Source organism: Streptomyces sp. NPDC020917, from assembly GCF_044333795.1.
Lineage (GTDB): Bacteria > Actinomycetota > Actinomycetes > Streptomycetales > Streptomycetaceae > Actinacidiphila.
In genome coordinates this window covers 548,058-660,315 of record NZ_JBIRRR010000002.1, presented here as the reverse complement: position 1 = coordinate 660,315, position 112,258 = coordinate 548,058, and the positions used below count along the sequence as shown (strand labels likewise).

General features: G+C 72.6%; 101 protein-coding genes, 8 tRNA genes, 1 other RNA gene, 3 pseudogenes and 2 riboswitches (2 of these 115 only partly in view). Of the genes and pseudogenes, 44 read left to right on the top strand and 69 right to left on the bottom strand.

The genetic code is table 11. The annotated features are described in order from the left end of the window. A protein-coding gene (gene tdh, locus ACH4TG_RS07055) for an L-threonine 3-dehydrogenase (protein WP_398241109.1) crosses the window boundary here: on the bottom strand, positions 1-143 show its start. The gene continues 886 nt to the left of window position 1, outside the view; only the first 143 of its 1,029 coding nucleotides appear in the window; it begins with the start codon at positions 141-143; its stop codon lies beyond the left edge, outside the window. 829 nt (positions 144-972) lie between these two features. On the opposite strand from tdh, the gene ACH4TG_RS07050 reads away from it, so the two are divergent. Further along, positions 973-2,718: a TIGR03767 family metallophosphoesterase gene (locus ACH4TG_RS07050; RefSeq protein ID WP_398241108.1), complete on the top strand. Its 1,746-nt coding sequence runs from the start codon at positions 973-975 to the stop codon at positions 2,716-2,718. A gap of 137 nt (positions 2,719-2,855) precedes the next feature. Continuing rightward, positions 2,856-3,299: a nitroreductase family deazaflavin-dependent oxidoreductase gene (locus ACH4TG_RS07045; protein WP_398241107.1), complete on the top strand. Its 444-nt coding sequence runs from the start codon at positions 2,856-2,858 to the stop codon at positions 3,297-3,299. Positions 3,300-3,572: 273 nt separating this feature from the next. Here ACH4TG_RS07045 and ACH4TG_RS07040 read toward each other — a convergent pair whose 3' ends face one another. Next, entirely contained in the window at positions 3,573-4,112 is a 540-nt protein-coding gene (locus ACH4TG_RS07040; RefSeq protein WP_398241106.1) for a hypothetical protein, read from the bottom strand. A gap of 241 nt (positions 4,113-4,353) precedes the next feature. Between ACH4TG_RS07040 and ACH4TG_RS07035 the strand changes: the two genes are divergently transcribed. Beyond that, a tRNA-Asp gene (locus ACH4TG_RS07035) sits at positions 4,354-4,428 on the top strand. Positions 4,429-4,432: 4 nt separating this feature from the next. Further along, positions 4,433-4,506, top strand: a tRNA-Phe gene (locus ACH4TG_RS07030). An 82-nt stretch (positions 4,507-4,588) separates the two neighbouring features. Here the strand turns inward: ACH4TG_RS07030 and ACH4TG_RS07025 are convergent. Beyond that, positions 4,589-5,602 carry an ABC transporter permease gene (locus ACH4TG_RS07025; protein ID WP_398241105.1) on the bottom strand — a complete coding sequence of 338 codons (1,014 nt, stop codon included), beginning with the start codon at positions 5,600-5,602 and terminating at the stop codon, positions 4,589-4,591. Positions 5,603-5,728: 126 nt separating this feature from the next. Between ACH4TG_RS07025 and hrpA the strand changes: the two genes are divergently transcribed. Both hrpA and ACH4TG_RS07015 read left to right on the top strand, forming a co-directional pair. Next, entirely contained in the window at positions 5,729-9,709 is a 3,981-nt protein-coding gene (gene hrpA / locus ACH4TG_RS07020; protein WP_398241104.1) for an ATP-dependent RNA helicase HrpA, read from the top strand. A gap of 119 nt (positions 9,710-9,828) precedes the next feature. After that, positions 9,829-9,903 (top strand) — tRNA-Asp (locus tag ACH4TG_RS07015). 536 nt (positions 9,904-10,439) lie between these two features. Here the strand turns inward: ACH4TG_RS07015 and bldC are convergent. Beyond that, positions 10,440-10,646: a developmental transcriptional regulator BldC gene (gene bldC, locus ACH4TG_RS07010; protein ID WP_003949541.1), complete on the bottom strand. Its 207-nt coding sequence runs from the start codon at positions 10,644-10,646 to the stop codon at positions 10,440-10,442. A gap of 522 nt (positions 10,647-11,168) precedes the next feature. Beyond that, entirely contained in the window at positions 11,169-12,014 is an 846-nt protein-coding gene (locus tag ACH4TG_RS07005) for a hypothetical protein (protein ID WP_398241103.1), read from the bottom strand. A gap of 266 nt (positions 12,015-12,280) precedes the next feature. Here ACH4TG_RS07005 and ACH4TG_RS07000 point away from each other — a divergent pair, with 266 nt between their 5' ends. Both ACH4TG_RS07000 and ACH4TG_RS06995 read left to right on the top strand, forming a co-directional pair. Then, a complete protein-coding gene (locus ACH4TG_RS07000; protein ID WP_398241102.1) occupies positions 12,281-13,420 on the top strand; it encodes a Leu/Phe/Val dehydrogenase in 1,140 nt (379 codons plus the stop codon). 412 nt (positions 13,421-13,832) lie between these two features. Continuing rightward, on the top strand, positions 13,833-14,093 hold the full coding sequence (locus tag ACH4TG_RS06995; RefSeq protein ID WP_398241101.1) for a DUF3073 domain-containing protein: 261 nt from the start codon (positions 13,833-13,835) through the stop codon (positions 14,091-14,093). Positions 14,094-14,198: 105 nt separating this feature from the next. Here ACH4TG_RS06995 and purM read toward each other — a convergent pair whose 3' ends face one another. From purM to ACH4TG_RS06945, 10 genes are all read right to left on the bottom strand, one after another. Continuing rightward, positions 14,199-15,266, bottom strand: coding sequence for a phosphoribosylformylglycinamidine cyclo-ligase (gene purM / locus ACH4TG_RS06990; RefSeq protein WP_398241100.1), 1,068 nt, complete (start codon positions 15,264-15,266; stop codon positions 14,199-14,201). A gap of 90 nt (positions 15,267-15,356) precedes the next feature. After that, complete coding sequence (purF, locus tag ACH4TG_RS06985; protein ID WP_398241099.1) at positions 15,357-16,874, bottom strand: amidophosphoribosyltransferase; 1,518 nt, start codon at positions 16,872-16,874, stop codon at positions 15,357-15,359. A 251-nt stretch (positions 16,875-17,125) separates the two neighbouring features. Continuing rightward, positions 17,126-17,941: a sterol carrier family protein gene (locus ACH4TG_RS06980; protein ID WP_398241098.1), complete on the bottom strand. Its 816-nt coding sequence runs from the start codon at positions 17,939-17,941 to the stop codon at positions 17,126-17,128. A 32-nt stretch (positions 17,942-17,973) separates the two neighbouring features. Then, positions 17,974-18,714, bottom strand: a complete 741-nt coding sequence (locus ACH4TG_RS06975; protein WP_398241097.1) for a hypothetical protein — start codon at positions 18,712-18,714, stop codon at positions 17,974-17,976. A 34-nt stretch (positions 18,715-18,748) separates the two neighbouring features. Then, on the bottom strand, positions 18,749-19,117 hold the full coding sequence (locus ACH4TG_RS06970; protein ID WP_398241096.1) for a hypothetical protein: 369 nt from the start codon (positions 19,115-19,117) through the stop codon (positions 18,749-18,751). Positions 19,118-19,122: 5 nt separating this feature from the next. Continuing rightward, on the bottom strand, positions 19,123-20,952 hold the full coding sequence (locus ACH4TG_RS06965) for a WXG100 family type VII secretion target (RefSeq protein WP_398241095.1): 1,830 nt from the start codon (positions 20,950-20,952) through the stop codon (positions 19,123-19,125). 2 nt (positions 20,953-20,954) lie between these two features. Then, entirely contained in the window at positions 20,955-21,623 is a 669-nt protein-coding gene (locus ACH4TG_RS06960) for a hypothetical protein (protein WP_398241094.1), read from the bottom strand. Further along, positions 21,620-21,913: a DUF6507 family protein gene (locus tag ACH4TG_RS06955; RefSeq protein ID WP_398241093.1), complete on the bottom strand. Its 294-nt coding sequence runs from the start codon at positions 21,911-21,913 to the stop codon at positions 21,620-21,622. The genes ACH4TG_RS06960 and ACH4TG_RS06955 overlap by 4 nt, the downstream gene beginning before the upstream one ends. Before the next feature lie 181 nt (positions 21,914-22,094). Next, positions 22,095-22,298 (bottom strand): DUF4177 domain-containing protein, encoded by a 204-nt coding sequence (locus ACH4TG_RS06950; RefSeq protein WP_398241092.1) that lies wholly within the window; start codon positions 22,296-22,298, stop codon positions 22,095-22,097. A gap of 205 nt (positions 22,299-22,503) precedes the next feature. Next, complete coding sequence (locus ACH4TG_RS06945; protein ID WP_398241091.1) at positions 22,504-22,959, bottom strand: PGPGW domain-containing protein; 456 nt, start codon at positions 22,957-22,959, stop codon at positions 22,504-22,506. A 346-nt stretch (positions 22,960-23,305) separates the two neighbouring features. Here ACH4TG_RS06945 and ACH4TG_RS06940 point away from each other — a divergent pair, with 346 nt between their 5' ends. Then, positions 23,306-23,674 (top strand): DUF899 family protein, encoded by a 369-nt coding sequence (locus ACH4TG_RS06940; protein WP_398241090.1) that lies wholly within the window; start codon positions 23,306-23,308, stop codon positions 23,672-23,674. 108 nt (positions 23,675-23,782) lie between these two features. On the opposite strand, the gene purL is transcribed toward ACH4TG_RS06940, so the two are convergent. Genes purL through purS form a run of 3 tightly spaced genes read right to left on the bottom strand, consistent with a single transcriptional unit; the run spans position 23,783 to position 26,975 of the window. Beyond that, positions 23,783-26,032: a phosphoribosylformylglycinamidine synthase subunit PurL gene (gene purL / locus ACH4TG_RS06935; protein WP_398241089.1), complete on the bottom strand. Its 2,250-nt coding sequence runs from the start codon at positions 26,030-26,032 to the stop codon at positions 23,783-23,785. Continuing rightward, positions 26,029-26,733 carry a phosphoribosylformylglycinamidine synthase subunit PurQ gene (gene purQ / locus ACH4TG_RS06930; RefSeq protein ID WP_398241088.1) on the bottom strand — a complete coding sequence of 235 codons (705 nt, stop codon included), beginning with the start codon at positions 26,731-26,733 and terminating at the stop codon, positions 26,029-26,031. The genes purL and purQ overlap by 4 nt, the downstream gene beginning before the upstream one ends. Then, positions 26,730-26,975: a phosphoribosylformylglycinamidine synthase subunit PurS gene (purS, locus tag ACH4TG_RS06925; protein ID WP_069463024.1), complete on the bottom strand. Its 246-nt coding sequence runs from the start codon at positions 26,973-26,975 to the stop codon at positions 26,730-26,732. Before purS ends, purQ begins: the two co-directional genes overlap by 4 nt. A 423-nt stretch (positions 26,976-27,398) precedes the next feature. Between purS and ACH4TG_RS06920 the strand changes: the two genes are divergently transcribed. The 4 genes from ACH4TG_RS06920 (at position 27,399) to ACH4TG_RS06905 (ending at position 28,253) form a co-directional block, all read left to right on the top strand. Next, entirely contained in the window at positions 27,399-27,716 is a 318-nt protein-coding gene (locus ACH4TG_RS06920) for an Lsr2 family protein (protein ID WP_398241087.1), read from the top strand. 165 nt (positions 27,717-27,881) lie between these two features. Beyond that, positions 27,882-27,953 (top strand) — tRNA-Gly (locus tag ACH4TG_RS06915). 30 nt (positions 27,954-27,983) lie between these two features. Further along, a tRNA-Gly gene (locus ACH4TG_RS06910) sits at positions 27,984-28,059 on the top strand. A 118-nt stretch (positions 28,060-28,177) separates the two neighbouring features. Then, positions 28,178-28,253 (top strand) — tRNA-Gly (locus ACH4TG_RS06905). 68 nt (positions 28,254-28,321) lie between these two features. Here the strand turns inward: ACH4TG_RS06905 and ACH4TG_RS06900 are convergent. The 4 genes from ACH4TG_RS06900 to purD form a co-directional block, all read right to left on the bottom strand. After that, positions 28,322-29,224: a phosphoribosylaminoimidazolesuccinocarboxamide synthase gene (locus ACH4TG_RS06900; protein ID WP_398241086.1), complete on the bottom strand. Its 903-nt coding sequence runs from the start codon at positions 29,222-29,224 to the stop codon at positions 28,322-28,324. A 74-nt stretch (positions 29,225-29,298) separates the two neighbouring features. Next, the gene (locus ACH4TG_RS06895) at positions 29,299-30,786 is read right to left on the bottom strand and encodes a N,N-dimethylformamidase beta subunit family domain-containing protein (protein WP_398241085.1); all 1,488 of its coding nucleotides are present in this window, start codon (positions 30,784-30,786) and stop codon (positions 29,299-29,301) included. Between the two features lie 236 nt (positions 30,787-31,022). Further along, positions 31,023-32,603, bottom strand: coding sequence for a hypothetical protein (locus ACH4TG_RS06890; protein WP_398241084.1), 1,581 nt, complete (start codon positions 32,601-32,603; stop codon positions 31,023-31,025). Between the two features lie 1,085 nt (positions 32,604-33,688). After that, positions 33,689-34,972 (bottom strand): phosphoribosylamine--glycine ligase, encoded by a 1,284-nt coding sequence (gene purD / locus ACH4TG_RS06885; protein ID WP_398241083.1) that lies wholly within the window; start codon positions 34,970-34,972, stop codon positions 33,689-33,691. A 213-nt stretch (positions 34,973-35,185) separates the two neighbouring features. Between purD and ACH4TG_RS06880 the strand changes: the two genes are divergently transcribed. Continuing rightward, positions 35,186-35,929: an SLATT domain-containing protein gene (locus ACH4TG_RS06880; RefSeq protein WP_398241082.1), complete on the top strand. Its 744-nt coding sequence runs from the start codon at positions 35,186-35,188 to the stop codon at positions 35,927-35,929. 52 nt (positions 35,930-35,981) lie between these two features. Here ACH4TG_RS06880 and ACH4TG_RS06875 read toward each other — a convergent pair whose 3' ends face one another. After that, the gene (locus ACH4TG_RS06875) at positions 35,982-36,758 is read right to left on the bottom strand and encodes a helix-turn-helix domain-containing protein (protein ID WP_398241081.1); all 777 of its coding nucleotides are present in this window, start codon (positions 36,756-36,758) and stop codon (positions 35,982-35,984) included. Positions 36,759-36,981: 223 nt separating this feature from the next. Here ACH4TG_RS06875 and ACH4TG_RS06870 point away from each other — a divergent pair, with 223 nt between their 5' ends. Further along, positions 36,982-37,650 (top strand): DUF4097 family beta strand repeat-containing protein, encoded by a 669-nt coding sequence (locus ACH4TG_RS06870; protein ID WP_398241080.1) that lies wholly within the window; start codon positions 36,982-36,984, stop codon positions 37,648-37,650. An 87-nt stretch (positions 37,651-37,737) separates the two neighbouring features. Here ACH4TG_RS06870 and ACH4TG_RS06865 read toward each other — a convergent pair whose 3' ends face one another. The 3 genes from ACH4TG_RS06865 to ACH4TG_RS06855 form a co-directional block, all read right to left on the bottom strand. Next, positions 37,738-38,391, bottom strand: a complete 654-nt coding sequence (locus tag ACH4TG_RS06865) for a hypothetical protein (RefSeq protein ID WP_398241079.1) — start codon at positions 38,389-38,391, stop codon at positions 37,738-37,740. Positions 38,392-38,463: 72 nt separating this feature from the next. Further along, positions 38,464-39,150 (bottom strand): GntR family transcriptional regulator, encoded by a 687-nt coding sequence (locus tag ACH4TG_RS06860; RefSeq protein WP_398241078.1) that lies wholly within the window; start codon positions 39,148-39,150, stop codon positions 38,464-38,466. Positions 39,151-39,377: 227 nt separating this feature from the next. Continuing rightward, the gene (locus ACH4TG_RS06855) at positions 39,378-40,784 is read right to left on the bottom strand and encodes an aspartate aminotransferase family protein (RefSeq protein WP_398241077.1); all 1,407 of its coding nucleotides are present in this window, start codon (positions 40,782-40,784) and stop codon (positions 39,378-39,380) included. A 277-nt stretch (positions 40,785-41,061) separates the two neighbouring features. On the opposite strand from ACH4TG_RS06855, the gene ACH4TG_RS06850 reads away from it, so the two are divergent. Beyond that, a complete protein-coding gene (locus ACH4TG_RS06850; RefSeq protein WP_398241076.1) occupies positions 41,062-42,762 on the top strand; it encodes a serine/threonine-protein kinase in 1,701 nt (566 codons plus the stop codon). Between the two features lie 85 nt (positions 42,763-42,847). Here the strand turns inward: ACH4TG_RS06850 and ACH4TG_RS06845 are convergent, their stop codons facing one another. Then, complete coding sequence (locus ACH4TG_RS06845) at positions 42,848-44,131, bottom strand: adenylosuccinate synthase (RefSeq protein WP_398241075.1); 1,284 nt, start codon at positions 44,129-44,131, stop codon at positions 42,848-42,850. A 134-nt stretch (positions 44,132-44,265) separates the two neighbouring features. On the opposite strand from ACH4TG_RS06845, the gene ACH4TG_RS06840 reads away from it, so the two are divergent. Beyond that, positions 44,266-45,093: a diacylglycerol kinase gene (locus tag ACH4TG_RS06840; RefSeq protein WP_398241074.1), complete on the top strand. Its 828-nt coding sequence runs from the start codon at positions 44,266-44,268 to the stop codon at positions 45,091-45,093. A 34-nt stretch (positions 45,094-45,127) separates the two neighbouring features. Here ACH4TG_RS06840 and ACH4TG_RS06835 read toward each other — a convergent pair whose 3' ends face one another. Continuing rightward, on the bottom strand, positions 45,128-45,604 hold the full coding sequence (locus ACH4TG_RS06835) for a GbsR/MarR family transcriptional regulator (protein ID WP_398241073.1): 477 nt from the start codon (positions 45,602-45,604) through the stop codon (positions 45,128-45,130). Positions 45,605-45,697: 93 nt separating this feature from the next. On the opposite strand from ACH4TG_RS06835, the gene ACH4TG_RS06830 reads away from it, so the two are divergent. Together ACH4TG_RS06830 and ACH4TG_RS06825 are read left to right on the top strand one after the other, a co-directional pair. Further along, positions 45,698-46,684 carry an ATP-binding cassette domain-containing protein gene (locus ACH4TG_RS06830; RefSeq protein ID WP_398241072.1) on the top strand — a complete coding sequence of 329 codons (987 nt, stop codon included), beginning with the start codon at positions 45,698-45,700 and terminating at the stop codon, positions 46,682-46,684. Continuing rightward, complete coding sequence (locus ACH4TG_RS06825) at positions 46,681-48,315, top strand: ABC transporter permease (protein ID WP_398241071.1); 1,635 nt, start codon at positions 46,681-46,683, stop codon at positions 48,313-48,315. The genes ACH4TG_RS06830 and ACH4TG_RS06825 overlap by 4 nt, the downstream gene beginning before the upstream one ends. A 63-nt stretch (positions 48,316-48,378) precedes the next feature. Here the strand turns inward: ACH4TG_RS06825 and ACH4TG_RS06820 are convergent, their stop codons facing one another. The 5 genes from ACH4TG_RS06820 to ACH4TG_RS06800 all read right to left on the bottom strand — a co-directional run bounded on the left by ACH4TG_RS06820 (position 48,379) and on the right by ACH4TG_RS06800 (position 52,360). Further along, positions 48,379-49,662 carry a cytochrome P450 gene (locus ACH4TG_RS06820; RefSeq protein WP_398241070.1) on the bottom strand — a complete coding sequence of 428 codons (1,284 nt, stop codon included), beginning with the start codon at positions 49,660-49,662 and terminating at the stop codon, positions 48,379-48,381. Next, complete coding sequence (locus ACH4TG_RS06815) at positions 49,659-50,546, bottom strand: MBL fold metallo-hydrolase (RefSeq protein WP_398241203.1); 888 nt, start codon at positions 50,544-50,546, stop codon at positions 49,659-49,661. The genes ACH4TG_RS06820 and ACH4TG_RS06815 overlap by 4 nt, the downstream gene beginning before the upstream one ends. A 5-nt stretch (positions 50,547-50,551) precedes the next feature. Then, positions 50,552-51,502, bottom strand: coding sequence for an NUDIX hydrolase (locus tag ACH4TG_RS06810; protein ID WP_398241069.1), 951 nt, complete (start codon positions 51,500-51,502; stop codon positions 50,552-50,554). A gap of 229 nt (positions 51,503-51,731) precedes the next feature. Further along, positions 51,732-52,199 carry a RidA family protein gene (locus ACH4TG_RS06805; protein ID WP_398241068.1) on the bottom strand — a complete coding sequence of 156 codons (468 nt, stop codon included), beginning with the start codon at positions 52,197-52,199 and terminating at the stop codon, positions 51,732-51,734. After that, on the bottom strand, positions 52,196-52,360 hold the full coding sequence (locus ACH4TG_RS06800; RefSeq protein WP_356387187.1) for a DUF4177 domain-containing protein: 165 nt from the start codon (positions 52,358-52,360) through the stop codon (positions 52,196-52,198). The genes ACH4TG_RS06805 and ACH4TG_RS06800 overlap by 4 nt, the downstream gene beginning before the upstream one ends. Before the next feature lie 112 nt (positions 52,361-52,472). Between ACH4TG_RS06800 and ACH4TG_RS06795 the strand changes: the two genes are divergently transcribed. Next, the gene (locus tag ACH4TG_RS06795) at positions 52,473-53,597 is read left to right on the top strand and encodes an ArsA-related P-loop ATPase (protein ID WP_398241067.1); all 1,125 of its coding nucleotides are present in this window, start codon (positions 52,473-52,475) and stop codon (positions 53,595-53,597) included. A 3-nt stretch (positions 53,598-53,600) separates the two neighbouring features. Then, a complete protein-coding gene (locus ACH4TG_RS06790) occupies positions 53,601-54,950 on the top strand; it encodes an ArsA family ATPase (RefSeq protein ID WP_398241066.1) in 1,350 nt (449 codons plus the stop codon). Here ACH4TG_RS06790 and ACH4TG_RS06785 read toward each other — a convergent pair. Continuing rightward, positions 54,932-55,264, bottom strand: a complete 333-nt coding sequence (locus tag ACH4TG_RS06785; protein WP_398241065.1) for a WhiB family transcriptional regulator — start codon at positions 55,262-55,264, stop codon at positions 54,932-54,934. The genes ACH4TG_RS06790 and ACH4TG_RS06785 overlap by 19 nt on opposite strands. Positions 55,265-55,651: 387 nt before the next feature. Between ACH4TG_RS06785 and ACH4TG_RS06780 the strand changes: the two genes are divergently transcribed. Then, a complete protein-coding gene (locus tag ACH4TG_RS06780) occupies positions 55,652-57,955 on the top strand; it encodes a transglycosylase domain-containing protein (RefSeq protein ID WP_398241064.1) in 2,304 nt (767 codons plus the stop codon). A gap of 226 nt (positions 57,956-58,181) precedes the next feature. Here ACH4TG_RS06780 and ACH4TG_RS06775 read toward each other — a convergent pair whose 3' ends face one another. After that, positions 58,182-58,640 (bottom strand): GatB/YqeY domain-containing protein, encoded by a 459-nt coding sequence (locus tag ACH4TG_RS06775; RefSeq protein ID WP_398241063.1) that lies wholly within the window; start codon positions 58,638-58,640, stop codon positions 58,182-58,184. A gap of 67 nt (positions 58,641-58,707) precedes the next feature. On the opposite strand from ACH4TG_RS06775, the gene ACH4TG_RS06770 reads away from it, so the two are divergent. Then, on the top strand, positions 58,708-59,631 hold the full coding sequence (locus ACH4TG_RS06770; protein WP_398241062.1) for a metallophosphoesterase: 924 nt from the start codon (positions 58,708-58,710) through the stop codon (positions 59,629-59,631). A gap of 307 nt (positions 59,632-59,938) precedes the next feature. Continuing rightward, positions 59,939-60,012, top strand: a tRNA-Pro gene (locus ACH4TG_RS06765). 270 nt (positions 60,013-60,282) lie between these two features. On the opposite strand, the pseudogene ACH4TG_RS06760 reads toward ACH4TG_RS06765, so the two are convergent. Continuing rightward, positions 60,283-60,498: pseudogene (locus ACH4TG_RS06760) on the bottom strand (tyrosine-type recombinase/integrase); the annotation flags it as partial. 195 nt (positions 60,499-60,693) lie between these two features. On the opposite strand from ACH4TG_RS06760, the pseudogene ACH4TG_RS06755 reads away from it, so the two are divergent. Together ACH4TG_RS06755 and ACH4TG_RS06750 are read left to right on the top strand one after the other, a co-directional pair. Continuing rightward, a pseudogene (locus ACH4TG_RS06755) lies at positions 60,694-60,906 on the top strand (hypothetical protein); the annotation flags it as partial. Positions 60,907-61,087: 181 nt separating this feature from the next. After that, entirely contained in the window at positions 61,088-61,756 is a 669-nt protein-coding gene (locus ACH4TG_RS06750) for a hypothetical protein (protein WP_398241061.1), read from the top strand. A 792-nt stretch (positions 61,757-62,548) separates the two neighbouring features. On the opposite strand, the gene ACH4TG_RS06745 is transcribed toward ACH4TG_RS06750, so the two are convergent. The 6 genes from ACH4TG_RS06745 to ACH4TG_RS06720 all read right to left on the bottom strand — a co-directional run bounded on the left by ACH4TG_RS06745 (position 62,549) and on the right by ACH4TG_RS06720 (position 72,487). Beyond that, positions 62,549-63,169 (bottom strand): XF1762 family protein, encoded by a 621-nt coding sequence (locus ACH4TG_RS06745; protein ID WP_398241060.1) that lies wholly within the window; start codon positions 63,167-63,169, stop codon positions 62,549-62,551. A gap of 12 nt (positions 63,170-63,181) precedes the next feature. Then, on the bottom strand, positions 63,182-63,805 hold the full coding sequence (locus ACH4TG_RS06740) for a hypothetical protein (RefSeq protein ID WP_398241059.1): 624 nt from the start codon (positions 63,803-63,805) through the stop codon (positions 63,182-63,184). 441 nt (positions 63,806-64,246) lie between these two features. Then, the gene (locus tag ACH4TG_RS06735) at positions 64,247-65,500 is read right to left on the bottom strand and encodes a TIGR02679 family protein (protein ID WP_398241058.1); all 1,254 of its coding nucleotides are present in this window, start codon (positions 65,498-65,500) and stop codon (positions 64,247-64,249) included. Then, positions 65,497-69,657, bottom strand: a complete 4,161-nt coding sequence (locus ACH4TG_RS06730) for a TIGR02680 family protein (RefSeq protein WP_398241057.1) — start codon at positions 69,655-69,657, stop codon at positions 65,497-65,499. The genes ACH4TG_RS06735 and ACH4TG_RS06730 overlap by 4 nt, the downstream gene beginning before the upstream one ends. Further along, positions 69,654-70,961: a TIGR02678 family protein gene (locus ACH4TG_RS06725; RefSeq protein WP_398241056.1), complete on the bottom strand. Its 1,308-nt coding sequence runs from the start codon at positions 70,959-70,961 to the stop codon at positions 69,654-69,656. The genes ACH4TG_RS06730 and ACH4TG_RS06725 overlap by 4 nt, the downstream gene beginning before the upstream one ends. Beyond that, a complete protein-coding gene (locus tag ACH4TG_RS06720; RefSeq protein WP_398241202.1) occupies positions 70,958-72,487 on the bottom strand; it encodes a TIGR02677 family protein in 1,530 nt (509 codons plus the stop codon). Before ACH4TG_RS06720 ends, ACH4TG_RS06725 begins: the two co-directional genes overlap by 4 nt. Positions 72,488-72,725: 238 nt before the next feature. Here ACH4TG_RS06720 and ACH4TG_RS06715 point away from each other — a divergent pair, with 238 nt between their 5' ends. The 8 genes from ACH4TG_RS06715 (at position 72,726) to ACH4TG_RS06680 (ending at position 78,320) form a co-directional block, all read left to right on the top strand. Continuing rightward, a complete protein-coding gene (locus tag ACH4TG_RS06715) occupies positions 72,726-73,013 on the top strand; it encodes a hypothetical protein (protein WP_398241055.1) in 288 nt (95 codons plus the stop codon). After that, a complete protein-coding gene (locus ACH4TG_RS06710; RefSeq protein WP_398241054.1) occupies positions 73,010-73,408 on the top strand; it encodes a PIN domain-containing protein in 399 nt (132 codons plus the stop codon). Before ACH4TG_RS06715 ends, ACH4TG_RS06710 begins: the two co-directional genes overlap by 4 nt. Before the next feature lie 354 nt (positions 73,409-73,762). Next, positions 73,763-73,845, top strand: a riboswitch (Fluoride riboswitch). A 156-nt stretch (positions 73,846-74,001) separates the two neighbouring features. Beyond that, positions 74,002-74,205, top strand: coding sequence for a DUF2180 family protein (locus tag ACH4TG_RS06705; protein ID WP_398241053.1), 204 nt, complete (start codon positions 74,002-74,004; stop codon positions 74,203-74,205). A gap of 123 nt (positions 74,206-74,328) precedes the next feature. Beyond that, the gene (locus ACH4TG_RS06700) at positions 74,329-75,228 is read left to right on the top strand and encodes a hypothetical protein (RefSeq protein ID WP_398241052.1); all 900 of its coding nucleotides are present in this window, start codon (positions 74,329-74,331) and stop codon (positions 75,226-75,228) included. A gap of 253 nt (positions 75,229-75,481) precedes the next feature. After that, positions 75,482-75,664: a hypothetical protein gene (locus tag ACH4TG_RS06695; protein WP_398241051.1), complete on the top strand. Its 183-nt coding sequence runs from the start codon at positions 75,482-75,484 to the stop codon at positions 75,662-75,664. 358 nt (positions 75,665-76,022) lie between these two features. Further along, a complete protein-coding gene (locus ACH4TG_RS06690) occupies positions 76,023-76,658 on the top strand; it encodes a hypothetical protein (RefSeq protein ID WP_398241050.1) in 636 nt (211 codons plus the stop codon). A 45-nt stretch (positions 76,659-76,703) separates the two neighbouring features. Continuing rightward, positions 76,704-76,907, top strand: coding sequence for a hypothetical protein (locus ACH4TG_RS06685; RefSeq protein ID WP_398241049.1), 204 nt, complete (start codon positions 76,704-76,706; stop codon positions 76,905-76,907). Between the two features lie 270 nt (positions 76,908-77,177). Next, positions 77,178-78,320, top strand: coding sequence for a hypothetical protein (locus ACH4TG_RS06680; protein WP_398241048.1), 1,143 nt, complete (start codon positions 77,178-77,180; stop codon positions 78,318-78,320). A 51-nt stretch (positions 78,321-78,371) separates the two neighbouring features. On the opposite strand, the gene ACH4TG_RS06675 is transcribed toward ACH4TG_RS06680, so the two are convergent. Continuing rightward, positions 78,372-78,893, bottom strand: a complete 522-nt coding sequence (locus ACH4TG_RS06675) for a hypothetical protein (protein ID WP_398241047.1) — start codon at positions 78,891-78,893, stop codon at positions 78,372-78,374. Between the two features lie 76 nt (positions 78,894-78,969). On the opposite strand from ACH4TG_RS06675, the gene ACH4TG_RS06670 reads away from it, so the two are divergent. Next, the gene (locus ACH4TG_RS06670; protein WP_398241046.1) at positions 78,970-80,154 is read left to right on the top strand and encodes a serine hydrolase domain-containing protein; all 1,185 of its coding nucleotides are present in this window, start codon (positions 78,970-78,972) and stop codon (positions 80,152-80,154) included. 966 nt (positions 80,155-81,120) lie between these two features. Here ACH4TG_RS06670 and ACH4TG_RS06665 read toward each other — a convergent pair. Then, a complete protein-coding gene (locus ACH4TG_RS06665) occupies positions 81,121-84,582 on the bottom strand; it encodes a hypothetical protein (protein ID WP_398241045.1) in 3,462 nt (1,153 codons plus the stop codon). Between the two features lie 164 nt (positions 84,583-84,746). Beyond that, a riboswitch (cobalamin riboswitch) is annotated at positions 84,747-84,906 on the top strand. Between the two features lie 35 nt (positions 84,907-84,941). Here ACH4TG_RS06665 and ACH4TG_RS06660 point away from each other — a divergent pair. From ACH4TG_RS06660 to ACH4TG_RS06650, 3 genes are read left to right on the top strand one after another with little or no spacing between them, the layout of a single operon-like run. Continuing rightward, positions 84,942-85,181 (top strand): CbtB-domain containing protein, encoded by a 240-nt coding sequence (locus ACH4TG_RS06660; protein ID WP_398241044.1) that lies wholly within the window; start codon positions 84,942-84,944, stop codon positions 85,179-85,181. Positions 85,182-85,205: 24 nt separating this feature from the next. Next, the gene (locus ACH4TG_RS06655) at positions 85,206-86,087 is read left to right on the top strand and encodes a CbtA family protein (protein ID WP_398241043.1); all 882 of its coding nucleotides are present in this window, start codon (positions 85,206-85,208) and stop codon (positions 86,085-86,087) included. Beyond that, the gene (locus ACH4TG_RS06650) at positions 86,084-86,959 is read left to right on the top strand and encodes a hypothetical protein (protein WP_398241042.1); all 876 of its coding nucleotides are present in this window, start codon (positions 86,084-86,086) and stop codon (positions 86,957-86,959) included. Before ACH4TG_RS06655 ends, ACH4TG_RS06650 begins: the two co-directional genes overlap by 4 nt. A 68-nt stretch (positions 86,960-87,027) precedes the next feature. On the opposite strand, the gene ACH4TG_RS06645 is transcribed toward ACH4TG_RS06650, so the two are convergent. The 7 genes from ACH4TG_RS06645 to ACH4TG_RS06615 all read right to left on the bottom strand — a co-directional run bounded on the left by ACH4TG_RS06645 (position 87,028) and on the right by ACH4TG_RS06615 (position 93,467). Beyond that, entirely contained in the window at positions 87,028-88,197 is a 1,170-nt protein-coding gene (locus ACH4TG_RS06645) for a damage-control phosphatase ARMT1 family protein (RefSeq protein ID WP_398241041.1), read from the bottom strand. Positions 88,198-88,360: 163 nt separating this feature from the next. Then, positions 88,361-89,014 carry a DUF4232 domain-containing protein gene (locus tag ACH4TG_RS06640; RefSeq protein ID WP_398241040.1) on the bottom strand — a complete coding sequence of 218 codons (654 nt, stop codon included), beginning with the start codon at positions 89,012-89,014 and terminating at the stop codon, positions 88,361-88,363. Positions 89,015-89,248: 234 nt separating this feature from the next. Beyond that, complete coding sequence (locus ACH4TG_RS06635; protein WP_398241039.1) at positions 89,249-90,610, bottom strand: MFS transporter; 1,362 nt, start codon at positions 90,608-90,610, stop codon at positions 89,249-89,251. Between the two features lies 1 nt (position 90,611). Further along, on the bottom strand, positions 90,612-91,190 hold the full coding sequence (locus ACH4TG_RS06630) for a helix-turn-helix domain-containing protein (RefSeq protein ID WP_398241038.1): 579 nt from the start codon (positions 91,188-91,190) through the stop codon (positions 90,612-90,614). A 175-nt stretch (positions 91,191-91,365) separates the two neighbouring features. Then, positions 91,366-91,728 (bottom strand): DUF952 domain-containing protein, encoded by a 363-nt coding sequence (locus tag ACH4TG_RS06625; RefSeq protein WP_398241037.1) that lies wholly within the window; start codon positions 91,726-91,728, stop codon positions 91,366-91,368. Positions 91,729-91,887: 159 nt separating this feature from the next. Beyond that, positions 91,888-92,520, bottom strand: coding sequence for a GNAT family N-acetyltransferase (locus ACH4TG_RS06620; RefSeq protein ID WP_398241036.1), 633 nt, complete (start codon positions 92,518-92,520; stop codon positions 91,888-91,890). A 53-nt stretch (positions 92,521-92,573) separates the two neighbouring features. Beyond that, positions 92,574-93,467: an NAD(P)-dependent oxidoreductase gene (locus tag ACH4TG_RS06615; RefSeq protein ID WP_398241201.1), complete on the bottom strand. Its 894-nt coding sequence runs from the start codon at positions 93,465-93,467 to the stop codon at positions 92,574-92,576. A 220-nt stretch (positions 93,468-93,687) separates the two neighbouring features. Here ACH4TG_RS06615 and ACH4TG_RS06610 point away from each other — a divergent pair, with 220 nt between their 5' ends. From ACH4TG_RS06610 to ACH4TG_RS06595, 4 genes are all read left to right on the top strand, one after another. Next, positions 93,688-94,200 carry a GNAT family N-acetyltransferase gene (locus ACH4TG_RS06610; protein WP_398241035.1) on the top strand — a complete coding sequence of 171 codons (513 nt, stop codon included), beginning with the start codon at positions 93,688-93,690 and terminating at the stop codon, positions 94,198-94,200. A gap of 272 nt (positions 94,201-94,472) precedes the next feature. Next, complete coding sequence (locus tag ACH4TG_RS06605; RefSeq protein WP_398241200.1) at positions 94,473-95,036, top strand: TetR/AcrR family transcriptional regulator; 564 nt, start codon at positions 94,473-94,475, stop codon at positions 95,034-95,036. A 218-nt stretch (positions 95,037-95,254) separates the two neighbouring features. Then, the gene (locus ACH4TG_RS06600; RefSeq protein ID WP_398241199.1) at positions 95,255-95,713 is read left to right on the top strand and encodes a universal stress protein; all 459 of its coding nucleotides are present in this window, start codon (positions 95,255-95,257) and stop codon (positions 95,711-95,713) included. A gap of 224 nt (positions 95,714-95,937) precedes the next feature. Continuing rightward, positions 95,938-97,779: a prolyl oligopeptidase family serine peptidase gene (locus ACH4TG_RS06595; RefSeq protein WP_398241034.1), complete on the top strand. Its 1,842-nt coding sequence runs from the start codon at positions 95,938-95,940 to the stop codon at positions 97,777-97,779. Positions 97,780-97,918: 139 nt separating this feature from the next. Here the strand turns inward: ACH4TG_RS06595 and ACH4TG_RS06590 are convergent, their stop codons facing one another. The 9 genes from ACH4TG_RS06590 to ffs all read right to left on the bottom strand — a co-directional run bounded on the left by ACH4TG_RS06590 (position 97,919) and on the right by ffs (position 107,031). Next, complete coding sequence (locus ACH4TG_RS06590; protein WP_398241033.1) at positions 97,919-98,758, bottom strand: SURF1 family protein; 840 nt, start codon at positions 98,756-98,758, stop codon at positions 97,919-97,921. Between the two features lie 100 nt (positions 98,759-98,858). Continuing rightward, a complete protein-coding gene (locus ACH4TG_RS06585; RefSeq protein ID WP_398241032.1) occupies positions 98,859-99,980 on the bottom strand; it encodes a hypothetical protein in 1,122 nt (373 codons plus the stop codon). Then, positions 99,977-100,693, bottom strand: coding sequence for a SigE family RNA polymerase sigma factor (locus tag ACH4TG_RS06580; protein WP_398241031.1), 717 nt, complete (start codon positions 100,691-100,693; stop codon positions 99,977-99,979). The genes ACH4TG_RS06585 and ACH4TG_RS06580 overlap by 4 nt, the downstream gene beginning before the upstream one ends. A gap of 278 nt (positions 100,694-100,971) precedes the next feature. After that, a complete protein-coding gene (locus ACH4TG_RS06575; RefSeq protein WP_398241030.1) occupies positions 100,972-102,246 on the bottom strand; it encodes an aspartate kinase in 1,275 nt (424 codons plus the stop codon). Between the two features lie 185 nt (positions 102,247-102,431). After that, positions 102,432-103,181 carry a DUF5063 domain-containing protein gene (locus ACH4TG_RS06570; RefSeq protein ID WP_398241029.1) on the bottom strand — a complete coding sequence of 250 codons (750 nt, stop codon included), beginning with the start codon at positions 103,179-103,181 and terminating at the stop codon, positions 102,432-102,434. After that, positions 103,174-103,773 carry a recombination mediator RecR gene (gene recR, locus ACH4TG_RS06565; protein ID WP_398241028.1) on the bottom strand — a complete coding sequence of 200 codons (600 nt, stop codon included), beginning with the start codon at positions 103,771-103,773 and terminating at the stop codon, positions 103,174-103,176. Before recR ends, ACH4TG_RS06570 begins: the two co-directional genes overlap by 8 nt. Positions 103,774-103,804: 31 nt before the next feature. Then, positions 103,805-104,137 (bottom strand): YbaB/EbfC family nucleoid-associated protein, encoded by a 333-nt coding sequence (locus ACH4TG_RS06560; protein WP_398241027.1) that lies wholly within the window; start codon positions 104,135-104,137, stop codon positions 103,805-103,807. A gap of 195 nt (positions 104,138-104,332) precedes the next feature. Then, a complete protein-coding gene (locus ACH4TG_RS06555) occupies positions 104,333-106,756 on the bottom strand; it encodes a DNA polymerase III subunit gamma and tau (protein WP_398241026.1) in 2,424 nt (807 codons plus the stop codon). 178 nt (positions 106,757-106,934) lie between these two features. Next, positions 106,935-107,031: signal recognition particle sRNA small type (gene ffs / locus ACH4TG_RS06550), an RNA gene on the bottom strand. Positions 107,032-107,104: 73 nt separating this feature from the next. Here ffs and ACH4TG_RS06545 point away from each other — a divergent pair. Continuing rightward, positions 107,105-107,192, top strand: a tRNA-Ser gene (locus tag ACH4TG_RS06545). An 80-nt stretch (positions 107,193-107,272) separates the two neighbouring features. Here ACH4TG_RS06545 and ACH4TG_RS06540 read toward each other — a convergent pair. The 6 genes and pseudogenes from ACH4TG_RS06540 to ACH4TG_RS06515 all read right to left on the bottom strand — a co-directional run bounded on the left by ACH4TG_RS06540 (position 107,273) and on the right by ACH4TG_RS06515 (position 110,911). Beyond that, positions 107,273-108,515: pseudogene (locus tag ACH4TG_RS06540) on the bottom strand (tyrosine-type recombinase/integrase). Beyond that, complete coding sequence (locus ACH4TG_RS06535; protein ID WP_398241025.1) at positions 108,512-108,760, bottom strand: excisionase family DNA-binding protein; 249 nt, start codon at positions 108,758-108,760, stop codon at positions 108,512-108,514. Before ACH4TG_RS06535 ends, ACH4TG_RS06540 begins: the two are co-directional and overlap by 4 nt. Next, on the bottom strand, positions 108,753-110,063 hold the full coding sequence (locus ACH4TG_RS06530) for a replication initiator (protein ID WP_398241198.1): 1,311 nt from the start codon (positions 110,061-110,063) through the stop codon (positions 108,753-108,755). The genes ACH4TG_RS06535 and ACH4TG_RS06530 overlap by 8 nt, the downstream gene beginning before the upstream one ends. Before the next feature lie 118 nt (positions 110,064-110,181). Then, on the bottom strand, positions 110,182-110,343 hold the full coding sequence (locus ACH4TG_RS06525; protein WP_398241024.1) for a hypothetical protein: 162 nt from the start codon (positions 110,341-110,343) through the stop codon (positions 110,182-110,184). A 165-nt stretch (positions 110,344-110,508) separates the two neighbouring features. Next, positions 110,509-110,703, bottom strand: a complete 195-nt coding sequence (locus ACH4TG_RS06520; protein ID WP_398241023.1) for a hypothetical protein — start codon at positions 110,701-110,703, stop codon at positions 110,509-110,511. A gap of 16 nt (positions 110,704-110,719) precedes the next feature. After that, positions 110,720-110,911, bottom strand: a complete 192-nt coding sequence (locus ACH4TG_RS06515; RefSeq protein ID WP_398241022.1) for a mobile element transfer protein — start codon at positions 110,909-110,911, stop codon at positions 110,720-110,722. Between the two features lie 115 nt (positions 110,912-111,026). Between ACH4TG_RS06515 and ACH4TG_RS06510 the strand changes: the two genes are divergently transcribed. Then, positions 111,027-111,227 carry a hypothetical protein gene (locus ACH4TG_RS06510; RefSeq protein ID WP_398241021.1) on the top strand — a complete coding sequence of 67 codons (201 nt, stop codon included), beginning with the start codon at positions 111,027-111,029 and terminating at the stop codon, positions 111,225-111,227. Between the two features lie 11 nt (positions 111,228-111,238). On the opposite strand, the gene ACH4TG_RS06505 is transcribed toward ACH4TG_RS06510, so the two are convergent. The 3 genes from ACH4TG_RS06505 to ACH4TG_RS06495 all read right to left on the bottom strand — a co-directional run. Continuing rightward, positions 111,239-111,832: a DUF2637 domain-containing protein gene (locus ACH4TG_RS06505; RefSeq protein ID WP_398241020.1), complete on the bottom strand. Its 594-nt coding sequence runs from the start codon at positions 111,830-111,832 to the stop codon at positions 111,239-111,241. A 28-nt stretch (positions 111,833-111,860) separates the two neighbouring features. Continuing rightward, complete coding sequence (locus tag ACH4TG_RS06500) at positions 111,861-112,070, bottom strand: hypothetical protein (RefSeq protein ID WP_398241019.1); 210 nt, start codon at positions 112,068-112,070, stop codon at positions 111,861-111,863. A gap of 67 nt (positions 112,071-112,137) precedes the next feature. Beyond that, positions 112,138-112,258 carry the end of an FtsK/SpoIIIE domain-containing protein gene (locus ACH4TG_RS06495; protein WP_398241018.1) on the bottom strand. 1,256 nt of this gene lie beyond the right edge of the window, so 121 of the gene's 1,377 nt are visible here — the last part of the coding sequence; its start codon lies off the right edge, out of view; its stop codon occupies positions 112,138-112,140.

Here is a 112,258-nt window from a genome sequence, read left to right as displayed (position 1 = left end):
TCCCAGGCACTGATGTGCAGGTCGGTGCCGCAGATACCGGTCCTGAGGACCTTGATCAGCACGTCTGCCGGGCCGATCTCCGGCTCGGGCACGTCCATGAGCCGCAGACCGGGCTCCGCCTTCTCCTTGACCAGCGCTTTCACCGACGAGTCTCCTGACGAGAGGGGCGTGCCCGGGGCGGTACGGGGGGATATGAGCCGGGCGGCACCACCCTGCCTCGGGTCCGGGATCCCGTCCATCGATGATTTCTTAAACCGGGCATTAGGGTGGCTTCACGCCGGGCCCGGGCGGGGCCGGCCGGGGCCGGGCAGTGGCGCAGGTCACGCGGCCGCGGGGGTCACACCGGTCACCGAGGCGGCGGCACGGCAGCCGGGGTCACAGCGCGGACCCGGACGTCACTCCGGCGGTCGCGGTCCTGCGGGTGGTCGGGACGGTCCGGGCGGTCGGGGCGGTCCGGGCGGTCGGGGCGGTCGGGGCGGCTTCGACCGGGCGGGTGCCCTCCTCGGCGTGGCGGGCGGGGCGGCGCTGGGCACGCCCGCCGCCAGGTCGGTGAACGCCGCGGCCGGATCGCCGGCGAGCCCCGCCGGCTTGAGCGTCCCGTCGGCACGCCGGTCGAGCCCCTTCTCCCGGGGCGGGTTGACGGCCAGGGCCAGGGCCAGCGCCTCCAGGACCGACTCGGGGATGTCGCCGCCCGCCCGCCCGCAGTCCGCGGACGAACCGCTCGAACTCCGCGGCCTGTTCGGGCAGCCGCAGGAAGCCGGTCTGCCCGCTCGCGTCCGAGGCGTCGTCGCCGAGGTGTGAGTCCCGCCCCGCGGGCGGTATTTCGGTGGCAGGGCGCCGCGGTTTCATGGCGTGTTCACGCCGTATCCAAGGAGGCGCGGGACCCTGGCGGGTGCCCGTTACCGGCTGGTAATACAGCGGGTAACGCTCGTTCACGCCACAGGACGCCCTCACCCCACAGGAGACCCTGGCATGCGCTCACCCAGCCGACGCCGCTTCCTCACCGGCGCCTCCGCCACCGCCGCGGCCGCCGCGATGTCGCTGCTCGACAGCAGGTACGCCTCCGCCGCCTCGCGGGACCGCGCGCTGGCCGCGACGGCCGCGCGTGCCGTGCGGGTCGAGGGCACCACGCTGGAGCAGGTCGCCGCCGCGACCGGCACCGGCGGCTACCGCCGGCTGGCGGCAGGACCCGGGTGGCCGGTGGTGGTGCGCACCGAACTGGCGGCGGCCGGCGCGGCACGCGACACGGCGCGCACCGGCCTGGCGTCCTTCGTGCAGTTCACCGACCTGCACCTGGCCGACACCGAGTCGCCGGTGCGGTTCGAGTACCTCGCCCAGTACATCGACTCCGCGCACCGGCCGCAGGAGGCGCTCACCGTGCGCGGCGCCTCCTCGCTCGTGGAGCGCGTCAACTCCCTTCCCGGCGGCCCCTACACGGGCCTTCCGTTCTCCCTGGTGATGGCGACCGGCGACAACACCGACAACCACGAGCAGGTCGAACTCGACTGGTACCTCTCGGTGATGAGCGGCGGCCGGATCACCCCGAACACCGGTGACGCCGCGCGCTACGAGGGCGTGCAGAACTCCGGCTCCGCGGCGTACTGGAACCCCGAGTCCTCCTTCCAGGACACCTACAAGAAGGCCGGGTTCCCGCAGGTGCCCGGGTTCCTCGCGGCGGCCGGCTCCGCGTTCACCGCGCCGGGCCTGCGCACCCCCTGGTACACCACGGTCGGCAACCACGACGACTCCATCGAGGGCACGCTGCCCGACCTCGGGCTGCTGGGCTCCCTCTACACCGGCAGCAGCAAGATCGAGGGCGTGGACGACGCGACCGCCGCCAAGCTCGCCGACGCGATCCAGCACAACCCGGCAGCCGCGGTGACGCTGCTCGGGCAGTTGCTGGCGGGCGGCGCGCCGATCCGGCACGTCACCTCGGACGAGCGGCGGGCGCCGTTCACGCCCAAGCAGTTCGCGCAGGCGCACCTGGACCCGGCGCACACCGGGCCGGGCCCGTTCGGCCACGGCTTCACCTCGGCCATGGCCTCCAGCGGCAAGCTGTACTACACGTTCAAGATCTCCGACGGCGTGCTCGGGATCAGCCTGGACACCACCAACCGGGCTGGCTGGGCTGACGGTTCGATCGGCACCGCGCAGCTCAAGTGGCTGGAGTCGGTGCTGCAGTCGTACAGCACCCACTGGTACGACACCGACGGCAACGTCGTCCGGCGCGGCTCCCAGGACCAGTTGATCGTGCTGTTCAGCCACCACACCAGCACGACGATGGGCAACACGCTGCCCGACCCGTACAACCTGTTCGAGGGCCGGCACACCGGAGGCGAGCTGGTCACGCTGCTGCAGCGCTACCCCAACGTCGTCGCCTGGGTGAACGGCCACACCCACGCCAACCAGATCAGCGCGCACGGCCACGCCGTCCCCGAGCGGGCCTTCTGGGAGGTCAACACCGCCTCGCACGTGGACTTCCCGCAGCACGCGCGGCTCCTGGAGATCGCCGACAACGGCGACGGCACCCTCTCCCTCTTCACCACCCTCGTCGAGTCCGCCGCCCCCTACGCCACCGACTTCGCCAACACCTCCGACGCCGGACTGGCCGCCCTCTACCGCGAGTTGTCCTTCAACGACCTCTACGCCACCCCCGCGGCGAAGCTCGGCGCCGCCCCCGACCACAACACCGAACTCCTGCTGCCCAAGCCCTTCTGACTCCCCGCCCGCGGACCCGCCCCGACCTCAACCGGGTCCGGGCGGGTCCCCGCGGGCCGGGGAAGGCTTAGCCTGGGCGGAGGAGAAGGGGGGCGCCGGTGCTCGCGGTCGTACGGCGATTCTGCGAAGTGCGGTGGGTGACGCGCGTCGCGCCCAAGGTGGTGCCGCGGGTCGACCTACTGGCGCACCGGCTGACCGGCGGCCGGGTGGTGCCGACCCGGCTGTTCATGCGGACCGTCGTGGTGACCTCCACCGGTCACCGCTCCGGCCTGCCCCGCAGCAACCCGCTGGTCGCGCACCGCGACGCGGACGGCTCGTTCCTCGTCGTCGCCTCCAACTTCGGCCAGCGGCACGACCCCGCCTGGGTCGCCAACCTCACCGCGCACCCCGAGGCCACCGTCGTCTGGCGCGCCCGCACCATCCCCGTCCGCGCCCGCCGCCTCACCCCCGAGGAGAAGGCCGCCGCCCGCCCCGACATCCTGCGCGTCCTCCCCATGTACGACACCTACGCCCACCGCGCCGCCCGCGACCTCCCCGTCTTCCGCCTCACCCCAGTCCCCGCACCACCCGCACAGGGCTGAACCCCCGCCCACCAAGAGGTTGCCGGCCGGGATCAGGGTGCTGGCCCTGGGAGCGTTCCGGTCGTCGTCGTACTCGGTCCTGCCGATGCGTCTCCTCCTGTTCCGGCGTCCGGGGTCGAGCGCCGGCCCGCACGGCGTCGAAGCGGCGAGCGCTGCCGCCGAACGCAGCCGCCGAACCACCCACCTGACGTGGCCACTTGGGGTGAGCGAACCGGGCCGGCACCGGCCCGCGGCGGCGAGCCGCGGTCCATGCGGGCGCCACCGCGCCGCCGGTCAGGAAGGGGACACCTGAAGGCGGGCCGCGTGGGGGGTGGCGGAAAGGACGTGGACGGTGAGGTCGTTGAGGGTGAGGTGGCTGCCGGGGCTGCCGCTGGACTGGAGATGGGTGCCGCCGGTGTCCGCGGCGATGCCCACGCCGTTCGCGCCGACCGACGTCACCCGGAAGGACGAGAAGCCGAAGCGGTGCGGGTCCACGGCGACGGTGACGGGATGCGTCACGGTGATCGTGCACGAGCCGTCGTAGCAGGACGCCGCACTGTCACCCGCCGGCCGCCTCGCGGCCGTCGTGGTGCGCACCGGACTCGGGGGCGCGCTCGGCGTCGCGCGCACCGTCGGAGACGCGCTCGGGGACGCCGCGGCGGTGCTCCCACCCGGGGTGGCGTGTCCCGTCTTCACGGACGCGGCGGGGTTCGGCGGGCCCGGGTGAGGCGTGCCGGACGTGCGGTCGGCGGACGGCGTGCACCCGGTGAGGAAGGCGGCGGCGGCCAGTCCGGCCACCGCGAGGACCCAGCGGGACCGGCAGGGTTTCGTCATGGGGAGACTCCGGTTTCAGGAGGCGGACCTGCTGCTGCCCCCTGTCTAGCGGCACCGCCCACGGAGGCGTCCCGAAACGGCCTCCGGGCCCCCCTGACGGCGGACAGGCGGACCTTCCAGGTCTGATACGCTGAGCCCGCGACGTCGATCCGCCCGATGTGATCATCCGGTCACTCCGCGGCAGTGAATATCGGTACGGAGCACGCGAGACGGTGTGTAAGAATTGTCTCGCACAAAGCAAGGTCCTGTGGAGCAGTTTGGAGTGCTCGCCACCCTGTCAAGGTGGAGGCCGCGGGTTCAAATCCCGTCAGGACCGCTGCGGCTGGGTAGCTCAGTTGGTACGAGCGACCGCCTGAAAAGCGGTAGGTCGCCGGTTCGACCCCGGCCCCAGCCACCGCACGACGAAGGGTCCGTCCCCCAGGGGACGGGCCCTTCGTCGTTGCCCCGTCGACGTGGCCGCGCCGGCGTCCCGCCCCTCACCGCCCTCCCGGGTGCCGGTGCCGCCACCCCCAGAACACCGCCGTCGACACCGCCGCCCACGCCGCCAGCACCAGGAACGGGAACGCGTGCTGGCTGCCGCCGAAGTAGACCGCGGTGTGCTGCGCGTTCACCGACGCCCCCGGCGGCAGCCAGCGGCCGATGAACCCGAGCAGCGACGGCAGCAGCGGCCAGGACACCGCACCGCCCGACGACGGATTGCCGAGCAGCACCATCAGCCCCCAGGTCGGCAGCATCGCCCACCGGCCGACCAGGGTGTTGAACATCGTGAAGACCATGCCGGAGGTGAACATGGTGAACACCAGGATCGCCCAGGACTCCGCGAACGGCAGGCGCAGCGCCCCCAGTCCCCAGTCCACGACCGCGGCGATCGCGAACCCGCCGAGCATGGCGTAGGCGAGGATGAACGCGATCCGCTCCGGCGGGTTCAGCGCCCGGGCGTGCACGCTGAGCTGGATGGCGCCGACGAAGCCGAGGATCACCGCGGCCAGCGAGATGTAGAAGATCGCCAGACCACGCGGATCGCCCTTCTGCAGCGGCTTGATGTCCTGGACGGTGATGGGCACGCCGATCGACGCCCCCACCTTCGGCGCGGTCTCGGCCAGCAGCTGGGCGACGCTCGCGCCCGACGCGGAGGAGACGTACAGCCGCGGGTTCGGGGCGGGGCCCGGTTCCTGGAGGATCGCGAAGACCTGCTGCGCCTCGACGGCGTCCGCCGCGGACGCGTAGTCGGGATAGGAGTGCAGGACCAGCGACGCACCCAGCGCCTGCTCCATCCCCGCGACGAACCGCGCCCGCTGGAACTGGGACATCGGCACCCCGGTGACCGCGGTCGGGATGTGCCGCGGGGTGGGGTTGGCCATGGCGTACGTGTAGGACCCGGCGAACAGGCCGGCCGCCGCGGCGATCAGCAGCACCAGCACGCACGCCGGGAGGAACGGGGACCTCCGGAACGCCGTCCAGAAGCCGGGAGCGGCGTCCGCACTGTCCATGCGGCCCACGCTAGGCGGCACAGAACCGGCATTCCCGGTGAAATGACCCACCCGGGCCACAGCGGGCCGAGCCCGGGTGAAATGCGTTCGCCGGGCCTCGGCACCGGATGCGATGCTGGAGGGCGTATGTCTACCCAACCCTCCACCGCCGAGCTGGCCGCTCGGCTGCCCGCGCTCATGCTGCGCGACGAGCAGCGCCTGGGCCGCCGGCTCGACGGCGCCCGCAAGATCCGCAAGCCGGAGGCGCGGGCCGCCGTCATCGCCGAGATCGGCACCGAGATCGACCGCGCCGAGCAGCGGATAGCCGCGCGGGCCGCCGCCGTGCCCGCGATCAGCTATCCCGAGGCGCTGCCGGTCAGCCAGAAGAAGGACGACATCCTGGCCGCGGTCCGCGACCACCAGGTGGTGATCGTCGCGGGCGAGACGGGGTCGGGCAAGACCACCCAGATCCCGAAGATCTGCCTGGAGCTGGGCCGCGGGCTGCGCGGCCGGATCGGCCACACCCAGCCCCGCCGGATCGCCGCCCGCACGGTCGCCGAGCGGGTCGCCGAGGAGCTGCGGACGCCGCTGGGCGAAGCGGTCGGCTGGAAGGTCCGGTTCACCGACCAGGTGGGCGACTCCACGCTCGTGAAGCTGATGACCGACGGCATCCTGCTGGCGGAGATCCAGACCGACCGCGAGCTGCGCGCCTACGACACGCTGATCATCGACGAGGCGCACGAGCGCAGCCTCAACATCGACTTCCTCCTCGGCTACCTGGCGCAGCTGCTGCCGCGGCGCCCCGACCTGAAGGTCGTCATCACCTCGGCGACCATCGACCCCGAGCGCTTCTCCCGGCACTTCGGCAACGCGCCGATCGTCGAGGTCAGCGGCCGTACGTACCCGGTGGAGGTGCGGTACCGGCCGCTGCTGGAGGAGGACTCCGAGGACAGCGACCGCGACCAGGTCACCGCGATCTGCGACGCGGTGGACGAACTGCAGGCCGAGGGGCCCGGCGACGTCCTGGTCTTCCTGTCCGGGGAGCGGGAGATCCGCGACACCGCGGACGCCCTGAACAAGCGGAACCTCCGTTTCACCGAGGTGCTGCCGCTGTACGCGCGGCTGTCCTCGGCGGAGCAGCACCGGGTCTTCCAGCGGCCGGGCGGCAACGCGACCCGCCGCATCGTGCTGGCCACCAACGTCGCCGAGACGTCGCTGACCGTGCCCGGCATCAAGTACGTCGTCGATCCGGGCACCGCCCGCATCTCGCGCTACAGCCACCGCACGAAGGTGCAGCGGCTGCCGATCGAGCGGATCAGCCAGGCCAGCGCCAACCAGCGCAAGGGCCGCTGCGGGCGCACCTCGGACGGCATCTGCATCCGGCTGTACGACGAGGACGACTTCCTGTCCCGCCCGGAGTTCACCGACCCCGAGATCCTGCGCACGAACCTGGCGTCGGTCATCCTGCAGATGACCGCGGCCGGCCTGGGCGACATCGCCAGGTTCCCGTTCATCGACCCGCCGGACAGCCGCAACATCAAGGACGGCATCCAGCTCCTGGAGGAGCTGGGCGCGCTCGACGCCGCGCAGAAGGACCCGCGCCGGCGGCTGACGGACACCGGACGCAAGCTCTCCCAGCTGCCGGTCGACCCGCGGCTGGCCCGGATGGTGCTGGAGGCCGACCGCAACGACTGCGTGCGCGAGGTGATGGTGATCGCCGCCGCGCTGTCCATCCAGGACCCGCGCGAGCGCCCCTCGGACAAGCAGCAGCAGGCCGACCAGCAGCACGCCAGGTTCCGCGACGAGACCAGCGACTTCCTGGCGTTCCTGAACCTGTGGGAGTACGTCCGCGAGCAGCAGAAGGCGCTGTCGTCGTCGGCGTTCCGCCGGATGTGCCGCGCGGAGTTCCTCAACTACCTGCGGATCCGCGAGTGGCAGGACATCTACAGCCAGTTGCGCACCGTGGCCCGCCAACTGGGCTTCGACACCTCGGAGTCCGCGCACGGCGACGCCGTCGACCCGCAGCGCGTCCATGTCTCGCTGCTGGCCGGCCTGCTGTCGCACGTGGGCCTGAAGGACGCCGCGGGCGAGGGCGGCAAGGGCGCCAAGAACGAGTATCTGGGCGCGCGCAGCGCGAAGTTCGCGGTGTTCCCCGGCTCGGCGCTGTTCAAGAAGCCGCCGCGCTGGATCATGTCGGCGGAGCTGGTGGAGACCTCCCGGCTGTGGGCGCGGGTCAACGCCAGGATCGAGCCCGAGTGGGTCGAGCCGCTCGCCGCGCACCTGGTCAAACGCACCTACAGCGAGCCGCACTGGGAGAAGGACCAGGCCGCGGTCATGGCGTACGAGAAGGTGACGCTGTACGGCGTCCCGCTGGTCGCCCAGCGCAAGGTGAACTACGGGCGGATCGACCCCGAGGTCTCGCGCGAACTGTTCATCCGCAACGCCTTGGTGGAGGGCGACTGGCGGACCCACCACCGGTTCTTCCACGACAACCGCAAGCTGCTGGGCGAGGTCGAGGAGCTGGAGCACCGGGCCCGCCGCCGCGACATCCTCGTCGACGACGAGACGCTCTACGACTTCTACGACGCGCGGCTGCCCGAACACGTGGTGTCCGGCGCCCACTTCGACTCGTGGTGGAAGCACAAGCACCGCGAGGAACCCGAGTTGCTCGACTTCGAGCACTCCATGCTGATCAACGAGAACGCGGAGGCGGTCACCAAGGCCGACTACCCGGACTCCTGGCGGCAGGGGGCGCTGAAGTTCCGGGTGACCTACCAGTTCGAGCCGGGTGCGGACGCGGACGGCGTCACCGTGCACATCCCGCTGCAGGTCCTCAACCAGGTCACCGCCGACGGCTTCGACTGGCAGATCCCCGGCCTGCGCGAGGACGTCGTCACCGAGCTGATCCGCTCGCTGCCCAAGCCGATCCGCCGCCACTACGTGCCCGCCCCCAACTACGCGAAGGCGTTCCTGGAGCGGGCCGTGGCCGGGCCCGATGCGCTGCCGGCCGTGCTCGCCCGGGAGCTCCAGCGCAGGGTGGGCGTCCCGGTGACCGCGGAGGACTTCGACCTGGCGAAGGTGCCCGACCACCTGAAGATCACCTTCCGGGTGGTCGACGAGCGGCGCCGCAAGATCGCCGAGGACAAGGACCTGGACGCGCTGAAGCTGCGGCTGAAGCCGAAGACGCGCGAGGCGATCACCAAGGCCTTCGAGAAGGCCGCCGACCCCGCCCTGGGGTCCGTGGAGCAGCGCACCGGCCTGAAGGACTGGACGGTCGGCGCGCTGCCGCGCACCTTCCAGACGCGGCGTGCGGGCCAGCCGGTCAAGGCGTATCCGGCGCTGGTGGACGAGGGTGCCTCGGTGGCGGTGCGGCTGTTCGACACGGAGGCCGAGCAGGCCGCCGCGATGTGGCGCGGCACCCGCCGGCTGATCCTGCTGAACGTCCCGGTGAACCCGGCGAAGTTCGCCGCGGACACCCTGTCGAACCAGCAGAAGCTCGCCCTGTCCCGGAACCCGCACGGCAGCGTCCAGGCCCTCTTCGAGGACTGCGCGACCGCCGCGGCGGACCGGCTGATCGCCGACCACGGCGGCCCGGCGTGGGACGAGGAGTCGTACCGCAAGCTGTTCGACGCGGTGCGTGCCGACCTCGTCGAGCTGACCTCCCGCAGCGTGCAGCGCGTCCAGCAGGTGCTGGCCGCCTGGCAGTCCTGCGAGCGGCGGCTGAAGGACACCACGAGCCTGGCGCTGGTCGCCAACCTCCAGGACGTCAAGGAGCAGCTGGCGGCCCTGGTGCACCCCGGTTTCGTCACCGAGACGGGCCTGAAGCGGCTGCCGGACCTGATGCGCTACCTGGTGGCCGTCGACCGCCGTCTGCAGCAGATGCCGACGGGGGTGCAACGGGACGCAACCCGGATGGAGAAGGTCAGGGAGATCCAGACCGAGTACGCCGAACTGCTGGCCGCCCAGCCGAAGGGGCGTCCGGTGCCGGGCGCGATCCGCGACATCCGCTGGATGATCGAGGAGCTGCGGGTCAGCTACTTCGCGCACGCCCTGGGCACGGCCTTCCCCGTCTCCGACAAGCGGATCTTCAAGGCGCTGGACGAGGGTTGGGCGGTCACCCGCACCTGACGCGGACGGGGTTTCGGGCCGCTCCCGCTGCCCGGTGACTCAGTTCGACCGCACCCCCTGACCTGCTGTACAGTCTGTCTCGCAGCCGCGGGCAACACGCCGGGGCGGCCGCGACACCAGGTCCTGTGGAGCAGTTTGGAGTGCTCGCCACCCTGTCAAGGTGGAGGCCGCGGGTTCAAATCCCGTCAGGACCGCACGAGTTTTCTCAGAGGGCCCGGATCCGTCAAGGATCCGGGCCCTCTTGCGTGTGCCGCCCCGCGGGTTGTGCCGCCGGTCACGCCAACTCCCCCTGCGTGTGCCACGCGTCACGGGCCGGGCCTCTTCCGCGCCGTCAAACCCCATGATCCGTACGGGCGTTCATTACCTCACTCCGAGCAAGATCCACAAGTGTCTCCCGTGTGACGGGAGTCACGTCAAGTCGTTTGAAAAGTCGGGAACCTGACCCCTTCGGCAGGGCCCTCGATAGAATATGTGCAATGGCACCCCATCTCGCAGGAGCCCCCAAGACCCCACAGACCCCCTCGGTTCCCACCGGCCGGCACCCCGGAACACCCCCTGAGGGCACGAAAAAGGACCGCATCGGACCCGGCGGAGTCCGATGCGGTCCTGGTGGAACCAGGTACATCCGTGATGCTGTCGTGCTCCCCGGCAGCGCTCCCGTTGGGGGCGGAAGGCCGCGAGGTCGGGCGACGTATGGGGTGGGGGCCCCGTTAGCCGCCCAAATGGGCTGTCAGGCCTCGCTGCGCTGCTGCGGAATGCCCGCGAGCAACGCACGGACCTCCGCCTCGCGGTAACGGCGGTGCCCGCCGAGCGTCCGAATGGACGTCAGCTTGCCGGCCTTGGCCCAGCGCGTGACCGTCTTGGGGTCGACGCGGAACATGGTCGCGACCTCGGCAGGGGTAAGCAACGGCTCGGCATCAGGGGTGCGAGCGGTCATGAGCGGCCTCCTCGAGAGAACCGAACCAACGCGGTTCTTTCCTCTAAATTCTGCACCTTGACCCACGTTGCCCGATATGGGCGACGCGGGCCGAGTCGGTAATAGGACGAACGGCTTGTCCTCGGCACTACAACTACACCATCCGTCCAGCCGCGTCGGCCAAACCGATGGATTTGCCCTCTCAGGTGTTGAACCTCGACGGAAGCCGATGGACCATGCCATAGCGGACAGTCACACCAACGTGACGATCAGTCACAGCACAACCACCTGCAACATCCCCACCTTCGAAACGAGCCCGAGGCGGACCCGATGTCCCATTTTGGCATGACAGATGGTGATGCAGGCAAGAGTCCGGTTACGTGCTCTGCGTCACGCTTGGGCCAATACCGCCATCTCTGACGACGGATGGCAAGCGGAGAGGCCCAAGAGACACGAGGAGACAACACAGCACACACAAGTCCTTCACAGACGCACCTGTCCGGACATGTGAGCCCCGCCACCCGGAGTCGCGGCGGTGGTCCGTCAGTTGGAGAACTGAAGCTCCCGCACCGCCCGCCACCGGTCGGTCAGCCGCTCGTAGGCGACGCCGGCCGCCGTCGAGTCGCCCTCGCGCAGGGCCGCCAGACCCTCCGCGACGTCGGCCGCAGAGCGGTCCTCGGCCAGCCGGTCCGGTCCGAGGGCGTGCACCAGCCCGCCGTAGTCGAGTTCGACCAGTGAACGCGGATGGAACTCTTCCAGCCAACGGCCGACATCGATCAGCCCGTCGATCAACGGGCTCTCCTCCAGGGCGTCCTTGAGCACCCGCAGGGTCCGCGCCACCCGCCGCCGCGCCTGCACCATCGGCGTGCGGTAGCGCAGCAGCGGCTCCTTCGACTCCCCGGCGCCCGCCGGCTCGTACTCCCGCTCGTCGTCGCCGACCAGGGCGAACCAGCGCATCGGGACGTGCCAGATCGCGGTGCGGATCCACGGCCGGGCGTCGGGGTTCCGATCCCGCCACGCCTCGTGGTCGGCCGCCGCCTGGCGGCGCACCACCGGCGGCAGCATCGCGTCGAGCACCGGCTCGGGCACCAGGTCGCCGGCGTGCTCCAGGGCCAGCCAGCCGCGCAGCCGGGTCCGCCAGGGGCAGATGTGCGTCACCCCGCCGACCACGGCCACGAAGGCGTCCCGGCTCTCGTGCACCGGGACGGCGATCGGCGGCACCGGCACCAGGTCGGCCAGGGACTGCCGCAGCTCGTCCTGTGCGGTGCGCACAGTGCCCGCCGCGGCGTAGCGGTACCAGTGGGTCCGTTCGGGCTCGGGAAAGGCCGCCAGGGGCTCGTACACGCGCAGGTATGCCGCGTACGGGACCACAACCGGTGAACCGCCCACACCCGCTCCCTCGCCGCCCGCAGAGCCGACCGGCCGGCCCTCGGTGCGGCCGGCACCTCGATCGTCCCACGCGGCCCGTCGCCCCGGAGGTGATCCCGGCCACTGCGCCCGTGCGCCCCCGCCGTGGCCTGATACGCCCTCTTGCCCGGCCGGATCGATGCCCGTGCCGGGCTCCGGAGGGCCTACGCTGAGCCCATCAAGCCTCCCGCCACCCGTACGGGGGGCGTGAGCCCCATGACCCACCACGCACTGGGATCGACTGGACTATGGGAGTCACCACCGTGACTGACGTACGACAGACCTCACCCTCGAACGAAGGCGTCCTCGCCAAGCTGTTCCGATCGGAGCAGGGCGGGCACGAGCAGGTCGTCCTCTGCCAGGACCGCGCTTCCGGCCTGAAGGCCGTGATCGCCCTCCACTCGACCGCCCTGGGCCCTGCCCTCGGCGGCACCCGCTTCTTCCCCTACGCCTCCGACGAGGAGGCCGTGGAGGACGCGCTCAACCTCGCCCGCGGCATGTCGTACAAGAACGCGCTCGCCGGGCTCGACCTCGGCGGCGGCAAGGCGGTGATCATCGGCGACCCGGACACCCTGAAGTCCGAGGAGCTGCTGCTCGCCTACGGCCGCTGCGTCGCCTCGCTCGGCGGTCGCTACGTCACCGCCTGCGACGTCGGCACCTACGTGGCCGACATGGACGTCATCGCCCGGGAGAACCGCTGGACCACCGGCCGCTCCCCGGAGAACGGCGGCGCAGGCGACTCCTCCGTGCTCACCGCCTTCGGCGTGTTCCAGGGCATGCGGGCCGCCGCGAAGTCCCAGTGGGGCGACGCGACGCTCAAGGGCCGCAGGGTCGGCGTGGCCGGCGTCGGCAAGGTGGGCCACCACCTCGTCGAGCACCTGCTGGACGACGGCGCCGAGGTCGTGATCACCGATGTACGCGCCGAGGCCGTCGACCGGATCACCTCCCGTCACCCGCAGGTCACCGCGGTCAGTGACGCTGAGGTCCTGGTCCGCACCCCGCTCGACGTGTACGCCCCCTGCGCGCTCGGCCACGCGCTGGACGACGCGACGGTGGGCGCGCTGACCGCCACCGTCGTGTGCGGCGCGGCCAACAACCAGCTCGCCCACCCGGGCGTGGAGAAGGATCTCGCCGACCGCGGCATCCTCTACGCCCCGGACTACGTGGTGAACGCCGGCGGCGTGATCCAGGTCGCCGACGAGCTGCACGGCTTCGACTTCGAGCGCGCCAAGGCCAAGGCCACCCGGATCTACGACACGACGCTGGCCATCTTCGCCCGCGCCAAGGCCGACGGCGTGCCGCCGGCCGTCGCCGCCGACCGGCTCGCCGAGCAGCGGATGGCCGAGCGGACTCCCGCCGCGGAGTGGCTGCGCCCCACCGGGGAGTGACCGCGGGCCCAGGGCCGAGGTCGTCCCGACCCGGTACTTTTCGCCGGTCGAGGTCTGGACCACTGACGCGGATCGGTGATCGTCCGGTGACGCTGGGCGGCATCGTGTGACTGCGGTTGCCGCGGGGTCGTGAGAGGCGTTTCGACGCCCTCGCGGCCCCGCGGCGTGACCGAGAGCACGGACCGATAGCAAGTTCGCGCTAGAAGAAGGTAAAATCGGTCCTGACCAGGAAGGACAGGGCCGCCAATGGCCCCTGTTCCGACGCGCGTCGTGCGGGCGACGTACCGTGCGGCGTCGGAAGCAGGTACCGTTGAGGCCCTACGGACCGGTCTCTCCCCGGGAGACCGCTCCGATTCATGAACGCGTGTCAAGACTCGGGGCCGTCGAGCCCCGCCGTTGAGGGGGTCGAGCCATGGGGCGCGGCCGGGCCAAGGCCAAGCAGACGAAGGTCGCCCGCCAGCTGAAGTACAACAGCGGCGGCACGGATCTCTCACGTCTGGCCGAAGAGCTGGGCGCATCGTCGACGAGGCCGGTTAACGCCGAGCCGGTCGAGGACGATGACGACGAGATCGAAGACGACCCGTACGCTCAGTACGCGGATCTGTACAACGACGACGAGGACGACGAGGACGAGGACGAGTCCCAGTCCTCCTCGCAACGCCGTCGCGCTTGACGCTGCTCGCACGCTGACCCGGTCCGGACCGCCCGGACCGGGTTTCGTCGTCGCGTCGGCGCCGGGTCGCCCCGGGCCTGCCGGTCCGCGGACCCCGGTCGACGGTCACCGCGCGTAGTCGCCCACCAGTTCCACGGCGGCTGCGCCGCTTTCGCGTGCCGTGATCTCGCCGGCCACCCAGGCCCCGGCGCCGCGGTCGGCGAGCACCGTCAGCGCGACCTCGACGGACTCCTGCGGCACCACGGCGATCATGCCGACGCCCATGTTCAGCGTCCGCTCCAGCTCCAGGCGCTCCACCCCGCCCAGCTCGCCGACCGTGGTGAACACCGGGCCCGGCGTCCACGTCGAGCGGTCCACGGTGGCGTGCAGGCCCTCGGGGACGACCCGGGCCAGGTTGGCGGCCAGGCCGCCGCCGGTGATGTGCGAGAAGGCGTGCACCTCGGTGGTGCGGGCCAGTGCCAGGCAGTCCAGCGAGTAGATCCGGGTCGGTTCCAGCAGCTCCTCGCCGAGGGTCCGGCCGAACTCCGGCACCTGCCGGTCCAGCTCCCAGCCGGCCCGGTCGAAGACGACGTGGCGGACCAGGCTGTACCCGTTGGAGTGAAGCCCGGACGACTCGATGGCGATCACCGCGTCACCCGTCCGGATACGATCCGCGCCGAGCAGCCCGTCCGCCTCGACCACGCCCGTGCCGGCGCCCGCGACGTCGAACTCGTCCGCGCCGAGCAGGCCCGGGTGCTCCGCGGTCTCGCCGCCGACGAGAGCGCAGCCGGCCAGCACGCAGCCCTCGGCGATGCCCTTGACGATCGCGGCGACCCGCTCGGGGTGGACCTTGCCGACGCAGATGTAGTCGGTCATGAACAGCGGCTCGGCGCCGCACACCACCAGGTCGTCCACGACCATGCCGACCAGGTCGTGGCCGATGGTGTCGTAGACGCCCATCCGGCGGGCGATGTCGACCTTGGTCCCGACGCCGTCGGTCGCCGAGGCGAGCAGCGGGCGCTCGTAGCGCTTGAGGGCGGAGGCGTCGAAGAGCCCGGCGAAGCCGCCGATGCCGCCGACCACCTCGGGGCGGGTGGCCTTGCGCACCCACTCCTTCATCAGCGTGACGGCGCGGTCGCCCGCCTCGATGTCGACGCCGGCGGCGGCGTAGCTGGCACCGGTTGTCTCAGACATGGCTGGCACTTTCGTGTCGGGTTGCTGCGGGGGCTGGGGGGTGCGGCCTGCGGGCGCCGGGCGGGTGCACGGGAGCGGTACGGCGGCGGGTCACGGCCTGCGCAGGGCGTCGGCGGCGTCGGCGCCACCGGCCAGCTCGACCTCCAGCAGCTGCTTGCCCAGCAGCTCGGGGTCGGGCAGGTCCATCGGGTACTCGCCGTCGAAGCAGGCACGGCACAGGTTGGGCTTGGCGATGGTGGTCGCCTCGACCATGGCGTCGATGGAGATGTACGCGAGCGAGTCGGCGCCCAGCGAGGTGCCGATCTCCTCCACGCTCATCCCGTTGGCGATCAGCTCGGCGCGGGTGGCGAAGTCGATGCCGAAGAAGCACGGCCACTTCACCGGCGGCGAGGAGATCCGCACGTGGACCTCGGCGGCGCCCGCCTCGCGCAGCATCCGCACCAGCGCCCGCTGGGTGTTGCCGCGGACGATCGAGTCGTCCACGACCACCAGGCGCTTGCCCCGGATGACTTCCTTGAGCGGGTTGAGCTTGAGCCGGATGCCGAGCTGGCGGATGGTCTGCGAGGGCTGGATGAAGGTCCGGCCGACGTAGGAGTTCTTCACCAGGCCGGAGCCGTAGGGGATGCCGCTGGCCTCGGCGTAGCCGACGGCGGCCGGGGTGCCGGACTCCGGCGTCGGTATCACCAGGTCGGCCTCGACCGGCGCCTCCTTGGCGAGCCGGCGGCCCATCTCGACCCGCGACAGGTAGACGTTGCGGCCGGCGATGTCGGTGTCCGGGCGGGCCAGGTACACGTACTCGAAGACGCAGCCCTTGGGCCGGGCCTCGGCGAAGCGGGAGGTGCGCAGCCCGTTCTCGTCGATGGCGATCAGCTCGCCGGGCTCGATCTCGCGCACGAAGCTCGCGCCGCAGATGTCCAGTGCCGCGCTCTCCGAGGCGACCACCCAGCCGCGCTCCAGCCGGCCCAGCACCAGCGGGCGGATGCCCTGCGGGTCGCGGGCCGCGTAGAGCGTGTGCTCGTCCATGTAGACCAGGCTGAACGCGCCCTTGACCTTCGGCAGCACGCGCGCGGCGGCGTCCTCGACGGACAGCGGGGTGCCGTCGTCGTCGGTCTGCCCGGCCAGCAGCGCGGTGATCAGGTCGGTGTCGTTGGTCGCGGCGACCTTGGTGGCCCGGCCCGGGCCCTGCGGCAGCGCGGCGACCAGTTCGGCCAGCTCGGCGGTGTTGACGAGGTTGCCGTTGTGGCCGAGCGCGATCGAGCCGTGCGCGGTGGCACGGAAGGTCGGCTGGGCGTTCTCCCACACGGACGCGCCGGTGGTCGAGTAGCGGGCGTGACCGACGGCGATGTGGCCGGTCAGGGAACCGAGTGAGGTCTCGTCGAAGACCTGGGACACCAGTCCCATGTCCTTGAAGACCAGGATCTGGGAGCCGTTGCTCACTGCGATGCCCGCGGACTCCTGTCCGCGGTGCTGCAGGGCGTACAGCCCGAAATAGGTGAGTTTGGCGACCTCTTCACCGGGAGCCCAGACACCGAAAACGCCGCAGGCGTCCTGGGGGCCCTTCTCACCGGGGAGCAGGTCGTGGCTGAGTCGTCCGTCACCACGAGGCACGATGACGAGTCTAGGGCAGGATTGCCCATCGTCCGAACGAGGGATCCTCGGATGACCTGGGTCTATGCGCGTAGTGCCTTGTGGCGCAACGGATGTGACGTTGGTCGGGGCGGGGCCGGGAGGCCGGCCGCAGCACCGGATCGCCGATCATGGCCCCCGTTTCGGCAGCCGGCCCGCGGTGGCGCGGGAACCCTGCGTAATCGACGACCACGCGCTCGACGGGGCAGGCGCGGCTCGCGCCCCCGCGCTCCTCAGCCCATGACCGGCAGGTGCGGGCCGAGGTCGGCCCGCTCGCCGCTGGCCGCGACCCGGGCCGCGTCCAGCGCCTCGTCCCAGGAGAGGCGCCCGGTGGCCAGCCGGATCCACGTCAGCGGATCCGTCTCGACGACGTTCGGCGGGGTGCCGCGGGTGTGCCGCGGGCCCTCCACGCACTGCACGGCCGCGTACGGCGGGATGCGGACCTCGACGGAGTTGCCCGGGGCGGCGGCGGCCAGCGCGTCGGCGAGCACCCGCACGACGGCGGCGACGGCCTGCCGGTCCAGCTCGACCTCGACGCCGGTGGCGCGGGTCAGGTCGTCGCTGTGGACGACCAGCTCCACCAGGCGCGTCACCGTGAAGTCCAGGGCGCGCATCGCGGTGAAGACGTGCGGCACGACCAGGTCGGCGCGCAGCGCGTCCTGCTCCTGCAGGGCGAGCAGTGCGGCCTCCGCGGCCAGCGCCGCCGCCGGGTCGGCGGTGGCCGCCGCGCTCTCCTTGGTGTCGGCGTCCAGCAGGTCCGCGATGCCGGCGGTGGAGCGGGCCCAGGTGTCCAGCCCGGTGACGGCCGTCCCCGGCGGCAGCGGTTCCTGCGCGAGCAGCTCGCGCACCGACGTGACCTGGCGCACGATGTGCACGACGAGCGTCCGCACGTCCCAGCCGGGCAGCCCGCTGTCGGCCGCCCACTGCTCGGGCGTCAACTCCCTTACCGCCGTGAGGACATGCTCCACCTGCGCGGTGAGCGCCCGCCAGGTGCGGTCGGGATCGTACGTACGGGCGCGGCGCGCGGCGGAACGGCGGGGGGTCGGCATGGCCCGAGCGTAACCGCCGCCCGCGCGCCGGATCAGCGCGTCAGCTCAGAGCGGACGTACACCGGCGGCACGTCCTCCAGCACCATGGCGTGGAACGGCTCGGGGACGTCGCCGAGGGCGACGACCTGCATCGGATCGGCCAGTTCGATCTGCGCGGCCGCGTCGATGAAGGCGTTGGCGGCGTCGGTGTCGGCGCCCGCCACGGCCGGGTCGTTCTCGTAGACGACCAGCAGCTTCTCCCGCGCGTCCGCCACCTGGTAGCGGGTCAGGTAGACCCGCAGCACGCCGGGCGCGGCGGTGATCCGCGGCAGCACGGCCTTCATCAGCGCGCGGTGCGGCACCCCGTGCTTCTTGATCCGGATCGGCGCGCCCGCCGGGAACGGCACGCTCGCGGCGATCACGGCCTCCCGTTCGTACGGCATCACCATCAGCGGGGAGGCGGCCCGCGGCCCGATCAGCAGCCCGCACTCCGGGTGGAGCCGCCGCAGCAGGTCCGGCACGCCGATCTGGAACAGCCGGTAGCCGTCCGGAAGGTCGCTCCGGATCTCCTCCGGATCGGTGTACGCCACCGCGCACACCGTGTCCCCCACGTCCGTGTACATCAGCTCCGGCCCCCGGTCGGTGGCCTTGACCCCGATCAGCACCGTGCTGTCCGCGATCCGGAAGACCAGCGGGTTGAGCGCCAGCTCCAGCGCCTCCACCGAGTCCGGGGGCAGCTCGTCCCCCTCCCCGTTCCCGCCGTTCCCGCTGTGCTCCCCGTGCTCCCCGTTCACAGCTCCACCTGCCCTTCCTTGCGCGCGTCCTCGTTCATGCGGTCCCCAAGGGGATGGCGGTGTCGGCGTCCGGCCAGCCGGGCGGGATCGGGGCGCTGATGCCGACGAAGTTGAGGCGGTCCCCCAAGGACATCGACGGTTTCTGACCGCCCGGGCGGCTGCCGGTCACGCCCAGGGTGAACGACGGCGGGAAGGTGAAGTGCGCGCGCAGCTCGTCGACATGGAAGGGGCGGGCCAGCGTCAGGCCCCAGTAGCCGAAGTGCGGGTCCGTGATGTGCCAGTCCTCGGCGACCTCGTTGCCCCACCGGATCTCGGCCTCGACCAGCGGGTCCAGGTGGGCGTGGGGGTTGCCGGGCGTGCCGGACCGGGCGATCCGGACCGGGTGCGCGGGTGGCGGGGTCACGGCGCTCACCTGCTCGGCGCTGTGACGTTCGCGCCGGTCACGCCGGTGCGGGTGAGGCCGGTGACGATGGTGACGCCGCCCTTGGCCGTGGCCGCCGTCGCGTTGTTGGTGAGGATGTGCGAGCCGGGCGCGAGGTCGAAGTTACTCAGCGGGATGCGGCCGCCCCCGCTCAGGTCGACGAAGCCACCGGAGACGGGCAGCGTGTGCCCGGCGGCGTCCACCACCGTGACGGCACCGCTGGAGAGATGAGCGTCCAGACCCGGGATGAAGTGCTGCGGGAGACCGCCACCGCCGAACTGCGGATTGGCCACCGCCCGCGACGACGCCGCCGGGATGTCGCTGTTGACGTGCAGGTTCACGGCTTCCACGCGGTAGTTGTGCTCGATGAACGCGTTGAGATCGGAGGGCCCGACCTGCACTCCCCGGCTGATCTCCGCCGAATCGCCGCCGAGCGAGGCGACCGTGCCGTCGGGCATCACGAAGCCCGTGAGCTTGGGGTGGAGGGCTTCCAGATCGGTCCCGGCCGGCAGCGTGGTGTCGTGCCACAGGTCGATGCCCGGGTATCCGCCGGAACCCTGCCACGCCCGCGCGGCCTGCGACGGCAGGAGATCGGCCGCCTGACGGCCGCCGCGCCACCCCTGCGACATCTCGGAGAAGCCGTTCCGCAGCGAGCCGAAGAACCCGGCGCCGTCTCCGAACCCGGCGCCGAAACCCGTGAGACCGCCTATCGCCCCGTACCGGAGCTCGGTTGCCATCGAGGTGAGCTTGCCCCACGCGGTGAACGGCAGGGCCCGCATCAGGCCGGGCAGGGCGGCGCGGCCCTCCCACAGGGCCTTGGCCGCCGTGCCCATGCCTTTGATCGCGCCCCATCCCGCACCAAGGATGTGGACACCGGCACCGATCAGGCCGCCCTCCTGGAAGGCGGTGCGCAGCTCGGCCAGAGTGGTCAGGCCCTTGGTCATCGGGATGCAGCTCAGGGCCGCGAGGGCCACATCCCACAGCGACGCCTGTCCTTGCGTGTACTTGTAGATCGTGTCCGCGAGGACGAGCAGGGCGGCGGCGAACACGATCCAGGCGATCGGGCCGCCGATGATCAGCGCAATGATGCCGCCGACCGCGACGACGATCTTGGCCACGGTGATCAGCCCGTGCCACACCTTCGCCGCGATGTCGCCGAGCTTGTGCCAGAACGAGTCCGGCGGGATGCCCGCGTTCGCCGCGTCGTGCAGCTTCCTGCTCGCCGTGTCCGCCGCGCCGTCACGCAGCGCCGCGGCCTGCCCGGCCAGCTTCTTCGCCGCCTCCAACTGCGCCTGCGGGCCGCTGAGCTGGGAGGTGAGCGAGTCGACCTGGGCCTGCGCGGCCGTGTGCTTGCGGGCCTGCTCCTTGACCTGCTGCGGATCCGGCGGTTCCGGTGGCGTGCCGGGCTTGTTCAGCGAGTCCAGGGTGCCGGTGGCGGTGGCCAGTTGGCCGTGCAGCGACTGCACCTTGTCGTAGACGTCGCGGGCCTGGGAGAGCGCGCGGTCGGCCTGGTCCTGCGCGTGGGAGAGGTCGGTGGCGTAGCCGTCGAGGGCGTCGGCGGCCATGTGGTGCGAGGTCGCCACCTTGTCGAGCTGGCCGGGGAACTTCCCGATCGCGTCCTTGAAGACGTCGCCGGCGGCGCCGATCCAGGTCATGGTGGCCTGGTCGCCCGCCAGGCCGCGCACGTTGGAGGCCGCGCCCTCGGCGTTGTCGGCGATCGTGCGGGTCCTGCGGGCGAGCTCGCGGACGCGCTGGACGTCGCCCGGCGTCGGGTCCGCGGGGAGGTCGAGGACGTGCCAGTCGGTGGGTCGGCCCATCGTCAGAGGCCCTTCACGAGGTCGGCGGCCGGGAAGAGGCGGAACGTGCCGGTGATCGCGTCGAAGACGTCCAGCAGCGCGGGCGCCAGCTCCACCGCGGGGCTGCTGCACGACACGACGGCGACCCGGTTGACGTCCGGCACGGGCACGTACGTCTGCATGGTGACCACCCGCACCGCGCGGGCCGGCCCGCCGGCGCCCTGGTCGGGATCCTCGACGTCCTCGACGCCGTAGGTGCGGGCGGCCGCGCCGGCGTGCGGCAGATCGACGGCGGCGACCTCGGTCCACGGGTCGTCGTCCCGCCGGGCGGGCCTGCTGCGGAAGGTGGAGAGCAGCGGCGAGACCCGGTCGTCCGCGTCGCTGCTGGCGTCGGCGGGGCCGGGCAGGAAGGAGACGGTGACGCAGGCCGGGAGCAGTCCGTCGGCGACCGGCTCGGCCATCACCGCGCAGTAGACGGCGCCGGCGTCCCAGGCCGAGGCGGCCTGCTTGCGGATGATCCGCACGATGTCGGCCCGGCGTTCCCGCAGTTCGGGCAGGTCGGTGATGCGACGGTTGACCAGGTCGGCGGCGGACGCGGCGCGCGTCGCGGGCCGGACGTCCACCTCGAACCAACTGCCCGGTACCGACAGGGCGTAGCCGTAGCCCGAGTCGAGCCGCGGCCCCTCGGTCACCGGTCGGCCTTCTGCGTCAGCTGCTTGGCCAGGTCCTCGTCGACCTTGGTGTACGCCTTGATCGCCTCGGTGACCATGGACGACAGGCTGCCCGCGGTGTGCTCGACGTGGCCGCGGCCGTCGCGCCAGTGGCTCTCGAAGTGGTGCATGGCGTCCCGGACGGAGCCGTGCCCGTAGTCGGAGTCGTACGCGTCGATGGCGGAGTGGCTCTCCTCCAGCCCCTTCTTCACCGTGTCCAGCTGTCCGCTGAACGTCTCCAGCGCGGTGAGGTCGTACCCCAGATCGGGCATCGCCGCTCCTGTCCCTCGTGCCCCCGTGCGCAGGCGCCACAGCTTGCCACAGGGATCCACGCAACCGAAGGCCCCGCGGTTCCCGGCCCCCTCGCAGCCGGACGCCCGCGCCCGGACCGACCCGCTCGTGCGGCCGGGAGCCGGGCGCGGGCGTCCGGTGACGGGCGCGAGGCGGTGCGCCTCAGCCCTGGCGGGGGCGCTCGAAGGTGAGGAGGAGGCCCTCGACGGCGCCGGGACCTATGCGGCCCTTCACGTCGGCGGCCGTGATGGACTTCAGCGCCCAGCCGTCCTCCGCGTGCTTGTTGAGCGTCTTCTCCAACTTGTCGCTGTCCAGGGCGTCGCCGATGAGCGACTCGCGGAAGGTGACGACCTTGTACTCGAACATGCCCGGTCCTTCGCTGTTGTTCCGTTCATACGGTCATACAGGTGTGGCGGGGACAGCCAACCACGAACGGGGCGCGGGCAGTCGAAGGCGCGGGCGGCTCGGGGCCGCAGGGGCCCGGGGCGTGCGGGCTCGGGGCTTCCGGGTCGTCGAGGGAAGCCGTCGTCGGGGGGATCGGTCGCCGCGGGGAACCGGTCGCCGAGGGGTGTCAGTCGCCGCGCCGCATGGCCCGCACGCGGCGATGGCTCCAGGCGAGCAGGCCGAGCAGGACCACGCCGGACAGGATGAGGCTGGACCCCGTGCTCCAGCCGGAGAACGGCAGGTCCGGCGCCAGGCGGGCGCCCCACACCACGCCCGCGGCGATCAGCGCGAGCCCGGCCAGGACGGAGCCGGCGATCCGCCAGGGCGAGGCGACACTCGCCTCCATCCCCTGCATCGCCTGCACCCTGACCGGCTCCTCGAAGCGGGACACCGCGGGCACCGCCCGCCCGAGGATGACCAGCCCGGCCAGCACCAGCAGCAGGCCGGGCCCGGGCAGCACGAGCAGGGCCGCGCCCACCAGCAGCACCACGGTGCCGATGGTGCCCAGCACCACCCGCTTGACCGGGTGGAGCGGCGGCCGCCCCTCCCGCCGGCCCTCGTCCGCCCGCCGTGCTGCGTTCATCCGCCCACCGTAACCGGATGGCCCCGCCCGCCGTCGTGACCGCGCCGCCGCTCTCACCGGCCGCGATGCACGACCGCGGCACCCGCCGGCCCGCCGGGCCCGAAGGCGGCGGCCACGTCCGGGCCGCCGCCGGAGCGGTACGTTCCGTGGCGCGTGGCCTTCCCCTCGGAACTCGTCCGGGAGTACGGCCTCGAGGTCGCTCGCGCGCACGCCCGCCTGATGGCGCACGTGCGCCGGCAGGGCAGGCCGCGCGGGGCGCACGATGTGATCGTCGCTGCGACGGCGGCGGCAACGGCACGTGCGGTCGTCAGGCTCGACCGTCAGGCGGCGTTCGCCGAACTTCCCGGTGTTCCTCCGTGCCCGACGAGTCCGCGAACGGCTGCTGGCCGGGCGCCACTTCGGCATGAAGGCGTGCTACCTGCGCGACGGGGACCGCGTCTTCGAGACGTACTGGACGACCGGCCGCGGGGTCGAGGCCATGGCACCCTCCTACGGCATCCTCGACATGACCGTCTTCGGACGGCAGGAGACCTGGGAGGACTCCCCGGCGGGCTGGCCGCAGCCGTACGGGACCCGCGGCGAGCAGTTCCGTGAGGGCGGCCGGCCGACCGCGCAGTGGGCCCGGGTCGCCGCCGGCCACGACGACGACCTGCGGGGCGGCCACCCCGGTGCGGGCGCCCCCGGCACCGGGGACTCCACGGACTGCTGCCACTGAGCCCGCGCCGGACTTCGCGACGGGACCCGAGGAGGAGGCCCGACCGCACGAGGCGCCCCGGCCGCAAAGCGGATCCGGGGCGCCTCGGGTGCGCGGAAGAACGGCCGGCTAGCCGAGCAGCGCGGGAATCGCCGTCTCGTGGGCCTCGCGCAGCTCCGCCAGCGGCAGGCTGAACTCGCCCTGGACGTCGATGTCCTGGCCGTCGATCACGCCGATGCGGGTGGCCGGCAGGCCGCGCGCGCCGCACATGTCGGTGAAGCGCATCTCCTCCGACCGCGGCACGGCCACGATGGCCCGGCCCGCGGACTCGGAGAACAGGAACGTGAACGCGTCCAGGCCGTCCGGGACGACCAGCCGCGCGCCGTGGCCGCCGCGCAGGCACGACTCGGTGACCGCCTGGATCAGGCCGCCGTCCGACAGGTCGTGCGCCGCGTCGACCATGCCGTCGCGGGACGCGGAGATCAGGATCTCGCCCAGCAGCCGCTCCCGGTCCAGGTCCACCGCCGGCGGCCGCCCGCCGAGGTGGTCGTGGACGACCTGCGACCAGGCCGAGCCGCCGAACTCCTCGCGGGTGTCCCCGAGCAGGTAGACCAGGTGGCCCTCGTCCTTGAACGCGATCGGCGTGCGCCGCGTCACGTCGTCGATGACGCCCAGCACCGCGACCACCGGGGTGGGGTGGATCGCCACGTCGCCGGTCTGGTTGTACAGCGAGACGTTGCCGCCGGTGACCGGGGTGCCCAGCGCCAGGCAGCCGTCGGCCAGGCCGCGGGTGGCCTCCGCGAACTGCCACATCACCGCCGGGTCCTCGGGGGAGCCGAAGTTGAGGCAGTCGGAGATCGCCAGCGGCTTCGCGCCGGCCGCGGCGACGTTGCGGTACGCCTCGGCCAGGGCGAGCTGCGCGCCCGCGTACGGGTCGAGCTTGGCGTACCGGCCGTTGCCGTCGGTGGCGACCGCGACGCCGAGGTTGGTCTCCTCGTCGATCCGGATCACGCCGGAGTCCTCGGGCTGCGCCAGCACCGTGTTGCCCTGCACGAACCGGTCGTACTGGTCGGTGATCCACGCCTTGGACGCCTGGTTGGGCGAGCCCACCAGCGCCAGCACCTGCGCGCGCAGCTCCTCCGCAGTCGCCGGCCGCGGCAGCGCGTTGGCGTCGTCCGCCTGCAGCGCGTCCTGCCACTCGGGGCGGGCGTAGGGGCGCTGGTACGTCGGGCCCTCGTGGGCGACCGACCGCGGCGGAACGTCGACGATCTGCTCGCCGTGCCAGAAGATCTCCAGCCGCGTGCCCTCGGTGACCTCACCGATGACGGTCGCGATGACGTCCCACTTCTCGCAGATCTCCAGGAAGCGGTCGACCTTGCCGGGCTCGACGATCGCGCACATCCGCTCCTGCGACTCGCTCATGAGGATCTCCTCGGGCGAGAGCGTCGCGTCGCGCAGCGGGACGGTGTCCAGCTCGACCCGCATACCGCCGGAACCGGCGCTGGCCAGCTCCGAGGTGGCGCAGGACAGGCCCGCGCCGCCGAGGTCCTGGATGCCCGCGACCAGCTCCTCGCGGAAGATCTCCAGGGTGCACTCGATGAGCAGCTTCTCCTGGAACGGGTCGCCGACCTGGACCGCGGGCCGCTTGGCCGGGCCGGTGGACTCGAAGGTCTCCGAGGCCAGCACGGACACGCCGCCGATGCCGTCGCCGCCGGTCCGCGCGCCGTACAGGATCACCTTGTTGCCGGCGCCGGACGCCTTGGCCAGGTGGATGTCCTCGTGCTTCATCACGCCGACGCACAGTGCGTTGACCAGCGGGTTGCCCTGGTAGCAGGGGTCGAAGACGACCTCGCCGCCGATGTTGGGCAGGCCCAGGCAGTTGCCGTAGCCGCCGATGCCCGCGACGACGCCGGGCAGCACCCGCTTGGTGTCGGGGTGGTCGGCCGCACCGAACCGCAGCGGGTCCATCACCGCGACCGGCCGGGCGCCCATCGCCAGGATGTCGCGGACGATGCCGCCGACGCCGGTGGCCGCGCCCTGGTAGGGCTCGATGTACGACGGGTGGTTGTGCGACTCCACCTTGAAGGTGACGGCGTAGCCCTGGCCGACGTCGACCACGCCGGCGTTCTCGCCGATGCCGACGAGCAGCGCGTCGGTCTGCGGGGCCTTCTCGCCGAACTGCTTCAGGTGCACCTTGCTCGACTTGTACGAGCAGTGCTCCGACCACATCACGGAGTACATCGCCAGCTCGGCGCCGGTCGGGCGCCGACCGAGGATCTCCCGGATGCGGGCGTACTCGTCCTCCTTGAGGCCGAGTTCCTTCCACGGCTGCGCCGCCTCGGGCGTCTGCTCGGCCTGCTTGACGGTATCGAGGGTCATGCGGAGACCAACTTCTTGAGTACCGAGGTGAAGAAGCCGAGCCCGTCCGTGCGGCCGGTGCCGACCAGCGGCTCCACGGCGTGCTCGGGGTGCGGCATCAGGCCCACGACGTTGCCCGCCGCGTTGGTGATGCCGGCGATGTCGCGCAGCGACCCGTTGGGGTTGCCGTAGCCGTCGGCCTCCGGGCCGCCGGTGGCGTAGCGGAAGGCGACGCGGCCCTCGGCCTCCAGCTCGTCCAGGGTGTGCTCGTCGGCGGTGTAGCGGCCGTCGATGTTCTTCAGCGGGATGGAGATCTCCTGGCCCGCCGCGTAGTCGGAGGTCCAGGCCGTCGTGCTGGTCTCGACCCGCAGCCGCTGGTCGCGGCAGACGAAGTGCAGCGCGGTGTTGCGCAGCATCGCGCCGGGCAGCAGGTGCGCCTCGCACAGGACCTGGAAACCGTTGCAGATGCCGAGGACCGGCATTCCGGCCCGCGCCTGCTCGATGATCGTTTCCATGACGGGCGAGAAACGCGAGATCGCGCCGGCCCGCAGATAGTCGCCGTAACTGAAGCCGCCCGGCAGAACCACCGCGTCGACCTGCTTGAGGTCCTTGTCGCGGTGCCACAGCGCCACCGCCTCGGCACCCGCCACCCGCACCGCGCGCTGCGTGTCGCGGTCGTCGAGTGTTCCCGGGAATGTGACGACGCCAATGCGTGCAGTCACGACTCCACCTTTACATTGAAGTCCTCGATCACGGTGTTGGCGAGAAACGTTTCCGCCATCTCCCGAATGCGGGCGAGGGCGGCGTCGTCGACCGGTCCCTCGACCTCCAGTTCAAAGCGCTTTCCCTGACGGACGTCGGAGATCCCGTCGAAGCCCAGACGCGGCAGTGCGCGCTGGACCGCCTGGCCCTGGGGGTCGAGGATCTCCGGCTTGAGCATGACGTCGACTACGACGCGTGCCACTGGCACTCCCGGTGGTGTGGTGCGTGAGGTTCTCTCAGCGTACCCGGTGGGAAAATCTACGCGCGTTGATATAGCAGTGCGTCACAGCCCCCGATCGGAGGGTCCGGATCACGTTTATGTATCGGCTGACGAAATGCCTGGGGAAACGTCGGCGGAAAACATAGGGTCCCCGTGCGAAGAGACGGTCACCCGATGCTTGCCGCGGGCCTTCTGCGGGAATTAACAGGAACGTCGGGTATCACCGTCGCAGCTTTTCGTGACACCACCTGTGACACATGTGACATCAGCACAAAAGAAAACGTGTCGACAGCCCCGGCCGGCCGGGGACGACCGCGCGGCCCTCCCACCGCGGCAGCCCGCCGCCCCCCTCCGCTCACCGCCGGCGCCCTCGTGAGCCGATGGCCTGAGAAAGGACCGATCCATATGGCGCAACGCGTACTGGTCACCCTCGCCGATGACCTGGACGGCGGCGAAGCCGCGGAAACCATCGCTTTCGGCGTCGACGGGCAGTGGTACGAGATCGACCTCTCGGCCAAGAACGCGGACAAACTGCGCACCGATCTGGCGCCTTACGTGGAGGCCGGCCGCCGCCGCACCCTTTCCGGCCGCGCTTACAAGCGCACCCCCATCGCCCCGACGCCCGCCACCGTGCGCGCCTGGGCCCAGTCCAACGGCTTCGAGGTACCGGCTCGCGGCCGGATTCCCAAGAAGGTCTACGAGGCCTTCAACAAAGCGAGCTGACGCGCGAGTTGGCCGGCCGGTCGATCACCGGGCGATGGGCGGCGGGGTGCGTGCGGCGTACGCCACCCGGCCGCCCCGGCCGATTGGACAGCCACCCCCACCCGTCCGCTAGTGTGGTGCTCACGCCGAAGGGCAGGGCCGAAAGGCCAGGTCAGCGGAGTACATGCGGGTGTAGCTCAGTAGTAGAGCGCCCCCCTTCCAGGGGGGAGGCGCAGTGTGCAATTCCTGTCGCCCGCTCTGGTCACTGGTATAGTGACTGCAGCACGTGCGGACGTGGCTCAGTTGGTAGAGCATCACCTTGCCAAGGTGAGGGTCGCGAGTTCGAATCTCGTCGTCCGCTCCACACAGGCGAAGGCCCCGGTCAACGACCGGGGCCTTCGTCATGTCCGCGCCCTGGTGCGGGCCGCCGGAAAGCTGTTTCGGCATCCTCCGGAGCATCGGGTACAGTGGCTGCACCACCTGCGGACGTGGCTCAGTTGGTAGAGCATCACCTTGCCAAGGTGAGGGTCGCGAGTTCGAATCTCGTCGTCCGCTCCACACAGGCAAAGGCCCCGGTCAACGACCGGGGCCTTCGTCATGTCCGCGCCCTGACGCGGGCGGCCCGCCTACTGCCAGGCGCTCCCGGTCAGCTGCTCGTACGCCTCCACGTAGCGCGCGCGGGCCCGCTCGACGACCTCGGCCGGCAGCGGGGGCGGCGGCTGCTCGCTGTGGCGGTCCCAGCCGGACGCCTCGGACGTCAGCCAGTTGCGGATGATCTGCTTGTCGAACGACGGCTGGGCGTGGCCCGGCTCCCACGCGTCGGCCGGCCAGAACCGCGACGAGTCCGGCGTCAGCACCTCGTCGGCGATCACCAGGGTGCCGCTGTCGTCGTAGCCGAACTCGAACTTGGTGTCGGCCAGGATGATCCCGCGGTCCCGGGCCACGTCACGGCCGCGGGAGTAGACGGCCAGGGTGGTCTGCCGCAGCTGCGCGGCGGTCTCGGCGCCGACCTGCCGGGCCACCTCCTCGTACGACACGTTCTCGTCGTGCTCGCCGACCGCGGCCTTGGTGGCCGGGGTGAAGATCGGCGCGGGCAGCTCGGAGCCGTCCACCAGGCCCTCGGGCAGGGCGAGCCCGCACACGGTGCGGTGCGCGTCGTACTCCAGCAGGCCCGAGCCGGTCAGGTAGCCGCGGGCCACGCACTCCACCGGCACCATCGACAGCGGGCGGCACACCATGGTGCGGCCCTCCCAGTCGGCCGGCGCGCCCTCGGGCACGTCGGTGGAGATCACGTGGTGCGGGACGAGGTCGGCGAGCTGGTCGAACCACCACAGGGACAGCTGGGTCAGGATCCGGCCCTTGTCGGGGATCTCGGTCGGCAGCACCCAGTCGAAGGCCGAGGTGCGGTCGCTGGCGACCATCACCAGCTCACCGGCCTCGTTCCGGTACAGCTCGCGCACCTTCCCGGTGTGCAGGTGGACGAGACCCGGCACCTGGACGGGCTCGGGCTTGTCGACGAATCCGGACATGGGTGTCCTCCCCACTCGGTGGCTCGGTACCCGATTCTCGCGCACGTCGGAACGGGTGGCGCGCACGGGAGGGGTCAGACGTGCTTGCAGATGCGGTCGAGGAGGTTGGCGGTGGCCCGCTGGATCCGCGCGTCGACATGGCCGGGGCGGTCCAGCGCCGGGGACCAGGCGAAAGTGCCGGACGCGAAGACGTACGCGCCGCTCGGCGCCCGGTACAGCGACGTCTCCTGGTGGGCGCGGCGGCCGTCCGCCCCCTCGTACGGGGAGTGCGCGAGCAGGATCCGCTCGGTGCACTCCGGCAGCGGCACCCGCGGGAAGTAGTGGTCGGCCTCGCCCGCGACCAGGCCGGGGATCTCGTCGCCCTCGCCCGCGCCGGTCGCCTCCCACAGCCAGTGGTCCGCGTTGCGGACCACCAGCGGGGACGGTTGCGGAACCCTTCCTGCATACTGCACGCCCAGCAGAAGCTGTTCGGGGCTGCCCTGGTCGCGCCACAGCGCGGTGCGCCCGGGGGAGGCGCCACGGCGCTTGCGGCACGACAGCAGGCGGTCCCGGTCGCCGGCCGGCGACGGTGCGAGGTCCACCTGCCAGTACATGGTGTTGGCGGACAGGAACACCAGCGAGGTGCCGCGCTCGCGCGCCGCCTCCGCGGCCCGGCGCATCGGCGGCGACCAGTACTCGTCGTGCCCGGGGAAGACCAGGCCGCGGTACCGGCTCGGGTCGACGCGGCCCGCGTGCAGGTCGCGTGCGTCGGCGTAGGCCAGGTCGTACCCGTAGCGCTCGGCGAACCGCACGAAGTCGTAGGCGTGGCCGATGTGCAGGGGCAGGCCGGCGCCGGCGTACGGGCGGTCGAAGGACACGGTGGTGGCCGCCTCCTCCTCGCCCAGCAGCCGGCCCTCGCCGTCCCACGCGTGGTAGAGGCTGGCGCCGGTGCGGCCGTCCTCCGGGTAGAGGTTGTACGCCTGCCAGGTGATGTCGGGCAGCAGCAGGAGCAGGTCGGCTCGCGCCTGCAAGTCCCGGACGGTGAAAGGGACATGGCTGCGGTAGCCGTCCACGGTGGTGAGCACCGCCACATACGCGCCGGGCCGCCAGTCCGGCGGGACCTGGAGCCGCCACGACTGCCACCAGTGGTGGCAGGAAACGGTCCGTCCCGCGGCCAGCGGCGCGGGCTGGGCGATCCCGGACAGCCGGGGGCTCGCGGACACCTGGGCGGCGCCGTCACCGCCGTAGTGGCCGATCCGGTAGACGTCGACCGTGAACTCCTGGGGCGGGTCGACGGTGATCCGGAAGTCGATCGCCCCGCCCGGCGCGACCGCCCCCTCGGCGGCGAAACCCTTGATCTGCCGGCGCACGTCGTCCGCGGTCCGCGGACCCGGAAGGTGCGGCCTGCTCGGTGACTTGCCGCTGCTCACGGCCAGGTCGACGTACCACGGGACGACCTGGCCGTCGTCGTCCAGGTACTGCGGCGCACCGCGCAGCCAGGGCAGCGGGCCCTGTCCGAACGGGTCCGACACCCCGTGCGCGAGCGCACCCGACTCCCACCGCCGAATCTGCCCCACCGCCATCGCACCCCTCCCTCCCCACTCCGCATCGCCTCCCTGAGAGCCACGGAGCAAGGATGCGGCCTGCCCCCTCAGCACATCACACAAAGCTGTGCGATGGTCACGGTTCGTGGCGTTTCCCGGGGCTAATTTGCCTACGCAGTGCGTGGTTTCGGCCAGGGGCGCGAGAGGGCGACCGCCGTTCGCGCGCGCGTACGACCTCTGCGGGCCGAGGCCGCCGTGAACGGGCTGCCGGAGTGTCAGCCGAGGCGGAGCGCGGCCTCGACGGGGACGCCGGTCGTGGCGAGCCACTCGCGCAGCGGTGCAGGATCGCCGTGCTCGATCACGCGCAGCACCGGGCCGGCCAGGTCGGTGCGGCGGGTGCCGGAGATCAGCAGGGCGGGCCCGTCGAGCCAGTCCAGCCCGGGGCGGGCGCCCGCGGAGTCCAGGGCCGCGCAGCACACCACCGCGCCGAGATGGTCGGCGAGCAGCTCGCGGCCGGTGCGCGGAGGCACCAACTCGCCCATCGGACCGGGTGCTGCCGCACTCCCCCGGCTGCCGACGGCCGCGTCGAGACGGGCGGCCAGCTCCTCCGTCGAGCCGGACGTGAGCCGGCCCAGCACTCCCGCCAGCGTCACCTGCCCGGCGCTCTCCCCGACCAGCACGCCCCTGCCGCGTCCGGACACCGGCGACAGGGCCGGTGCGGCGGAACGTGTCTGGGCCTCGCCCAGCACCCGTATCAGCCGTGCCGCGTCGGCCCGCCAGATCCGCTCCACGACCTCTTCGGGGTAGCGCGCCCAGCTGACCGGGGCCCAGCCGGGGCCCGCCCGCCCGGGACCGCCGTGGAACAGCCGCGCGGCCAGCAGGGAGACGGCCTCGTCCACCGCGCCCGGCTCCTCCAGCAGGTCGCAGGCCGGCCGCTCGCCGAGCCGCGACTCGAAGCCCTCGGCCAGCCGGTCCCGCCGGGACAGCTCGGTCAGCGCGGCCACCACGCCCGCGTCCAGCCGGGCCGGCCAGCGGCCGATCCGCCAGGCGGGCAGCGCGACCCGGGTCAGCAGCCGGTCCCAGCCCGCATAGGCCAGACCCACCTGCTCCTGGGCCACGATCCGCAGCCCGTAGTCCACCGCCTGGGCCCGCTCCGACGCCGCCGCGGCCACCCCGCGCTCCATCTCACCCGCGTGCACCCGGCAGCCGCGCAGCAGCAGCCGCGCCGTACGGCCGAGCAGCGCGTACGCCGGACGCAGCAGCCGCGAGCGCCCGGTGGCCGCCACGCCCGCGGCCTTGTCCAGACCGCGGAGGAAGCGGCGCGCGGCCGCTATCTCGGGATCGGCGGCGGCACCGGTGCCGGCGACCACCGGCGCGAGCAGCGCCCGCAGTTCGGCGATCCGCATCCACCACAGAAAGGGCGAGCCGATGACCAGCACCGGGCCCGGCAGGCGTCCCGGCCGGCCGTCCCCCGGCTCCAGCCAGCTGTCGCAGTCCGGCGTCAGCTCTATCGCCGCGGGCGCCGGCACCTGGAGGCGGTCCGCCAGATCGCGGACCATGCGGTAGAGGTCGGGCGCCGCGGATTCGGCGAGCGGCACGGTGGGGCCGGGCGCCGGCCTGGCGCGCAGCATCACCGCCGCGAACGCGGCGGCCGCGGCCAGTACGACGAGGGCGGCCGCGGTCACGCCCCAGCACGCGCCGTCCCACCCCTGGCCGAGGTGGCCGGTGGCGGAGGCGACCTGCAGGACGATCGCGGCGGCGGCGGGCAGCAGGGCCGCGGCGAGCGCGGTGCCGCGGATCCGCAGCACCGACAGCGCGCGGGCCCGCGCAAAGGCTTCCCCTGCTTCTCCGGCCATCGGCGGTTCACCCCCAGCGCCAGCGGTGACCGCCCCGGTGACGGCCTTCTCCCCACTGTCGCACCGCCCACCGACATCGCAATGCCGTACGGCTGATTGCCGCAATGTCCCTGCGGTGCGCTTCCCGGGCACCATAGTTGGCACCCGGGAGTAGGTCAGCCTTATGGCCGAGCCATCACTCCTTGGAGTGGCTTTCCCCACCCCCTCCCCCCGGGCACCCCATGCCTTCTCGGGCCCCTGCCCGCACACTCCCCCACCTCCCGCGCCCCTGACGGCAACCCGGGTGCCCCCGTGGGCTACATCGCCGAGTGCGGCGCCGTCGTCGCTGGTCGCGCAGTTCCCCGCGCCCCTACGGCATCCGGGGTGCCCGCGGGGGTGGTTTGCCGTCGAGCGGTCCGCTCGGGCTGGTCGCGCAGTTCCCCGCGCTCCTGGAGCATCGCCCCTCCGGGGCGGGCATCCGGGGTGCCCCCGGGCCGCCGCTGCCGGGTGCCGCGCCGTTGTGGCTGGTCGCGCAGTTCCCCGCGCCCCTACGGCATCCGGGGTGCCTGCGGGGGTGGTTTGCCGTCGAACGGTCCGCTCGGCCTGGGCGCGGAGTTCCCCGCGCTCCTGGGCATCGCCCCTCCGGGGCGGGCATCCGGGGTGCCCCCGGGCCGCCGTTGCCGGGTGCGGACCGGTTGTGGCTGGTCGCGCAGTTCCCCGCGCCCCCCGACTACCTCCCGCAGACGGGGGCCGGCCTGGGAGGGGACGGTGCGGGAGTGTCCCCGCAGGAACTGTGCATACGCCCGGGCAACCCTATGGAAAAGGTGCACGCACAGTTCCGAGGAGACACTCCCGTGGCGGCCCCGACCCCACCCACCGAAGGTGCACCGAAAGGGGCGCGGGGAACTGCGCGACCAGGCGGGACGAGACCCGCGCACGGCAAAGCACCCGCGGGGGCACCCCGGAAGCCGCAAGGGGCGCGGGGAACTGCGCGACAAGCCCAGACGAGACCAGCAGACGGCCGGCCAGGCCGGGAGGCAGCCCGGGGGCCGGGGCGCCGGACTACCAGGAGGTGGAGGTGGAAGGCCTCAGGGGGAGCACAAAGATCAGAGGCCCGCGGCCTCGGCCGCGATGTCACGACGGTGGTGGCTACCCTCGAGCCCGAGCCGATCGACCGCACGGTACGCCCGCTCCCGAGCAGCCCCGAGCTCAGCCCCCGTCGCCGTCACGGAAAGCACCCGCCCGCCCGCCGACACGACCCGCCCGTCGTCCTCCCGCCGCGTCCCCGCATGCAGCACGTACGCGTGCTCGTCCTTCTCCGCGACCTCGTCGAGACCCGTGATCACGTCCCCGGTCCGCGGCGTGTCCGGGTAGTTGTGCGAGGCGACGACCACCGTCACCGCCGCGCCCTCGCTCCACCGCAGCTCGGGGAACGCCGCGAGCTGCCCGGTCGCCGCGGCCCGCAGCAGCGCCGCCAGCGGGGTGCGCAGCCGCGCCAGCACGACCTGCGTCTCGGGATCGCCGAAGCGCGCGTTGAACTCGATCACCCGCACGCCGCGCGAGGTGATCGCCAGCCCGGCGTAGAGCAGGCCGGCGAACGGCGTGCCGCGCCGCCGCATCTCGTCGACCGTCGGCTGCAGCACGCTCCGCTCGACCTCGGCGACCAGCCCGGCGTCGGCCCACGGCAGCGGCGAATAGGCGCCCATGCCACCGGTGTTGGGACCCTCGTCGCCGTCGAGGGCGCGCTTGAAGTCCTGTGCGGGCTGCAGCGGTACGACGGTCCGGCCGTCGGTCACCGCGAACAGCGACACCTCGGGGCCGTCGAGGAACTCCTCGATCACCACCCGTCCGGTGGGCTCGCCGTCCCCGGCGCCCGCCCCCACGCACGCCAGCGCGTGCGCCCGCGCCGCCGCCTCGTCGGAGGTGACGACCACGCCCTTGCCTGCGGCCAGTCCGTCGTCCTTGACGACGTACGGCGCACCGAAGGCGTCCAGCGCCGCGTCGATCTCCTCGGGCGTGGTGCAGACGTAGCTGCGCGCGGTCGGCACGCCCGCGCCGGCCATCACGTCCTTGGCGAACGCCTTCGAGCCCTCCAGGGCCGCGGCCTCCCGCGACGGCCCGAAGCAGTCGATGCCGCGCTCGCGCACCGCGTCGGCGACGCCGGCGACCAGCGGCGCCTCGGGCCCGACGACCACGAGGTCCGCGCCGAGCGCGACCGCGAGGTCGGCGACGGCGGCACCGTCCATGATGTCGACGGGGTGCAGTTCAGCGACCTCGGCGATTCCGGCGTTGCCGGGCGCGCAGTGCAGCGACGTCACGTCGGGGTCGAGGGAAAAGGAGCGGCACAGGGCGTGTTCGCGGGCACCGCCGCCGATGACAAGGACGTTCACGCGCACCAGGGTAGTGGGCGGTGTGCGCGGCGGCCGCCGTCACTCTTTCGAGTGACCGCGGAAAGCGGCCTATACCTGATCACGCAGCCCGTACGGGCGGACTTCCCCCGATCCGATCCCCGCGCTCAGCCGTTCGGCGGTAAGAAGGGAACTTCGCACCGGGCCGGCGGGCAGAGCCGCCGCAAGGTCGTGTGTCGTCCCAGGGAGTACGCAGTGAGCCAGCCGGACAAGTTCCCCGATGAGGCACCTCGTGAGGAGCCTCCGCGGCAGGCACTGCACCACCAGCACGAGGACCTGCGGGCGCTGCCGTTCCCGCTGGGTGACTGGGGCGAGCCGGCCGAGCGCCTGGAGGAGCTGTACCGCTGGTCGGAGGAGGGCGCGCTGCGCACCGCCGACTGGTACCTGCAGGACCGCCTCGGCAAGCGCCGCGCGGCCAGGACGCTGCGGATCGCGGCCGCCTGCCTGGTCACCGCGGGTGCGGTGCTGCCGCTGGTGGAGCTGGCGGACGGCCCGGACACCGCCGCGGCCTGGGGCTACCTGGCGCTGCTGCTGGCCGCGGTCTGCGTGGCGTTCGACAAGCTGCTCGGCCTGTCCTCGGGCTGGATGCGGGACGTGGCCACGGCCCAGGCGGTGCACCGGCGCCTGGAGGTCCTGCGGTTCGACTGGGCGTCGGAGAGCGTCCGGGAGGTGCTGGGCCCGACCGAGGGGACGGCGGCGGAGGCCGCCGAGCGCTGCCTGGCGATCCTGCGCCGCTTCTGCGAGGACATCGCGGACCTGGTCCGCCTGGAGACCGCGGACTGGATGCTGGACTTCGGCGCCCGGAGCGCGGCCGCGCCGCTGCGCACCCAGTCCGCCGCGTGGTGGCCGTCGCGCCAGGACTCCCCCGCCCCCCGCCTGGCCCACCCCAGCACCCGCCCCACCATGCCGCGCCAGCGCCCCCCGGAGACCCCCCGCTGACGCGTGCCGCACCGGCGGCCCGGGAGCACCATCTGCCGGGCGCCGGCCGCCGTCACTCCTCCCGTCCACCGTCCGCGTGCTGCTCGGCGCCACCGGCCGGGGCCGGGGCGTCCGGCTCGGCCTTCGCGTAGAGGACGTCGCGGGCCTGCTCCGCGGCGCGGGTGATGCTCTCGGAGATGAAGTCGAGGAAGCGGGCGATGTTCTCCAGCCGGACGGCGGCCGGGGTGCCGGGGCCGAGGACGCCCACGCCCTCCCGCGCGGTCGCGACGAGCAGGTCGGTGGACCGGGCGCTGGCCATCATCGACTGGTACCAGACGTCGTCGTCGACGATGTAGCGCTCGCGGCGCCCTTCGTCGCGTTCCCGGCGGACCAGGCCCTGGCTCTCCAGGAAGGTGACCGCCTTGGAGACGGACGCCGGGCTGACCTGGAGGCGCCGGACGAGTTCGGACGCGGTGAGGCTGCCCTCGTCGGTGGTGTAGAGGCTGGTCAGCACCCGGCACATCATCTTGTTCGACAGGCCCGTCTGCATGAGGACGTCGCTGAACGCCTCCTCGTACGCGTGCACCGCGTCGGCGTCCCGCCCGTGGGGCTGCGGTTGCGTCCCGGGGTCGCGGGGCGCGGCCTGCCGGTTGCGGTGGGAGCGGCGTTCGGTGGCGCGGTGGGCGAGGTCGGCGCGGTAGGCGGTGGGGCCGCCGTTGCGCATGACCTCGCGGGTCACGGTCGAGGTCGGGCGGTCGAGCCGGCGGGCGATCTCCGCGTAGGCGAGGCCGTCGGCCAGCCCCAGCCCGATCTGCCGGCGTTCCTGCTGGGTGAGCCTGCCTCCCGGCATCGCATCCTCCTCCGTCGTTCCCTGGTGCGTGCAGGGTAGCGTTCACGCTCAATTCATTGCAACGAGCAACTCCCCCACCATTGCGTTCTGGTCAGCACCATTGCAACACTTTCGCTCGATCTACCTGCACCGATGCCAGTTTCACGCAACGCATCCGTTGCCAGATCCTTGAACGCAACGTAGCGTTTCCCTCATCGGAAACAACGGATCCAAGGAGTGCACGATGCAGAAGTTCGACACCCCCGCCCCCGTCGCCGCCGTCCTCGACGTGCCCGCGGGACGCATCCGGCTCATCGCCGCCGACCGGGCCGACACCGCGGTGGAGGTCCTGCCGGCGGACCCGGCCAAGAGCCGCGACGTGCAGGCGGCCGCGGACACCGCGGTGGTCTTCGCCGAGGGCGTGCTGCGGGTCGAGGTGCCGCCGGCGAAGAACCGGATCCTGGGCCCGAGCGGGTCCATCGAGGTCACCGTCCAGCTGCCGGCCGGCTCGCGGGTCGAGGTGAAGGCCGCCAGCGCCGAGGTTCGGGGCGTGGGACGGCTCGGCGACGTGGAGGTCCAGGGGCACCAGGGCGTCATCAAGCTCGACGAGACCGCGGGCGCCCGGTTGAGCGTCCAGGCCGGCGACGTCACCGTCGGGCGGCTGGGCGGCCCGGCGGAGATCAGCACCATGAAGGGCGACATCCGCGTCACCGAGGCGGTGTCCGGTGCGGTCGTCCTGCGAACCGAGTACGGCGCCATCGAGGTCGGTGCCGCCCGCGGGGTCTCCGCGTCGCTCGACGCCGGGACCGGCTACGGCCGGATCGACAACGCCCTGGGGAACGCCGACGGCGCCGCCGGCCTGGCCATCCGGGCGACCACCGGCTACGGCGACATCACCGCACGCAGCCTGTGATCCGGTCGACGGCCTGCACGGTGACGGCCGGTTCGGTCACCGCGGCGACGGCACAGCGCATGTGCCTCGCCGCGGTGGCCCTCGGGCTCAGCTGAAGACGATCATCGAGCCCTGGCCCAGGCTGCGGGTCGCGGCGGCGTGCAGGCCGAGCCAGACGTGGTGCTCGCGGGAGAACGGGCCGTCCGCGGGCAGCGGCGGGGAGAGCGCGGGCTCTTCGAGGGTGGTGTGGCGGTCCGGCGGCGCGGGCGCGGCCGGCGGGTTGGCCGGGTCGATGCCGATGGCCGGCGCCACGAACTCCAGCTCCCGCAGCAGCCCATGACTGGAGCCCAACGGCCCGCCGCCCTCAAGGAGTTCGTCGTTGACGACGGGGTGCGGGAAGTCCAGCGGGACGTACGCGCCCGCGTGGTCGTAGTGCCACACCAGGTGGGAGCGCTGGGCCGCGCCCTCGAACATCTCCAGCAGCTGCTCGTAGTCGCCGCCGAGCGCGTCGACCGGGGTGACCTCCAGGCCCTGCAGGCTCAGCAGGTAGGCGCGGCGCAGGAAGTGCAGCGCGTCGTAGTCGAAGCAGGCCACCGGCGCGACGTCGCCTGACAGGCCCGGCATGTAGCTGTAGACCGGGATCGGCGGCTGCCCGGCGTCGCTCAACGCCTTGTCGTACCGGGCCAGTTCCTCGGAGAAGGGGTTTTCCGGACTGTGGCAGAGCACGTCCACGAGCGGCACCAGCCACAGGTCGCAGGCCACGAACACTCCATCCGGTCGGGGGCGTACAGCGTAGTTCGCGCGGACGGCTCACGTCAGCGCCGCCACGGGCGGTCAGGGGTGCACGGGGGCGACTTTCTCGACGAGTGCGCGGGTGTGGGCGTGGTAGTCGAGGGTGAGGCGGCGGGCGGTGGCGGTGTCGCGGGCGGCCACCGCGTCGACCAGCGCCACGTGGTCGGCCCAGCAGACCCCGGCGAGGTCGGGCACGGCCCGCAGGTGCGGCACGGCGTAGATCCAGGTCTGCACCCGCAGCCGGTCGAGGAACTCGCAGATGTGCGGGTTGCCGCTGATCGCCGCGAGCTCCCGCCAGAAGCGCAGGTCGCAGCCGATCAGGATGTCCAGGACGCCGGTCCGGGCGGCGCGGGCCGCCTCCTCGGCACGGCGCCGCACCGACGCGAGGGCGTCGGCCGGGACCTCGCCCATGCCGTGCTCGGCCATGAACCGGAACGCGGCCTCGACCACGAACGCCCGCGCCTCGCTGAGCGAGCGGAAGTCGTCCGCGGTGATCAGCCGGACCCGGAAGCCGCGGTGCTGCTCGACCTCCAGCAGGCCCTGGGCCGCCAGGTCCACCAGCGCCTCGCGGACCGGGGTCGCCGAGACCCCGTAGGTCTCGGCGATCTCCTTGACCGTGAAGTGCCGGCCGGCCTCCAGCCGCCCGGTGAGCACCTCGTCGCGCAGGGCGTCGGCGATCTGCTGGCGCAGGCTGCTGCGCCGTACCGGCGATCCGCCGCCGTCCGGCATGCACTCGTCCTCTCGCGCGTCCGCTCCCCCGCCCCGTGACCGTCCGACCACGCCGGGGATGACCCCGCACACCATAGGCGAGGGCCGCCCGCGGATGTGCGAAGCTCAGCCCAACGCTCCGCCGATCCGCAGGCCGGGGGGCGTGCTCGCCCGCCGGCGCACCCGTCCGCACCGCCCCGGCCGAGGTACTGGCGGCGTACCCGTCCGCGCCGCACCGCCCGCGCCGGTCAGCTCATCGCGGCCGCGGTGTGGCGGTCCGCGACGCTCAGCGCCTCGTCGAGCAGGGCCAGGCCCTCCTTCGCCTCGGCCACGGAGATCGTGCACGGCGGGACGACGTGCGTCCGGTTCATGTTCACGAACGGCCACAGCCCCGACCGCTTGCACGCGGCGGCGAACTCCGCCATCGGCGCGTTGTCCGCGCCCGCCGCGTTGTACGGCACCAGCGGCTCGCGGGTGATCTTGTCCCTGACCAGGTCGAGGGCCCAGAAGACGCCGAGGCCGCGCACCTCGCCGACCGAGGGGTGGCGCTCGGCGAGGTCCCGCAGGCCGGGGCCGAGCACGGTCTCGCCGATGTGCGCGGCGTTCTCCACGATCTTCTCGTCGCGCATCGCGTGGATGGTGGCGACGGCGGACGCGCAGGCCAGCGGGTGCCCGGAGTACGTCAGGCCGCCGGGGTAGGGGCGGGTGGCGAAGGTCGCCGCGATCCGCTCGGAGATCGCGACGCCGCCGAGCGGCACGTAGCCCGAGTTCACGCCCTTGGCGAAGGTCATCAGGTCGGGCACGGCGTCCCAGTGGTCGGCGGCGAACCAGCGGCCGGTGCGGCCGAACCCGGCCATCACCTCGTCGAGGATGAAGACGATCCCGTACCGGTCGCACAGCTCGCGCACCCCGGCCAGGTAGCCGTCCGGCGGGATCAGCACGCCCGCGGTGCCGACGACGGTCTCCAGGATGATCGCGGCGATGGACTGCGGGCCCTCGAAGGCGATCAGCTGCTCCAGGTGCTCCAGCGCGCGCTGGCACTCCTGGGCCTCGTCGGCGGAGTGGAACTGCGAGCGGTAGAGGTACGGGCCCCAGAAGTGCACGACCCCGGCGGAGGCGGTGTCCGAGGCCCAGCGGCGCGGGTCACCCGTGAGGTTGATCGCCGCGGAGGTCGCGCCGTGGTAGGAGCGGTAGGCGCTGAGCACCTTGGGGCGGCCGGTGTGCAGCCGGGCCATCCGCACCGCGTTCTCCACCGCCTCGGCGCCGCCGTTGGTGAAGAAGATCTTGTCGAGGTCGCCGGGGGTCAGCTCGGCGATCAGCCGCGCCGCCTCCGACCTGACGTCGATGGCGAACGCCGGCGCGAACGTGGCGAGCCGCGCTGCCTGCCGCTGGATCGCCTCGACCACCCGCGGGTGCTGGTGACCGATGTTGGTGTTCACCAGCTGGGAGGAGAAGTCCAGGTAGCGGTTTCCGTCGTAGTCCCAGAAGTACGAGCCCTCGGCTCCGGCCACGGCCAGCGGGTCGATGACCTCCTGTGCCGACCAGGAGTGGAAGACGTGGGCGCGGTCGGCCGCCTTGACCGCGGCCCCGGTCTCGGGGTCGGCGACGGGCGCACCGGGGACGGTCACGGCGGGCTGAGCAGGCGGAGGGGTCATGGATCCAGGCTAGGGAGGGCCGCGCGGAACGGCACGCGGCAGCCTGTATGGCGCGGGCCCGCCGCGGCGACACGCTGTCAAGGACGCGGGAGCCGCCCCGCGGGCGCCCCTGATCCTCGGCATGGCGGTGGACCGGTACGTGCCGCACCCCGCGTGACACGGCCGGTGCGACGCGGCGCTCCGGCACCGGGGCGCGTCAACCGGCGTTCGTACGCTTATTCTTCGGCCGTACGAGTGTGGGGACGGACGCCCGCGCCGGCAGAGACGGGGGCCATCGATGGACGAGCTTCGGGCTGACGACCCGCGGTGGATCGGCTCGTACCGGCTGCTGGGCCGGCTCGGCACCGGCGGCATGGGCCGGGTCTTCCTCGCACGCTCCGAGCGCGGCCGCACGGTCGCGGTGAAGCTGGTCCGCGCCGAACTGGCCGAGCAGGAGGAGTTCCGCAGCCGGTTCCGCCGCGAGGTGCACGCCGCCCGCCGGGTCGGCGGCCGCTGGACCGCGCCGGTGCTCGACGCCGACACCGAGGCGGACGTGCCGTGGGTGGCCACCGGGTACGTCGCGGGCCCCTCGCTCCAGCAGGTCGTCGCCAAGGACCACGGCCCGCTGCCGGAGTCCTCGGTACGCGTGCTGGCCTCCGGTCTCGCCCACGCGCTCGCCGACATCCACGCGGCCGGCCTGGTCCACCGCGACCTCAAGCCGTCCAACGTGATGATCACCATCGACGGGCCCCGGGTGATCGACTTCGGCATCGCCCGCGCCCTGGAGACCGTCGCGGACGGTGCCGGCGGCGACGGCACCCTCACCTACACCGGGGCGATGGTCGGCTCGCCCGCGTTCATGTCGCCCGAGCAGGTGCGGGGCGACCGCGTCACGCCGGCGTGCGACATCTTCTGCCTCGGCTCGGTGCTGGCCTACGCGGCCACCGGACTGCAGCCGTTCGGCGCGGCCTCCAGCGGGGTGCACGCCCAGATGTTCCGCATCGTGCAGGAGCCGCCCGACCTGGACGCGGTGCCGGAGGGCCTGCGCGACCTGGTCGCCGCGTGCCTGGCCAAGGATCCGCTGGAGCGGCCGTCGCTGGACGAGGTCCAGCAGCGCCTCGCCGCCGGCGGCACCGGCGACGGCTCCGGGGCACTTGGTACGTCCGGTGAGCCGTGGCTGCCGGGCGGGATCGTCGCGCAGCTGGGACGGCAGGCGGTGCGGCTGCTGGAACTGGAGGCCGCGGAGACGGGGTCGCTGCCCGTGGTCACCATGGCGGCGGCGGAGGCCGCGACCCGCGTCCAGGACACCGTGCAGCCGTCCGGTGCGGGCACCACGTACTCGCCGACCGTCGTCGGGGCCGCGCGGACGTCCGTGCAGCCCGGCGCCGCGACGCCGCCCGCGCCCCTGCAAATGCCGCCGCCCGGGCCGCCCGTCGTGCCCGCGGCGGCGCGCCCCGAGCCGGTCCGGCGCAAGCGGCGCGGCACGCTCGTCGCCGTCGTGGCCCTGCTCGCGGTGATCGCGGGCGGCACGACGGCCCTGGTGGCGCTGCGGTCCGGCGACCACGGCAGCGCGAGCAAGGGGGGCGGGACCCACCCTTCGGCGGCCACACCGACCGGCCAGGCGCCCACCCCGTCCACCTCGGTGACCTCGGGCGCCGCCGGCGGCGACGGGACCGTCCCCGCCGACCTCGTCGGCACCTGGCACGCCGCCTTCAGCAGCGGGCAGGGCGGCGAGGACAACCGCACGCTGACCATCCACCCGGACGGCTCGGTGGAGCTGACCGGGGACGGCGCCTCCTACGACTGCGCCTGGTCGATGCACGTCACGTCCGCCGGGCCGCCCACCGCGCTGAGCCCGTCGCAGGTCACCCGCGGCGAGCCCGCGGGCGCGTGCCTGCCGGGCGAGCAGACCTCGCTCACCCTGCTCGACCCCACACACCTGCGCCGCGACAACGTGGACTCGGGCAAGACGCCGCTGACCTACGAGAAGGTCGGCTGACGACCGCCCGAACGCGGACCTGCCCGGCGCGTCGGACGCGCCGGGCAGGCTGGTGAGCCGGCCGTGGCCGGGCCGTGGCGACGGCCTAGAGGAACGAGTTGACCTCGATCGTCTCGGTGCGGCCGGGGCCGACGCCGATCGCCGAGATGGGCGCGCCCGACATCTCCTCGAGGGCCTTGACGTACGCCTGCGCGTTCTTCGGCAGGTCGGCGACGGTCTTGGCCTTGCTGATGTCGTCCGACCAGCCGGGCAGGTACTCGTACACCGGCTTGGCGTGGTGGAAGTCGCTCTGGTTGTACGGGAGTTCCTCCACGCGCCGGCCGTCGATCTCGTAGGCGACGCAGACCGGGATCTGCTCCCAGCCGGTGAGGACGTCCAGCTTGGTGAGGAAGAAGTCGGTCAGGCCGTTCACCCGGGTGGCGTACCGTGCGATGACCGCGTCGAACCAGCCGCAGCGCCGGTTGCGGCCGGTGGTGACACCGAACTCGCCGCCGATGGTGCGGAGCTTCTCGCCGTCCTCGTCGAGGAGTTCGGTCGGGAACGGTCCGGAGCCCACACGCGTTGTGTACGCCTTGAGGATGCCGATCACCCGGGTGATCTTGGTGGGGCCGACGCCGGTTCCGGTGCAGGCGCCGCCGGAGGTCGGGTTGGACGACGTGACGAAGGGATAGGTGCCGTGGTCGACGTCGAGGAGCGTGCCCTGCCCGCCCTCCATGAGCACGACCTTGCCCTCTTCCAGGGCGTTGTTCAGCACCAGCGTGGTGTCGGCGACGAAGCCCCTGATCTGCTCGGCGTAGCCGAGGTACTCCTCGACGACCTGGTCGGTGCTGATCGCCCGCCGGTTGAAGATCTTCACCAGGATCTGGTTCTTGTCCTGCAGGGCCGCGTCGACCTTCTGCCGGAGGATCGATTCGTCGAACAGGTCCTGGACCCGGATGCCGACGCGGTTGATCTTGTCGGCGTAGGCGGGACCGATGCCGCGGCCGGTGGTGCCGATCTTGCGCTTTCCGAGGAAGCGCTCCGTCACCTTGTCGATGGTCTGGTGATACGGCGTGATCAGATGGGCGTTACCGCTGATCAGCAGCTTGGAGGTGTCGACGCCGCGCTCGTTGAGACCGCTCAGCTCGGAGAGCAGGACCGCGGGGTCGACGACGACACCATTGCCGATCACCGGAACACACCCCGGTGACAGGATTCCGGAGGGGAGGAGATGCAGTGCGTACTTCTGGTCGCCCACGACGACCGTGTGGCCGGCGTTGTTGCCGCCCTGGTAACGCACCACGTAGTCCACTGAGCCACCGAGCAGGTCGGTGGCCTTCCCCTTGCCCTCGTCACCCCACTGAGCACCGAGCAGCACAAGTGCGGGCACAGGCGTACACCCCTTCCGGGCGGGGCATGTCCAACGTGCAGAGAGCCGTCGAACCTGCCCCGGAATAGACGAAGCCCCTGACGCAACGGCGCAAGGGGCTCTTGCACCGAGATTTTACCTGAGGAAGGACCAAGGTGTCGGCTCACGTTCCGGCCGGACATTCCCTGCTCGTCGTCGTCGACCCCGCGGCTCGCGCTGTCGACGGCGAGTCCGTGCGGATCGCCAGGGACGTGCTGTGTGCGGGGGCGGCCTCGCTGAAGATCGTTCTGCCGGAATCCGCGGCGGAGGCGGAGCACGCGCTGGTGCACCGCGGACGGCGGCATCCGGTGGTGCTCGGCGACGACGCGGCGCTGCTGCGCACGGTGCGGGTGCTGTACCGCGACCGGGCGCTGCGCGAGGCGCCGGTCTCGGTGGTGCCGATCGGCCCGCGCTCCACGCTGGTCCACGCGCTGGGCGTGCCCGACCAGGTGCCCGCGGCGGCCCGCGCGGTCCTCGACGGCCAGGAGCGGGAGCTGGACCTGCTGGTCGACGACAGCGGCGGCATCGTCCTCGGCACGCTGAGCATCCCCTGCGGCACGCCGGTCGCGCACACCGCCGCGCACTGGTGGACGCCGGTGGAGAAGACCGCCCGCTCCCTGGTGCGCACCCTGACCTCGCCGATCCCGGTCAACGGCCAGCCGGCGCCGCGCCAGCAGCGGCTGCGGGTGGAGGCGGACGGGGTGGTGCTGGCGGACCTGGACCGGCCGGTGCACGAGGTGTCGGTGCGCACCGCCCCGGCGGGCCTCGCCGAGATCTCGGTGCGCCACAGCCAGGGCGCCGCCCACGTACGGGCAAGGGCCCGCAGCGTCACCGTCTCCGGCCGCGACTTCCGCTACCGGGCGGACTCCGCGATCACCGGCCCGGTGCGCTCGCGCACCTGGACGGTGGAGCCGTCGGCGTGGCGGTTGACGGTGCCGAAGTAGGCGGCTGCCCGCGCCGCACGGGTGGGCGCCCGGTTCAGCGGGCCGCTTTGTGCTCCTGCCAGCGCTCCATCATGCTGTGCAGCTCCTTCTGCAGGAACGCGAAGAACTCCGCGCTCTGGGCCAGCCGGCGGCCGGCCGCGGTGTCCGCGCCGATCGCCGCGATGCCGCTGTTCAGGGCGTTCTCCCAGCGCACCAGCACCGCGTCGCGGCGGGTGAACGTCTCGAACCACTGGTCCTCGTGCAGCCGGTAGCGCTCGCGGCGGGAGCCGGGGTCGCGCTCGCGGGCGAGCAGGCCGACCTGGGCGAGGTAGCGCACCGCGCCGGACACCGCGGCCGGGCTGATCTGCAGCCGCTCACCGAGTTCCGCCGAGGTCAGCGCGCCGTCCTCGGAGGCGAGCAGCGCGGAGAACACCCGGGCGGGCATGCGCGGCATGCCGGCCTCGACCATCTCCGCGGCGAAGCGCTCGACGAAGGCCATGACCTCCTGCTGGCGCGGGGGCTGTTCGATCATGCGCGGCCTCCCCGTCGTGTCCACCGCAGTGTAAAGCGGATCACTTGATTCGCAGACTTCACAAATTTGTGAAACCAGCGTACGTTCGCAGCCATGGACGGGGCAATCACCGTGGCCGGGCTGCGCAAGCGCTTCGGCCGTACTCAGGCACTGGACGGGCTCGACCTGTCCGTCGGCACCGGCGAGGTGCACGGCTTCCTCGGGCCCAACGGCGCGGGCAAGTCCACCACGATCCGGGTCCTGCTCGGGCTGATCCGCGCGGACGGCGGCAGCGCTACGCTCCTCGGCGGCGACCCCTGGCGGGACGCGGTGCCGCTGCACCGCCGCCTCGCGTACGTCCCGGGCGACGTGACGCTGTGGCGCAACCTCAGCGGCGGCGAGATCATCGACCTCTTCGCCCGGCTGCGCGGCCGCCCCGACGACGGCCGCAAGCGCGACCTGCTGGAACGCTTCGCGCTCGACCCGACGAAGAAGGGCGGCGCCTACTCCAAGGGCAACCGCCAGAAGGTGGCGCTCGTCGCGGCCTTCGCCTCGGACGCGGAACTGCTGATCCTGGACGAGCCGACGTCCGGGCTCGACCCGCTGATGGAGGAGGTGTTCCGCGGCTGTGTGCGCGAGGCCCGGGACCGCGGCGCGACGGTGCTGCTCTCCAGCCACATCCTCAGCGAGGTGGAGGCGCTGTGCGACCGGGTGAGCATCGTGCGCCGCGGCCGCACCGTCGAGTCCGGCGCGCTGAGCGACCTGCGCCATCTGACCCGCACCGCGGTCACCGCGGAGGTCACCCGGGTCCCCGATGGCCTGGAGGCGCTGCCGGGCGTCCACGACCTGGTGGTCGACGGCGACCGCATCGGCCTCCAGGCCGACAACGACACACTCGACGCCCTGCTGCACGCCCTGGCCGGCGCGGGCGTCCGCTCCCTCACCAGCCGCCCGCCGACGCTGGAGGAGCTGTTCCTGCGGCACTACGAGTCCGAGGACGGCGCCGCGCCGGACGCACCGGCCCAGGACCAACCGGCACAGCGTGAGCGGCCGCAGGACGGCACCGCGCCGGCCGGCCTCCCCCCGAAGGCAGCGCGATGAGCGCCGTCGCCGGCACCGGCACCCTCACCAAGCTCGCGCTGCGCCGCGACCGCCTGATGATCCCGGGCTGGCTCTACGCCCTGGCCGCCTCGGTCGTCGGCAGCGCCGCCAGCTTCCGCTCGCTCTACGGCGAGCAGGCGCAGCGCGCCGACCTGGCCCGCAGCATGAACGCCACCGGACCGCTGCGGGCGCTCTACGGCCCGGTCTACGACTGGAACGGCATCGGCGCCCTCACCGCCTGGCGGATGGGCGTGCTCGGCGCGGCGCTGGCCGGCCTGATGAGCATCCTGCTGGTCGTCCGGCACACCCGCGACGAGGAGGAGAGCGGCCGCCAGGAGATGCTCGGCGCGACCGCGATCGACCGGCGGGCTCCGCTGACCGCGGCCCTGTCCGCCGCCGCGACCGCCAACGCCGCGATCTTCGCGGTGATCGCCGCCGGCATGGCGGTGCTCGGCCAGCCGCCGGCCGGCTCGGTGGCCCTCGGCCTGCAGATCGCCGGCGGCGGGCTGATGTTCGGCGCGATCGCGGCCGTCACCGCGCAGGTCACCGAGAGCGCCCGGCTCGCCAGGGGGCTGGCCGGCGCGGTGCTCGGCGCGGCGTTCCTGCTGCGCGGCGCCGGGGACGCCGCGTCCGTCGACTCCGGCTCCGCCGCGGTGTGGGCGTCCCCGCTGGGCTGGCTGGAGCACCTGCGGCCGTACGACACCGGCGGGGAGTCCTGGTGGGTGCTGCTGCCCACCGCCGCGCTGACCGCCGCGGCCGTCGCCGCCGCGTACACGCTGGCCGCGCGCCGCGACTGCGGCGCGGGCCTGCTGCCGTCGCGCCCCGGTCCCGCGGCCGGCGCGCGCCGGCTGAACGGGCCGTTCGCGCTGGCCTGGCGGCTGCAGCGGGGCGCGGTCTACGGCTGGGCCGCGGGCCTGGCCGTCGCGGGTGCGGTCTACGGCTCGGTCACCCGCTCGGTCGGCGATCTGATCGGCGACAACGCGCAGGTGAACGACCTCATCGAGCGGATGGGCGGCCACCAGGGCCTGACCGACTCGTTCCTGGCCATGTCGATGGGCCTGCTCGGCACCACGACCGGCGTCTACGCGGTGCAGAGCGTGCTGCGGCTGCGCGGCGAGGAGAACGGCCTGGGCGCCGAGGCGGTCCTGGCCCACCCGGTGGGCAGGCTGCGCTGGGCGGCGAGCCACCTGGCGCTCGCCGTGCTGGGTCCCGCGGTGCTGCTGGCGGTGGCCGGTGCGGTGATGGGCCTGATCTACGGCACCGCCGTCAGCGACATCGGCGGGCAGGTCCCGCGGCTGGCCTTCGCGGCGGTGGCGCAGGCGCCGGGCGTGTGGGTGCTGGCCGGGCTCGGCACCCTGCTGTTCGGGCTGCTGCCGCGGGCGGCCCCCGGCACCTGGGGGCTGCTCGCCCTGTTCCTCGCGCTGGGCCAGCTCGGCCCGGTGCTGCGGGTGCCGCAGGCGGTGATGGACCTGTCGCCGTTCACGCACCTGCCGGGGCTGCCCGGCGGCCACTCGGACCGCGTCCTGCCGCTGTCGGCGACGCCGTACCTCTGGCTGCTGCTGGTGGCGGCCGCGGCCTTCGCGGTGGGCCTGGCCGGGCTGCGCCGCCGCGACCTGGCGGCCGGCGCCTGACGCGCGCGGGCCCCGGCACCGCTGGGGTGCCGGGGCCCGCGGCCGGACGGTGGTGCGGCGGCGTCACCAGGAGACGAGCAGCTCCTCGGGCCCGCGGATGACGTACCCGGGCCGCCAGAGCGGCTCCTCGACCAGCCGCATGCCGGGCGCCTCGCGCAGCAACGTCCCGAAGGACGCGGCGAGTTCGAGGCGGGCCAGCGGCGCGCCCAGGCAGTAGTGGATGCCGGCACCGAAGGACAGGTGCTTGTTGTCCGCGGCCGGGCGCGTCACGTCGAACCGGTCGGGGTCGGTGAAGCGGGCCGGGTCGCGGTTGGCCGAGCCGAACAGCAGCGCCACCTCGGAGCCGCGCGGGATGACCGTGCCGTCGATCTCGATGTCGTCCAGCACCCACCGCTCGAACATCTGCAGCGGGGTGTCGTGGCGGAGCATCTCCTCGATGGCGTCCCGCAGCCGCTCCGGCGCGTCCAGCAGCAGCCGCAGCTGGTCGGGGTGGTGGAAGAGGTCCAGCCAGCCCAGGACCGTGGTGTTGACGGTGGCCTCGTGCCCGGCGTTGAGCAGCAGCACGCAGGTGGAGATCATCTCCTGTTCGCTGAGCACGTCCCCGCCGTCGTGCGCGGCGATCAGCGCGCTGATCAGGTCGGTGCCGGGCTCGCGGCGCCGGACGGTGATCAGCTCGCGCAGGTAGGCGGAGAACTCCTCGCTCGCGCGCACCGCGGCCCGCGCGGTCTCCTCGCCCGGATTCAGCTCGAACATGCCGGTGATCGCCGCCGACCAGGGCCGCAGCAGGGCGCGGTCGGCCGGCGGGACGCCGAGCATCTCGGCGATCACCGCGACCGGCAGCGGCTCGGCGACCCGCGCCAGCAGGTCGCCGCCGCCGTCCGCGTACAGCGACTCGATCAGCTCGCCGGCCAGCCGCTGCACGGTCGGCGCGAGGTCCTCCACCATCCGCGGCGTGAACGCCTTGGAGACCAGCCGCCGGATCCGGGCGTGCGCGGGCTCCTCCAGGTCGAGCATCCCCTCGCCGTTGAGCCTGGTGAACGGCTCGTGCTCGGGCGGCGGCGCCTGGCGGCCGAACTCCTCGTGGGTGAAGCGGTGCAGATAGGTGCGCCCGAGCCGGCGGTCGCGCAGCAGCGCGCTGACGTCGTCGTGGTGCGGGATCAGCCACTGGTCGGTGGGCGCGAAGTAGTGCGCCCGGCCGGCCTCCCGCAGCGCCGCGTACGCGGGGTACGGGTCGGTGACGAAGGCGCCGTCCCAGGGCCGGAACAGGTCGGTGGGCGCGCCGGCCGCGGCGGGCGTGCCGGTGGAGCCGGGGGTGCCGGTGGAGCCGGGGGTGTGGTGCGTGGTCATGGCAGCTCGATCAGTCCGTGTTCCCGCAGGTAGTCCATCTGTGCGCGGACCGACAGCTCGGCGGCGGGCCACAGCGAGCGGTCGACGTCGGCGTACACGTGCGCCACCACGTCGGCGGCGGAGCGCAGGCCCGCCTCCACGGCGGTCTCGACCTGCGCCAGTCGGTGGGCGCGGTGCGCGAGGTAGAACTCGACGGCGCCGCGCGCGTCATCGAGCACCGGACCGTGGCCGGGCAGCACGGTGTCCACGCCTCCGTCCACGGTCAGCGCCTGCAGCCGGCGCAGCGAGTCCAGGTAGTCGCCGAGCCGGCCGTCGGGGTGGGCGACGACGGTGGTGCCCCGGCCGAGGACCGTGTCGCCGGTCAGCACGGCGCCGTCGGCGGGCAGGTGGAACGACAGCGAGTCCGCGGTGTGCCCGGGTGTCGGCAGCACCCGCAGCTCCAGGCCGCCGGTGGTCACCGTGTCGCCCGCGGTCAGCCCCTCGTCGCCGAGCCGCAGCGCCGGGTCCAGGGCACGTACCGAGGTGCGGGTCAGTTCGGCGAACCGGGCGGCGCCCTCCGCGTGGTCGGGGTGGCCGTGGGTGAGCAGGGTCAGCGCGATCCGCTTGCCGAACCCCTCGGCGGTGGCGACCACGTTCACCAGGTGCGCCTCGTCCAGCGGGCCCGGGTCGACGACGACGGCCAGGTCCGAGCCGGGCTCGGAGACGATCCAGGTGTTGGTGCCGTCGAGCGTCATCGGCGACGGGTTGGGGGCCAGCACGCACAGCGCGCGGGTGGTCGCCCATCCGCCGACGGCCGCCTGCGGGCGGCCGGGCTGCGCGGACGGTGCCGCCTGCGCGGGCCGCCCTCCCCGCCCCGGCCGTCCCGGCCCGCCCGGCGGCGTCACCGCGGTCACCGGCCCTCACCCGCCGCGTCCGGCGCCTCGGGCGCGTCCACCGGCTTGCCGGCGCGCGCCGGCTCGGCCGCCCTGCCGGGCGTCCCCGCCTTCACGACCTTGGTGAACTCGTCGTGGCCCGGCCAGGTGAGCAGCACGTCGCCCGCCTCGTCGAGCTCCGCCCGCGCGAGCACCGGAGCCAGGTCGCGGCCGGGGGCCGCGGCCAGCGCCGCGTCGGCGGTGGCGTACGGCAGCAGGTCGCGCAGCATCGTGATGGTCGGCGGCAGCATCACCATCTCGCCGGTGCCGTAGCCCTCGACGCCCTGGCTGGGCGGGAGCCACACGGTGCGGTCGGCCTCGCCCGACACGTCGCGGGTGCGCTGGCCCTCGGGAAGGCGGGCCAGGAAGAACCAGGTGTCGTAGCGGCGCTCCTCGAACTCCGGGGTGATCCACCGGGCCCAGGGGGCCAGCAGGTCGGAGCGCAGCGCGAGCCCGCGGCCCGCGAGGAAGTCGGCGAAGCCCAGCTCGCGGACGACCAGCGCCTGCCGGTCCCGCTCCCAGTCCTCGCCGGTGGTGTCGGCCACCACCGTGCCGTCCTGCGGTCCGGCGAGCAGCACGCCCGACTCCTCGAACGTCTCGCGGACCGCCGCGCACACCACGGCCTGCGCCCGCGCCTCGGGCACGCCGAGCACCGATGCCCAGTGGGCGGGTCCGGGCCCGGCCCAGCGGACCTCGCGCTCGTCGCGCGGGTCGACGCCGCCACCGGGGTAGGCGTAGGCGCCGCCCGCGAAGGCCATCGAGGTGCGGCGGCGCAGCATGTGCACCAGCGGCTCGCCGTCCTGGCCGTCGCGCAGCAGCAGCACGGTCGCCGCCGCCCGGGGCGTCACCACGTCCAGCTCGCCGCGGGCCAGCGCCCGGATCCGCTCGGGCCAGGCCGCGGGGAACGCGGAGCCGTCCATCGAGGTCATGCCCCGAAGGCTACCGGCTCGCCTCACGGCGAGTCCGCCCCGCAAATCCCCGTATATCGGGCTTTCCGGCAGGGCGGAACGCCGTACCTCCCGGGCGGGCCCGCCGGGGCGGACACCTGACATCACGCCAGGTCGGCCCGCAGATGCGCCGGCCGCGGGGATCCCGCAGCGGGTCCCTCCCGCGCGACCGCCAGCCGAGCGGCGGGCGCGCCCCGCGGGACGCCGCGGCCTACGGCTCCAGCTCGACCTGGATCTCGACCTCGACCGGCGCGTCCAGCGGCAGCACCGCGACGCCGACCGCGCTGCGCGCGTGCACGCCCTTGTCGCCCAGCACCTCGCCGAGCAGCTCGCTCGCGCCGTTGACCACCGCCGGCTGGCCGGTGAAGTCCGGCGCCGAGGCGACGAAGCCGACGACCTTGACGACCCGCGCGATGCGGTCGAGGTCGCCGGTGACCGAGCGGACTGCCGCCAGCGCGTTGAGCGCGCACACCCGCGCCAGGTCGTACGCCTGCTCGGCGGTGACCTCGGCGCCGACCTTCCCGGTGGCCGGCAGCTTGCCGTCCACCAGGGGCAGCTGCCCGGCGGTGAAGACGTAGGCACCCGAGCGCACGGCGGGCTGGTAGGCCGCCAGCGGCGGGACCACGTCCGGCAGCGTCAGGCCCAGCTCGGCGAGCTTGGCGGCGACGGTGCCGCTCACGCTTCCTTCTCCCGCTTGAGGTACGCCACCAGCTGCTCCGGGTTGTTCGGGCCCGGCACGACCTGCACCAGCTCCCAGCCGTCCTCGCCCCAGGTGTCGAGGATCTGCTTCGTCGCGTGCACGAGCAGCGGCACGGTCGCGTATTCCCACTTCTTCGCCATACGGCGACTCTAGTGCCTGCACCGCCTGCTCCCGGGCCGCCCTGCCCCGCGCCACCCGCGCCGAGCGCCGACCGCTCGAGTGGCGGGCCCGTCGAATGGTTAGGCTCGCAAGGTGAGCCCTCAACAGTCATCCGCGGCCAGGCTGCACATCGTGACCGGCAAGGGCGGCACGGGGAAGACCACGGTCGCCGCCTCCCTGGCGCTCGCCCTCGCCGCCGAGGGCCGCCGCGTGCTGCTGGCCGAGGTCGAGGAGCGGCAGGGCATCGCCCAGCTCTTCGAGACCGAGGCGCTGCCGTACGAGGAGCGGAAGATCGCGTCCGCGCCCGGCGGCGGCGAGGTGCACGCGCTGGCCATCGACGCCGAGCTGGCGATGCTCGACTACCTCGACATCTTCTACAAGCTCGGCCGGGCCGGCCGGGCGCTGAAGAAGCTCGGCGCGATCGACTTCGCGACCACCGTGGCACCGGGCATCCGGGACGTGCTGCTCACCGGCAAGATCCGCGAGGCGGTGCGCCGCAAGGACCAGGCCGGCTGGCCGGTGTACGACGCGGTGGTGCTCGACGCGCCGCCGACCGGCCGCATCACCCGCTTCCTCAACGTCAACGACGAGGTCGCCGGACTGGCCAGGGTCGGCCCGATATACAACCAGGCGCAGTCCGTGATGGCCGTGCTGAAGTCCTCGCAGACCGCCATCCACCTGGTGACGCTGCTGGAGGAGATGCCGGTCCAGGAGACGGTGGACGGCGTGGCGGAACTGCGCGCCGCGGGCCTGCCGGTAGGCGCGGTCATCGTCAACATGGTCCGCCCGGTGCTGCTCTCCGACGCCGAGCTGACCCACGTGGCGGACGGCCCGCGGCGCACCGCGGTCGCCAAGGCCCTGTCCCAGGCGGGCCTGGGCGGCGCCCGGCGCGGCGGCCTGGCCGAGCGCCTGGTCGACCCGCTGCTGGCCCAGGCGCAGGAGCACGCCGAACGGGTGGTCCTGGAACGCGAGCAACGCGCGGAGATCAACGGCCTCGGCCTGCCCGTACGGGAGTTGGAGCTATTGCCGGACGGCGTCGACCTCGGCGGCCTGTACCGGCTGGCGGAGAGCCTGCGCAAGCAGGCGGTCGCGCCGCCGGCCGGCAGCCACGGCCGGGCCGCGGCGGGCGGCAACGGGAGGGACAGCGCGGACGGCTCGGACCGCGCCCAGGACGGTGCGGACGGTGCGGCGGATGACGACACGGACGGCGAGGTCTGACGGATGAGCCTGGAGAGCCCGGTGCTGGACATCGATCCGCTGCTGGACGACCCCAAGACCCGGATCATCGTGTGCTGCGGTTCCGGCGGTGTGGGCAAGACCACCACCGCCGCGGCCCTGGGCGTGCGCGCCGCCGAGCGCGGCCGCACCGCCGTGGTCCTCACCATCGACCCGGCCCGGCGGCTGGCGCAGTCGATGGGCCTGACCGAACTCGACAACACCCCGCGTGAGGTGGCCGGAATTGATCGGTCGGCCGGCGGCTCGCTGCACGCGATGATGCTCGACATGAAACGGACGTTCGACGAGGTCGTCGTCCAGCACTCGGATCCCGAGCGGGCCAGGGCGATCCTGGAGAACCCCTTCTACCAGTCGCTGTCGGCCGGATTCGCGGGCACGCAGGAGTACATGGCGATGGAGAAGCTGGGCCAGCTGCGCGCCCAGGACGCCTGGGACCTGATCATCGTGGACACCCCGCCGAGCCGCAGCGCGCTGGACTTCCTGGACGCGCCCAAGCGCCTCGGGTCGTTCCTGGACGGCAAGTTCATCAAGCTGCTGATGGCGCCGGCGAAGGTCGGCGGCCGGGCGGGTGTGAAGTTCCTCAACATCGGGATGTCGATGATGACCGGCACCCTGAGCAAGGTGATGGGTGCGGGGCTGCTGCGGGACGTGCAGACCTTCGTCGCCGCCATGGACACGATGTTCGGCGGCTTCCGCACCAGGGCGGACGCCACGTACCGGCTGCTGCAGGCGCCGGGGACCGCGTTCCTGGTGGTCGCGGCGCCGGAGCGGGACGCGCTGCGCGAGGCGGCGTACTTCGTGGAGCGGCTCGCCGAGGAGGACATGCCGCTGGCCGGGCTGGTGCTCAACCGGGTGCACGGCAGCGGCGCGGACCGGCTCACGGCCGAGCGGGCGCTGGCCGCGGCGGAGGCACTGGAAGAGAACGCGGAGAACGCCGAGGGCGCCGAGTTCACAGACGGCACAGGGAGCGCAGAGGACCCGGGGAGCGCAGGAGGCTCGGAGGGCGCAGAAGGCGCAGCAGGGGCTCGTGATGACGCCGCGCCAGAAAATCTTGCGCCGGGTGGCATGGGGGGGCACGCGGCGGGGAAGGCTGATTCAGGTGCCGCGGAAGGCGCCCCCGACCGTACGGAACGCCTCACCGCCGGACTTCTGCGCCTGCACGCCGAACGCATGCAGGTGGTCGCGCGTGAACGACGCACGCGCGACCGCTTCGTGTCAGTGCACCCCGAAGTGGCGATGGTGGACGTGACCGCCCTGCCGGGCGACGTGCACGACCTGGAGGGCTTGCGGGCGATCGGCCTGCGACTGTCCGGGGGTCAGCCCGCAGCCGCGTAGTCCGCCTCGTCATCGAGCGGCAGCAGGCCGGTGCTGCGCTCGTACTCGGTACGAGCGGTCTCCAGCAGCCTGCGCCATGAGGTGACGGTGGGGCGGCGGCGCAGCAGCGCGCGGCGCTCCCGTTCGGTCATACCTCCCCACACACCGAACTCGACCCGGTTGTCGAGCGCGTCCGCCAGGCACTCGGTCCGCACCGGGCATCCGGTGCACACCGCCTTGGCCCGGTTCTGGGCCGCGCCCTGGACGAACAGCTCGTCCGGATCAGTCGTCCTGCACGCAGCCTGCGTGCTCCAGTCGGTTACCCAGCTGCTCATGCTGGCGCCGTCCTCTCCCGAATCGAGGCTCCCCCACGGCGGCAAGCGGCATATTCACCGTTGCCAGTTGAGGACGTTACGGAAGGTAGGCGCGGCGCAACAGCCCTTTCAGGCCCAATCTTGCATGGCCCGAATGGACTATGCGTGCCCGGGAGATCACCCACCGGAGTGAGCGCCGGCGAAACCGGTCATATCGGGGCGAAGCGCTGAAGCAGCATCCGCCAGGGGCCCAAGACCCCAGTCATATGCCGAAATTCGGGCAGTTCTCATCACTCACAAGAGTGACGACGTGAGACAGGTGCACGCACGACGATCGCGCCCTGTCTGTTACAGAGTAGGCGAACAGATGGGCGCACGTCCGCGGATTCGCAACGTAGGCTGCTCTGCATGGCTCACAAGCGTGTCGGCGGGGGGCTGTCAACGGCCCAGCAGGTCGCCAAGTTCCTCGGTGTCAGCGTGCTGGCCGGTGTCGTGCTCGCAGGAATCGCCCTGCCCGCCGCCGGCGCACTCGGCCTGTCCGCGAAGGGCACGGCCTCGGGTTTCGCCGATCTGCCGGGTGAGCTGAAGGCCCCGCCGCTGAGCCAGGCGTCGAAGATCCTGGACGCCAACGGCGGGCTGATCGCCACCGTCTACTCCCGTGACCGCACGGTGGTGCCGATCACCCAGATGAGCCCGAACATCCTCAACGCCATCGTGGCCATCGAGGACTCGCGCTACTACCAGCACGGCGCCCTCGACCTGAAGGGCATCCTGCGCGCCCTGAGCCACAACGGCTCCGGCGGCAGCACCCAGGGCGCCTCCACGCTCACCCAGCAGTACGTGAAGAACGTGTTCGTGGAGGAGGCCGGCGACGACCCGACGAAGGTCGCCCAGGCCACCCAGCAGACCGTGGGCCGCAAGATCAAGGAGATGAAGTACGCGATCCAGGTCGAGAAGGAGCTCGGCAAGCAGAAGATCCTGGAGAACTACCTCAACATCACCTTCTTCGGCGAGCAGGCGTACGGCATCGAGGCCGCCTCCCAGCGCTACTTCAGCAAGCACGCCAAGGACCTGTCGCTGACCGAGGCCGCGCTGCTGGCCGGCATGGTGCAGTCGCCGAGCCGCTACGACCCGGTCAACGACGAGCAGGAGGCGCTCAAGCGCCGCAACACCGTGCTCGCGCGCATGGCGCAGCTCAAGGACATCACCGAGGCGCAGGCCGCCGCCGAAGAGAAGAAGCCGCTGGGCCTGAAGATCAGCTCGCCGAAGAACGGCTGCATCACCGCCGTCAACGGCTCCGGCTTCTTCTGCGACTACGTGCGCGAGACGTTCCTGCAGAACGCCGCCTTCGGCAAGACGAAGGAGGACCGCGCCAAGCTCTGGAACACCGGCGGTCTGACGATCAAGACCACCCTGGACCCGAACGCGCAGGCCGGCGTGCTGCAGGGCATCAGCAAGCACGTCAACAAGAGTGACAAGGTCGCCGCCGCGGTCGCCCTGGTGGAACCGGGCACCGGCAAGATCGTCGCGATGGGCCAGAGCCGGCCGTACGGCTTCGGCAAGGACGAGACGCAGATCAACTACTCGGTCAACGCCAACATGGGCGGCGGCCAGGGCTTCCAGAACGGTTCGACGTTCAAGCCGATCACCGCGGCGGCCGCGCTGGAGGCGGGCTACAAGCCGGCCCAGTCCGAGGCGTCGCCGAACAAGATGGTCTACCCGGACGTCACCACCTGCAGCGGCGCCACCCTGCACAGCACGGTCGAGACCGGGAACGAGGACCCTTCCGAGAAGGGCCCGTACATGATGCCCGAGGCGCTGAAGAAGTCGATCAACACCTACTTCCTCCAGCTGGAGAGCCAGGTCGGCCTCTGCCCGATCGTGAACATGGCGTCCAAGCTCGGCCTGGTCCGCGCCGACGGCAAGCCGATGAACCAGATCCAGTCCCTGACGCTGGGCACCAACGAGGTCTCGCCGCTGAACGTGGCCGCCGCGTACGCGGCCTTCGCCAACCGCGGCACCTACTGCACCCCGGTCGCCGTCCAGTCGGTCACCACCAACACCGGCAAGAGCCTGTCGGTGCCCAAGTCGATCTGCTCGCAGGCGATGTCGCAGACCACCGCCGACACCATCAACACCATGCTCAAGGGCGTCGTCGACGACGGTACGGGCGCCGCGGCCAACCTGGACGACGGCCGTGACACCGCCGGTAAGACCGGTACCACCGACGACCGCTGGGCCGCCTGGTTCGCCGGCTACACCCCGAACATGGCCGCCGCGGTGTGGATGGGCGACCCGCGCCACGTGCAGCAGATGAAGCAGGTCACCATCGGCGGCAAGTACTACGACAAGGTGTACGGCGCCGACGGTCCCGCGCCGATCTGGAAGGACGCGGTCGCCGCGTCGCTGCAGAACAAGCCGGTGATGACCTTCGTCACCGTGCCGCTGAACCTGCCCGCGACCAACCAGCCGCAGGACCCGAACAACCCGAACAACCCGACCGACGGCAAGCACCGCGGCAAGCACGGCGGCGGCCCCGGCGGCGTCACGGTGATGGGCGCCACCGGCGGGCTGATCGCCGGCAGCACCACGGGCGGCACCGGCGGCGGGACGACCGGGGGGACCACCGGGACATCCGGCGGTACCTCGGGGGTGCCGAACCCGTTCCCGACGCTGCTGCCCTCGGGCGGCGGGGGGCCGGCGACGCCGTAGCCGGGCGGACCGGCGCCGGTGACCGGACACGAGTAAGGGGTGCCCCACCTGGTGGGGCACCCCTTACGTCTTGGTGCGGCTTAGTGCTGCTTGGTGCGGTGCTGCTTCGTTCGGCAGGGTGCTGCTTGGTGCGGTGCTGCTTCGTTCGGCAGGGTGCTGCTTCGTTCGGCAGAGCGCTGCTTGGTGCGGCGTGCTCCGCCCTCGGGCGAGGGCGGCCGGGCCGGGCTCAGCCCGCGAGCTGCTTCTTCACCTCGGCGGCGACCCGGCCGCCCTCCGCCAGGCCGGCGACCTTCGGGTTGACCACCTTCATCACGGCGCCCATGGCCCTCGGCCCCTCGGCGCCGGTCTCGGCGATGGCCGACCGCACGATCTCCACCAGCTCCTCGTCGGTGAGCTGCTTGGGCAGGTACTCCGAGAGCACCACGCCCTCGGCCCGCTCGCGCTCGGCCGACTCGGCCCGGCCGCCCTGCTCGAACGCCTCGGCCGCCTCACGCCGCTTCTTCGCCTCCCGGGTGATCACCTTGAGCACCTCGTCGTCGGAGAGCTGCCGGGCCGTGGTGCCCGCCACCTCCTCCTTGGTGATCGCCGAGAGCGTCAGCCGGAGGGTGGCCGAGCGCAGCTCGTCGCGGCTCTTGATCGCCGTGGTGAGGTCGTCCTGCAGTCGCTGCTTGAGCGTCGTGGTCATGAGCCGATTTTCGCACCCCCGGCAGGCGGATGCTCCGCAATAACGGGCTGTCTGACACGATGGACCCATGCGTGCGCGATACGGGGTACCCCTGGGAATGGTGGCAGCCGGCGCAGCCGGCCTGGCCTACGCGGCAGGCTTCGAAGCGCGGTCCTTCCGGCTGCGGCGCGTGGAGGTCCCGGTACTGCCCGAGGGCATGCGTCCGATCCGGATCCTGCAGGTCTCCGACATCCACATGGTCTCCGGCCAGACCAAGAAGCGCCGCTGGCTGCAGTCCCTGGCGGGGCTGCGCCCGGACCTGGTGGTGAACACCGGCGACAACCTCTCCGACCCCACCGCCGTACCCGAAGTCATCGACGCACTCGGCCCGTTGATGCAGTTCCCGGGCACGTACGTGTTCGGCTCGAACGACTACTACGGCCCCAAGTTCCGCAATCCCGGCCGGTACTTGGTGGAGAAGGCCCGCGGCCAGCACGGCCTCAACGGCAAGAGCCACAGCGCGCACGGCGTCATCCGCAACCCCTGGGGCGACCTGCGGGACGCGTTCGAGGCGGCCGGCTGGGTGGGCCTGAGCAACTCGCGTGGCCGCGTCAAACTCCCCCACGGCCAGGTGCTGGGCCTCACCGGCCTGGACGACCCGCACATCAAGCGGGACCGGTACGCGAAGGTGGCCGGCGGCCCCGAGACGGACACGGACTTCAACCTGGCCCTGGTCCACGCGCCCTACCTGCGGGTCCTGGACGCCTTCACCGCGGACCGCTACCCGCTGATCCTGGCCGGCCACACGCACGGCGGCCAGGTCTGCATCCCCTTCTACGGCGCCCTGGTCACCAACTGCGACCTGGACACCGACCGGGTGAAGGGCCTGTCCCGGCACACGGCCACCGGCTGGACGTCCTACCTCCACGTGTCCGCGGGCTGCGGGGCGAACCGCTACACCCCCATCCGTTTCGCGTGCCCGCCCGAGGCCACACTCCTCACCCTCACGTAGGGCTGCCGCCGGGCTCTCCGGGGGTGCCCGCGGCTCGTCGCCGGGGCGCAGCCGAGATTGCCGTGATCCACATCACTCCGGGGCCCCAGTCTGGACGCCACCCCGACTCGACGTCACACGTGACGGGCTACGCCCAGCCGACCCCGCGGCCCCACCACGGCCGCGGCCACTCCTTTCCCTGGCCCCAAACCCCCACAAACCCTCCGAGCGCCCCTCCTCCCGCCTCCGGCGGCCACCCCCACCCCCACCTCCCCAAAACCGGATTTCGTCTCCGGCCGCGGGTCCGCTAAAGTAATCGTCGTTGCACCGGGGTGTGGCGCAGCTTGGTAGCGCGCTTCGTTCGGGACGAAGAGGCCGTGGGTTCAAATCCCGCCACCCCGACTGGTGAAACTGCAGGTGAGGGGCGGTCTTCCGATTCGGAGGACCGCCCCTCACGGCGTTTCCGGGGGCCTTGGGAGAAAAATTGGGAGAAGGTCTTGGTCGGGGCCTCTCTTCTTCCACCCTCTGGCCTGGTCTTTCTCCCGATCTCAGGAGCGCGTCGAGCGCCGCGACCGGGGAGCCGGGGCTCATCTCCCGACGCACTTCGAGGGCTTCCTCCCACTGCTCGGTGAGCGCATCCATGAGCCGGGCACGCATGCGCGGGGTGACGTGGGAGTAGCGGGCCTGGACGGAGCCGTCCTCGTGACCGAGGCGTTCGTCCATGAGCTTGGGCGGGGTGCCGACCTCTTCCATGATCGTCCGATGGGTGTGCCGGAGGCCGTGGGGCGTCAGGCCCGGGGCGATCGGCAGCCAGCACGCCTCGGCCCGGCTGGCGGCGCCCCTGCCGCGGGCGGGGATTCCGGGCCACGGCTCGGCGAGCAGCGGCACGGGGTGAGCGTCGTACGGGGCCCGGGTGGGTGCTGTTGTACCTCGCCGTCGCAGCCGTGCGGAAGCGGATTCGCGTACGACTTCGCCCTGGTCGGGCGGTCGTCGCGGGACGGTAGCACGAAATCCCGGACACGCCTCGGGGCCACCGCGGGAAGTCCGTTGATCCCCCGGCGATCCACTCGGGATACTCACCCGATGACGAACGACGCGCAGCAGAGGACGTATGAAAGCTGGTGGGACGAGCCCTGGTACCGGGTCCGCACCGACAGGTTCGTGGCGTCCTTCCTGCCCAGCGTGGGCGAGGACTTGGACGGGGTGTGCAACGTCGACGTCGAGGTCCGCCTGACGGACGGCTCACGCTGGAGCGCAACCATGTTCACCGTCGCCGAAGTGCACCGACTGATGGAGAGTGATCGCCCCACGGCCGCCCGCTTGTAGCTCTGGACTTTCTGCACTCCGACGTCGGACGACAGGCCCTCCGCCCGGCTGGAGTTCCGATTCGACCGGAGGTCGCGGCGATCTTCCCGCGTGCGTTGACCTGCCACCTCCGATGACTGCCCGCGTCCGAGGATCAACACGAAGGCAGACGATGACCGATGCGACCGACCCCAGCGACGAGCGCACAGTCCAAGATGTGCTCGATTACCTGGTCACGCACTTGAACGGCGCCCTGCGCCGCCCAGGAATGTACGGCGGCGAGGTGGCGATCAGGCTCTACTTCGACGCGGTGGCGTTCGCGGACGCGGCCGAGCAGGCGTGGAAGCAGGAACTGAAGGACCTGCAAACCCGCCGAGCATCCTTCCCCACCGGCGTGCGCGGAGCCTTCCAGGATCTCTGGGGTGACGCACACGAGGGCGCCGTGGCCTCGGTCTACGCCGAGATCGCACACCGTCAGGGATGGCTGCGACGTGACCGGACCCTCACCTCGACCGAGCACGACGAGATCCGTCGCGTCAGCGAGACCTGGTGTCGCAAGGACCGTCTCCTCAGCGACGTCGTCACTGAGTTCGGCCCGCCCTCGGTCCTCTTCGGGGGGAACAACCCCCACTACCCCAAGACGCTGGCCTACGCGACCGGCCAACGCGACGACGCTCTGCTCTGCTTCCACCTCTGGAACGACTTCGCCCGCACTCCAGGGCAATCGTTGGCTTCCGTCCATGCCGAACCCGTCCTCTGGGCCTTCCGGAACGGTGGCGCCCTGTTCACGGACGGCTTCGTCTTCACCCCGGAGGGATCCGCGCGTCGGCGTGCGAGCTGACGTACGAGCCTGGGGGAACCGGGTTGCGAGGCAGGCAGAGCTGCGGTGAAATCTGGCGCACTGCACACCTGTGGCCCAGGCGGAGAGGGACCAGTTCGGACGGGCGGGCAGAGCCTTGCCGGCGGGCGGACCTGGTCGGGAGTCCCGCCGCCGCGGCGGTATGCGGGGTGGGGAAGAGGTGGGGATCGTGCGGTATCCGCGCGACGTGGGTCGTTGGCTGCCCAAGGGGGCGGCCATCGGTTTGTTGGCGCAGCCTGGACCTTGGCTGGTGTGGTGGGCCGAGGCCCCGCACCATCAGTCCCTCCGCCACGGCATGGCGCCAGGAAACGTAGCAGCGGATTTCAGGAGGTGGCAGGTTGCGTCTAGCCAATGTGGTCAGGGCTCTGCTCATGGCCGCATGGATCGACGCCGGGAACGCTTGGCAGAGCGGGATCCACCCGAGAGGACTGGTGATCGGCGGAGCCGGCGCCTTCGTCTTCGGTCTGCTGATGTTCGAAGGCTTCGATCGGTGGGACAGGCGTCGGACGGCAGGCAGGTCCGGCTCGCCCCCGCCGCTCCCCCCAGGTGTCCCAGGCTCCATACAGTCCGGCCAAGTTGAGCGCGGCGAGGCGAGCACGGATGGTTAGGGCCCGTCCTGCGGGTCTTGTGAATGTCGGGCAGTTGGTGATCTGGTCGCCGGATCAGCGAGCGAGCACGGATGGGCACGAGTCTGCATGCTGCAGAAGCAGAAAAGTCGCATATTGGCCCGGATCTCAATAGTGATCATGATCCCGGTCGCAGTCTTCGCATTCTTCAGCGGCCACCCATGGGTGGCGACCAGCTTCGCGGTCGCCATTCTGGGATTGACCACGCGTGCGAGAGGCGACTCCACGCCCTGATGTCCGCCGCGGGTGCGGCCGGGGTGGAGGAACAGCAGCCGGTCCGGCAGCACCCGCCACAACCAACCCTCCGGGGAGGCTCACGCCGGCCTCGCCGTTCGCGGGCGCGGGCGGTGAGGCGGCGAGTGCGTCGCGCACGAGCTGGTCGGTGGTGGCGGTGATCAGCCGGTGCGCGGGCGCAGCACGGCGGCGCCAAGTGCCATCCGGCCGAGCGCAAGCTCGCTCCGGACTCGCCGTGTTGGGTGTAGGTGATGATGCGCTCGTAGCCGGCGGCGCGGGCGGTGCGCCATGCCGCTCCGTACAGGCAGCCGCACGCGTTGGGCGTGCCATCGGTCGCAAGCCGGGTGACTTCCGCGGTCCACCCGGTGTCGAATGGCCGGACGACCGGGCGGCCGTGTCCGGCCTGTCCGGTTGGTGTCAGAGCGGCTGTAACACCCCGGAGTGTTGCAGCCCGTCGGCGAAGCCGCCCCTGGAGGGTCGCAGACGCCGCAGACGCCTTCCGATCAGCTCTCCGAGGCCGGGGACATGCGCGCACGCCGCTGACGGTTCAGCGGGTGCCCTCACGACGCTCCCGCATCCGCTGATCGTGCCCTTCGAAGTCCGGGGACCCTTCGTAGCCCGGCCGCTGCGTCATCCTGCCGAGCCACAGGTCACGTGGAACCCAGCGCTCGCACACCTCGTCGGGGTGAGGGACGCCCTCCATGGGGATGCGGTAGCGCAGCCGCGCCAGGCCCGGCTGCGGAGGGTCGACGTCCCGGACTGTGCGCCAGAGAAGCGGATCGTCGGGGTCGATCTCGCCGCGTGGGCAAAGTTCAAGAGTCCCCACGACCATCACGCTACCGCGCGGATAGCAGTACAGGGCCACCGCAGCCAGCGCATTCCACTCCACCAGTGCGGACCGCCCGCCGTCCGTCCACCAGAATCCGGTGGCGTCGAAGGCCAGCACCACGTTACGCCGACGCCAGCGCAGCACGAGGTTCACCAGAATGCCAACACAGAGAAGCCCGAAGACGGTGGAGAAAACCCACAGTACGGGGTCGTCCGCAGCACCCATCCCCATGGCCACCGACGCCGTGCCGGTCAGCCCTACCAGGGGCACCACGATCAGAAACCCCAGGAAGCGGCGCTTCCCGTACCGTATGACCGTGGCATCCTCTGACGGCGATCCCACTTTTCTTCGTCCCCCTCGCTCTGATCCGCACCGTCCGTTCGGCGGTCCCCGACAGACAGTCCCAGGCGTCCGCGCCCCCACATCGCACCGGATCTCCCTCACCCAGCTTGTCATTGACGTGATGACACGCACTCGGCGAAGCCGACCTTGGAGGGTCGCAGGCGCCGCAGGCGCCTTCCGATCAGCGCTCCGGCTGAGTGACTGACTGACTGACAATGGGCACAGACTTCCCCGTGCGCCCATGGAGACACTGACGGGCCATTCGCGCAGCTCAGCGCATGCGCCAGCCCGGCGCGCGGGAACCCCGGATTGCTTCGGGACGAAGAGTCCGTGGGGTCGCCGGTGCCTTGGGCGTCCCGAGTTGTCGGGGTCTCGGACCCGAAGACGCCGCCCGCATCCAGGCCGATCCAATCGGCTTCGCCCCGCCGTGCACCCGAGGCGTCAGAGGCGTGTTCCTCCCGTCCGGTGGCTCGGGGCGCCGGCCGCTGCCAGGTCGTCGAGGAGAAGGTCGGCGACCGTCTCCTCGAGCACGGCCGTGCCGTGCTCCGCCATCGCCTCGGTGAGGGCTGGGTCCCAGGGGGCGGTGGTCAGGCGTCCGGCTGCGGGGCCGTGGGCGGTTCGGGTGAGGGCGTCCCGGTAGTCGTCAGCCGTCATTCGCCAGGGGGCGGCGGGCGTCTTGTCCAGGACGTAGGCCGCGATGCGTATGCCTTCGCCGTCGAAATCGCCGTGGTAGCGCAGTGCGGCCCCGTGGTCGGCGAGGAGACGCAGGAGGTGGACGGCCGCGCTGTTGGGCCAGCCCGACGTACAGACGAGGGGTGGGCAGGCGGTGCCGAAGCGGCGCAGGGCGAGGGCCATCACGCTGGGGTTCTCCGTGATGTGTACCGGTCCCTCGCAGAGTCGGAGGTCACCCGGGTCCCGGAGTTGGGCGAGGGTGAGCGAGGCTGCGTGGCCGGCCTGGGCGCATGTGCTGGTGACCCGGCTCAGCAGCCCGTCGCCGACGAGGCCGAGGCCGGCGGCGAGAACGGTGCCGGACAGCTCATCGTCGGCGACACCGGCTCGGGCCCACATCCCCCGCCGCTGCTGCGCGTTGCCCGGCATGTCAGCCCCGTGCATGGCGGACAGCGCCCGCAGGACGAGCGAGGACAGGCGCGTCCCGTCGTCCAGCGCGTGCGAGTCCCCGCCCACCATTCGCGCGGCGAAGACGGGGAGGGGTTCCGCCTCAGCCGGGAGGGCCGCCAGTACGGTCAACGCGGACGACAGGAGATCCCGGGTGTGCGGCACCGAGCCGTCGATGAGCCCGCCGTTGCGGCACTGGGCGACCCATTCACCGAGGGCAGGTTGCGACCGTACCGTCTCGTGCCCCTCCAACCATGCCCACAGTTCGTCCCGCTCGTCCTTACGGCGCTGTCGCGCGGCGGCACGGTCGTCGAGGGGGCCCACGATGCCCGCGACGACGTCTCGGAGCGTACGGCCGCCGGCGTCGGCAACCGCCTCCTCCAGCCGTGCGAGCGCGACGGAAGGCCTCACGTCCGGCAGGCGGTCCAGCCCGAGCAGATCGGCGAGAGCGCCGCGCTGCTCGTCGTCCAACGGGCCGATACGCACGCGGCTGACGGGACGACCGGAGGACAGGCGCTCGTGCACGGCCTGCCACAGCGGCCGCAGGGCGGGGCATTCCAAGCCGGCAAGGTCGGTCATCCCGGGAATGCACCCGCTTCCTCCAGCGCACCCGGCCCGTCCGGCTCTTCCGCTTCCATCCCGGTGCCGTTCCATACGAAGCGCACGCTCGTGACTGCGTCATCGCCATCGTCGGCACCGGTGATCAGCTGGTGGACTGCGATACCGGAGAGCTCCCGGTACGTGCACCACTCGTGGTCCGAGGTGAGGATCAGGTCGAGGTCGAGCGCACTGAGCAGGGCGAACACCTGACCGCGGTTGGTGGTGTCGACGCCGACGAAGACCTCGTCCAGCAGGATGGGGCGGGGTGCGTCCGGTACGGCCTCGTAGTGGGACGCCACCGCGGCGAAGAGCGGAAGGTGCAGGGCGATCGCCTTCTCGCCGCCCGAGAGCGCTCCGTGCAGCTTTTTGGTGAGGAGCTGCCAGCCTGAACCGTTCGCGCGGTCGAGCTTGACCACGAACTGGTGCCAGGCGGTGTAGTCGAGGACTTCGGCGAGCTGCTCCTCCCAACTGGCTGCTGCGTCCTTGGCCTTGGCCTCTTCGATGCGGGCACGGAAGAAGGCGTGCAACGCCTCCCGGTCGGCGTCCGTGATCCTCGCGGGATCCTTGAGGAGGAGTTCGCGGGCGGTCCGGGTGCCTGCCGGGAGGTCAGGGTGGACCTGCCACACCAGTTGCACCGCGACCTTGGAGGCGGTGCGGACGTGCTCGAGGTGACCGTTCATGCGGTCGACGAGGTCGTTGGCCCCGCGAATGCGGGCGGCCAGGTGGCGTCGGGTGTCTCCGGTGAGGGTCTGGTCGAAGAGGCGCCGTTCAGCGACCGTGATGTCGTCCCGGCTGCTGTCGCGTTCCTGCGTGAGGGTCTTGAGCAGCCCTGCCGCACCGATCCGGACACCGTCCATGGAGGCGGTGAAGAGCTGCACGTCCTCGTCGGACTCCAGGTCGAGGTCGGCGCGGCGTCCGACGGAGTCCCGGGCTTTGTGGATCGCTTCGGAGAGCCGGTTCAAGGCATCGCCGAGATTGCGGGGCCCGTGCGGGAGATCCGGCCACTTCGCCGCCACCGACCGTGCCGCCTCCAGGGTGGCGCGAGTGCCGTCCTGCGCTGCCAGGTTGACGGCCAGCCCCGCGTCCTCTGCGAGGCCGAGGGCAGACAGGTGCCGGAATCGCCGCGCTGCCTCGTCCCTGGTACCCACGGCCTTGTCGCGCTCGCCGGCGTCCTGCGCTGTCTTCTCCTTCAGTCCCCCGATGAGCTGCGCCAGGCGGAGGAGTTCGGTGTCCTTCGCCTTGATCTCCTCGCGGGTGCGGTTGAGCTCTTGGCGATGTTCGCCGATACGGGCGGCGATGGCGCGGAAATCCTGCCCGACGGTGCTCTCCACTGCCTCCAAGGTCGCGGCGAGCTCCTGGGCCTCCGTCTCGGCGGCCTCGGCGTCGGCTGCGTGCTCCCGGGACGTCTCGAGTGAGCGGGCTGCCCGGCCGCTTTCCGAGGCTGCCCGCTCCGCAGCCGTCGTCGCGTGCAGGTGAGCGTCCATCCAGGCGTCGGCCGTGTCCCGGAAGACGTCCACTGCGGATGACAGCTTCCTCAGGTGATCCTGGCCGGTGGGGAGCAGGTGCTCGGCGACCAGCCGGCTGAGGGTGCGCAGGGACTTCGCGACCTCCGCCTCGCGGTCGGCCAGGACGCCGACCGCACCCCGTACGGCGTCGTCCCGGACCCCGACGCCTTCCTCTGCCCGGTCCCAGACTCGTCGCTTGGTGTCCAGGTCGCTGTATCGGGGGCGGACGGCGAGGTCGGCGTCCAACCGGGAGCGCCGATCACGCAGTTCACGCAGCTGCGCGTCGAGCGCCGCGATGGTGCCGTTCACTTCGGAGAGCTGCACGGTGAGTTCGGCGATACGGCGGTTCCTGGCCCTTTCCCGGGCGACAGAGCCGATGTGGGCCGGCTCCGGTTTGCTCCATGTGCCGGTGGCGGAGGCCAGCCGCCAGCTTCCGTCGGCGCCGACCGCCGCCATGTGCTCGGTAGGAAGATGCGAGCCGAAGGCGATGCCGGCCAGAAGCCGGTGCACGGTGTCGGCAGGTACCGCGACATCGGGTTCGGGACGCAGCACGTCCAGCAGCGACGCTCCTGGAGCCGGCACCGCCCACGCTGGGTCGGCCTGGGTGTCGTGGCCGGGTAGCGCAACGTCCCCGTAGGGGCTCACCCAGGCGTCCAGCAGGCCGGATGCCTCCAAAGCCGCCTCCACGCCCGATTGAACGCTGCCCGGAACGGCGTCGTGGAAAGCCAGGAGCCGCCACAACGGCGCTCCGATCATCGTGGAACGATCAGCGGTTCGGGTCGGCGGAGCCGCGGGAGGCAGGTCGGCTTCCCGGTGCAGAGTGTCGATGGCGGTCCCGAGCTCGGCACGCTCGGCCAGTGCGATTCCGCGAGCCGCCTCAGCCCGTGTCCGGGCCTCGGTGATGTCCTGGTCCACAGTGCGGACGCAGGACTCCACGACCGCCATCACATCGGCCTCGACCGCCGCACGGCAAGCCAGCTCCTCGACGTCATCGAAGCGCAGTTCGACGCATTCGGCGGCCCACTCCGTCAGCAGCTCCGCCTGCCGGACGAGACCTTCCTCGTAGACGTCGGCTGCCTCGTCGCGCCGTGTCACCGCCTCCGCCAGTCCGGTCCGGGCCTGGTCCAGTGCCCCCTCCGCGGTGGCTCGCTCACGCACGGTCTGCTCGTGTCGCTCGGCGGCGGCGACGACTTCCGCGATCTGTCCCTGCCGGGCCTTGACCGCGCCCCGTAGCAGCTGGCGGGGCGGCCGCATTCGCTCATGGGCCGCCGCGCCTGCTTCACCCGCGAGGCGTGAGGAGTCCGTGGTGGTGAGCGGGGCGTCAAGCATCGCCTCCGCCTCGCGGTGGACCGACTCCAGGCCGGCGTCACGACCCGCTCTCCCGGCGTCCTGGGAAGCGTCCTGCGCGTGGGCGGTGGCCGTTCGTGCGCTGTCGGCGGCGATGTCGGCGCGCTGCCGGTCCTCTTCGGCCAGTCGCAGCTTGTCGTCGGCCGTGGCTCGCTGGCCCCGAGCGTGGTCCACTGCGCGTCTGGTACGACGGTGGAGGTTGTCCAACTCCTGGCCCTGCCGGTACGCGTCGTGGTTCATCAGGCCCTCGACGGCCGCTTCCAACCCTCGGGTCCGCCGCTCGCACTCATCCCTCTGATCGGCGCTGGCCTGCTGCGCCTGCACGGCCCGTTCGTGCTGCTCATCGCTCTCCCGGGCAACGCGGGTGAGGTTGTCCATCTCAGTGGTCGCGGAGATCAGCGTGGCGGCGTGCGCACGCAACACCCGTTGGGCGTAGCCGCGTTGCTGGGTGGCGATGCTGCCGGCGGCCTCGACCTCGTTGTCCAGGTCCTTGAGGTGGTCGCGCTGGCGGTCCAGTCGTTCGAAACCCTCGGCGAGTTCGGAGATCTCTCCCTCGCCCAGCGGCGGCAGTGCCCGCGACAGAAGCGTGGACAGCAGGGACGGATCGAGCCGCTCGGAGAGTTTGGGCTGCCGCAGTTGAAGCAGGGCGGTGATCAGGGCCTCGTACCGCTGCTCGCTCATACCGGCGAAGAGCGTGCGGCGGACCGCCGTCCGGTAGGAGTCGGCTGAGGGATGGATCTCGCCATTGCCGTCCAGCGCGGCTGCGAGTGCCGCCTTGGTCAGTGGCTGGCCTGCTTCGTTGACCAGGAGAACGCCGTCGGGGCGGGCGATCCTCCGGTCGGTGGTGAAGTAGTCGGCGTGCGCGCCCGGGGTATGAGTGCTCGCCTGCAGACGCGCCCCGCATGTGAACCATCGGATGACGCCGTCGTCGGACGCGTGGCCGAACTCCATCCACACGTAGCCGACGCGTGTCTTGCCGGTCGCCCCCTCTCCCATGAGGTTCCAGTGCATGGTCCGCTCCGACCCGCCGAAGGTGGAGAGGCGATTGGGCCGCAGGTTGGCATCGAAGAGGAAGGGCAGCAGCAACTCCAGGGCCTTCGACTTGCCGGTGCCGTTCTGGCCGCGCAGCAGGAGACGCCCCTGGTGGAAGGTGAAGGTCTCGTCGTAGTAGCGCCAGATGTTGACGATGCCGGCGCGGTACGGCTGCCAGCGATGTCGTGCTGAGGGTACGTCCCGCTGCGCCGGGATTGCCGTGCTTCTCGTGGGCAGGTCCGTGACACTCACGGGGCAACCTCCTCGGCGGCGAGGGAGCCGGCCGCAGGTTCGGCAGTGTCACCACTACGGTCCTGGGCTTTCGTGGCGGTACCGGTGAGGCGATAGCGGAAGGCGGCCGGCCGCAGCACCGTGCGGTCGCCGACGTGGTTGGCGAGGCCGAAATCGCGCAGGACCGACACCGCGTCGTCGGCAAGTCTCTCGGCCCCGTCCACCGACTGGTACGCCTTGGCCCAGCGGGGAAACCTTCGCAGCAGCCCGGCGCCGATCTCGACGAGCTGTTCCGGTGTCGCCCCGCCCGGCACATCCTGGATCTGCTCCAGCAGGAGCAGCGCGGCGACCTTGGCGGTGGACGAGTCGTCCGGGAACTTGGCGTCGGTCGCGAGGGAGTCCGGGTCCGCCAGGAGGAACCCCTCCACCCGCTCCTCCAGGACGAAGCCCGCCTGCTCGACCGATCTGCGCAGGATCTGGCGTCCGGTCGGGGAGGCGACGTACGCCAGTTCATCGTCCGTGAGATCGTCGCGGTAGAGAACGGGGTCGTCGAAAAGGCGGCGCAGGACGGAGTGGCGCAGCCACAGATTGCGCTGTGTCTCGGAGACGGCCGCTGACTCGCTCAGGTCGTCGGCGATCGTTCCTCCGCCGTAACGGCGTTCCCGTACCAGCCCCGCCAGCAACTCCTCGTAGCGAAAGGGCACTTCGCCGGACGGAACCGAGAGTCGGGACGCCCCGATGGGTGCGGTCGGCAACCGCATGAGCAGCGTCGCGTCGACCCGGTAGAGCACCTTCGCGTCAGCCGACTCCACGAAGGACTCGGTCGCGCCGTCCAGCGCGGTCAACACACCGTAGGACTCCAGCAGCTTCAGTACGTCCGCGAATGCCATCCGCTCCGCGCGGCCGGCCGTGTCGAGCGACGGCAGCGCCGGATCGGCGGCGGTGGCCTGGACGACGCGGTCGGCGAGAAGGCCGATGGTCGTCACCGGCACCGCCAGCAACTCGGCTGCCGTGACGCACAGGAGCACGTACCGCCTGCGGTCGAACGGGGCACGGCCAGAGCGCAGGCGCCGGGCGGGGCGGGATCCGTCAGCCGTGGAGCGGATCTTGGCCAGCCGGGCGTACCCGCGCCGGGGTTCCACCACGAGGCTCCAGCCGCAGGTATAGTCGAACCACTTCGCCAGGGGCTCCTTGCGCCGCCGGACGACGTCGAAGCCCGCGGGGTCGGCACGTTCCGTGATCAGCGGCTGTGCCAGCAGTAGCCGGATCCCCCGGCTGACCTCTTCCCTTTCCGCGACCACCAGTTGGTTGGCGAGAGTGCTCATCCCGCGGCCTCCCGAAGTCCGGTCCGCCCGTACTGGGCCTCGGCGGCACCGGCGGCGGTGATACTCACCACGTGGTCCGGTCCGGTCAGAACGCCTTTGGACGTTCTGAGCCGGGCGGTCCGGCCGTCGTCGACCTCGATCAGGCTGATCTCCACCTGGCCGTCGGACGTGCCGGCCCGCCGGGTTCCCGAGGCGTCAGGGCGGGCGGACAGCGCCCGGCCGAGCAGGTCGAGCAGTCGCGCGAATGCGGCGTCGTCCAGCTCGCCGAAGTCGGAGAGCCGCACCGGACCTTCGGTCCTCAACGTGCTCCACGCACGCTGGAGTTCGGCTCTCTCCTGTCGTGCCTTGCGGGCCCGCCCGGCCTTGACCGACGCGACGTCACGCACCTTGCCCGTTCGGGTGAAGCGCTCCGTGCGCCCGCTCGTCCGCAGCAGCGCCGAGACCTCGACGGGAGGCGCGTCCGCCCACGTCCGGGAGGAGGGGACCAACTCCGGGTCTGGGTGCGCCAGGTGCGCATGGCGTGCCGACCCCAACCCGAAGGCCAGCGTCCACAGCCTGTGCAGATCCTCGTCCCCCGGGGCGTCTGCGAACCAGCGCGCCAGTTCCCTGAAGTCCTGCGCGGCGCTGGAGGAGCGCCGTCGCGACTCGGTGATCCGGTCGAGGACCTGGAGCAGCGAGACGATGGCGCGGCGAGCGACATCGTGGAGGCGGTCCACGCGTGGCCGCGCTCCGTCCTCGGGCAGGAACCAGGCCCGCAGCCCCGCCCAGCGCGCCCTGCGGCGCTCCAGCCACATCGGGCCGGCATCATCACCTGCGACCGGCGGAAGCTCAGCCCCGCGCAGGGCCCGCTCATGCAGGACAGCGACTCCGCGCTCTTCCACGCGGGCGATGGCCGAGGCGACACCGTGGCTGCGCTGCTCCAGGTTGACCAGGAACTCCTGGAGGTACGCCACAGTGGCGGCCTTCACCTCGCGGAAGACGTTGAGATCTGCTCCCTCGGCGCGCAACAGTCGCTGCAACTCGCCGTTGAACGCCTTCGTGTTGTCCAGCAGGGCCTCCAGGTGGCCCTCCAACTCCTGCAGGGTGCTGAAGATCCGGCGATCCGGCGACGTCGAATCTTTGAGCAGGATGTACAGCTCGTCCAGCCGATCGGTGATCGCCTCCAGGACAGCGGTCTGCAGCGCCCCCGTCGCCGTGAGCACCTCCAACGCGTGCTGGACCCCGGCCAGGGCTGCCTCTCCGCGCCGGGTCAGCGAGTACTGGAGGTTCCGCCGTTCGTACTCCTCCGCCGTGCGGTAGTTCTCCGCATGGTTCTGGACGACATCCAGCAGCCCCCACTCCCGGAGTGCCTTCAGCGCGCCGTGGAGATCTTCGTCGGATATCGCATCCAGCCAGCCCGCAGTGCGCAGCCGTCCCCGGATGTCGTCCAGTACGAGGGCGGTCTCCAAGCGCTCATTGGCCGCGCCGAAGGCACTCAGGATCGCCCCGTACAGGTCAGCTCGTTCCCCCGTGGCGAACCGGAACATCTCTGGTGGAACCCTGCGCACGTTCCCTTCCCTCCTCCGCCCGGAATCGCGGCATCCCCACGCCGCACACCACGGTAGGGGCACGCGCTGACAGCCGAGTCGGAAATGACGGACTCGACCGGGCCCACCTGCTGCACGAGCACGCCTCGCCTCCCCGGGGCTGGGATCGGCCAGCCGGATACGGGGCGCGTCTGCTCGCACTGGCAGACCTGACCCTGCGAGCGGTATGGTCGATGGTATGGCAACCAAGAAGTACACCGTGACGCTGCCTGAGGAGCTGGCCGAGGAGATCCGTTCCGAGGTCGGGCCCGGGGGCTTCAGCCGGTACGTCACGCAGGCCGTGGAGCGCCAGCGCGAGCGGGAGCGGCTCCATGAGGCCGTGGACTGGTGGGAGGGCGAGTACGGGGCCGTCACGGCGGAGGAGCTGGCCGAGGCGGAGGCCGAACGCAGGGAGATCGAGCGGTCCCACGCCGTACGCGAGGAGCGGGCGCGCAAGGCGGCCAATCCGCCCGGAGCTGCCGCGTGACCGACGGGCAGGTCTACCTGCTCGACAGCGAGGGTCTGTCCCAGTGGGTACGCGGCGATCGGCGGATGGGTGCGCGCATCAAGGACGCCGACCGCTCGGACATCCCCGTGGTCACGACCTCGATGACCCTCATCGAGGCATACCACGCCAAGCTTCACCGGCCGGCCTGGCGCTGGGCGCTGTCGCGGCTGCGTGTGGAGCCGGTGACCGAGCAGATCGCGAATGCCGCCATCGACCTCCTCCAGGACGCCGGGCTGCACGGCCACAAATACGCGATCGACGCCGCGCTGGCTGCCCTGGCCCTGCGGCAGCCCAGCCGGGTCACGATCTTCACGTCCGACGAGGACGACATGCGGAGACTCTGCGGCGACCGCGTCGCGCTCGTGAAGCTCTGACGCCGACTCCTCGGCCCCGCACCCGCGTCCAGGGTGATGGAACAGGTCAGGCCGCTGATTTCTGGTAGCCATATGGGAGCCGAACCACTCCCCGAGGCCCAGCGAAGCCGCCCCAGGCCCATTCAGCCCAACTCTCTGACCTGCGGGCAGCAGGTCAGGGGATGATCACGACCGACCCACGCCCTGACCTCTCGCAGTTTCCTCGCCCTCCCCCGCACTCCTCACGGCAACCGGCCCGATCCTCCCACCCCCGCCTCCGGGGCCGATCGGGGCCGTGGGGAATGGGCCACCAGGCGTATTGGGGGGGTGAGGGGCTGTGCGGCGCCTTGACCGCGTGCTGGCCTGGGAGTTCACTCACGTTCTGGCGATGGACCCCGCCAGGGACGGCGTAGCGCCGCCCCGAACCGCCCCTCCGGGCTGATGGCTCCTGACCACGTGTCAGCGACGTATGCCCTCCGGAGGTGCCCAGGACTCTTCCCGATCGAACCCACGCTTCCGCCGAGCGGCGGTGCCGCAATGCCGCAGCGCCGCCGGGACCCATGACCAGGGGCGACACCCTCTTGAGCGCCCCCTTCCCAGAACGGAGCTTCACCATGAACTGTTTCGACTGCGCTACCAGCGACCTCGCCACACCGGCGGTGGCGGTCTGCAGCGGCTGCGGCGCCGCCATGTGCGCCGAGCACGCGACGGCCTCACCCCGGTCCGTGCAGCGCCCGAACGGGCTGGGGCAGTCCCCCATGTCCCGCTCCGCCCGGCAGATCCACTGCCCCACGTGCGCCGACTCGCTGGTCGGCTGACCGCGCCCGGCAGGACACCCGCCTGACGGAAGGGCGCAGGTCCGCACCGCGGCCGACCGTGGCAACCGCGCACGGCCGGCCGCGGCCGCGCCCGCCACCCGAACCAGTGAGAGGAGACCGGCTGTGCGCATCGTCGATGCCAGGAGCGGGCTGCCCGGCGAGATCCGTCGTGCCCGGGGCGGGCTGCTGCGGGTGTGCGCCCACACCGCCCGCGGCGCCGGTCCGTCGAGTCTGGGCAACCTCCGCGCGCTGCTGGTGACCGACGTGCTGTTCCGCGTCGCCGAGCACGTGGACGGTCTCCAGGCGATGGTCGGGTACGCCGACGCCGACCTGCCCGAGAGCGACGTGAAGGAGCAGGCGGACGCCGCCCGCCGCCTCGGCATCCGTCCGCCCGACGTCCACGCGGACCCCGACGACCTCGGCGACGCGTTCGGCGGCCCCGTCCACGTCCATGTGGGCGCCGCGCGGGCCGGCGTCCCGGCGATGGGCAACGGCGGGTTGTACGTCGCCGCCGGTCCCGTGTCCGCACCCGCCTTCGCCGGCCGCCAGACCGACAGCCGTCATGCCCCCGAGCGTCGGGCTCCCGACCGCCCGGACGACGGCCGCCCGGACAACGGCGGCCCGAACAACGGCGGTCCGAACAACGGCGGCCGTGATCCGCTGGCCCTCCGCCTGGCCCTGCTTCAAGACCCGCACTCCGGCACCGCGCACCTCACCCCCGACACGCTCTCCCGCGCCGAGGCGCTGCTCGGCCGCTGGCGGGAGCGCGTCGCGGCCTGGGCGGATGCCGCCTCACGTCCGATGCACGCGGAGACCGTCCGTCGCGTTCACGACGCATGTCGCGAGGACCTGGACACCGCTGCCGTGCTGGCGGCACTTTCGCGTCTGGAGACCGAGACCGATGTGCCGGACGGCGCCAAGTTCGAGACGTTCGTGCACGCGGACCAGGTGCTCGGGCTGGAGCTTCCACGGGACATCGGGCGCGGGCCGTCCCCCGGCGCCCGGCCCGCAGGGTCCGGCTGAAAACCGGTCTCCCACCGTTCCGGTGAGCCCGGGGACGCGTTGAGCGAGCGGGCGATCCGCCCGATCGGCATCGCTCGGTCCGCCCGACAGCCGTGCGGCGCGGCCGCGTTGGGAGCATCCTTGGGGTCTGGTGTCCGTTCTCCTGCGGGCGGCGGGCGAGTTGGGACGGCAACCTGCGGCAGCAGGTGATCGTGGCCGTGCGCGGGTGCCGCGTAGTCCGGCACCGCTGGCTCAGGGGGTGGATGTGCGGCGCATGATGCTGAAGAACGCCGGTATCGGACTGGTGGGTTGGGCGGCGGCCGTACTCGGGCCGGTGGTGGTCCTCCGCCACGCGCCCGACCGGACGGTGGTGTCGGGCGGAGCGATGCTGTTCGTCGTGACCTCGATCAGCGGCACGCTGGGGGACCGACGGCGCGCCCGCAGGCGGGCCGGGTAGCCGCGTACGCGGACGGCACGATCAACGCCAGGGCCTGGGGGGATGGCGCGGTGCGCTGGGCGAACGTGGGCGGGGCCGCGCTGATGGGCGCGACCAACGTGGCCCCGGGTGGATGTACGGCGCGCACTGGCGCGGCATGGCGGCGGCACGGACAGCGGCGCGCCGGCGGCGGATCGCTGACCGCGGGTCGGCCGCACCGGCATTTCCACCGGAACCGCCGGCCACAAGTGCCGTTGATCGACACGCCGTTGGCCCGGGAAGATGGTGAGTCAGCGGGCGCGGTGGGCGCGTCGGCGTACCGGAACACTAGGAGCGGCACCCGGTGACAAGGGCTCGTTGCGCAGCTTCGTTCGTGGTCGTGGGCCTCGCACTCCTGGCGTCGGCGTGCAGCAGCGGTGACGGTGCGAAGCCGGATCCGTCCTCGACGTCCGTGACGTCGGCGACGACCACGCCCTCCGCCACGGCCGCCGCGCACCCCGTCGCGACGGACGCCTCCGACCTCCAGGCGTACTGCTATCAGCACGGCCCCGCCACCCTGCTCACGGGACAGCCCGCGTACCGGGGCAAGGGGCCGCATCCTGTCCTGCTCGCCACCAGCAACCCGACCCCTCTGTCCGCCAACCAGACCCCGCTCCCGTCGCCCGGCGAGACACCGACCGCCCCGGCGTACGACACGTACCACCCCGATCCGGCGAAGGCGCAGCTCGTCGCGTGCGTCGTCAACGAGGGCAAGGGCAAGCTGGTGACGACCTGCAACTACAGCAACGACTACGTCCGGTACTTCAGGCAGGGCCGGTACGACGTCACGGTGTACGAGGTGAGGACCGGCCGCCGGATCGGCACCACGAAGGTCGTGGGCGACGACCGGTACACGTGCTCGGCCCAGCAGATGTTCTTCCAGAGCGAGCCCAAGTCGAAGACGGAGTGGCTGGACCCGTCCCTTCCCGCGTTCCGCAAGGCTCTGTCCCCCTGGGTGAACGCGTCGAAGCCGTAGCGGCCGCTCCCCGCGCGCGCGAACCAGGCCGTCGAGGACGGCGGGGTGCTGCCGGAGGAGCCGGCCCCGCGGCTGACGGCCGGGCTTGCTGCCGCGCTCGCCGAGGTGCGGCGGGCCGGTCTGGTGCACCGCGACCTCAAGCCGGCGAACGTACTACTGGCCGACGACGGCCAGCGGCCCCCAGAACTTCCAGGCCGGCTGAGCGCCCGCGGCGGGCCGGGGCCCGCGCTGAAGGTACGGGCGCGCTGAGGGCGGGCCCCGCCCCTCGGCCATATCCGGCCACCGTGGCGTACCTCACGAAACTCCGACAAAAGGAACTAGCGCTTCCGCTTGGCCGTCCTTCCCCACGAGCACGATCAGGAAAGGCGGGCAGGTTCCGGGATGGGCGAGGCATGGGGCGGTGACCGGCGCCCGGCGGAAACGGGACGCACGGAGCACACGCAGGCTCACTCGGAGCACACGCAGGCTCCCTCGGAGCGCACGCAGGCTCCCTCCCGGGCGGGCGAGACGGCGACGCGGATGCTGCCCGCGCAGGAGCAGCACAGCCAGTACGGCCCATACGCCCCGTACGGCCGGCAGGAGCAGCACGAGCAGCAGGAGAAGTCCGACGGCGGGCGCCGCGCGGGCAGGCTCGACCTGAACGTTCCGCAGGTGGCCGGCAGCGCGGTCGCCGCGGTCGTGGCCGCCAAGCTCGCCTCGAACCTCGGCGTCTACGGCACCATCGCGGGCGCGGGCGTGGTCAGCGTCCTGGGCACCTGCGGCGGCACGATCCTCCAGCACTTCTTCCGCCGCACCGGCCGGCACATGCAGGAGGTCGCGGTCCAGGCCCGTCCCGGTGTCCGGCGAGTCCGGGAACGGAACCGGCCGGGGACGGACGCGGAGGGCGGCACGGCCGTCCGTACGGTGCTGCTTCCGGAGGCGGCGGCTACCGACGCCCGGCCGCTGACGGCCACGGCCCCGTTCACCGGCCCCCTCACCGGCGTCCGCGACGTGCCCGGCGCCGGCGGTGACACCGATCACGTCGATCACCTCGATCGCCTCGATCGCCTTGAGCACCCAGGCCAGGACGGCCTGACCAGCAAGGGCAGCCCGGCCGCCGGGAACACCGCGGCCGGTGCGGAGGCCGCGGACGGCTACGGCGAGCCCACCTCCTACCGGGCCCGCAGGCGCGGCGGCTGGAAGCGTCCGGCCGTGGCCGTCGCCCTCGCGTTCGGCCTGACGATGGCCGGGATCACCGGCTACGAGGCCGTCGCCGGCGAGAGCATCGGCGGCGGGCACGGCACGACCATCGGCAACGCCGTCACCGGCCACAGCTCGTCGCACTCCGGCGGCAGCGACCGTACGCCCGCGCCCGGCCCCACCGACACCCCGTCCGGGGGCGCCACCTCCAGCCCGTACGGCAGCGACGTCGGCGGGCGGCCCCGCCAGGACACCACGCCCTCGGCCACCCAGCCCACCGGCTCCCCCTCCACCGGAGCCGGATCGGGTACCGGAACCGAAACGGGGTCCGGAACGGGTGCGGGCGCCGGGAACGGCGACTCCGGCGGCAGCCACACCACGCCGACGCCGACGACCCCGCCGCCCACGTCCGCCTCCCCCTCACCGACCCCCACCCCGAGCGGCGGCAGCGGCAACGTCACCGACGGCGGTGTGACGCCGTAACCACCGGCGTCGGCCCGGTCCGGGCCCAACTCCAGCCCGTACGTGCGGCGTTCAGCGGCCCGGGTCCACGTTCCACTCGGGCGGCAGCACCTCGTCGCAGAAGACGCAGACGAAGTCCTGCTCGCGCACGACGTTGAGCTGCGCGCACGAAAGGCAGCGCCGGAACACCACGGCGTGCGTGAAGCCGGACGGCCGGGCGATCCCGGCCAGGTCCAGCGCCTCGGCGACGGCCCGCCAGGACGTGACGTCGGGGCAGTACCCGGTCGACTGGTTGCTGACCTCGTCGACGACCCACCGCCCCGACTCCCGCCGGAAGCCGATCTCGCCGGCGCTCAGGACGGCGGCCCCGCCGGCACACACCACGTGCTCGCTGCGGCGCGGCGCGAGCCGCAGCGCACCCGCCGTGTCGACGACGAAGGTGAACGGTTCCCGTGCCTCCTCGGCCGGCCGGGCCGCGAGCCACTGGTCGAGGTCGGTCTGCGAGCGCACGCGCCACCCCTCGCCGCCAGGCCGGACGAGGCTCCTCACGTCCGCCGGCCCGACATGGCGATAGGCCCGCCCGAGCACGTCCACGCCGCCAACCTAGCCCCCTTCTCCAGGGTGCGGACCCGCCCTGGAGGCACGGCGCGGAACTGCCAGGATGGACGGCATGACGACGATCGAGGGTGAAGTCGCGGCCGGTTTCGGCGCCGTACGGGAGGCGTTCGCGAGGAACTTCAGCGATCACGGGGATCTCGGCGCGGCGTTGTGCGTCTACCAGGACGGCCGCCCGGTGGTGGACCTGTGGGGCGGGACCGCCGACGAGGACACCGGCTCGCCCTGGACACGGGACACCCTGCAACTCGTCTACTCGGCGACGAAGGGCGCGACCGCGACGGCGGCCCATCTGCTGGCGCAGCGCGGCGAGTTGGACCTGGACGCCCCGGTGGCCGACTACTGGCCGGAGTTCGCGGCGCACGGCAAGGCCGGGATACCGGTGCGGTGGCTGCTGTCCCACCGGGCAGGTCTGGTCGCGCTCGACCAACCCGTGCCGCTGGAGCAGGCGTTGACCTGGCATCCGATGGTGGCCGCGCTGGCCGCGCAGCGCCCCGCGTGGACGCCGGGCACGGCGTACGGCTACCACGGACGGACCTGGGGCTGGCTGGTCGGCGAGGTGATCCGCCGGGTGTCCGGGCGCACTCCGGGCCGCTACTTCGCCGACGAGATCGCCGCGCCGCTCGGCCTGGACTTCTTCATCGGGCTGCCGGAACGGGAACGCGCCCGGGTCAGCCGCATGCGCGACCAGCAGCCTCCCACCGACCAGTCCGACGTCCCGCTGGAGTCGATCCCGGAGGAGTTCCGCGCGGCGGCCGCCGCCTGGAGCGACCCGAACTCCCTCAGCAACCGGGCCTTCGCCGTCACCGACCCGGCTGCCATCGACTTCAACGTACCCGAGGTGCAGGCCGCCGAACTCCCGGCCTCCAACGGCATCGGAACCGCCCGCGCCCTGGCCCGCATGTACGCCGCGCTGATCGGCGAGGTGGACGGCGTGCGCCTCCTCACCCCGCAGACCGTGGCGTCCGCGGCGGCGGAGCAGTCCTCCGGCCTCGACCTGGTCATGATGGCCCCCAGCCGCTTCGCCTCGGGCTACATGCTGCCCACCGAGGGCACTCCTATGACCGGCCCCACCGCGTTCGGCCACCCCGGCCGCGGGGGCTCCCTCGCTTTCGCCGACCCCGGCCACGGCATCGCTTTCGCCTACGTCATGAACACCATCGTCGGCGGAGCCGCGGACCATCGCGCCGCCGCTCTCGTCCAGGCCCTCTCGAATTCCCTTCTCCCAGCCCCCATTTGACCGGGCCACACCGGTCCCCTCCCCGGCTGCACCGGGAACACCCCCCGGGTGCGGTCCTGCGGCTTCCGGGGTCCCTCACGCTGTGCTTAGCCGTCTGCTGGTCTTGTCGTGGCGGGTCGGTCCCCCCTCCCTTGCGGCAATCCGGGCTGCCCCCGGGGGCGCGTTGCCGAGTCCGGACTAGTTGGGGCTGATCGCGCAGTTCCCCGCGCCCCTTGCGGCAACCGGGCTGCCCCCAAGGGTGCTTTGCCGTCGAGCGGTCCACTTCGGCTGGGCGCGGAGTTCCCCGCACTCCTGGAGCATCGCCCCTCCGGGGCGGGAATCCGGGCTGCCCCGGGGGCGCGTTGCCGGGTGCGGACTAGTTGGGGCTGATCGCGCAGTTCCCCGCGCCCCTTGCGGCAACCGGGCTGCCCCCAAGGGTGCTTTGCCGTCGAGCGGTCCACTTCGGCTGGGCGCGGAGTTCCCCGCACTCCTGGAGCATCGCCCCTCCGGGGCGGGAATCCGGGCTGCCCCGGGGGCGCGTTGCCGGGTGCCGCGCCATTGGGGCTGTTCCGCCAGTTCCCCGCGCCCCCATGGGTGACCCCCGTCCCCATTCCTCCCGCAGTCGGGGGCCGGGCTGGGAGGGGACGGTGCGGGAGTGTCCCCGCAGGAACTGTGCATGCGCCCGGGTGAGCCAATGGAGAGGGCCGCACGCACAGTTCCGAGGAGACACTCCCGTGGCGGCCCCGACCCCACCCACCGAAGGTGCACCGCCAGGGGCGCGAGGAACTGCGCGACAAGCCCAAACGATGCCGTTTCGACGGCAAAGCACCCCGCGGGGCAGCCCGGACCCCGAAGGGGCGCGGGGTCCCCCAGCGCTTCGCCTGGGAGGTGCCCCCAGCGCGACAAGCCACGACGGCGCGGCAGGCGGCAGAGCACACCCGGGGGCAGCCCGGAAGCCGGGACCCGGGCCACGTCAGAGGGAAGCGGCTACTCGCGGGCCGTCTCCACCGCGAGAGCCGCGTCGGCTACGTCAGGGACACCGTGGCCGCGGAGAACCCGGAGGCGGGTGCGCCATTCCTGCGGCCAGCCCGTGCGAACACCCAGCACCTGGGTGATGGACACCGCGAACATCCCTCCGGCGTAACTCCCGCTCAACGTAAGGCGTTCGACGGCGGCCAGCAGGACAAGCGGATCGCCGGGCTGCCCGACGCTGCCGAGGCGGCTGCGCAGAGTCCCCGCCGTACGGGCGGCCAGGGCGCGGCGTTCCACGTGCAGAGCCGCCAAGTGGTCCAGCGCGTCCAGGAGATCCGCGGCCGCCGCGTCCAGATCGAGGGCCACGGCCGCCAGATGCGCTCCCTGCGCCACGAAGTCCGGCGTGCCGCAGAGAAGTTCCGCGGCACGCTGAGCCGCCACCCTCCGCGCCGCGGTCCTCCGCATGGTCACGAGGGTCGATAGCCGCGCGACCAGGTGGCCGATCCGCCGCCGGGCGGGCCGATCCCGCTCCGGCCCCGCGTCCACGTCGTGCGCGGAAGCCTCCGCCTCCGCGACGACGAGCCGCGCCAGCGCCTCCAGCAGCGGGCCGTCGCCGTCGACCGCGGCGGTCAGCTCCACCAGGCCGTCCGCGGCGGCCCGCCACGACGACCTGTTGTCCAGATCGACGGTGCTCGCCAGCAGCAGCGGCGCCGCCTCGGGGTACCACGGCGCCCAGTTCGCGAGCGCTCCCGTCGCAGCGTCCGCGGTCTCCTGGTCGGCGCGGCGCGACACCTGGCCCACCAGCCGTGCGTAGCGGGGCCGTTCGGCGACCCTGAGGTCGTACGGCCGGACCCGCAGGACGGCAGTCCGGGTGACCAGAGGGCCGTCGGCGGCGCGTTCCAGCACACGCCAGGCCGCCGGGGCCCGCAGCAGCTGCATGGCGACCGGAACGCAGGCCGCCTGCACGTCGGGATGCTGGCCGGGAAGCGCGAACGCCTCGTCCAGGATCACCGCGGCGGTGCCGACCGGCAGCCGGGACGCGGCCAGCCGCACGAGTTCCTTGCGGCTGGTGACCTTGGCGGCCGGAGCGGCCGTGCCGTCGGCGGCCGGCAGCAGGGCCGTGCGCAGCACCGTCTCCAGTTGGGACGGGACGACGAACTTGGTCACCCGGCCGGCCGCGTACAGCGCGACGCGCGCCCGGTCGTCCGCCGCGTGCGCCAGCAGGAGCGGCAGCACGTCACCGGGACGGTCCGTCCAGGCCAAGGCCCCCAGGGCGGCTTCGGCGAGCACCGTGTCCGTCGACTCGAGGTACCGGCGGACGATGTCGAAGCCGAGTTCAGGGATGGCCGCCGCGTCCCGGAGGTGCCAGGCCCGCGTGTACTTGGGCAGCGAGGCGTCCCCCGCCGCGCGGGCCAACAGCCTTGCGGCGGCGGCCTGCTGGCGCGGCAGCCAGTTGCGGATACCGTCGAGGGGCGGCAGCCACCGCGCTCCCGGGACGAGGAACCGCCCGTACGGCGGCCTGGCGGCGAGGACGGGGTCCAGCAGGTCGGTGCGGCGGTGCGCCAGGACCCGCAGCACGGGTGGGAGCACGGCGGCTGACGGTTCCAGCTCCAGCACGCGCTCGGCCCGTTCGTCCCTTGTCGCCGGGTCGTCGAGCCAGAGGTCGACGGCTTGCCGCACCGTCGCGTCGTTCCCGAACTGGACGGCTTGCCAAAGGAGTTCTTGGAGTTCGGGCATGTGGCGGGCGCGGCGCCCGAGGGCCCGCGCGAGCGCGAAGGTGAGGGAGTGGTCGACCTTGTCGGCACCCGCCTCCAGCCAGGGCCGGAGCGCCTCGAAGACCTGGAACTCCTGTCCCCGGCGCAGCGTGGTGTCCAGCCGGCCGAGGTGGGCGCCTCCGGTGTGCCCGGACAGGCGCGTCAGGGTGGTCAACGCCCATCCCACGAGGGGGCGTTCGCCGCTCACGGCGTGCTCGCGCAGCACGGCGAGGGCCAGCGACGAGAGGGCGTGGCGGGTGCGCGGGGAGCTGTCACGTGCCTCCACGGCGTCGATCGCGATGCGGTCGAGCAGGCTGGTGTCCACACCGGTGAACAGCCGTGGCGGAACCTCGGCGAGGGCCAGCAGCGCGGGTGACCTGACGGGCTCCTGCTCGTTGCGGAGCCGCTGCAGGTCGTCGAGCAGCACGGCGACCGGCGCGGCCTCACCGGACCTGGCCGCGTTCCTGACCAGCATCGGGTATGCCTGTGCGCGGTCATCGGCGGCGGGACGGCGCGTGGCGGCGACGAGGCGCTCGCGTGCCTCGGCGACCGGCAGGTGGGCGACGGCGGCCAGCACGGTGTCCCAGGGCTCGCCGCGTTCCGCGGCCTGCGCGGCCATCCGCCGCGCCTCGGCCTGTGCGCGAGCGCGCGGCAGCGCCTCCAGGACGCTCGCGCTGAGAGCGGTGTGGCCGAGGTCCTGGCCGGCGGTCGCGGCGTCGTAGAAGGACTCGCGGCGGGACGGCGGCAGGGCGCGCAACAGCGCCGCCAGGGCGTCGGGTTGGCGGCTCCATGCCTTCCCGAGCGCGAGGAGCTCCGGCGGCCCGAGCCTGGCGACACGGCCCAACGCGGTACGGGACAGCAGGCCGTGGGAAGGGTGCGCGAGGCGTTCGGGAGCCGTGATCAGTGCGATCGTCCGTCCCGGAGCCGCCCTGAGCAGCGGGCCGAGACATGACCTGACCGACACCGGAAAGCGCTGCGGGCAGTGTCGTTCGAGCAGTTCCAGGACGCGCAACGGGCGTGCCTCGACGGCGGCTTCGAACAGGTCGCCGTTGCGCTGCCACCACGCCGGGCCGGACAGCTCCGGCAGCTCGGCGAGCTGGCGTGCGGCCTCGTCCAGCACCAGGTCGGCGTGGCGGCGGGCGAGGGCGCGCCACCGCACCACCGCGAGGAACAGGTCGGGCAGCAGCCGTTCCACAACGTCGGCCCCGCATCCCGGCAGCAGCCGCGCGGCCTCCTCGTCCCCCCACTGCTCGCGCACGGACACCAGCAACCGCTCGGCCAGCTTGGGGCGTTCGCCGTCGACGACCGCGAGAGCGATGCGGCGGCGCACGGCCTCCGGGGCATCGTCCATCGCCCGCTCCAGCGCGGCGTCGCTGAGCGGCAGGTGGAACGCGGCCTTGAGCGCGTAGCCGCGGACGGTGGCGTCGGGGTCCGCGAGGCGCGCCTCGAGGAAGCCCGCGTCCTGCCCGATGGACGCGGCGACGGCCGCGAGGCGGCGGCCGTACAGGCCGCGCGTCTCCAACTCGTCCAGCACGGGCCGCAGTCCACTCCCGCCGAGGCGGCCGACGCCGCTGCCCTCACCGTCGCCGCCGACGACGCCGTCCTGCGCCCGCTCCCGCGTCCAGACGGCGAGGGCGCGCATGCGGTCGGGGTACGCGAGCGGGTCGAGGGCGGCGAAGAGGGCGTCGACGGCTGCGCGAGGTTCGTGAGGCTCGGTGGACATGCGCGCCATTGTGGCGCCGCCTGCTCCCGCTCTCGTACGGGTTTTCGCCCGCGAGGCCATCCGGCGGCCGCGTCGACGGCCTCGACGAGCCCGTAGCGGCCTGCGGGCCGACCCGGCTGCTCCCACGGACCGGGCCCTGAGGCCGCGTTCACGTGCGGAGGTGGCCGGAGGTCACATTGACGGGGTCTTCCGACCGCCCTTACTGTGCCAATAACTGCGAGGGAGCGAGTAAGCCGGTGCAATTCCGGCACGGTCGCGCCACTGTGTGCCCCCCGGTCACGGCCGGGGGCGAGTCAGACACTCCCCCCTTGCGCCCGCTCCATCGAACTGGGACGCACGATCCCCAAGGAGGGCTCCACATGAGCAGTCTGTCCGCGCCTGCCGCCACCCCCACCCACGACGCCGGCTCCGCCGCGATCCCCGTCGTCGTCCCCAACGTCCGCGCCGCGCTGCTGCTGGTGAGCACCGCGGTGCTCGCGCTCGCCGTCTACTACTTCATCGGTGTCGACCAGGGCGCGGTGTCGGTGTTCGGAAACGACATGCACGTCCACGAGTTCGTGCACGACGCCCGGCACTTCCTCGGTTTCCCCTGCCACTGAGCGGCGGGGACACCAGGACTGACCATGGTCAAGCGCATCCTGGGGCGCGGCCTGCTGGCCGGCGCCCTCGCAGGGCTGCTCGCGTTCGCGTTCGCGCGGATCTTCGCCGAGCCCCAGATCAACAAGGCCATCGCCTACGAGAGCGGCCGTGACGCCGCGCAGGAGGCGCTGGACAAGGCCGCCGGGATCCCACCGGAGATGGCCGACCCCGACCTGTTCTCCCGTACCGTCCAGGCGGACGTCGGCCTCGGCGTCGGCATGATTTTCTTCGGCATGGCCATGGGCGCGCTGTTCGCGGTCGCGTACCTGCTGTGCCTGGGCCGCACCGGGCGCCTGCAGGCCCGGACCCTGTCCGTGCTGGTGGCCGGCGGCGGCCTCCTCGGCTTCTACCTCGTGCCGTTCGTGAAGTACCCGGCGAACCCGCCGGCCATCGGGCACGCGGAGACGATCCAGCAACGCGGCAGCCTGTACCTGGTGATGGTGCTGTGCTCGGTGCTGTTCCTCGCCGGCGCCGTCTGGCTGGGGCAGCGTCTCCAGCCGCGGTTCGGCAACTGGAACGCCACGTTGCTCGGCGCGGCCGCGTACGTCGTCGTGATCGGCGTCGTGATGACGCTGCTGCCGTCGATCGGGCACCTGTCGGACAACGTCCACCTCTACGGCCACCACGCCACCGAGACGCCGCTGCCGCTGACCGACAAGCAGGGGCACCTCGTCTATCCGGGCTTCCCGGCCGACGTGCTGTTCGACTTCCGGCTCTACTCGGTCGCCGCGCAGCTCATCTTGTGGGGGACGATCGGGCTGGTCTTCGCGCCGATGGCGCAGCGCCTACTCCAACCGGCCACCGTACGGCGGCAGAAGCCGGCCTCAGCCGCGTCCGCAGGAGCCGCGGACCCGGTGACGACGTGACCCATGCCGCCGACGGCGGCGCGGACCGGGGCGGCGGCCGCGACGGTGACGCCGCGCTCGACGCCCTCGGACCGTTCTTCACCATCGGCCGCCACGACCCGGCGCATCCGCCCGCCGGTGACTGGCGGTCGGTGACCGACCTCGTCACCGATCCTTCCGTCCTGGACGAACGGGTCGCGTCGGTCCGGGAGTTCCTCGCCGCCGGCGGCGGTCTGGACGTCGCGCGGATCGAGGTGCGGGTGGCCGCGTCGGTGGCCCACCTGGGGATGGCGGCACGGCTCGTCTCCCCGCTGCTGGCAACGGCCGTGCTGCACCGCCGGGTTCCGGCTCTGTCGCTCGACGACCTACGGTGGAAGGCGCAACTCGGGGGCGCCTTCCCGCTGTCACTGCCCCGGGCCGGAGGCGGAACCGGCGAGACCGCGGGCGTCGCGGGCGGAGACGGGGCCGCCGTGGAAGCGGCTTGCGGTGAGGATCCGGGCCGGGAACTCGACGACAACGGCCCCCTCCCCGCATGTCTGACCGCCGTCCTCGTCGACGGCATCGCGGTACCGCTGGCCGGTGCGTTCGGACGGTTCGGGGTGTCGGAGCACATCCTGCGCGGCAACACGTCGTCGGCGCTGGCAGGCGCCGCGCGCATGCTCGCCGGCAGGGGCGCAGGGACCGACGCCCGCGCCCTGCTCGGGGTGCTCCTGCGGCACCCGTATCTGGCCGGCTCCGGCGGGTTCGGGCCGCGGGGCGCCTTCCGTCGCAGCAGTTGCTGCCTGATCTACCGGGCCGCCCCCGACCGCAACGGCTCCCTGTGCGGCGACTGCGCACTCGACCACCGGCCAACTGCGGCCAGGGGCAAACGGGTTCACCGCGGGACGGACTGAGGGCCGCGACGTGGCCCGACAAGCATGTGACGCGGCCCGACAAGCATGCGGAGCCGCGAACCGCCTCCTCACGGCCGGAACTGCACCACCGCGTACGTCCCGCTGGTCCGCCATTCCTCGCCGCTCCCCTCGAGTTCGGCGAGCGTCGCCGGGTCCAGCCCGGCGGCCACGTCCGACTTCAGGGTGCGCAGCGCCAGCAGCGGGCTCGGGAAGTACGAGGTGAGGTCGGCGAACGGCGTGGTGGCCGGCCACAGGCGATCACCCACCAGGCGGCGGTAGTTGAGGTCGCCCTTGGAGATCGTCACGGTGGCCTGGGCGAGGTCGGCCCGCAGGTCCTCCGGCATGTCCGCGTAGGGCAGCGGTGCGCACGAGAAGGGATGGGCGCGGACCATCAGCCGGCCGCCGGTGAGGGCGTCCCGCAGACGGCCGCCGATCGTGCCGGCCGCGCCCGGGGCCTGCGCGATGCGGCGCACGCACTCCACGACGTCCGCGGTCGTCGCGTCGGACACGTAGTAGGGGTACGGCTTGACGTGGAGGACGACGGCGGCCGCACGGCCGGTGTGCAGCAGGCGGTCGACGAGCAGCAGGTCGGGGATCAGTTCGCGGCCGGCGTTGTCGGCGAGCACGTACACCGCGCCGGGCGGGGACGAGGCCAGCTTCCGCCACAGCAACGCGCCGTCGTCCGCGATGAGATGCTCGCCCTTGCCGTCGAGGTCTCCGGAGGAGATCTGGAAGCCCAGGTCGGCCTTGTTGCCCCACAGGGCACCGTTGAGCATCGCCTGGTCCTGCTGTTCCGCGGGCAGTTCGGCCACCCGGTCGAGAGCGGCGAGCTCCTCCGTGACGGCGAGGCTGTCCAACTCCGCCCGCTTGAACGGTGCGAAGGGATCGATGCCCTGCCACGGCCCGGGGCCGAAGTACCCGACGGCGTCCAGCAGCCGGCGGTAGAAGTAGCTCTCCGCCCACAGGAACGGCACGTCGAACCACGACCGCCCGACGTACCCGTGGCTCCAGCTCTCCCACCGGCCCGCGTCGTGCGCCCCCGCGCCCAGCGGTGCGATCACCCCGCCGCCCGTGGCCTCGCGCAGCAGCCCGTCCAACGCCCTTTGCTGCGGCGGCGGGTAGGCGGTCGCCTCCCGCACGCGCCGCACCAGCGCGGGGTGGCGTTCGGCCAGCACGCCCCACGCGAACGACCCGGCCTCCGCGCTCGTGATCACCGCCGCGCCGTCCGTTCCGTCCATCGTCGCCGCCTCCTTCGCCCGCTTCTCCGCCGCCGATCGCCGTTCCTCTTCGCTGGCCACCGTAGGCTCCGGACCGCGCGAACAGCGGAAACGCCGCCGCCGTGGTGTCGCTGGGGCCCGTTCCGGGCGCCGCCCCCGCTTCCGCGGCCGGGCGCGGCCGGTACTACTTGCCCGCGCCGACCGGGTCGACGGTGATGGCCGGGCCCGTGCTGTCGCTCACCGGGACGTTGACCGCCAGGGGCATGGTGTGGGAGTGGGTCTCGTTGGGCGGGGTGACGATCAGGCTGGTGAAGGTGACGCCGGTGCCGCCGGAGTTGTTCACCGGGTAGTGCAGGGTGAACCGGGTCTCCTCACCGGGCTGCAGCGTCACGTGCGGCGCGGCGACCGTGGAGCGGTTCGCGCTGATCGTGCCGTCCTTGCCCTTGAGGTCCGCGCCGGGGAAGCCGTGCATCGTGCAGGCGTGCGCGCCGGTGTTCTTGAGGTTGATCAGCCAGTCGCCCTCGCCCATGCCGTGGGAGCTGGTGAACGACAGGTGCGCGGTCTGGCAGGTGGTGCCGCGGGCCGCCTGCCCGTTCCCGCTGCCCGTGTCGGTGGTGGCGGTGCCGCGGTCCGCCGCGTTCCGGCCGGTGCCGGTGCTGGGCGTGCCGCCGGCCGGCTGCTGGGCGTCGGTGCCGGACGAGGTGCCGCCCGCGGACGGGCTGGCGGACGAGGACGGGGAGGCCGCGCCGTCGTTGCTCGAGTTGCCGTCACAAGCCGTGAGCGCCAGGCCGGCGGCCGCCGTGGCCAGAACGAGCATCGAGAGCTTGCGGACGCGCATGGCAGGTCTCCTCGTGAACCGTCCCGCTCCCGTTGAGCAGGGTGTCTGTTCCATGAGACAGGGCGGCGGCCACGCCCGTTCCACGACGGGCCGGGTCACGACACGTCTGTGACACGGGAGACGAACGCCTGTGACGCGGTCACGGCCGTCGCACAGCGTGATGCCAAGGCCCGGGCTCGGCCCGGGCCTTGGCATCACCGGTCGGTCAGACGTCCCCCTGACGCTCCGGGCGGTTCAGGCCGCGCCGCCCAGCCGGGCGCCGCGCAGCGCGCCCACCAGCAGGCACGGCACCGCCGCCAGCACCTCGATCCCCGCGCTGGCCAGGAGGGCGGGCACCGTGCCGATGGCCGCGGCCAGCACTCCGGTCCCCGCCACGGCCAGCGGCACCACGCCCAGGCTGAGCAGCGTCTGCACGCTGCTGATCCGGCCGCGCAGCTCGTCGGGCGTGCGGGCCTGCCCCAGCGCACCGCAGCTGACCCCGACGACCGCACCGGAGACGCCGACCAGCGCGGCGGCGGCGGTCGCCAGCGGCAGCGTGGGCAGCAGCGCCATCGCGGCCAGCGCGCCGGCCTGCGCCAGGACCGCGACCGCGACGACGGCGCCGATCCGGCGGGTCACCCGCCACCGCAGCAGCACCACCGACCCAGCCGCTGCACCGATGCCGAACGCGGCCAGCAGCATGCCGATCCCGGCCGCACCCCAGCCCCGCTGGTCGGACAGCAGCGCCAGGCCGACGTTCATCGGGCCCACGAAGCCGAGGTTGGTCAGCAGGCCCACCAGCAGCAGCGCGCTGACGACGCGGTTGCGGACGAGCGCGGACAGGCCGTCCCGCAGCGACGTGAGGTACGGCGTCCGGGCCGCCGTGCCCTCGGCCCCGGCGTCAACGGCCAGCGGGCGGGGGCGGATCTTGTACACGGCCACCATGGAGGCCGCGAAGCTCAGCGAGTTGAGCGCGCAGGCCCAGCCGAGCCCGCCGGTGGCGACCAGCAGGCCGCCGAGCGGGGCACCCGCCACCAGGGCGCCGCGCAGGGTCAGTTCACGGAGTGCGGCGGCCTGCGGAAGCTGCTCGGTCTCCAGCAGCCGGGGCCGCACCGAGCCGGCCGCGGGAAGGAAGAGGGCGTCGATCGCGCCCAGCAGCAGCGAGACCCCCACCAGCATGCCGATGCCCGGGTGCAGCACCGCGAGCGCGGCCGCGCCCAGCATCAGCACCGCGCGGGCGGCGTCGCTGCCGATCATCAGCCGGCGGGCGTCGAAACGGTCGGCCAGCGGGCCGGCGAACAGCAGGAGCAGCATCCGCGGTATCGCCGAGGCGGTCATGATCGCGCCGGCCGACGCGGGCCCGCCGCTGCGGACGGCGGCCCAGCTCAGCGCCACGTACCAGATCTGGTCGCCCACGGTGGACGCGCCCTCGCCGAACATCAGCCGGACGAACGAGTGCTCCCGGTAGGCGGGCTTGACGCGCGGGGTGTCAACTGCCGCGGAGGACTGGGGGGATGACAGGGCGGCGCCGGACGCGGCGGGCGCGGGTGCGGGGACGGCTGCGGACTTCGTCGCGGGGACGGGCTTGGCCGCGGGAGTGGACGTCACGGTGGTCATCTCACGACTCCGGTCGCTCGGGGAACGCGTGGAAGAACAGGAAGACGTGCTCGCGGCCGTCGTCGGGCCTGGCGTCCTGCCGGGCCTCGTCGCGGTACCGGCGGAGGACGGTGTGGAGTTCGTCGCACAGGTCCGTCAACTCCTGTGCGCTGAGGCGGAGATACGACTCGCTGCTGGTCATGGCCTGCTGCCAGGACTCGTCCCAGCTCTCGGCGCCACGCTGCCAGACGCCCAGCCGCTCGAACTGCTGGACGGCCATCTGGGCCCCTATGGCGCCGGCGACGGCCTGCATCTCGGGGGCTTCGAAGTCCCGCTCCGAGAAGCTGAACGCCCCGGGCGCCGCCCGCCACACCCGCTCGCGCCGGTTCTTGGCCAGCTCCGGCGCCTCCTCCAGGAAGCCGTGGCGGGCCAGCTCGCGCAGGTGGTAGGCGATCTGCCCGGCGTCCAGACCCAGCCGCTTGGCCAGCACGGCACCGGTCGTCGGCCCGAACTGCGCCACCTGCCGGAACAGTTGCCGCCGCAATGGGTGGGCCAGGCCCTTGAGGGCCTCGGGGTCGGTGATGCGCCGCATCTCGCTCATGGGGATGAGACTAGACCCAGAAGGTTTCTTCTGGAAGCCTTTTTCCAGAAGAAGTCTTCTGAATCTTTGGCGGCCGCCAGGCAGGGCATGGACGGGGTGGTGGGGAGATGAGGGCGCAGCGCGGGCGGGCCTCAGGCGTCGCCGGAGGTCGCGTCGTGCCGGGTGCGGGCGGACCTCAGGCGCCGCCGGCCGTGTCGGCGCCCTCCGGGTGCGGCCCGGGCCACGCCTCGACGGCGACCACCGCGGACACCGGCAGAGGGCCGTAGATGTGCGGGAACTCCTCCCCGCCGGGGACGGGCGGCTCGTAGCGCACCGGGGACGTGACGAGGTCCTCGTCGATCACCAGGACGACCAGGTCGTCCCGTTCCGGCGGCGAGCCGTACACCAGCGCGGCGACCGCCGGGAGTTGGCCGCGCAGGGAGCAGTGGATGAAGCCGACGTCCTGCAGGGTGCAGCCGCGCGTCGAGATCTCGTAGCTGCCGGACGCCACGGCGTCGTCCCACAGGTGGCGCTCGGTGAGGTGGAGGATTTCAGCCATGGCGCGAGCGTACGGCGTGCGGGCGGGCGCCAAAGTGAGCGCCGCCCGCCGGCGCCTGGGCTGAACGAGGGATGTGCGCGGCCGATGGAGCGAGGGGCCGCGGGCCGGGGTGGGCCGGTGGGCCGCAGCCGGGCCGGCCGCACGGGCCCGGCGCCGGGTTCAGGCGCGGGCGTCCTGCCGGGGCTCGCGCCACATCGGCCACATCTGGGGCCCGTCGGGCAGGTCCAGCGCGCTTCCGGTGAAGGCGAAGCCGAGCCGCTCGTACAGGGCGCGGCTGCGCATGCTGCTCGCCTCCAGATACGCGTGCAGGCCCTCGCGGTCGCACCTGTCGAGTACCGCGCCGATCAGCGCGGCGCCCATGCCCTGGCTGCGGACCTCCTCCGAGACGGCGATCAGCATCAGGTACTCGTGGGGGCGGTCCTTGGGGTGGATCCCGCCTGTCAACCGGGCGATCTGCTCGACGCGTTCGTTGCCCGGGTCGACCAGCGCGCGGAACTCGGCTGCCTCGTCGACCTCTTCGGCCGCGGCGTCGGCCGCGCCGTCGTCCGCACCGTCCTGCGCCGGGATGCTCAGCCAGAGCGCGGCCGCGGTGCCGTCCTCCGTCATGTCGACGTAGCCCTCGGCCAACGCGACGTCCAGGAAAGCGCCCATGAGGCGCCCGTGGGTGCGCCTGCGGTCCGCCGGGTCCGGGAAGACCCAGCTGCTCACGGGATCCTGCTGGAACGCCTCGTCGAGCAGCTTCGCCACCGCGTCACGGTCCTCGGCCCCCGCCCTCCGGATCGCCACACCCATCCCGACAGCCCGCCCTTCGGATCAACTGATCGAATTCCCCTGGCGGTTGCAGCCTAGACCGTCCCTCCCGCACGCTCCGTGCGGGCCTCGATCGCCTCCAGCACCGCCACCATGTCGTCCTTGCCAAAGCCGAGTTCGACGGCCTCGGCGAAGAGCGCGTGGCACGCGTCGAGCAACGGAGACGCCAACTCGGCTTCTCTTGCCGCCTGCGCGATGAGCTGGTTGTTCTTGAGGACGTCCAACACTGCTGCCTGTACGGCGAAGTCACGGTCCATCAATTTTGGTGCCTTCATGCGTGACACCCCGCTCGCCATCGGGCCTGCGTCGAGGACGGCGAGGAACGTCGCGCGGTCCAGACCGTGTTGCTCGGCGAAGTGGTACGCCTCGGTGAGACCGGTGACCGTGGTGATCAGGAAGAGGTTCACCGCGAGCTTCATCAGCAGCGCGCCGGGCGCGGACGGACCGCAGACGAAGCTCTCGTGGCACATGGGTGCGATCAACGCCCTTACGTCCGCGACCGCTTCGGGCGGCCCGGCGAGCATCGCCACGAGCCGCCCGGCCTCCGCGGGCTCCCGCGATCCGGAGACGGGCGCCTCGACGTACGTTCCACCCGCGGCACGCACGTCGGCTTCGAGTCCCCGCGAGTAGGCGGGGGACGTCGTGCCCATGTGGACGATCGTCCGGCCCTCGGCCAGGTCCGCGAAGCCGGGCGTGCCGCGGCCGAGGACCGCGTCGATGGCCGGGCCGTCGGCAAGCATCAGGACCACGGTGCGGGCCCGCGCGAAGACCTCCGCGGGATCGGCGGCGACTTCGGCGCCGGCCTCCCGCAGAGCCTCGGCGGCGGCCGGGCTGCGGTTCCACACCACGAGGGGCACCCCGTGGCGGACCAGGTTGAGGGCCATCGGCCGGCCCATCACGCCCAGCCCCAGGAATCCGACGTCCTCCACCGCGCCCACCCTCCGTACGACCGTTCCGCCGACTTCGCGGCGTCCCGGCTTGCCCTCTATGACGAGCGTCATAATACTGGTCACTATGACGACTGTCATAGAGGGCGCGATCAGGGGCCTGCGACACGATGCGCCGGGGACGAGGACGGGAACGGGGCCACGGGCGGGAAGGAATCCACAGCCGCGTCCGGCTCCGGGCTCGGCACCCGCGCCCTGGCGCGTGGCCCCGGCACAGGCCGCGGACCGCCCCGCGCTCGACGCGCTCTTCGCCGCCTGCTCCGAGGAGAGCATCCGCCTGCGCTTCTTCGGCCGGCTGCGGGCCTTCCCGCCCGAGTACCTGGACGCCGCGCTCGCCGGGGCGCCGTCGGTGCACGACGCGGTCGTGGCCTACTCAGGAGACCGCGCGCAGCTCGCGGGGCTGGCCAGCCTGGTGGCGGCGACGCCGGGCGAGGCGAGGGCCGCGGTGGAAGGGGGACGCGCCTGGGGGGAGACGGCCGGGCCCGCCGAGATGGCCGTGCTGGTCGGCGACCCGTGGCAGCGGCAGGGCGCCGGGGCCGCGATGATCACCGCACTGCTGGCGCGGGCCCGCGACCGCGGTGTCGTGCGGGTGCGGGCCACCGTCCTGCCCGGCCGGAGGGAGCTGCTGGCCGCGCTCTCCCGTCGCCTGGAGCCCGAGGCCGGATGCTCGTCCTACACCCGGGAAGGGCTCAGCACCGTCTATAAGCTGCAGTAAGGCGGACCAGGGCCGCGTACACCGCAAGACGAGGGAGGTCGGTCGTCATGGCATCGCCAGACGCGCCGTCCGACGTGGCATCCGAGGCGTCGTCCGAGGTGACGCCGGGTGGTTCGCCCGTGGCGGCCTCGGGTGCGTCGTCGGGTCCGAGCGCGAGGGGCGCGGCCGGCGCGCCCGCCGGCACCGAGGCGCCCGGCAACTCGGGTACGTCCAGCGCGGCCGGCGGCGCCCGCGGTTCCGGCCAGGCCCGGACGTACGGTCCCCGCGAGCGCATGGTGTTCAGCGCCGCCCAGCTCATCCGGCGCGACGGCGTCGCGTCCACCGGCATGCGCGAGGTCGCCGCGCACGCCCAGGCACCGCGCGGCTCCCTCCAGCACTACTTCCCCGGCGGGAAGGAGCAGCTGGTCAACGAGGCCGTCGCCTGGGCCGGGCAGTACGCGGGCCGGCGCGTGGCCCGTTTCGTCGCAGGCATGGAGGAGCCCACGCCGAGCGGGCTGTTCGCGGCGATGGTGGGGCAGTGGACGGACGAGTACGAGTCGGCCGGCTTCGGCGCCGGCTGCCCGGTGGCCGCGGCGACCGTGGACTGCGCCGACTCCACCGACTCGACCAGGGCGGCGACGGCCGCCGCGTTCGCCACCTGGAGCGCGCCTCTCGCCGAGGCGCTGACCGGCATGGGCGTCCCGGCCGCGCAGTCCCCGTCGCTGGCGACTGTCATGATCAGCACGCTGGAGGGCGCGCTCCTCATCGCCCGCGCCGAGCATGACGTGCGGGCGCTGCGGACCGTGGCGCGCGAGCTGGGGCCGATGCTCGACGCGTGCGCGGCCCCCCGCCCTTGAAGGCGTGGCGTTCTGCGGCTTTTGCGTATTCCGCCTAGGGTTTGGGCTACCAGGGTTCGGGCTTCGTGACGCCTGCCGGGCGGACCGGGTCCCCGCCCCCGCGACGCGCAAGGAGAGTTGCCATGGCCGATGCGATGGCCGAGCCCGAAGGCGAGCCCGCGGAGGGCCCGCTCCAGGACGCCGGTGAGGCGGCGACCGCGCCGACCAGCGAGTCGGCGATGCGCCCTGGCCGGATCGTCGTCGGCGTCGACGGTTCGGAGCCGTCGCTCGAAGCACTGCGCTGGGCCGGCCGTCAGGCGTCGCTGACCGGCGCGTCGCTGGAGGCGGTCATGGCCTGGGAGATGCCGGGCGCGTGGGGCTGGGGCGGACTGCCGGGCCTGCCGGAGGACTTCGATCTGGAGGAACCGGCCGCGCAGGCCCTGTCCGAGGCGGTCTCCAAGGCGCTCCCGCCCGAGCAGGCCAGGGGCGTGAGCCAGGTCGTCGTCATGGGCAATCCGGCCGAGGCGGTCCTCGACCGCGGCCAGGGCGCCGAGCTGATCGTGATGGGAGTCCGGGGCCTGGGCACCTTCAAGGCCACGCTGCTGGGGTCCGTCAGCCACACGGTGACGCTGCACGCGTCCTGCCCGGTCGTGGTGGTGCGCGGCGCGGCCGCGCAGGCGGCGGTCAGCGGGCAGTAGCGGCTTTCGGGAAGGGCGCGACGGGGCGGCCCCGGACGGTCCGGCCGGGGGGCCCGGGTGCCCGCGCGGTGGGCGCAGGTGCCCGGAGCCATGGGCCCAGGTAGCCGGCGCCATGGGCGCAGGTGCCCCGCGAAGATCACGGTTCACCTGCGGTTCTGTGGAGTTGTCCACAGGCTGCGCCGAGAGCCTCACCGAATGTGCGGGCGGCGGAGCATCATGGGTGCATGAACGAGATCACCGGGTCCGCAGGTGGATCCATGCCGGAAGCCGGCGCCATGCCGGCATGGGAGAAGCGGTTTCGCGCGCCGCGCGTCGGACTGCCCGAGTGGGCGGAGGACGCCCCCCACCGCAGCCTCTTCGTCTCGAACGTGACGGGCACGTACGAGCTGTACGCGTGGGATCGCGCCGAGGGCGGGCGCCGCCAGGTCACCGACCGGCCGAACGGCACGACGGAAGGCACCCTGAGCCGTGACGGCGCGTGGGTGTGGTGGTTCTCGGACACCGACGGCGACGAGTTCGGCGTCTGGATGAAGCAGCCGTTCGGCGGCGGCGAGGACGTTCCCGCCGCGCCCGCACTCGCCCCCTCCTACCCGGCCGGGCTCGCGCTCGGGGTGGACGGGCTGGCCGTGGTCGGCCGGTCCACGGACGACGAGGGCACCTCGGTGCACGTGGTGCCGCCCGCCGGCGCGGAGCCGTACGAGATCTACCGGCACGAGGAGTCCGGCGGCGTCGGGGACATCTCCGAGGACGGCACGCTGGTGGTGATCGAGCACACCGAGCACGGCGACGCGATGCACAGCGCCCTGCGCGTGGTCCGCGTCGCGGACGGCTCGACCGTCGCCGAGCTTGACGACACCGAGGGCGGCACCCGCGAACTCGGCCTGGACAGCCTCGGGTTCGCGCCCGTTCCCGGCGACCGGCGGCTGCTCGTCGGCCATCAGCGCGCCGACCGCTGGCTGCCGATGATCTGGGACACCGCCACCGGCGAGGAGACCCCCCTGGACATCGACCTGCCCGGCGACGTCCACGCCGAGTGGTACCCGGACGGCTCGGCGCTGCTCGTGGTCCACGACTTCCAGGCCCGCAGCCAGATGTTCCGCTACGACCTCGCGGACGGCTCGCTGACCGCCCTGGACACCCCGCAGGGTTCGGTGAGCGGGGCCACGGCCCGGCCCGACGGCAGCGTGGAGTTCCTGTGGTCGTCGGCCGAGCAGCCGCCGGCGGTGCGGTCCACGGCCGGCGGGATCGTGCTGGAGGCCCCGGGCCTGCGCGCCCCGGACTCCGTGCCGGTCGAGGACGTGTGGGTGGACGGGCCCGGCGGGCGGATCCACGCACTGGTGCAGCGCCCCGCCGACGGGGATGGCCTTTCCGGGCCGCTGCCCACGGTGTTCGAGATCCACGGCGGCCCGACCTGGCACGACTCGGACGCCTTCGCCGCGGGCCCGGCCGCCTGGCTGGACCACGGTTTCGCGGTGGTCCGCGTCAACTACCGCGGCTCGACCGGCTACGGCCGCGAGTGGACCGACGCCCTCAAGCACCGGGTCGGCCTGATCGAGCTGGAGGACATCGCGGCGGTGCGCGAGTGGGCGGTCTCCTCGGGCCTGGCCGACCCGTCCCGGCTGGTGCTCACCGGCGGCTCGTGGGGCGGCTATCTGACCCTGCTGGGCCTGGGCACGCAGCCGGAGGCGTGGACGGTGGGCATCGCCGCGGTCCCGGTCGCGGACTACGCCACCGCGTACGACGACGAGATGGAGGCCCTGAAAGCGCTCGACCGGACCCTGTTCGGCGGCTCCCCCGAGGAGGTCCCGGAGCGCTACGAGGCGTCCTCGCCGCTCAGCTACGTGGAGAAGGTCGCGGCGCCCGTCTACATCAGCGCCGGCATGAACGACCCCCGCTGCCCGATACGCCAGATCGACAACTACGTCGAGCGGCTGCGCACCCTGGACAAGCCGCACGAGGTCTACCGGTACGACGCGGGCCACGGCTCGCTGGTGGTCGAGGAGCGGATCAAGCAGGTCCGGCTGGAGCTGGCCTTCGCCCTGCGCCACACCGGCGGCGGGGCTTAGGGCCTGTCCGGCGGTTCGGCCCGCCCGGCGCGGCCGCGGAAGGTCGCGCGTACGGCGCCACGCATCCGGTGTGGCGCCGTACGGAGGGCCGGAACTTGCGGCGCGGAGCCGGGCTGGTCCGGCGCGGACCGGGGCGGCCTCAGGCCGGGGTCGCCGCGCTGGGCTCCTGCTCCTCGTCGGGTGCCTTCTGCGGGACCAGGCCGAGGGCGGCGTCGGCCCGCGCCTCGCCCTCGCGCCGGGCGAACCGGAACCACATGAAGACCACGAAGCCGGCGAACACGAACCACTGGCCGGTGTAGCCGAGGTTCTGGAACGCCTTGAGGTCCAGGCCGCTGTTCGGCGGTGCCGCCGGGGGCACCGCCTTCAGCGGGGCCGCGGGGTGGGTGGCGGTGATCCAGCTGCTGTACACGGGGTAGGGCAGGACGTTCACCAGGGACGCGGCGCTGATCATGCCGAGCTGGCCGGACGGCAGCGCGCCGCGTGCCGTGGCGCCGCTTGGGTCGGTGGTCTCGGGGTACTGCAGGGCCCCGATCACGGTCACCTGCCCGGTCGGCGCGGCGGGCACGGATCCGGCGCGCGCGGCGGCGGACGCCTCGCCCGGCAGCCAGCCCCGGACCACCGGCAGCGCGGCGCCGCCGCCGACCCGCAGCGGGGTGAGCACGTAGAAGCCGTCGTGGCCGTCGAGGGTGCGGCCGGGGACCAGCAGCTGGTGGCCGCTGTCGTAGCTGCCGGTGGCGCTGATCTGCCGGCCGGAGTCGCCGTCGGGGACCTGGGTCCCGGTGGTGGGCAGCACCCGTGCCAGCGGCACCGGCGCCTCGGCGGCCGTCCTCACCTGGTCGTGCTTGGCGGACCTGTGCTGGTCGACGCGCCACTGGAACCGGCTCAGCTGCCAGCTGCCCATGAACACGCAGAAGGCCACGGCGAGCAGCGTGACGACGCTGACCACCAACCAGCGGGGGGTGAGCAGGAACCGGTACACGCCACAACGGTACGGGGGCCGGCTGCGGGCGTGGCAACCGGCCCCGGGGACGCCGGTCGCACCCCTCCCCGAGGAGTGCGTCGGCGACGCCGCCGGGGCCCTACGGGGCGGGCGTGCTGGTCGCGGTGGAGAGCGGGGCCGTGGTGTAGACGGTGCCGGCGCAGGCGCCCTGGATGGTCGGGCCGTCGACCACGGGTGCGCCCGCCGCCGGCGTGTGGTTCAGGGCGATGCCGGCCGGGGCCAGTGTGGCCGAGGTGTCGCCGCCGCTGGACGCCGCGTCGTTCACGGCGGAGCCGGAGCCGGGGCCCGGGTCGCCGCTGCCGGCGTCGGTGCCGGAACTGGTGCTGCCCGTCGCGGTGGGCGTCGCCGTCGGCGTGGTGGGCGGCGTGGTGGGCGTCGGACAGCCACCGGTGCCGGGGGCGTCGGGCACCCAGGCGAAGGCCACCTCGTAGTCCTGGCCGGGGCCGAGTACGAGGGGCCCGGCGGAGTCGGGCGCGGGCAGCCGGGTGGCCGCGTCGCCCGAGGTGTGGTCGAGGACCTGGATCCGAGACGGGTCGGCGCCGCCCTGCGCCACGACCTGGACCACGCCGCCGCTGGGCACGGTGCACGCGGCGTCGGAGACGTTCGACACGCGGAACCAGCCGTAGACACGGCCGTTGGAGTCGGGGGCGTCGACGCCGCTGGCACCCTGGCCCAGCTGCGCGCTGGAGCAGTCCGGCGCGGGCACGCCGGTCCCGGTCACGGTGGTCGGGACGGTGGTGGGCGTGTCGCCGACAGTCGGGCGCTGCGCGGACGGCCCGCCGCCGGGGCCGGACGGGACGTGGCCCGACGGGTCGCCGGGGTCGCCGCCGGGCAGGGTGTGGCCGGTCGCGTCCGGGGAGTCGGTGTGCGAGTCGGAGACGCTCGCCGCGGTGGCGCTGGAGCCGTCCGTGGTGCCCGCGGCGCGGATCAGCGCGGGCACCGCCGCGCCCACCAGCAGCAGGGCGGCGGCCGCGCCGACCAGCGCCTGCCGGCGGCGCTGACGGCGTGCCGGAATGGCCCGCCGCAGGTGGTCCAGGGCTTCCGGGGACACCTGAAGGCCCTGGACGGCGCTGTGCATCAGGGCGCGCAGTGCCGCCTCGTCGGCGGTCTCGCCGTCGAGCGGTTCCCCGGAGGGCGGGAGGTGCGGAGAGTTCTGCTGGTCCATGTCGTGTGCGTCGTCGGGTGCGTGCGGGTTGGTCATGCCGTCGCCTCCATCGCGACGCGCAGCGCGGCGAGGCCGCGTGAACCGTACGCCTTCACCGAGCCGAGGGAAATTCCCAGGGTCTCGGCGACCTGCGCCTCGGTCATGTCGGCGAAGTAGCGCAGCACCAGGACCTCGCGCTGCCGGCGCTGCAGGGTGCGCATGGCGGCCTTGAGCTGGTCGCGTTCCAGCAGCTCGTAGGCGCCTTCCTCGGCGCTGGCCATGTCGGGCATCGGCTTGGAGAGCAGCTTCAGCCCGAGGATGCGGCGGCGCAGCGCGGAGCGGGAGAGATTGACCACGGTCTGGCGCAGGTAGGCCAGGGTCTTCTCCGGGTCCCGGACGCGGCTGCGGGCCGAGTGCACCCGGATGAAGGCCTCCTGGACCACGTCCTCGCACGAGGCGGTGTCGTCGAGCAGGAGCGCGGCCAGGCCGAGCAGCGAGCGGTAGTGCGCGCGGTAGGTCTCGGTGAGGTGGTCGACCGTGGTGCCGACTGCCATCGCGGTGTCAGCGTCCTGACTGTCGGAGGTGCTGGACGATCCGGCGCCTGGCGCCCGTACCGGCCACGGCGCGATCACCGGGAGACCGCCGGTGCCCCGACGTGGCGTGCGCACGGCGTCGTCGGCGCTCGCCGTGCGTGCCCGCGGGATCCGCGGGGGTGCGATGGTGCCGCCCCGCGGTCCGAATGTCGTCTCGATACCCAGTGCCTCCGCCACGACTGTTGGACACGCATCTCCCTGCCAGGGTTGTACGCGCACGTGACGTGATCCGACGAAGCGTCAGATATCTCCATGCGTACCAACTCTTCCTTGCGCCCCTCAGACACCGACGCCCCCCCACAGCACGTACGGCGTGCCACACCCGGTGGGGTGCGCTGACACAAAGACGCTCCCCCGCGGCCGGCCGGTTGCAGCCACGGGGGAGAAGATTGTCCAACGTATGAGCAGCCTGGTACAAGTGGTCCAGACCAGCAGTTATGTGAACTCCGGGTGGTTCAGCGGCCGGTGCCGCCGTAGACGACCGCCTCGTCGCTGTCGCTGTCCAGGCCGAACGCCGAGTGCACCGCCTGCACGGCGGGCTTGACGTCGTCGACCCGGGTGACGACCGAGATCCGGATCTCGGAGGTCGAGATCAGCTCGATGTTGACGCCGGCGTTGGACAGCGCCTCGAAGAAGGTCGCGGTGACCCCGGGGTTGGTCTTCATCCCGGCGCCGACGAGCGAGATCTTGCCGATCTGGTCGTCGTACCGCAGCGAGTCGAAGGCGATCACCGACTGCGCCCTGGTCAGCGCCTCCATCGCCTTGTGGCCCTCGGTCTTGGGCAGCGTGAAGGAGATGTCGGTGAGGCCGGTGGCCGCCGCCGAGACGTTCTGCACGACCATGTCGATGTTGATCTCGGCGTCCGCGATGGCACGGAAGATCGTCGCCGCCTCGCCCGGCTTGTCCGGCACCCCGACGACCGTGATCTTGGCCTCGGAGGTGTCGTGCGAGACACCGGAGATGATCGCCTGCTCCATCGGCCTGTCTCCTTGTGGTGGTTCGTTGCTGACCCAGGTGCCGGGAAGCCCGGAGAACGAGGACCGCACGTGGATCGGGATGTTGTAGCGGCGGGCGTACTCCACGCACCGGTGCAGCAGCACCTTCGAACCGGAGCTGGCCAGCTCCAGCATGTCCTCGAAGGCGATCCAGTCCATCTTGCGGGCCTTCTTCACCACCCGCGGGTCCGCGGTGAACACCCCGTCGACGTCGGTGTAGATCTCGCAGACCTCGGCGTCCAGGGCCGCGGCCAGCGCCACCGCCGTGGTGTCCGAGCCGCCGCGCCCGAGCGTGGTGATGTCCTTCTTGTCCTGGGACACGCCCTGGAACCCGGCGACGATCGCGATGTTGCCCTCGTCGAGCGCGGTGCGGATACGGCCGGGCGTGACGTCGATGATCCGCGCCTTGTTGTGCACCGAGTCGGTGATCACACCGGCCTGGCTGCCCGTGAACGACTGCGCCTCGTGGCCGAGGCTTTTGATCGCCATCGCCAGCAGCGCCATGGAGATCCGCTCTCCTGCGGTCAGCAGCATGTCGAACTCGCGGCCCGCCGGAATCGGCGACACCTGCTCCGCGAGATCGATGAGCTCGTCCGTCGTGTCGCCCATCGCGGACACCACGACGACGACCTGGTGGCCGGCCTTCTTGGTGTCGACGATCCTTCGGGCGACCCGCTTGATGCCTTCGGCATCGGCGACGGAGGAGCCGCCGTACTTCTGCACGACAAGGCCCACGTGCGCTCCTCGCTCAGGGGGGTATGCGGTCAGCCCAGTCTAACGAGCAGGGGCGATACGCCCCGGATGTGTCACATGGTGAGACAAAGCGTTCACCACGTGATCATCCGGGGTTCACCGGCCCGCTGCGCCGTCCCTGGGTCCTCCCGGACGAAGCCCCCCGCGGCGGATGCCCGGGCACCGGCCTAGCGGCGACCCCGCCGCAGCCCCATGGTGCCCAGCTCGGCCTCCATGACCCGGCCGGCCTCCTTCGCCAGCTGCTCCTCGTCGTCGCCGTCGCTGTCGGTGTCCAGCCCGTCCAGCTCGTCCAGCGGGCTGTCCAGCCGCACGTGCGCCACCAGCGACTGCAGCGCCCGCAGCGACGCGCTCGCCGTCGGACCCCAGTTGGACAGGTACGAGAACTGCCACCACCACAGCGCCTCGGACACCCGCCCGGCTCTGAAGTGCGCGAGCCCGTGCGTGAGGTCGGCCACCACATCGGCCATGTCGTCGGAGATCCGGCAGGCGACCGGCGTCGAACGCGGCACGTACGGGTCGAAGACCTCGGAGTACACGTCGATCGGCTCCAGCAGCGACGCGAGCTGCTGGCGCAGGTTGTCCTCGTCCGGCTCGGGGCCGACGTCCGGCTCGTAGCGCTCGTCCGGCACGAAGTCCTCGTGCGCGCCGAGCCGCCCGCCGGCCAGCAGCAGCTGCGAGACCTCCAGCAGCAGGTACGGCACCGCGCTGTCCGGGTCGTCGCCCTTGGCCACCTCGCGGACCGACAGGATGAAGCTCTCGATCTGGTCGCCGATCTGCACCGCGAACTCGTCCGGCTCCTGCGGCACGTCCACGGACACCGTCCCCGCCTGCACACCGGCCTGCCCGGCCCCGGCGGTACCGGCGGCACCCTGGGATCCGCGCGCGCCCTGCTTCCTGTTCACCACGGTCTCAGACATCCAGCAACCGCCTCCCTTCGAAGGCCCGCCCCAGCGTGACCTCGTCCGCGTACTCCAAGTCGCCGCCCACCGGCAGCCCGCTGGCCAGCCGGGTCACGCGCAGACCCATCGGTTTCACCATCCGGGCCAGATACGTGGCGGTGGCCTCCCCTTCCAGATTGGGGTCCGTCGCCAGGATCAGCTCGGTGACCGTGCCGTCCGCGAGCCGCGCGAGCAGCTCCCTTATCCGCAGGTCGTCCGGGCCGACGCCCTCGATCGGGCTGATCGCGCCGCCCAGCACGTGGTAGCGGCCGCGGAACTCGCGGGTGCGCTCGATCGCCACCACGTCCTTGGGCTCCTCGACCACGCAGATCACCTCCGGATCCCGCCGCGGATCGCGGCAGACCCGGCACTGCTCGTCCTGCGCGACGTTGCCGCACACCGCGCAGAACCGCACCTTCGCCTTGACCTCGGCCAGCGCGTTCGTCAGACGCCGCACGTCCGCCGGATCGGCCTGCAGGATGTGGAAGGCGATCCGCTGCGCGCTCTTGGGACCCACGCCGGGCAGCCTGCCCAGCTCGTCGATCAGGTCCTGAACCACGCCTTCGTACACGCCGACGCGCCTTCCTCGTGGGGATGTGGGGTCAGAACGGCAGACCGGGCATGCCGCCCAGGCCCTGGGTGAGCGGGCCGAGCTTGGCCTGCTGGAGCTGCTGCGCGGCCTCGTTCGCGTTGTGGACCGCGGCCACGACGAGGTCGGCCAGCGTCTCGGTGTCCTCCGGGTCGACCGCCTTCGGGTCGATCACCAGGGCCCGCAGCTCGCCGGCGCCGGTCACCGTCGCCTTCACCAGCCCGCCGCCCGCCGAGCCGTCCACCTCCGTCTCGGCCAGCTCCTGCTGGGCCGCGGCGAGGTCCTGCTGCATCTTCTGCGCCTGCTGGAGCAGCGCCTGCATGTTCGGCTGACCACCGGGGATCACGGAATCGCTCCTGCCTGTGCCGTGCTGTTTCTTCGTGACAGAGCGAGCCTACGTGCTCGTACGGCCCAGCGCTCTACGCCGTACGGAGGATCGGCGCGCCGCGGCATACACCGGGAGTAGTGCTCCGCCGCGAGCCCCCGTCCGCGGGCCGCCGCCGAGCCGTCCGCCTACCCTCGCCGGGCGCGAAACCGCAGGTCAGCCGTGTGAGATCTCCTCGATCACGGTGGCGCCCAGCTCCCGGATGAACAGGTCGTGACCACTGAGTGCCGAGTCGACCAGATCCGGGTCGTCGTCCTCCGGAATGTCGTCCTCCAGCGGCGGCGGCTCCTCCGCCGGCGCCATCGGGGCGCGCCCCTGCGCGGCGTGCGGTTCCGCGGGGCGCGGGGCCGGCGGGGCGCCCGTGCCGGGGCGGGCGGCGAGCGCGGTCGCGGCGCCGCCGCCGTGACCGGTCGGGCCGGAGCCCGGGGAGCCGTCGGCGGCGGCTCCCGCGCCGGGGCCCGAGCCGGGGTTGCCCGACGAGCCGGGTCCCTGGCCGGCGGACGGGCTGTCGGCGCCACCGCGGTCGTACGGTGCATGCGCGCCGGACGGCTGCTGCGGGGCCGGGGGACGCGGTGCGCCGCCCCCTCCGCCGTGGCCGCCGTACCCGCTCTGGCCGCCACCACCGCCTCCGCCGCCGCCTCCGGGGTCGACGAGGGTCTCGATCCGCCAGGACGCGCCGGCGACCGTGCTGATCGCCTGCTTGAGGACGTCCTCGCTGTCGCCGTTGGCGAAGCTGTTGCGCGCGCCCGGGTTGTCGAAGCCGATCTGCAGCGTCTCGCCGTCGAAGCCGACGATGCGGGCGTTGTTGAGCAGCAGCATCCAGGTCAGACGGCGGTGCTTGACCGCCTCCAGGATCTGCGGCCACAGCTGGCGGACCCGGGACGGGTCGCCGACCGGGGCGGCCACCTGGGGCTGCGCGGGCGGGGCCGGAGCCTGCTGGGGCGGCGGGGCCTGCTGGCCCTGCGCGGTCTGCGGTGCCGCTGGGGCCGGCCGGGCGGCGTCCTGCTGCACGCCGGGCGTGGCGGCCGTCGGCCAGGCGCCGGGGCGCGGGGCGGCGGGGCCTGCGGGGCCTCCCCCACCGGGGGCGGCGCCGGAGGTGACCGGCCAGGCGCCGGGGCGCGACGCCTGCGGCTCACCGGCCGGGGCCTGGGCCTGGGCGGGGTGCGGGGTCTGCGTCGGCTGGGCGGGCGGCGGCTGGTGGGCGGCGGCCGGCGGCGGCGCGGCGGGTTCCGCGACGGGTGGGGCCTGCGGGGGCGCCTGGACGGGTGCCGGCGCCGGTGCCTGGACCGGAGTCTGGGGTTGGCCGGGCTCGGGGGCCGGCCGGCCCATCGCCGCGCGGGCCGCCGCGGGCCCGCCGGGGGACCCGCCCTGGGCAGGGCCGGGAGCAGCCGGGAAACCGCCGCCCGCGGCCGCGGCCCCGGAGGCCACGCCGCGTTCCAGCCGCTCCAGGCGCGCCTGCAGCGACCGCTCGTCCTCGTACGCCGCGGGCAGCAGCACCCGGGCGCAGATCAGTTCCAGCTGCAGCCGGGGCGAGGTGGCGCCCCGCATCTCCGTCAGTCCGGTGTTGACCAGGTCGGCGGCGCGGCTCAGCTCGGCGGAGCCGAACACCGACGCCTGGGCCTGCATCCGGTCCAGGACGTCCCGCGGCGCGTCGATCAGCCCCTTCTCCGCCGCGTCCGGGACGGCCGCCAGGATCACCAGGTCGCGAAGGCGTTCCAGCAGGTCGGCGACGAAGCGGCGCGGGTCGTGCCCGCCCTCGACCACGCGGTCCACGATCGAGAAGACCGCCGCGCCGTCGCCGGCGGCGAAGCCGTCGACCACGTCGTCCAGCAGCGTGGCGTCGGTGTAGCCGAGCAGCGCGGTGGCCATGGCGTACGTCACACCGTCGGCGGCCGCGCCGGCCAGCAGCTGGTCCATCACCGACATCGAGTCGCGCACGGAGCCGGCGCCGGCGCGCACCACCAGCGGGTAGACGCCGTCCTCGACCTGGATGCCCTCGCGCCCGCACACCTCGGACAGGTGGTCGCGCAGCGTGCCGGGCGGCACCAGCCGGAACGGGTAGTGGTGGGTGCGCGAGCGGATCGTGCCGATGACCTTCTCGGGCTCGGTCGTCGCGAAGATGAACTTGAGGTGCTCCGGCGGCTCCTCGACCACCTTCAGCAGGGCGTTGAAGCCCGCCGAGGTGACCATGTGCGCCTCGTCGATGATGTAGATCTTGTAGCGGCTGCCGGCGGGCCCGAAGAAGGCCTTCTCGCGCAGGTCGCGGGCGTCGTCGACGCCGCCGTGGGAGGCCGCGTCGATCTCGATCACGTCGATCGAGCCCGGCCCGTTCCTGGCAAGGTCGAGGCAGGAGCGGCACTCGCCGCACGGCGTGGGCGTCGGCCCCTTCTCGCAGTTCAGGCAGCGGGCCAGGATCCGGGCGCTGGTCGTCTTCCCGCAGCCGCGCGGCCCGCTGAACAGGTACGCGTGGTTGACCCGGTTGTTCCGCAGCGCCTGCTGCAGCGGGTCCGTGACGTGCTCCTGCCCGATGACCTCGGCGAAGGTCTCGGGACGGTAGCGGCGGTACAGGGCGAGTGACACGTCTACGAGCCTATCCGCGCGCACTGACATCGCGCCCCACCCCTGCCCGACGCGGAGCCTGGCCGGCAGCACTCCCGGCTCCCGGGCCGTACGGGACCCCGCCGCCTGCCGCGCCCCGGACGCCGTCCTCGGGCCTGCCCCGGCACCCGCCGCGGGCGCGCCCGGCACGCCCCGGACATGCGAAGACCCCCCACGTACCCGCCAGAGCCCACCTACCCTTGCTGCCTTCCGGCCCTGGGGGAGTTCAGCGAGATAGCGCCACGTGAGGGGCTAGCCCCCACCCTACCCGATCGGATCACCCGGGATCGAGTTCGCAACCACCCCCCTCGGTCTTGTACTGTTTCCCGCGGAGGATTCGCCTAGAGGCCTAGGGCGCACGCTTGGAAAGCGTGTTGGGGGCAACCCCTCACGAGTTCGAATCTCGTATCCTCCGCCATTGCTCTCACCGGGCAATACGTCGAAGGGCCCCACCGGTCGCGGTGGGGCCCTTCTTCGTTGTCCGTCTCAGTTTCCGTCTCAGTTGGATGTTCCGTCAGCATCCACGACTCCGGGCAGCTCCCAGAGCACGTCGCCGACCTGCTGCGCGACCTTCCGCAGCAGCGTCCCGGTGACGTGCATGTACCGAGCCCGCATCCGGGCCGCTCCCCCGGGCTCCCACCCCATGATCGCGTCGACCACGACATCCGGAACGCCAAGGATCAGCAGCACGGTCGCAGCAGTGTGGCGAGCGTCATGGAGACGACCGTCCCGCACCCCCGCATCCCTCAGCAGCCGCTTCCACACGTGGTAGTCGGTGTTCGGGCTGAGGGGCCCACCGGTCGGCGAGGCGAAGACGTACCCCTTGCCCTGCCAATCGGCTCCGGCCGCGGCCTGATCCCTCTCCTGCTCCTCCCGGTGCTGGCGTAAGAGCTTGATCAGCGGATCGGGCAGACCGACCGTGCGCCGCCCGGCACGGGACTTGGTGCTCTTGTGCTCGCGGCGCGTCTGCTCTCGCTGCGGGCAATACCCGGCCGCCTTGCGACCGCAGGGGGTGTCCCCGCATCCGTGGCGGTACTTCGGACGAAGCCGGTTCTTGCGGATGCGGACGTAGCCCGCATCCAGGTCGACGTCCTCCCAGTGCACCCCGAAGGCCGAGCGCCAAGGCGACGACCCACCGGGCGCTGTTGCGGAGCTTGGACGCCTCGACGAGCAGGCTCTGAACCTCCTCGATCGTGTACGGCTCGATGTCCTCTTCTTCGAGGCGGGGTGCCTTGGCGATTTCGGCGGCGTTGGTCGGCACGTGCCCCCGCCGTACAGCCTCCCCCAGGGCGACCCGGATCGTCCGGTGGACATGGTGGGCGGTGCCGGCGGAGCTGCCTGAGGTCTGCATCTTCCGGTAGAAGCGCTCCAGATGTTCGGGCTCAAGCCGCTCCAACCTGTGGGCTCCGAGTCCCGGCACCAGATGAACCCGTACGTCGACCTCGTACCCGTCGTACGTGTTCTCGGAGACGTACGGCTGAGCGATGTTCTCGACCCAGTGCTCAAGCCAGCTCTGCAAGGTCCAGCCCTTGCCCGGCTTCCGGAGCTTCTTCTCATCCCGCGCCCGCTCCATCTCGCGGACAGCCTTGATCACCTCCGCCTTGGTCTTGCGCTCGACGTGTCGACGATCCGGCTTGCCGTCGTCCCGTACGCCAACCGTCACCCGGCCGTGCCACTTGCCGTCCTTGCCGAGGTAGATGGACGACGCCCCGTTCGGCTGACGAGTGCGCTTCTCCGTCATGCCGTCCTCCCCCAAGTCGCCTCGGCAGGTTGGTGACGCAGCCGGGCCACGAAGGCGGGTACGGCATCCGCGGGAACGCGGCGCAGACGCCCCACCGTCACCGACTCAAGCTCTCCGGCCAGGACAAGCCGGAAGCACGTCGTACGACCGATACAGAGCCGCCGGGCCGCCTCCTCAACCGTCAGGAGGGCCAAAGACGTGTCGCCGGACTCCAGTTCGTTGGCAACCCCTTCACGCTCAGCCATGGGTGGGCTCTCCTTCCGTTCCGGGGGCGGGTTCGATGGCCGCGACGAGCCAGGCTTCGCCAGGAGTGAGGCCGATGCCGGCGAAGACCCAGTGGGAGAGGACGTAGGTGGTCTCCTCGGGTCGCGCCTGGCCGCTTCGTGCGCGGCGGTACTCGGCGCGGGCGTTGCGGAGAGCGCCGAGGGTGGTGGAGTAGCGGCGGGTCTTGGTGGAGAAGTGGCCGCGGAAGCCGAGCATGTGGGCCCAGGCGCGCAGCCTCAGTTCCTCCAGTTCCTTGCGGGCCCCGAGGGTCCACGCGGTGCGGATCATGCGGCGTGCGTGGTCGGAGATGGCGAGGTGCGGGAGCTCCGCGAGGAAGCGGATCGGGCGGTCGAGCGTGCCTGTCGCTGTCTCCGCCCCCTTGGTCGCGTACTTGGCGATGTACGCGGCAACTGCACGATCGGTGAGCGCGGTCGAACTGGCGAAGTCGGCACCGCGGATGGTGCGGACGTCGAGTTGGCGGCCGAAGGCGAACGTGTGGGTGCGGCTGTCGATGGTTGGACCGGACACGCGAGAGGCGGAGGCTGCGGCGCGGATGGCGTCCGTGAGCAGGTCAGCAGTGGCCCAGGTGGGCGGTGGGGTGGTGCCGCCGTCGGGGCCGTCGAGTCGGATGACGGCGTGGAAGTGGACGGCGCCGCGCTTCTGGTACTCGGCGACCTTGGCGAAGGAGACGCGGGCATGGTTGCGGAAGGCGCGTTGGCTGAGTCCGGCGCGCTTGGCGATTTCGCGGCACAGGTAGATGGAGAACCGTCGCCAGAGGGCTCCGGCGTGGGCGTTCCACAGGATGGCGGCTTCGTAGTCGTAGGTATCGGGGTTGAGTGGGGTGCCGAGTTCGGGTGCGTCGGCGGGGTGTGCGGTACCGCAGCGGCAGGTGCCGGAGTCGGGTCGGTTGTGGACGGGGCCGAAGCCGGGGGCGGTGAAGGTGGCGAAGACCCGGGGGTGGTCTGTGACGTCTTCCGGGGTGCCCTTGCCGCCGCGGAGTCCGGCAGTGATGAGGTGGAAGGTGTCGCGGCGGTAGGTCTCGGCGCAGGCGGCGCATCGGGTGGTGCGGCGGTTGTTGCAGCGGACGAGCAGGTGGCCGGCGGCCAGTTGGCTGGAGAGCAGGCGGTGAGTGGCCGGTCCGATCTCGCCTGTCGTGGGGTTGAGTTCGTGTTCGGTGCGGTGGCCGTCGAGTCGGATGGGGTGGGTGCAGCCGCCGAGTCCGGAGAGTTGGCGGAGGAGTGCGGGCAGGGTGCCGAGCGCGGCCAGGGCGCCGAGTTCGGGCAGCGGGGGCGGTGTTGCGCGGGTGATGACGGAGCTCCCTTCACGGGCTGTGGTGCGAGGAGGGTGGGGCCGGGGCGGCACACGCGGGCCTGTGTCGGTGCCGCCCCGGCAGGTCGTTGGATCAGCGCTGGCGCGAGGGCATCAGGAGCGAGCGCAGGACCAGGGCGACGACGGCGACCGAGACGGCCGCGACGGCGACGGCGACCAGGAGCGCGGTGAGGACGACACCGACCGTGATCACTGCGGCCACGGCCCCGACGACGACCCCGACCGTGGGCGCCATCCGTCGAGGAGGAGCAGCGGGCGGAGTGGTCGCCTGGCAGGCGCAGACGGCCGGGTGGTGCGGGTGCCGGACGGGCAGGGGCGCAGTCGTGACGTGGTGCGAGGGGGTGAGGGTCTGTGGGTACTTGGGACTGAGGAGCACGGCGAACCTCTCTCAACTACTCGTCTAGGTGTGTGTGCCGTTGACGACGCGGACGCCGTTGCGCGTGCTGTCGTCGATGGCGGGAGCAAGGAAGGTGTGGGCCAGGTAGAAGCCGAACAGGGCGATCACGACGGCGACCCAGAGGCGTACGCCGAGGAACTTGATCGCGGCCCAGGCGACGATGCCGAGGACGACGACCAGGGGCAGGCTGACGGTCACGGGTGGGACGGTCCTTTCAGCGGACGGGGCAGCGGTGGGTGCGGGCAGCCAGTTCGGCAGCAGCGCGGCTGTCGTAGTCGATGGAGAAGCCGCAGCGCGGCGCGGTACAGGCGGCGGTGTGCTTCTCCCGGCCCCGCTGGTCGTAGGCGGTGCCGACCTGGACGGGCCCGATGCGGACGACGTTGCGGAAGCGGCGGTTGGCAGACATGGCGAACTCTCCTTTCCAGGGGCTTGGTTGTTGGCCTCCATGCGCGGGCGGTACACAGGTCTCGTACCTGGCAGCGTTGGGGTAAGGCCCTGAGCGAGTTGGGCGGGGGGAGTTCATGAGCGAGCGTTTGCGGCTGCTGCTGTTGATCGTCTTCGGGATCGTGTGGCAGGGGCTGAACGTGGTGGTAGGCCGGCGGTGGCTGGATGAATCGTGGGGAGGAGTCGTCACGATGGGCGTCTTCTTCCTCGTGATGCTCATCGCTGGTGAGGCGGCACGTCGTCGACGCGAGCGCAAGGCTTCCGCTTCCCTTCGCTGAACTTCTCCTCATCAGAGCTGCGCGGCGATGGCTTCGGCGAGCGGTGCTGGGACGCCGAGGCGGGCGCGCAGGGTCAGGGTGTCGATGGCGTTGCCGGTGCGGGTGAGGTGATCGGCGGCGACCTTGCGGGCATGAGCCACCAGAGCCGCCGGGACGGCCGGGATGACAGGAGTGGGACGGGCAGGCGGTTCCGGGGTGGGTTCGGTCGTGACGGGTTCGGGCGAGGCCGCTGGACCAGGCCGGGTGGCGCTGTGCGCGAGGAGCGTGCCGCCCAGGAATGCGACCGCAGGCCATCCGGCGACGAGGATGCGCAACCATGCGGGCACGGCGTGCGCCTCGAGGAGGCCGGCGGTGGCGATGTTGGCGCCGAGCGACGCGGAAAGGGCGATCACGAACCAGCACCAGGCGGCGCCCTTGCTCGTCCCGCCGCGGAGCCGTTTCCAGGCCGCGACCAACAGCAGATCTACGGAGACCGGGTAGGCCCACGCCTTCCACCCGTGCTGTCCGGCGACGCCCGCGATGTCGTGCAGGTGGGCGAAGGACAGCGCGGCGGCGATGACGGCTTGGACGAGCACGGCGTCGATACGGGCCAGGCGAGCGCGCATGGCGTTCCGGTCCTTTCTGCCAGGGGCGTCAGCCAGTGGCGTTGAGGTCGTTGGCGCGGGTGCGGGCGAGCGCGGCGACCTCGGCCGCATCGGCGTCGTCGGGCATGTCGGCGGCGATCCGTTCCAGCAGATCGGCCTTACGGGCCATCAGTTCGGCGTAGTCGCCGTTGCTGTCCGTGCGGAACGCGGCGAGGTCAGAAAGGAAGTCGGACAGCTCACGGGGTGAGGGGCGGGACATGTGCCTGCCTTTCGGTTCAGGGCATGACGGGGTAGGGACGTGGCGCTGTACGAGGTGGGGGCGGGGGTCACCCCGTGACGGGACGGGGCTTGGCCAGTGGGTCGGGGGTGCCGACCGGACGGGCCGGGACAGCAGGCCGGAAGGGGTCCAGCGCGGGCAGGTCCGGTACGAGATCGGCGGACGCGGAG

Coding starts and splice junctions, on each gene's coding strand:
- ACH4TG_RS06890 (WP_398241084.1), bottom strand. CDS start 32,603: ATGGCCGGAGAAGCAGGGGAAGCCTTTGCGCGGGCCCGCGCGCTGTCG.
- ACH4TG_RS06800 (WP_356387187.1), bottom strand. CDS start 52,360: ATGGCGAAGAAGTGGGAATACGCGACCGTGCCGCTGCTCGTGCACGCG.
- ACH4TG_RS07000 (WP_398241102.1), top strand. CDS start 12,281: ATGGGAGTCACCACCGTGACTGACGTACGACAGACCTCACCCTCGAAC.
- ACH4TG_RS06600 (WP_398241199.1), top strand. CDS start 95,255: ATGCGCCCTGGCCGGATCGTCGTCGGCGTCGACGGTTCGGAGCCGTCG.
- ACH4TG_RS06525 (WP_398241024.1), bottom strand. CDS start 110,343: ATGGCGCCCACGGTCGGGGTCGTCGTCGGGGCCGTGGCCGCAGTGATC.
- ACH4TG_RS06535 (WP_398241025.1), bottom strand. CDS start 108,760: ATGGCTGAGCGTGAAGGGGTTGCCAACGAACTGGAGTCCGGCGACACG.
- purL (WP_398241089.1), bottom strand. CDS start 26,032: ATGACCCTCGATACCGTCAAGCAGGCCGAGCAGACGCCCGAGGCGGCG.
- ACH4TG_RS06585 (WP_398241032.1), bottom strand. CDS start 99,980: ATGACCAACCCGCACGCACCCGACGACGCACACGACATGGACCAGCAG.
- ACH4TG_RS06655 (WP_398241043.1), top strand. CDS start 85,206: ATGGTCAAGCGCATCCTGGGGCGCGGCCTGCTGGCCGGCGCCCTCGCA.
- ACH4TG_RS06900 (WP_398241086.1), bottom strand. CDS start 29,224: ATGTCCGGATTCGTCGACAAGCCCGAGCCCGTCCAGGTGCCGGGTCTC.
- ACH4TG_RS06515 (WP_398241022.1), bottom strand. CDS start 110,911: ATGTCTGCCAACCGCCGCTTCCGCAACGTCGTCCGCATCGGGCCCGTC.
- ACH4TG_RS06725 (WP_398241056.1), bottom strand. CDS start 70,961: ATGAGCACTCTCGCCAACCAACTGGTGGTCGCGGAAAGGGAAGAGGTC.
- ACH4TG_RS06570 (WP_398241029.1), bottom strand. CDS start 103,181: ATGTCTGAGACCGTGGTGAACAGGAAGCAGGGCGCGCGCGGATCCCAG.
- ACH4TG_RS07050 (WP_398241108.1), top strand. CDS start 973: ATGCGCTCACCCAGCCGACGCCGCTTCCTCACCGGCGCCTCCGCCACC.
- ACH4TG_RS06790 (WP_398241066.1), top strand. CDS start 53,601: ATGAGCCTGGAGAGCCCGGTGCTGGACATCGATCCGCTGCTGGACGAC.
- ACH4TG_RS06770 (WP_398241062.1), top strand. CDS start 58,708: ATGCGTGCGCGATACGGGGTACCCCTGGGAATGGTGGCAGCCGGCGCA.
- ACH4TG_RS07025 (WP_398241105.1), bottom strand. CDS start 5,602: ATGGACAGTGCGGACGCCGCTCCCGGCTTCTGGACGGCGTTCCGGAGG.
- ACH4TG_RS06895 (WP_398241085.1), bottom strand. CDS start 30,786: ATGGCGGTGGGGCAGATTCGGCGGTGGGAGTCGGGTGCGCTCGCGCAC.
- ACH4TG_RS06720 (WP_398241202.1), bottom strand. CDS start 72,487: ATGTTCCGGTTCGCCACGGGGGAACGAGCTGACCTGTACGGGGCGATC.
- ACH4TG_RS06995 (WP_398241101.1), top strand. CDS start 13,833: ATGGGGCGCGGCCGGGCCAAGGCCAAGCAGACGAAGGTCGCCCGCCAG.
- ACH4TG_RS06945 (WP_398241091.1), bottom strand. CDS start 22,959: ATGAACGCAGCACGGCGGGCGGACGAGGGCCGGCGGGAGGGGCGGCCG.
- ACH4TG_RS06820 (WP_398241070.1), bottom strand. CDS start 49,662: ATGACCACGCACCACACCCCCGGCTCCACCGGCACCCCCGGCTCCACC.
- ACH4TG_RS06705 (WP_398241053.1), top strand. CDS start 74,002: ATGAACTGTTTCGACTGCGCTACCAGCGACCTCGCCACACCGGCGGTG.
- ACH4TG_RS06950 (WP_398241092.1), bottom strand. CDS start 22,298: ATGTTCGAGTACAAGGTCGTCACCTTCCGCGAGTCGCTCATCGGCGAC.
- ACH4TG_RS06670 (WP_398241046.1), top strand. CDS start 78,970: ATGACGACGATCGAGGGTGAAGTCGCGGCCGGTTTCGGCGCCGTACGG.
- ACH4TG_RS06640 (WP_398241040.1), bottom strand. CDS start 89,014: ATGCGCGTCCGCAAGCTCTCGATGCTCGTTCTGGCCACGGCGGCCGCC.
- bldC (WP_003949541.1), bottom strand. CDS start 10,646: ATGACCGCTCGCACCCCTGATGCCGAGCCGTTGCTTACCCCTGCCGAG.
- ACH4TG_RS06825 (WP_398241071.1), top strand. CDS start 46,681: ATGAGCGCCGTCGCCGGCACCGGCACCCTCACCAAGCTCGCGCTGCGC.
- ACH4TG_RS06780 (WP_398241064.1), top strand. CDS start 55,652: ATGGCTCACAAGCGTGTCGGCGGGGGGCTGTCAACGGCCCAGCAGGTC.
- ACH4TG_RS07040 (WP_398241106.1), bottom strand. CDS start 4,112: ATGACGAAACCCTGCCGGTCCCGCTGGGTCCTCGCGGTGGCCGGACTG.
- ACH4TG_RS06660 (WP_398241044.1), top strand. CDS start 84,942: ATGAGCAGTCTGTCCGCGCCTGCCGCCACCCCCACCCACGACGCCGGC.
- hrpA (WP_398241104.1), top strand. CDS start 5,729: ATGTCTACCCAACCCTCCACCGCCGAGCTGGCCGCTCGGCTGCCCGCG.
- ACH4TG_RS06860 (WP_398241078.1), bottom strand. CDS start 39,150: ATGCCGGACGGCGGCGGATCGCCGGTACGGCGCAGCAGCCTGCGCCAG.
- ACH4TG_RS06965 (WP_398241095.1), bottom strand. CDS start 20,952: ATGGGCCGACCCACCGACTGGCACGTCCTCGACCTCCCCGCGGACCCG.
- ACH4TG_RS06775 (WP_398241063.1), bottom strand. CDS start 58,640: ATGACCACGACGCTCAAGCAGCGACTGCAGGACGACCTCACCACGGCG.
- purM (WP_398241100.1), bottom strand. CDS start 15,266: ATGTCTGAGACAACCGGTGCCAGCTACGCCGCCGCCGGCGTCGACATC.
- ACH4TG_RS06630 (WP_398241038.1), bottom strand. CDS start 91,190: ATGAGCGAGATGCGGCGCATCACCGACCCCGAGGCCCTCAAGGGCCTG.
- ACH4TG_RS06625 (WP_398241037.1), bottom strand. CDS start 91,728: ATGGCTGAAATCCTCCACCTCACCGAGCGCCACCTGTGGGACGACGCC.
- ACH4TG_RS06605 (WP_398241200.1), top strand. CDS start 94,473: ATGGTGTTCAGCGCCGCCCAGCTCATCCGGCGCGACGGCGTCGCGTCC.
- ACH4TG_RS06735 (WP_398241058.1), bottom strand. CDS start 65,500: ATGACCGACCTTGCCGGCTTGGAATGCCCCGCCCTGCGGCCGCTGTGG.
- ACH4TG_RS06750 (WP_398241061.1), top strand. CDS start 61,088: ATGACCGATGCGACCGACCCCAGCGACGAGCGCACAGTCCAAGATGTG.
- ACH4TG_RS06635 (WP_398241039.1), bottom strand. CDS start 90,610: ATGACCACCGTGACGTCCACTCCCGCGGCCAAGCCCGTCCCCGCGACG.
- ACH4TG_RS06830 (WP_398241072.1), top strand. CDS start 45,698: ATGGACGGGGCAATCACCGTGGCCGGGCTGCGCAAGCGCTTCGGCCGT.
- ACH4TG_RS06505 (WP_398241020.1), bottom strand. CDS start 111,832: ATGCGCGCTCGCCTGGCCCGTATCGACGCCGTGCTCGTCCAAGCCGTC.
- ACH4TG_RS06695 (WP_398241051.1), top strand. CDS start 75,482: ATGATGCTGAAGAACGCCGGTATCGGACTGGTGGGTTGGGCGGCGGCC.
- ACH4TG_RS06510 (WP_398241021.1), top strand. CDS start 111,027: ATGAGCGAGCGTTTGCGGCTGCTGCTGTTGATCGTCTTCGGGATCGTG.
- ACH4TG_RS06785 (WP_398241065.1), bottom strand. CDS start 55,264: ATGAGCAGCTGGGTAACCGACTGGAGCACGCAGGCTGCGTGCAGGACG.
- ACH4TG_RS06980 (WP_398241098.1), bottom strand. CDS start 17,941: ATGCCGACCCCCCGCCGTTCCGCCGCGCGCCGCGCCCGTACGTACGAT.
- ACH4TG_RS06620 (WP_398241036.1), bottom strand. CDS start 92,520: ATGGGTGTGGCGATCCGGAGGGCGGGGGCCGAGGACCGTGACGCGGTG.
- ACH4TG_RS06835 (WP_398241073.1), bottom strand. CDS start 45,604: ATGATCGAACAGCCCCCGCGCCAGCAGGAGGTCATGGCCTTCGTCGAG.
- ACH4TG_RS06850 (WP_398241076.1), top strand. CDS start 41,062: ATGGACGAGCTTCGGGCTGACGACCCGCGGTGGATCGGCTCGTACCGG.
- ACH4TG_RS06595 (WP_398241034.1), top strand. CDS start 95,938: ATGAACGAGATCACCGGGTCCGCAGGTGGATCCATGCCGGAAGCCGGC.
- ACH4TG_RS06665 (WP_398241045.1), bottom strand. CDS start 84,582: ATGTCCACCGAGCCTCACGAACCTCGCGCAGCCGTCGACGCCCTCTTC.
- ACH4TG_RS06715 (WP_398241055.1), top strand. CDS start 72,726: ATGGCAACCAAGAAGTACACCGTGACGCTGCCTGAGGAGCTGGCCGAG.
- ACH4TG_RS06875 (WP_398241081.1), bottom strand. CDS start 36,758: ATGCCGGGAGGCAGGCTCACCCAGCAGGAACGCCGGCAGATCGGGCTG.
- ACH4TG_RS06870 (WP_398241080.1), top strand. CDS start 36,982: ATGCAGAAGTTCGACACCCCCGCCCCCGTCGCCGCCGTCCTCGACGTG.
- ACH4TG_RS06645 (WP_398241041.1), bottom strand. CDS start 88,197: ATGGACGGAACGGACGGCGCGGCGGTGATCACGAGCGCGGAGGCCGGG.
- ACH4TG_RS06920 (WP_398241087.1), top strand. CDS start 27,399: ATGGCGCAACGCGTACTGGTCACCCTCGCCGATGACCTGGACGGCGGC.
- ACH4TG_RS06855 (WP_398241077.1), bottom strand. CDS start 40,784: ATGACCCCTCCGCCTGCTCAGCCCGCCGTGACCGTCCCCGGTGCGCCC.
- ACH4TG_RS06955 (WP_398241093.1), bottom strand. CDS start 21,913: ATGCCCGATCTGGGGTACGACCTCACCGCGCTGGAGACGTTCAGCGGA.
- ACH4TG_RS06810 (WP_398241069.1), bottom strand. CDS start 51,502: ATGACCTCGATGGACGGCTCCGCGTTCCCCGCGGCCTGGCCCGAGCGG.
- ACH4TG_RS06680 (WP_398241048.1), top strand. CDS start 77,178: ATGCTGCCCGCGCAGGAGCAGCACAGCCAGTACGGCCCATACGCCCCG.
- ACH4TG_RS06500 (WP_398241019.1), bottom strand. CDS start 112,070: ATGTCCCGCCCCTCACCCCGTGAGCTGTCCGACTTCCTTTCTGACCTC.